Source organism: Streptomyces sp. NPDC027672, assembly GCF_055566335.1.
Genome location: NZ_JBVHSO010000001.1, coordinates 609,197 through 723,931 on the forward strand (window position 1 = coordinate 609,197; position 114,735 = coordinate 723,931).

A 114,735-nucleotide genomic window follows, 5' to 3' on the forward strand; every position below is an offset into this window, starting at 1 on the left:
TTGTTCAGGATGTAGACCTGGCTGTCGCTGGCGAAGCCGTAGGTCATCATGTCGCTGAACGCGGAGCCGGGGTTCTTGCCGGTCGCGGCGATCACCAGGGCGGTGACGACGAGCGCGGCGACGACGGCCAGCAGCGGCGCGGCGATGCCGAGGAGCAGCCGCTCCTTGTCGATCCGTGAGGTCAGCTTGTTCATCGCGCGTCGTCCTCTGTGTGCTCCAGGTGGCCGGTGGCCGCACCGGTCATGGCGGAGCCCAGCTCTTCGGGGGTGATGGTGGCGGGGTCGGCGTCGGCGACCAGACGGCCCCGGTACATCACCCGCAGGGTGTCGGAGAGGCCGATCAGCTCGTCCAGGTCGGCGGAGATCAGCAGTACGGCCAGGCCCTCGCGGCGGGCCTCGCGGATGTGGTCCCAGATGGCCGCCTGGGCGCCGACGTCCACGCCGCGGGTGGGGTGGGCGGCGATGAGCAGCTTGGGGCGGTGGCTCATCTCGCGGCCGACGATCAGCTTCTGCTGGTTGCCGCCGGACAGCGAGGCCGCGGTCACGTCGATGCCGGGTGTGCGCACGTCGTACGCCCGGACGATCCGCTCGGTGTCGGCGCGGGCCGCCTTGATGTCGAGGAGTCCGCCGCGCGAGTTGGGCTTCTCGGTGACGTGGCCGAGGATGCGGTTCTCCCACAGCGGTGCTTCCAGGAGCAGGCCGTGGCGGTGGCGGTCCTCGGGGATGTAGCCGATGCCGGACTCGCGGCGGTCGCGGGTGGCGGCGTGGGAGATGTCGGTGCCGTCGAGCGTGATGACGCCGGCGTCGGGCTGCCGCATGCCCATGATCGCCTCGACCAGCTCGGACTGGCCGTTGCCCTCCACGCCGGCGATGCCGAGGACCTCGCCCTGGTGGATGGTGAAGGAGATCTCGTCCAGGATGATCCGCTCGACGCCGTCGAGGCCGGTCTGCGTCAGGTGCAGTCCGGCCAGCTCCAGCATCGGGACGTCCGTGACGGTGGACTCCTCGGTCTCCGGGGTGGGCAGCTCGCTGCCGACCATCAGCTCGGCGAGCTGCCGGGGTGTGGTGCCCCGCGGCTCGACCGTGCCGACGGTGGTGCCGCGCCGGATGACGGTGATCTCGTCGGCGACCGACAGCACCTCGCCCAGCTTGTGCGAGATGAAGATGACGGTCAGGCCCTCGGCCTTCAGCTCGCGCAGGTTGTCGAAGAGCGCGTCGACCTCCTGCGGCACGAGCACCGCGGTCGGCTCGTCGAGGATGAGGGTTTTGGCGCCGCGGTAGAGGACCTTGAGGATCTCCACGCGCTGGCGGTCGGCGACGCCCAGCTCCTCCACGAGGACGTCGGGCCGGACGTTCAGGCTGTAGGCGTCCGAGATCTCCTTGATCCGGGCGCGGGCCCTGCCCCCGATGCCGTGCAGCTTCTCCGCGCCGAGGACGACGTTCTCCAGCACGGTGAGGTTGTCGGCGAGCATGAAGTGCTGGTGCACCATGCCGATGCCGCGGGCGATGGCGTCGCCGGGGTTGTTCAGGACGACCTGCTCGCCGGCCACCGTGATGGTGCCCTCGTCCGGCTGCTGCATGCCGTAGAGGATCTTCATCAGGGTGGACTTGCCGGCGCCGTTCTCGCCGCACAGGGCGTGGACGGTGCCCGTGCGGACCGTGATGTCGATGTCGCGGTTGGCGACGACGCCGGGGAAACGCTTGGTGATGCCGCGCAGTTCGACGGCAGCGGGAGGGCTGGACGCGTTGATGGCGCACTCTCCTCGGGGAAAAGGGGCGACGGGGAGGGGGCTGGGCGTCGGCGACGCTAGCGCGGCAACTCGGCGCTACACGCGTAGAGTTGACACATCGTTATGGCCCGGCGGAGGGCTGGGGAGAGGCCTCCGCCGGGCCCGGGTCCGGAGGGACCCGTCAGGTCACGGGGTGGTCTTGACCTTGATGGAGCCGTCGACGATCTTCTTCTTCGCCGCGTCCAGCTTGGCCTGGATGCCGTCGATGAAGCCGCCGCTCGGGGACAGCTTCACGCCGTCCTTCGCCAGCGAGTAGGTGTTGGTGCCGGACAGCGGCTTGCCGTCGCGGACCGACTTCACGAAGTCGTACACACCGAGGTCGACGTTCTTGACCATCGAGGTCAGGATCGACTTCTTGTACTTGGCCAGGCCCGGGACGTTGTACTGGTCGGAGTCCACGCCGATGGCCCAGGCGCCCTTCTTGCCCGCGACGGCCTCGATCGCGCCGTTGCCGGAGGAGCCGGCCGCCGTGTAGACGACGTCGGCGCCGTTGTCGAGCATGCCCTGCGCGGCCTCCTTGCCCTTGTCGGGGCTGGCGAAGCCGGAGGTGTCCGAGCCGTGGGAGAGGTACTGCGTGTCGACCTTGATCTTCGGGTCGGTGTCCTTGACGCCCTGGACGTAGCCCGCCTCGAACTTCTTGATCAGCGGGACGTCGACACCGCCGATGAAGCCGACGTGCTTCGCCTTGGTCTTCAGCGCGGCGGCGACACCGGCCAGGTAGGAGCCCTGCTCCTCGGTGAAGGTGATGCTGTCGACGTTCGTGCCGGTGACGACCGAGTCGACGATACCGAAGCTGGTCTTCGGGTACTTCGCGGCGACCTTCGTCATGGAGGCCGCGTAGGCGTAGCCGACGCCGACGACCGGGTTGTAGCCCGCCTCGGCCAGGTCGGACAGGCGCTGCTCGCGGTCGGCCTCGGTGTCGGAGGTCTTGGCGGTCAGCTCCTTGATGTCACCGCCGAACTCCTGCTTCGCCTTGTCGGCACCGCGCGCGGCGGAGTCGTTGAAGGAGCGGTCGCCGCGGCCGCCGACGTCGAAGGCGAGACCGACCTTGACACCCTTGCCGCCGCCGGCGGAGGGCGAGCCGGCGTCGTTGTTGTCGGAGGAGGTGCTGCCACAGGCGGTGGCAGTCACGGCGAGAGCTGCGGACGCGAGACACGCAGCGGAGATCTTGGCTACCCGGCGCACGGGAAGGCTCCTTCACCTGACCTGAGCGCCATGTCGGCGCTTGATGTGAGCACCTTCGCGGTGCTCCGGCCGAGACGCCCCGTCGGCGTCGGCTTCGCGGCATCGTAACGCGCGTAGATGTCGCAAAAAACCCTCTCGGGAAGCCGTTATCGATTCGAGGCAAACACTGTCTGAACTCGGACTCCGGGGCATATACCGGCCGTGTTGCGGACCGTGTGCGATTGGCTTGCTTCCGTGTTGCGCCCGCGGAGGGAACGGCCCCCGACGGGGCCGTCCGGTCAGTCCCGCGCGCCCGTCGGGTCCAGGAAGGCGGCGGCCGTGAACAGCTCGACACCCACCGTGATCGCGTACTCGTCGGCGTCGAAGTCGCCCTGGTGCAGATCGCGCACCGTGTGCTCGCCGGGCCGGCGCACGCCGAGCCGGGCCAGCGCGCCCGGCACGTGCTCCAGATACCAGGAGAAGTCCTCGCCGCCGAGGCTCTGCTCGGTGCTGTCGACGGACTCCATGCCGCGCCGGGCGATCATGGCCCGGCGGAGCAGGTCGGTGCACTCCCGGTCGTTGACGACGGGCGGCACCCCGCGCTGGTAGGTGATCTCGGACTTGGCGCGGTGCAGGGCGGCGACCTCGTCGACGGCCGCGTGCACGATGTCGGGGGCCTGCCGCCAGGCGTCCAGGTCCAGGCAGCGCACGGTCCCGGACAGCTCCGCGTGCTGCGGTACGACGTTCGGGGCGTGGCCCGACTCGATCCGGCCCCAGGTGAGGGCGAGCCCGGCGCGGGTGTCGACCCGGCGGGCGATCACCGCGGGCACGTCGACGGCGACCCGGGCGGCGGCGGTGACCAGGTCGGTGGTCAGGTGCGGGCGGGCGGTGTGGCCGCCGGGGCCGTCGAGCGCGATCTCCAGGCGGTCGCAGGCGCTGGTGATCGGCCCGGCCCGCAGGCCGACCCGCCCGGCCTCCACCCGGGGGTCGCAGTGCACGGCGAGGATCCGGCCCACGTCGGTCAGCGCGCCGTCCTCGATGGCGTCCAGGGCGCCGCCGGGCAGCACCTCCTCGGCGGGCTGGAAGATCAGCCGCACCGGCCGGGTCAGCAGGCCCTTGGCGTGCAGGTCGGCGAGGACCAGTCCGGCGCCGAGGACGACGGTGGTGTGCACGTCGTGCCCGCAGGCGTGCGCGCGGTCCGGGACGGTCGAGCGGTACGGGCACCCGGTCTTGGCGTCGGGGATGGGCAGGGCGTCGATGTCGGCGCGCAGCGCGAGCAGCGGCACGTCCGGACGCTCACCCTCCGCGAGCCCGATGTCACAGACGAGTCCGGTCCCGGTGCGCAGGACGCGGGGCCTGAGCCCGGCCCGCTCCAGCCGCTCCTTGATCGCGGCAGTGGTACGGAACTCCTGGTTGCCCAGCTCGGGGTGCATGTGCAAGTCGCGGCGGAAGGCCACGAGTTCGGCCTGCAGGGACTCGCTCAGCGCACCGGGGAGGACATCATCCGGGAGGCCGGCCTCGGACTCTAGGGACATCAATTGCTTCACCCTCTGAAGGGTAGGACGCCCACGGGTCAACTACCCCTCGATCAGCAAAAGTTCAGCCCGTTAGGGGACGAAAATCCGACCGGTGGACGCATGGCTGCGGACTGTGGTGGGTAAAACCCTTGTTTTTCTCCTTCCACGGATACCACGCTTCGCACCAGTCACGCGCGGGAAGTCCGGTAACCGGACCCGCCACGCGTCACCCGGGACGCGTCCGCCCCTCCCGGCGAGCCCCTAGGCCAGGCCCACCGCCGCCAGGCGGTGGACGTCGCGGGCCGTTCCGGTCACGCCGGACAGGAAGCCCTGGGCGCGCGGGGAGGCGGTGTCCGTGAGCCAGGCCGGGTCGATGTCGCAGACCGCCACGCGCACCCCCGTGCCGGCCAGGGCCAGCGGGAGGGTGTGCACGACGGTGGAGGGGAAGCTGAGGATGGTGCGGCCCACGGGCCCGCGCCGGGCGATCAGCTCCAGCGGGAGGTCCGGGCGGACTATCTCCAGGCCCGTCTCGACGGCCAGCCGGTGCAGCTTCTCCGTGCTCTCCCGGCGGTGGGCGAAGTAACGGGTCGCGCCGTGGGCCCTGGCCAGGACGCGGACGGCCTCCACATAGTGGTCGGCGTCCACCACCCCGGTCTCCACCAGCGAGGTGCCGACCAGGTCCGCGCCCTCGGTGACGCGCGGCGGGCCGAAGCGGGCGCGGGTCCAGGCGAAGTCGTTGGCGGTGACCGTGACGCCGTCCGGGATCTCGGTCACCGGCATGGAGGAGAACACCTCGACGCGCCGGCGGCGGCTCGGGGTGAGGCGGCGCCGGGCGGAGGAGGAGACCGGGGCGAAGAGCAGGTCCCGTGCGCCGGGCCGGCCGCCCTTGCGGTGCCAGCGGACCAGGCGTTCGCCGCGGGCGAGCTGGGCCACGAACTCCATCGTCGCGGTGCCGTCGTCGACCACGACCAGGTCACGGGCCCGGGTGATGGTCAGCAGCAGTTGCACATAGCGGGAGAACGGGTCGCCCATGACGATACGGCCGGCCCGGCGCAGGGGGCCGGCGAGGCCGCCGATGGTCTGGAAGGGCGCGGCCGTACCGCCCCGGGCCTCCTCCCAGCGCACCCGGTACCCCTCGTCCCGGGCCAGATCGGCCATCCGGCGCAACTGGCCGCGGGTCATGGGGTCGGTCGGGGACAGGACGACCACGGTGAGGTCGAGGGCGGCGCCCGCCGATCCGGCCGCCGCCGATTCGGTCGCCGCCCGCCGGGCCTGCGCGGGCACGCCCGGCACGGGCCCCTCCGGGGCGGGCACCTCCGGCACGGATGTACCCGGCGCGGGCGTACCCGGTGCGGGCACCCCCGGTGCGGATGTACCCGCCATGGGCGTACCCGGCGCGGGAATGCCTGGCACGGGCGTACCCGGCGCGGGGATCACCGGCAGAGGCGTACCGGACGCGGGCACCCCCGGCGCGGACGTACCCGATCCGGGACCGGCCGACGCGGGCGTACCCGATCCGGGACCGGCCGGCGCGGGCGTGCCCGATGCGGGGCCGGCCGGTGCGGGCCCGGCCGGGGCCGGTACGAACGCCGTGGCCGTGTCCGCGCCGGCCGCGCCGCCCCCGCCCGGCGGGCCGGCCGTCCCGGCCGGCTCCGCGGGCGCGCGTCGGCCGTGCTGGTGCGCCCACTCCAGTACGTTCAGCAGTTGTACCGGGCTCTCCACGAAGGCGAGCGTGGGGGCAGGGTGGCCGGCCTGACCGGCGCGGGGGCTCATCGGCGTACGACCGTCCCGTCGTCAGTGAACCGGATTCACACCGAGACCGGCTCGCCGGCCGCCGCGGCGATCTCCGCCTCGGCGACGGCGCCGGCGACCCGGCGCAGCTTCTTCATCGGGCCCAGCTCGGAGTCGTAGACCTTCTTGACGCCATCGCCGAGGGAGGCCTCGATGGTGCGGATGTCGCGGACCAGGCGGGTGAGGCCCTGCGGCTCCACGGAAGCGGCCTGGTCGGAGCCCCACATGGCGCGGTCCAGGGTGATGTGGCGCTCGACGAAGGTCGCCCCGAGCGCGACCGCGGCGAGGGTGGTCTGCAGACCGGTCTCATGGCCGGAGTAGCCGATCGGGACGTTCGGGTACTCCTTCTCCAGCGTGTTGATCACGCGGAGGTTCAGCTCCTCGGCCTTGGCCGGGTAGGTGGAGGTGGCGTGGCAGAGCAGGATGTTGTCGCTGCCCAGGACCTCCACCGCGTGGCGGATCTGCTTCGGGGTGGACATGCCGGTGGAGAGGATGACCGTGCGGCCGGTGGAGCGCAGGGCCCGCAGCAGCTCGTCGTCGGTCAGGGACGCGGACGCGACCTTGTGGGCCGGCAGGTCGAACTTCTCCAGGAAGGCGACGGCCTCGGTGTCCCACGGGGAGGCGAACCAGTCGATCCCCTTCTCCTTGCAGTAGGCGTCGATCCGGCGGTACTCGTCCTCGCCGAACTCCACCCGGTGGCGGTAGTCGATGTAGGTCATCCGGCCCCAGGGGGTGTCGCGCTCGATGTCCCACTGGTCGCGGGGGGTGCAGATCTCGGGCGTGCGCTTCTGGAACTTCACGGCGTCGCAGCCGGCCTCGGCGGCCACGTCGATCAGCTTGAAGGCGTTCTCCAGCTCACCGTTGTGGTTGATGCCGATCTCGCCGCAGATGTAGACGGGGCGGCCGGGGCCGACCTCGCGCTCACCGAAGGCGCGCAGACGGGAGTGGGTGCTCATCAGGGGGTGTCCTTACTTGGGGAGGGAATCGAGAGAGGGGCCGAGGATCCAGCTGGCGATCTCCCGGATCGCGCCGTCGCCGCCGGGGACGGTGGTGACCGCGCGTGCGGCGCCGCGTACGACGTCGTGGGCGTTCGCGACCGCCACGGGCCAGCCGACGAGGGCGAAGCACGGGAGGTCGTTGACGTCGTTGCCGACGTAGAGCACGCGCTCCGGCGCGATGCCCTGCTCCTCGCACCACTGCTTCAGCGCGAGGTCTTTCCGGTCGATGCCGTGCAGCACGGGGATCCGCAGCTTCCGTGCGCGGGCGGCGACGACCGGGTTCTGTTCCGTGGACAGGATCAGCAGCTTCAGGCCGCTCCTGCGCAGGGCGGCGATGCCGAGTCCGTCGCCGCGGTGCACGGCGACGAACTCCCGTCCGTCGGAGTCGATCAGCACCCGGTCGTCGGTCTGGGTGCCGTCGAAGTCGAGTACGACCGCGTCCACGTCGTCCGCGGCCGGCAGCGCGCCGGGGCGGTCCGCGTCGAAGAGGGGCGCGAGGGCGCGGGCGCGGGCCAGGTCGTGCGGGTCGTCGATCTCCAGCACCCGGGCCGGGTCGGTGCGGACCAGCTCGGTGTGGCCGAAGAAGCGGTGGCGGTGCTCCCGGAAGCCGGCCGCGTCCATCGCGTAGGCGGCGCCGGTCTCCAGGAAGTCCTGGGGGCGGTCCTGGCGGCGCGGGCGGTAGGACTTGTCGTGGTTGACGCCCGCCCCGCCCCCGTCCCCGGTGTCCGGCTCGCGCCACACGAAGCCGTGGAAGGGGGCGACGGTCACGGCGGTGTCGGCGCCGTTCTCGGCGACCGCGGCGGCCACCCCGTCGATGTCCTCCCGGACCAGGAAGGGGCTGGTGCACTGCACGAGCAGGACCACGTCGACCGGGGCGCCGTGCAGCGCCTCGTGGGTGTCCATGGCGTGCAGGACCGCGGCCTCCGAGGTGGCGGTGTCCCCGGCGATCGCGGCGGGCCGCAGCACGACCTCGGCGCCGGCCTCGCGGGCGGCGGCGGCGATGGCCTGGTCGTCGGTGGAGACGACGACGTCGGTCACCAGCCGGGTCGCCCGGCACTCGCGCACCGCGCGGACCACCAGCGGGACACCGCCCACCGGCGCGAGGTTCTTCGCGGGTACGCCCTTGGAGCCGCCGCGCGCCGGGATCACGGCGAGCACCCGGCGGAGCGTGGCGCCCGGGTCCGCTTCCGAGTGGGACATGGGGTGTACTCCTTGCAGTGAGGTCACAGCTCGCCCATCCGCCGGATCACGGGGGCGACCCGCTGGACGCCGTGCCGGTAGGCGCCGCGCGCGGCCCGGCGCACGATCTGCCGGACGGGGCCGGGTGCCTTGTCCGCGGCGGGCGCGCCGGGCAGCGGTACGCCGTCGGGGCCGAGGTGGTGACGGGCGAGGATGCCGGGCAGGTAGCCGGGCGCGGTCTCGGGGGTGTAGTAGGGGTTCAGCGGCGGCAGGCCGCCGGAGCGGTCCAGCAGCCCGGCGATCCGTTCGCGGGCGGCGTCGAACGCGGTGGCGTAGGACTCCTCCCCGGCGGCGACGCCCTGCCGGGCCACCCACTCCTCGTCCGGCTCCGGCCGGTGCCCGGCGTCCAGCCGGTCCCAGGAGGCGAGGCAGCCGGAGCCGGTGAAGTGGTGGTTGCCGAGCCCCTCGCGCACCCCGAGGTCGGTGAGCACGGCCGTGGGGATACGGCGGTGCAGGGCCTCCAGGGCGGCGGTGGAGCTGACCGTGACCAGCAGGTCGGTACGGTCCAGCACCTCGCCCATGTGCCCGTACACCAGCCGGAGGTTGGCCGGGAGGTCCTTGCCCTGGGCCAGCTTCTGGTACGGCAGTTCCTCGATGTGGGTGGTGTGTTCGCCGGGCTTGGAGCGCAGCTTGAGCAGCACCTCGCGCTCGGGATGCCGGCGGGCGTGCGCTATGAGGCGGTCCAGCAGGTAGGTGCGGTCCCGGCGGTTGTCCGGCACGGACGGCTGGGCCGCGAAGACCACGGTGTACGGCTCGTGCGGGCCGGCGTAGGGCGCGCCGCCGAGGAAGGGCAGGGCGACCTCGGTGACCGCGGAGGCGTCCGCGCCCACGCCCTCGAACACGGCCCGGAACCGGTTCGCGTCGTGGCGGGAGTTGGCGAGGACGAGGTCGGCGCCGTGCCGCAGCAGCAGTCCGTCGGTGAGCTTCTCGTAGACGACCCCGACATAGCCGGTGACGACCACGGGGCGCGGCCCGGTGCCCCAGGCGGCGCGCAGGCCGTGCAGCATGGCCTGCACCCCGCCGCCGACCAGGGCGAGCACGAGGACGTCGTACGGCGCTCCGCCCGCCTCCCCCGCCGGTTCCGGGCCGGGGCCGGCGGTCATGGCGCGCAGGAACTCGACTCCGGTGACCTCGCGCAGGGAGTCGGCCTCGACGCCGACCTCGCCGAGCTGACGGGGGGTCGGGGTGGCGCGTCCCCGCAGGAGGTAGCCGTCGAGCCGGACGCCGGCAGCCGCCGGAGTGAGCCGCCGCGCGGTGAGCGCGCCCCACTTCCACCGGGTGTCGGAGTCCGCCAGGACGGCGACCCGCAGAGACTTCGTAGCACTTACTGGCACACCGAAGACGCTAGGAAGCGAGGGAGAGGTCCCGCCCAACCTGAATGCAACAAATGGTTAACAGCACATCTCCGTCAGGAGAATCAGCCCCGGAACGGCGCGAAAAACAGCCCGGTTCACAGCTTTGCCACGTGCAGTTCACCTGGAATCAAGCAGCCGGTCAGGGTGCGGGCCGGGCCGCCCTCTACCGTCGTCCGGGTGGTGAAGCTCTCGGTGATCGTGCCGTTCTACAACGTCCAGCAATACGCGCCAGACACGCTGAAGAGCCTGCGTGCGAACACGCGTGAGGACTTCGAATTCATTCTCGTCGACGACTGTTCGAGCGACGAGACGCCGGAAATCCTCGCGCACGCGGAACGCGAGCTTCCCGGCGCGGTGCTGGTCAGACACGAGCGGAACGGAGGGCTGGCCACCGCGCGCAACACCGGCATCGACCGGGCGCGCGGCGAGTACCTGACGTTCCTGGACGGCGACGACTGGCTCGCGCCCGGCTACTACCCGCGGCTGGTTGCGGCCATGGACGAGCTGGGCTGCGACTTCGTCCGCACCGACCATGTGCAGTGCACCGGCCGGGCCCGCGCCGTCCACCGCGTCCCGCAGGGCCGCCGCGATGTCGTGCTGAACCCGCGGGCGGCGATCCTGCCGGCCGACCGGTCCACCTCCGTGGACTACGCCTACGCCTGGGCGGGCATCTACCACCGCCGGCTCGTCGACCGGGGCCTGCTGCACTTCACCCACGGGCTGCGCACGGCCGAGGACCGGCCGTGGATCTGGAAACTGCACCGCGAGGCCGATTCCTTCGCCGCGGTCGGTCTGCTCGGTGTGTACTACCGGCGCGGTGTGGCCTCCTCGCTCACCCAGATCGGTGACGTGCGGCAATTGGATTTCCTGCGCGCATTCGACCAGGTGATCGAGGAAACGGCCCGGGATCCCGAGGCCGATAAGCTGCTGCCGAAAGCCGTGCGCACCTATTGCGCCATCATGGCTCATCACCTCGGAACGATCGAGAGGTTCGAACCCGCCGTGGCCCGACAATTGCGTTCCCTGAGCGCAGCCGCGCTGAAAAGACTTCCGCAGGACGTGCTGGCGCAGGTCATGGACTCGATGGACGCCCAGCGCGCGAGCCGGCTGCGGCGGCTCAGGCGCCGGCCGACGGCCCACCGGACGGCGGCCGTCTGATGCCCGGCACCACCCACATCTTCTGCGTGTCGACGCTGTACGGCGCCGCCACGCTGGCCGCCGCCCTCGACGCGGGGCTGTTCGGTCCGGCCGACCGCCGGCTGCTCCTCGTCACCAACAACGCGGCCAATCCCGAGACCACCCCGTCCGTCGACCGGATGCCGGGCTTCGGGACCATCGGGGACCGCTTCGACGGGGTGCTGTCCTGGAACGAGACCATCGCTCCCCTGCACCCCAGCGGCTGGGGCCCGCGCGCCAACGACATCCCCATGTGGGAGCGGTACGTGCGGCTGCTCTGGGGGCTCGGTGACGACCGGGTCCGGCTCACCGTGGAGTCCGTGCAGGTCAACCCGGCGCTCGCGCTGTGCCAGTTGTTCACCGGTGCTCCCGTCGACGTCTACGCGGACGGCCTCATAAGCTATGGCCCCACCCGGGACAAGATCGATCCGCTGGTCGGCACGCGCGTCGAGCGCCTGCTCCATCTGGACCTGGTTCCCGGGCTGACCCCGCTGCTGCTCACCGAGTTCGGCGTGCGCCCAAAGCTGGTGCCCACCGGGGCGTTCACGAAGGTGCTGGAGGAACTCGCGGCGGACGGGACGGAGCTGCCCGGCACCGGCGAGCCGCGGCCCGCCCTGCTCCTCGGCCAGTACCTCTCCGCGCTGGACATCCTCAGCGCCGCCGAGGAGGAGGAGCTGCACCTGCGGATGGTGCGCGGCGCGGTGGCGCTCGGCCACCGCCGGGTGGTCTTCAAGCCGCACCCGGTGGCGCCCGCCCACTGGTCGCGGCTGCTGCGGGAGGAGGCGGACCGGCTCGGCGCCGAACTCGTCGTACTGGACGTGCCCGTGCTCGCGGAGGTGGCCTTCCGGAAGCTGCGGCCCGCGCTGGTCGTCGGCTGCTTCTCCACCGCGCTGTTCACGGCGGCCACGCTGTACGGCCTGCCGGTCGCCCGGACCGGCACCGACACCGTGCTGGCCCGGCTCGCGCCGTACCAGAACAGCAACCGGGTGCCGGTCACCATCGCCGACGCGCTGCTGCCCGACCTCGGTGACGCCGCGGGCGTGTCCGGCTGGTCGCCGCCCGGACCGGAGCGCGTGGCGGAACTGGCCGCGCTGCTGCGGGCGGTGGGCTTCGCCATGCAGCCGAAGATCTATCCGGAGCTGCGGGCGGACGCCGAGAGCTATCTGTCCCGGCATCTAGACGCCCGCACCTGGCGGTACTTCAAGCGCCGCCGGCTGACCGCGCTGGCCCTGCCGGGCGCGGTGCCCGCGCAGTTGTCGTTCATCCCGCGCAGCCCGACCGTGCGCCGGCTCGCCCGCCGGGCCCGGGCGCTCGCGCCACGCGCCAGACGCTGAGCGGCGCGGCCGGGCCGGGCCCGGCCGGTCCTGGGCAGGGACCGGCCGGGGGCCCGGGCGGGCCGCTCAAGGCTCAGGTGGCCGCCCGGGGCTCGGGTGGGCCGCTCGGGGCTCGGGTGGGCCGCCCGGGGCTCAGGCTGGCCGCCCGGGGCTCAGGCTGGCCGCCCGGGGCTCAGACAGGCCGCCCGGGGTTCGGGCAGGCCGCCCGGGGTTCGGGCAGGCCGCCCGGGGTTCGGGCGGACCGCCCGGGCGCGCCCGAGCGGCCCACCGGGGGTTTGCCGGGCGGGGCCTACCGCCCGGCGGGCGGGGTCTACCGCCGGCGGGCGCGGATCTGCTTGACGGCCTTGCGCACGACAGGGTGGCGGCGCAGGGCCTCGGCGCGCACGGGGGCGGCGCCGGGCAGGCGCAGACTGGTCAGGCGCCGCTTCTTGAAGTACTGCGGGTACTCGGCGAGATGGGCGGTGAGCCAGGCGGCCGCCTCCTCGCGCAGCTCCGGGTGCTTACGGGACTGCATGCAGTAGCCCACGGTGCGGACCAGCGGGCCCAGCCGCCCGCCGAGCGTGTCCAGCGGGAGCGGGGTGCCGGTCACGTCGCGTTCGGCGTCGGGCAGGGCCGCGTCGATGAGGGTGAGCGGGACCCGGTTGCTGTTCTCGTACGGTGTGATGCGCTCCAGGAGCAGGTCCGTGCCGACCCGGGCGACCGGGATGCCGTAGAAGGCGGCGGCCGTCATCAGCGCGGTGGAGAAGCAGCCGATGACCAGTTCCGGCTTCAGCCGGGCGAAGACGGTCTCGGCGAGCACGGGTTCGCTCAGGACGGTCAGCCGCAGCCCCAGCTCCTGTGCCGTCGCCTCCAAGGACGTGTTGTAGGCGGACGGCGCGCTGGGGTGGGGCTTGAAGAGCACGTCGCGGTGGCCGGCGCGGGCGGCGGCGCGCACCATGCGGACGTGGAGTTCCTCCTCCTCGTCCTGGGTGATCAGGTTGATGGCCGAGAGGTACTGGCCGAGCAGCACGGCGGTGGGGCGGTGCCCGGCGGGGACCCGGTCGGCGAGGATCCCGGCGCCCTCCTCGCCGAGCTGCGCGAGGACGTCGACCATGGCCTCGTTCGGCACGGCCTCGGCACGGACGCCGTACTCGGACAGGAGCAGCGGACGCAGCCCGGGTATCAGGTCCAGGTGGAGCACGCGCGCGATGCGGCTGCTCATGCCGTGCGGGATGCGGTTGCGGGTGGGGCCGTAGCTCATCAGGCCGTCCGCGTACACGTGGATCGGGCTGTCGGCGAAGATGTCGGCGACCGCGCGGGAGGGGTTGGCCTGGATGGACTCGCAGGCGATCTCGACCGGTTCGTCGTCGTCCAGGTCCCAGGCCCGGCGTACGGCCTTCTCCCACAGCACCAGGTCCTGGCCGCGCGGCGACCAGCCGGCCGGGTGGTGCGGGGAGATGAAGTCGTTCCAGGAGCGCACCTCGTCGAACTCGGGGCGCAGCCGCTCGAACCCGGCCATCCGGTCCAGCGGCGTGCCGACCTCGGGCACGGCAGCGGTGTTGCTGACGACGAGGATGCGGCGGTGCTCGGCGCGGGGGCCGAAGAGTCCGGCGCGCAGGGCGGCGGTGACGGTGGCGGCCGCGTACTGGGTGGCCGAGAAGAAGATCTGGGTGGTGCCGCTCATGCCGCGACTCCCTTCATGCCGCCGCGGATGCGCCGCAGGACGTCCACGCGTTGTTCGCCCATGCCGACGAGGGCCTCGGTCAGTTCCGGCTCCGTCATCCGGCCCAGCGCCTCGGCGGCCAACTGCCGGAGCTGGGCGGCGACGCTGCGCTCGAACCGGTCGCGCTGCAGGAGCTGGTGGGCGATGACGACGCAGTAGTTGCGCAGCGCCTTCTTGCGCAGCCGGCCGGCCTCGGGGTCGTCGGCGAGTTCGCCGAGGACGAGGTCGAAGGAGCGGAAGAAGTCGAGCTGGCGGACGTCGCCGATCTGCGTCAGGGAACTCGCCACGCCCCTGCGGTAGAAGACGCCGCGCAGGCTGGCGACGGCGTAGGAGTCGGCCCTGCGGTGCAGGTCCCAGATCCACGGCCGGTCCTCGGCGGTGCGGAGCCCGTCGTGGAAGCGCAGCAGGCCGCGGTCGAGGAGGCGCCGGTGGTAGATCCCGGCCCAGGCGTAGGGGTAGTCGACCATCGTCGTGACGTCGACCGGCAGGATCGAGGTGCGCGGGTCGAGCGGGACGTGGCGGCGGCCTTCCGGTGCCCGGTGGACGGCGCGCTGGATGCCGGTGACCTGGACGTGGTCGGTGCGCACGAAGTCGACGTCGAGGCGTTCGATGGTGTCCACCAGCCGGGTCAGGTAGCCCGGGGCCAGCCAGTCGTCGCCGTCGAGGAAGGTGAGGTACCGGCCCTCGGCCGCGTCGATGCCCGTGTTGCGGGCGGTGGCCAGTCCGCCGTTCTGCTCGTGCCGTATCACCCTGCTGTTCTTCAGCCCTTTCGTCAGCCGCAGCAGCGCCTCGTAGGTCCGGTCCTTGGTGGACTGGTCCTCGACGAACAGGAACTCGAAGTCGTCCCGCGCGTTGTTCACCAGGCTGGTCACGGTGTCGGGGACGTACCCCTCGATGTTGTAGCAGGGGACGATCACTGACAGTTTCGGTGGGAGGCTGGGCACGCGTACACCTGGACTTTCTCCGGGACAGATTCCTGTGACGGTAAGAAAATCTCGACGCCGCATCCCAACGCAGGTCTGGCCGACAGGTGAACTCGGGGTGACGAGATGGTCTAAGCGGCGGCCAGGGACAGCTTCACCGCGAAGCCGAGGAACAGGGCGCCCGCCGCGGAGGTGGCCGTGGCCGCGAGGCGCTTGCGGCGGCGGAAGGCGGCGGCGAGCCGGGTGCCGCCGAATATCAGGGCGCTGAGGTAGAGGACGCTGGCCGTCTGCGCGATGGTGCCGAGGACCGTGAACGACAGGGCCGGGTAGGCGTAGTCGGGGTCCACGAACTGCACGAAGAAGGCGACGAAGAAGAGGATCGCCTTGGGGTTGACGAGGCTGACGACGAAGGCGCGGCGGAAGGGCCGTTCGTCGGCGGTCCGCGCGGCTGCCGCGGTCTCGGCGGTCTGCTCCCGCCGGGTCCGCCACAGCTGCCACGCGGCCCGCAGCATCCCGATCGCCAGCCAGGTCAGATAGCCGGCACCGGCGTACTTCACGACGTCGAACAGCAGGGCGTTGGCCTGGAGCAGGGAGGCCACCCCGGCGGCGGACAGGGTCATCAGCACGGTGTCGCCGCACCACACGCCGGCCGCCGCCGTGTACCCCGCCCGGACGCCGCGGCGGGCGGCCACGGACAGGACGTACAGGGAGTTGGGGCCGGGCAGCAGGACGATCAGGATCTGGCCCGCGAGGTAGGTGGGGAGGTCGATGACGCCGAACATGGGTGGAGTGTCGCACGCGGGTACGACACCGGGGTACGGGCGGGGAGGAACGCGGCGCGCGGGTCAGAACGTGTCCGACGGCACGTGGCTGCCCCAGACCTCCCGCAGCGCCCCGCACACCTCCCCCACCGTCGCCCGCGCCCGCAGCGCCTCCTTCATGGGGTACAGCACGTTGTCCGCGCCGTCCCCGCCGCCCCCGCCGCCCTCCGCGCTCCTGCGCAGGGCGTCCAGCGCCGCGGCCACCGCCCGCCGGTCGCGGCCGGCCCGCAGTCGCGCGAGGCGTTCGGCCTGCCGGGACTCGATCGCCGGATCCACCCGCAGCGGCGCGTACGGCTCCTCCTCGTCCAGCCGGAAGCGGTTGACGCCGACGACGACCCGCTCGCCGGAGTCGGTCTCCCGCGCGATGCGGTAGGCGTTCCGCTCGATCGCGGACTTCTGGAAGCCCCGTCCGATCGCCGCGGCCGCCCCGCCCAGCTCCTCGACCTTCCGCATCAGCTCCAGCGCCGCTCCCTCCACGTCGTCCGTCATCCGCTCCACGGCGTACGACCCCGCGAAGGGGTCCACCGTGGCCGCCACGTCCGTCTCGTGCGCCAGCACCTGCTGCGTCCGCAGCGCCAGCCGCGCGCTCTTCTCCGTCGGCAGCGCCATCGCCTCGTCGAAGGAGTTGGTGTGCAGCGACTGGGTGCCGCCGAGCACGGCCGCCAGGGCCTGCACGCAGACCCGGGCCAGGTTCACCTCCGGCTGCTGGGCCGTGAGCTGCACTCCGGCCGTCTGCGTGTGGAAGCGCAGCATCAGCGACCTCGGGTTCCGCGCGCCGAACTCCTCCCGCATCACCCGCGCCCAGATCCTGCGCGCCGCCCGGAACTTGGCGACCTCCTCCAGCAGCGTCGTACGGGCCACGAAGAAGAACGACAGCCGGGGCGCGAAGTCGTCCACGTCCATGCCGGCCGCCACCGCCGTACGGACGTACTCCATACCGTCCGTGAGGGTGAAGGCGATCTCCTGTACGGGTGACGCGCCCGCCTCGGCCATGTGGTAGCCCGAGATCGAAATCGTGTTCCATCTCGGGATCTCGGTCTTGCAGTACCGGAAGATGTCCGCGGTCAGCCGCAGCGAGGGCCCGGGCGGGAAGATGTACGTGCCCCGCGCGATGTACTCCTTCAGCACGTCGTTCTGCACCGTGCCGGTCAGGCGGTCCGCGGGGACACCCTGTTCCTCCGCCACGAGCTGGTACAGCAGGAGCAGCAGCGCGGCCGGCGCGTTGATCGTCATCGACGTGGACACCCCGTCCAGCGGGATGCCGGCGAAGAGCGTCCGCATGTCCTCGGCCGAGTCGACCGCCACGCCCACCTTGCCGACCTCGCCGTGGGCGATCGGCGCGTCGGAGTCGTGGCCCATCTGCGTGGGCAGGTCGAACGCGACCGACAGGCCGGTCGTGCCGTGGGCGATGAGCTGCCGGTAGCGGGCGTTGGACTCGGCCGCCGTACCGAACCCGGCGTACTGGCGCATGGTCCACGGCCGGCCCGTGTACATCGTCGGGTGGACCCCCCGGGTGAACGGGTACGCGCCCGGAGCGCCCAGCTTCCGCTCCGGGTCCCAGCCGGTCAGGTCGGCCGGCCCGTAGACCGGCTCGATCGGCAGTCCCGACTCCGACTCACGCGCCATGGGTGCCTCCGCTGTGCGGCCCGTACCCCCTCCCCACCATGCCCCGTAGTTCGGCGGCGGTCACGCCGGGGAACATCCCCGGCATGAGGATCCCGGGGAGACCCGCCGCCCTGCTCGCGTCGGCCGCCGCGCTCACCACGCTCGCCGCGCTCTGCGGCTGCACCGCGCAGCCACCGGACCCCGACGCCAAACACGGCCTGCCGGTCCACGTCCGCCCGCCCGCCCGCCACGCTCCCGCCCCGGCCCGTACGGCCGCCTCCGCCCCCGCGTCCACTCCCGCGGCCGCCACCCCGTCCGTGCCCGCCTCGCCGTCCGCACCCGCCCCGCCCCCCGTCCGGGCCACGCCCACCGTGCCCGCCGCGCCCCCGCCCCTGGTCGTGTGGGCGCGCGGGGACAGCGGGCCGGGCGTCCGGGAGCTCCAGGCGCGGCTGCGCCAGGTGGCCTGGCTGTCCACCTGGCCGACGGGAGCGTACGACCAGCCGACCGAGCGGGCCGTGCGGGGCTTCCAGCGCAAGCGGGGGCTGCCGCCGACCGGGGCGCTGGACACCGTCACCTGGCAGCGGCTGCTGGCCATGACACACCGGCCGGCCCGCTGGGAGCTGTACCGCCCGGCCGCCCGGCCGGCCGCCGCGCCCGACGCGCGCTGTCTGACCGGCCGGGTGCTGTGCATCGACAAGACCAGCCGGACCCTGCGCTGGATGATCGACGGGCGCACGCTCCAGACGGTTTCCGTCCGGTTCGGCACGCAGTACACACCGACCCGCGAAGGTGTGTTCCACGTCTACTGGAAGTCACGGCACCATGTGTCGACGCTCTACCACTCGCCGATGCCGTACGCGATGTTCTTCAGCGGCGGCCAGGCCGTGCACTACTCCGCCGACTTCGCGGCACGCGGTTACGCGGGCGGTTCGCACGGCTGCGTCAACGTGCGGGACCGGACGGCGATCGCGCGGATGTTCGCCCAGGTGAGGGTCGGCGACAAGGTCGTCGTCTCCTGGTGAGATGCGGGGCGCGGGCGGGACCGGGGGAACGTGTCCCGCCCGCGCCGGGTGCACGAGCCGTGGGTACGGGGGGAACCCCGGCTCCGTGCGACGGCCGATGACCAGTCGGCTCACTCAGTACTGCGTCACGGGCTCCAGAAACGTCACACCTCGCGTCGAAAAAATTTCGGCCGTGCGAACACCGCAGGTCAGAGCGGGTGACGGGCGAGCGGGGGCGGGTGCGTCAGAGCGCGGAGTACGTCGGGCCGGGCGTGGCGGCCGGCTGTCCGTGGCCGGGGCCGCCGGGGTGCGGGGCGAAGGCGGAGGGAGCGGGCGCGGCACCGCGGTGCCGGCGACCCTCGCCCTGGCCGGGGCGGGCCGGGCCGTCGTCGTCCCCCTTGCCCTGGCCCTGGCCCTGGCCACCCTTGTCTTTCCCGTCCTTGCCGCCCTCGTCCTTGCCGTCTTCGCCCTCGCCGTCCTTACCGTCTTTGCCCTTGCCGTTCTTGTCCTTGCCGTTCTTGCCCGAGTCGCCCTTGCCCTGGCCGTTCTTACCGGTGTTCTTGCCGGTGTTCTTGCCCTGGCCGTTCTTGCCGGGGCTCTTGCTCCGGCCGTTTCCGGTGCTCCCGCTCAGGCCGGCGTTCGAGGTACCGGGGGCTGTGGAGGGCGCACCGGAACCGGTACCGGCGGTCCGGTCGCCGGGGCCCGCGGCCACCCCGGAGCCGGGGCTGGCGCCGGTGCCGCGGTCGCCTTCCGTCCGGCCGTCCAGCGTGTCCGTGCCGGTGTCCGTGCCCGCGCCCGGCGTGGCCGACGGCGGCGAGGTGAGGTGCGGCCGGCCGGTGGCCGTACCGGCGGAGGCGGAGGCGCCCGGGCGGGCGGGCTCGTCACCGAACGGCGTGGGCAGCACCCCGCTCCCCGCGGCCACGGCGACCCCGCCGAGCGTGCCCACGGTCACCGCGGCGGCGAGCGCCAGGCGCACCGGGCGGCCCCAGCGGGGGCGCCGGGCCGGGATTCCGGTACGCGTCGGCGCCCCGATGCGTACCAGGCCGGCGTCGGCGCCGGGTACGGCGGGACGGCTTGCGGCGGGGGCGTGGACGGTGCCGGCCCGCTCCGCCCCGGCGGCCTCGCGGGCCTTGCGGAACGCGGCCAGGGCGGCCTGCTCGCCGGGGAGTTCGGTGTCGGCCCCGGCGGTCTGCGCGGACAGCGCGCCGAGCACCCGGGAGAGCCGTTCGGCCTGGTCACGGGCGCGGGCATCGACGGCTTCCAGCGACTCACCGCGCAGCAGGCGTTCCGCCGTCTCACGGTTCAGCCACTTGTCCTGCTCGTCGGCCATCACATGTCCTTCTGCGTCCGCGCACGCGTATGCGTCACAGTTGCAGACGTCACCGCGCCGTGGCGCGGTTCTCGCTGTGGCGGGAGGGCGTCGAGTCCGCCCGCCGATTCCGGATCCGCGCCGATCAGCTCGGCGAGCCGTTTCAGACCCCGGTGCGCGGCGGTGCGGACGGCGCCCGCGCGCTTGCCGAGCGTCGCGGCGGCGGTCTTGGCGTCCAGGCCCACGACCACGCGCAGGACGACCGCCTCGGCCTGGTCCTGCGGAAGCCGGGCGATCAGCGAGAGGGTGCTGTCGGTGGCCAGGGCCTCGATGGCCTCGCCGGCGGTGTCGGACTCGGCGGCCCGGCCGGTCAGCTCGGTCTCGTCGCCGCCGATGGCGGGGCGCCGGCCGCGCATGCGTATGTGGTCCAGGGCGCGGTTGCGGGCGATCCGGGCGGCCCAGCCGCGGAACCGGTCGGCGTCCCCGCTGAACCGGTCCAGGTCGCGGGCGATCTGGAGCCAGGCCTCGGACGCGACGTCCTCGGCGTCCGGGTCGCCGACGAGCGTGCGGACGTATCCGAGCAGTCGGGGATGCACCGCGCGGTACACCGTGCGGAACGCGGTCTCGTCCCCGTCCTGTGCCGCACGCACCGCGGCGGTCAGCTCCGCGTCGTCCCCCAGCACCGTACTCCCTTTACGCCTGTCTTCGGTCGGCGCGAAAGGCACGTTACGGCGTTAAACCGCTGCTCGTCCACGTTCGTGGAAGATGCAACTGACTCGTGACCGGGCGCGGATGTGACCGCGCCGTGGCGGGGTGTGACACAAACCGCACGCCCGGCGCTGAGGGAAGTACGGGCCGTCCGCGGCCCGTCCGCGCGACGGCCGGGGCCTCTCCTGTGGGGGGTGGCGGCCCCGGCCGTTGCCTTCGGGATTCCCCTCGCCTGCGGTCCTTCTCGGCCGTACCAGGCCGTGCGCCGCGCCCGGTGGCTCCGGGTGCCCAAGTCCGCTGCCGTGCCGTTCGGGCATTCCGTTTCCCGACGCCCCGTGTCCGGTGGGGTTCAGCTTGGGAGGTCGGGGTTCGGTAAGCCGTCGGAGAGGAGGCGGCGGGCCAGGCGGCGCAGGCCCCGGTACGCGGCGGTGCGGACGGCGCCGGGGCGTTTGCCGAGGACGCGGGCGGCGGCCGGGCCGTCGAGGCCGACGACCACCCGCAGCAGCACCGCCTCCGCCTGGTCCCGGGGCAGCGCGCGCACCAGTTCCAGGGCGTGCTCGGTGGACAGCGACTCCAGCGCCTGGTCCTGGGTGCTGTGCCGGCCGGGCAGTTCCAGGGCGTCCTGCTCCAGCCGCGCGGCCCGGGGCCGGGTCCGCTGCCGGCGCAGGTGGTCCAGCGCCCGGTGCCGGGCGATGGTCGCGGTCCAGCCGCGGAAGCCCGCGCCGTCGCCCCGGAACCGGCCGAGGTCCCGGGCGATCTCCAGCCAGGCCTCGGAGGCGACGTCCTCCGCGTCCTCGCCGACCAGGCCGCGCACATAGCCGAGCAGGCCGGGCTGCACGATCCGGTAGGCCACCGCGAACGCGGTCTCGTCACCGGCCTGGGCCCGCGCGACGGCCGCGCCCAGCTCCGCGTCCCGCGGCTGCGGGCGGCGGGATTGCCCTCCCTGGCCCAAGACCGTCCTCGTTCGTGCCGAGTTCCTGGCCACTGCGTGGCGCCTGCCTCACGGTGCGACACGCTCCGGCCGTGTCGGTCGCCCTCCACGATCATCAGCGTCGGCCCGGACGGAAGTGTCACAGCCGGCCGGCGGTCCCGGACGGCAGGTCAGCCGCGGATGCCCGCGGTCGCGTCCCGGCACAGCAGCCGGAGCGAGCCGTGGCCGCCGTAACAGCGGCGGGCCTCTTCGAGGGGGTCCCAGAGCCGGCCGTCCGGAGTGCGCACCCAGTGCTCACCGCCGGTCGCCCACCACTCCGCGCCGGTCTGGCGGACGATCACCTCGCCGGCGTAGGCGCCGAAACCGCGCAGGACGCTCTCGACGGCCGCGTACGGCGGTCCCTCCCGGCGTATCTCCTCGATCATCCGGTCCACCCGCCACAGGCTCTGCGCCGAGTAGTCGAGCCGGATCCGCGCGCCCTCGCGCATCGTCGCCACCGCGTCCGCCGCCCACCGCACGGGCTTGGCCGCGGCGGACGGCCTGGTCTCCTGCCGCGCCGTGCCGGGCCGCGCGGTCGCCTGGGCTGTCACCTGAGCTGTCACTTCGGCTGTCACATAGGGAAGAGCGAGCCGGGGCGAGGTTCCGTCACCCGGATTCGAAACGTTTCTCCGGACGTTCCGCCCACCGTCGCAGGACCGCCCCACGACCGCCGCACATCCGCCGCACCACGGGCACAGCTCCGCGGTCACACCTCCGCGACGCCGCGCGCCCGGCGCGAGACCACCGCGCCCAGCACCCGGCGGCCCTCCGCCGACACCTCCCGCGCCCGGCGCAGCCCCTGCGCGCCGTGGTCCGCGAGGAGGTCCAGGACCGCGGCCTGGCGGCGCAGCTCGGCGGCGACGAGCGGCGGCAGCCCTACGGCGTCCCCGGCGTCCCCCTCCCCCGTGGCTTCCGCGTCCCCCGTCTCGTCGGCGTCCTCCGTGCGCCCGGCCGCCGGGTCGAGCAGCCGGTGCACCCGCAGCGAGGCGGCCGAGCAGGCGCCGGCCCAGGGCCGTACCGCGTCGGCGGTGCGCGCGGCCGGGGCGGAGTCGAGCATGCCGCGGACCAGCCGCGCGGCCTCGTCGGCGGCGGACGGCGCGGCGCCGAGCGTGTCGCGGGCCCGGGCGAGGTCCGCGGCCCAGCCGGAGCCGTCGGCGAGGCTCACCCACAGCGGGCGCAGCAGTTCCTCGTCGCCGCCGAGCAGGGGAAGGCACCGATCCAAACAAGCCAGTGCGCTGGCGGCCAGTCCGCGTTCGTCGGCCTGTGCGATCCGTTCCACCAGGCTCATGAAGCCTCCCTCACCAGGGCGCCGACCGGTACGGAGCCCTAACTGCCCCTTACTGCGTGGGACGGCGCGGGAGTGTCACAGGCGGGTGTTTTCAGCCAAAGACGGGTGCCGGAGCCGGCAGCCCGCCCGAGCGGACCTTGCGGTCCTGCATCCGGGTCAGCCGGACGACCACCACGATGGCGAGGACGGCGGCGGCGATGTCGAGCGCGTCGGAGAAGAGCATCGCCCGCGCCGCCTCGCGCACGTCGTCCGGCGTCTCGGCGCGCCGGGAGGCACCGTCGGCGAACCGGTCCGTCACCAGACCGATGAGCCACAGCGTCCACCAGGCGTTGACCGGTGTGTGCCCGGACCGCGTGCCCCAGGGGGCGCTGGCGTCCCAGGTGTCGGCGACGATCCGGCGCGGGAACCACAGGTTCACGACCGGGCAGAACCAGCCGCCGATCGTCCAGCCGCGCCGCATCCGGTGCCGGGAGGCGTCGAACACCTCGGCGTTCACCCGGACCCGCCACAGCCAGCACAGGTAGACGACCATCGTGGCCACCAGCGCCACGCCCTGTGCGACCCCGGCGGCGTGGTACAGCGTGTCCGCGTGCTCGGCCCGGCCGGTCACCCCGGTCCCGGCGGCGCCGTCGGCGAGGTCGCCGGCGACATCGATCACCAGCAGGTCCGCGTAACAGGCGAACAGGTCGGTGGCGATGACGAGCCCGAGCAGCAGGGCGGCGGCCCGGCCGAGCGCGGCCGGCGGGCGCAGCCAGGCGCCGGGCGGAGCCGGGTGCGGGTACGGCGGCGCGGGCATGGGCGAGGTCATGGCGTGGTTCCCCCCGGGACGAAAGACGAGACGGGCCGGCGCGCGGTCCTCCCCCGGACCGGCGCGCGTACCACCGCGCGTCCCCCGGGTGCGGCCCCGGCGACGCGCGGACACCGGAACATACGGCCGGAGATCACCGCCCGTCCACTCGCTTTCCCGTCCGGCCGGTCCGCGACGGCTCAGCCCGGCCGGTCCGCCGCTCTCCCGTCCGGCGGGAGACGGCCGCTCAGCCCAGCCGGTCCGCCAAGGACCGGAAGGCGGTCCAGGTCAGTGTGGGCTTGCGCGGGTCCCACAGTTTCTGCACGGTGGCCCGCAGCGGCATCCGGATGCCGGCCGCGACCTGCGCCTCGGTCTGCGCGTGCGGGAAGTCGCACCACACGGCGAACGACCCGCCGGGGATCTGCCCGTCGTAGCGGGCCGGCACGGCGGTCGTGCCGCGCAGCACCCGCGGGGTCCACTGCTCGTAGATGCGCTGTCCGGTCGGGTAGACGAAGGTCTGCGGCTGCCCGAGCACGTAGTAGAGGAACTCGTCGTTGTAGTTCAGGACCTGCCGGCCCTCGGCCAGGTACTCGGCGGGCTGCCGCGCGCCGATCTCCTTGCCGGTCCAGTAGGCGACCCGCAGGCTCGGGTCGGGCCGCACGGACGTGCCCCGGAAGAAGCCGTCGTTCCACGCGCGGACGGTCCTGCCGTGCGCGCGGACCGTGGCGGCGCGGTCGTTGAGCCAGCCCGTGGTGAGGTCGGCGACCGTGCCGCCGGCGCCGTAGCGCTGCCGGGCGGCGGCGGCCAGCTGCGGGTACGACGCCGCCGGGTCGCGGACGGTCAGCGCCTGGTACTCGTCGCCGCCCAGGTGCCACCGGTCGCCGGTGAACAGGCCCGCGTACTCGTTCAGCAGGTCGTCCACCAGCTTCGCGGACGCCTTCTGGGAGATGTCGATCGCGCCCCGGGTCACCGCCCCGCTCGCGTTGCGCAGCCGCAGGTCCGGGTGGGCGGCGAGGACCGCGCCCAGGTGTCCCGGGGAGTCGATCTCGGGTACGACGGTGATGTGCCGGCTCTCGGCCAGCCGCACGATCTTCCCGACCTGCGCCTTGGTCAGATGGTCGGCGGAGACGATCTCGGGGTGGCTGGCGGACTCGATCCGGAAGGCCTGGTCGTCGGAGAAGTGCAGGCCCAGCTCGTTGAACTTCAGGTCGCCCAGTTCCCGTATCCGGTCCTCGATCCAGGTCTCGGAGAAGGGCTTGCGCGCGATGTCCAGCATGAAGCCGCGCACCGGTTTGGCCGGCTGGTCCCGCACCACGCCCTCCGGTGCCGCACCGCCGCCGCGGACCTCCTGCTTCAGGGTGCGGGTGCCGTAGAAGACGCCCGCCTCGCCGGGCCCGCTGATGTCGACCCGGCCGTCCCGGACGGTCAGGCTGTACGACTCCTGGTTCCCGCTGCCGCCGAGCGCGAGCCGTACGTCGCCCGCCCGCGCGTCGGCCGGCTGCCCGGCGTACGTCAGCCCCAGCTCGCCGGCGATCAGCCGTCCCTCGTCGGCGAGCCGGGGATCGGCCACCACCACCCGCGCACCGGGCCGCGGCTGCCAGCCGGGTCCGCGCGCCGGGGTGTGGGAGCGCACCGCGGGTATGGTGCGCGGCGCCTGTGACAGCGGGTAGGACCGGCTCGGACTGGGAGTGGGGCTGGCCGACGGGGCGGCCGGTGCCGCGGGGTCGGCGCCGGTGCCCGCCACCCGGCCGGAGGAGGACTGCCGGGCATCGTGCGCGGGCCGCCCGCCGCCGCCGTCCGTGGCGGCCCACACCGCGACGCTCGTGCCGAGCGCGACCGTCCCGACGACCGCGGCGGCCACGACGGCCCGCTTCCGTATCACCTGTCGCGCCGGTCCCCGGCGCCTGTGCGTGTGCTGGGTCACCCTGCCAACGTACGGCCGATCCTCCGGAAGGCTGCCGCCCAGGCGGTCCGAAACTCTCCCGTCCGGGTGAATTTCCGGTATCCCACGGACACCGGATGACCACTCTCGATAACCTGACGACACATCTTTCACCGCCTCCCCTGCCACATCTCTTGTGACGCGAGGACCCACGCTGCCCGCCCACCGCCTGCCCTGTCTGCCCAGGCCTCTCGACGCCTTCAACGCCGCGCCGGCCCCCGAGGCCCGCGCGCTGCTGCTGCGCTGCCTGCACAGCCTGCGCTGGGCGCGCCGGATCACCGCGCACCGCCCGTATCCGGACCTGGACGCCCTGCTGGCCGCGGCGGACGAGGCGGCGTACGACCTCGCGCCGGCCGATCTCGCCCAGGCGCTGGCCGGTGAGGCGCTGCCCGAGCTGCCGGCGGACACCTACTCGGCGGCCCACCTGGCCCTGGGCGCGGCCCACGCGGCCTACGAGGCCAGATTCGGACACGCGTTCGTCATCTATCTGGGTGATGCGGCACCGGACGAGATCATCGACCGCATCCTCGAAGCGATCCGGTCACGATTGACGAACGATCCGGAAGAGGAACGGGTGACGGCGGCCGAGGAGCTGCGGCGCCTGGCGCGCGGGCGGCTGACGGCGGCGCTGAGCGGCGCGGGGCCGGGCCGTCGGTGCGGTACCCGGCATACCGACGTGACCAGCCACAACACGCCCGTACCCGGCACATGAGGTCCCCTGTCATGCCCCGGACGGCCGCGTGGATAGCCCGTCCGGTGCCAGTTTGATCACACAAGTAGGCCCCCCGTAAGCCACCGGCCGGGGCATGGATACCATGCAGAGGGCCGGTGGACCGTACCCGGCCGGGCCCGACCGACAGAGAAGCCGGCGCGGCCCTAGTCCCCGCTCCCGGAGGGTTCTTCCGTGCCGGCTGGAACGCTGTACCGCGGCCGGGAAGGAATGTGGTCCTGGGTGGCTCATCGAGTCACCGGCGTCCTCATCTTCTTCTTCCTGTTCGTTCACGTCCTGGACACCGCTCTCGTGCGTGTTTCCCCCGAGGACTACGACAAGGTCGTAGCCACGTACAAGACCCCGATCGTCGCGCTGCTGGAGTACGGCCTCGTCGCCGCCATCCTCTTCCACGCGCTCAACGGCCTGCGCGTCATCGCCGTCGACTTCTGGTCGCAGGGCCCGCGCTACCAGAAGCAGATGTTCTGGGCCGTGATGGGTGTCTGGGTCGTCCTGATGGCCGGGGCGATCTACCCGGTCCTCGGCCACGCCGCTCGTGTTCTGTTCGGGAGCTGAGGCCCATGTCCACCACTGAAACCACCGCGTCCGGAGTCGGCCCCGTCGAAGGCGCCCCCGTCTACACCGTCGACAACCCGGCCCCGCTGATCGAGGCGCCGCGCAAGCGCACCAAGAAGTCCCCGAGGTCGACCCGGGGCAACTTCGAGCTGGCGGCGTGGCTGTTCATGCGCCTGTCCGGCATCGTGCTGGTCGTGCTCGTCCTCGGTCACCTGCTGATCCAGCTCGTGCTGGACGGCGGCGTCTCCAAGATCGGCTTCGCCTTCGTGGCCGGCCGCTGGGCGTCCCCGTTCTGGCAGGTGTGGGACCTGCTGATGCTCTGGCTGGCGATGCTGCACGGAGCCAACGGCCTGCGCACGGTCATCAACGACTACGCCGAGCGGCCGGCCTCCCGGCTGTGGCTGAAGGCTCTGCTCTACACCGCCACGGTGTTCACCATCCTGCTGGGCACGCTGGTGATCTTCACCTTCGACCCGAACATCCGCTAGGCACGGGGCTGCGAGAATCATGAAGATCCACAAGTACGACACCGTCATCGTCGGCGCCGGCGGCGCGGGCATGCGCGCCGCCATCGAGGCGACGAAGCGCAGCCGCACCGCGGTCCTGACCAAGCTCTACCCCACCCGCTCCCACACGGGCGCCGCGCAGGGCGGCATGGCCGCCGCGCTCGCCAACGTGGAGGAGGACAACTGGGAGTGGCACACCTTCGACACGGTCAAGGGCGGTGACTACCTGGTCGACCAGGACGCCGCCGAGATCCTGGCGAAGGAGGCCATCGACGCCGTCCTCGACCTGGAGAAGATGGGCCTGCCGTTCAACCGGACCCCGAACGGCACCATCGACCAGCGCCGCTTCGGCGGCCACTCCCGCAACCACGGCGAGGCCCCGGTCCGCCGGTCCTGCTACGCCGCGGACCGCACCGGCCACATGATCCTCCAGACGCTGTACCAGAACTGCGTCAAGGAGGGCGTGGAGTTCTTCAACGAGTTCTACGTCCTGGACCAGCTGATCACCGAGGTCGACGGCGTCAAGCGGTCCGCCGGCGTCGTGGCGTACGAGCTGGCCACCGGCGAGATCCACATCTTCCAGGCGAAGGCCGTGATCTACGCCTCGGGCGGCACCGGCAAGTTCTTCAAGGTGACCTCCAACGCGCACACCCTGACCGGTGACGGCCAGGCGGCGGTCTACCGCCGGGGCCTGCCGCTGGAGGACATGGAGTTCTTCCAGTTCCACCCGACCGGCATCTGGCGCATGGGCATCCTGCTCACCGAGGGCGCCCGCGGCGAGGGCGGCATCCTGCGCAACAAGGACGGCGAGCGCTTCATGGAGAAGTACGCTCCCGTCATGAAGGACCTGGCGTCGCGTGACGTCGTGTCCCGCTCCATCTACACGGAGATCCGCGAGGGCCGGGGCTGCGGTCCCGAGGGTGACCACGTCTACCTGGACCTGACCCACCTGCCGCCGGAGCAGCTCGACGCCAAGCTGCCGGACATCACCGAGTTCGCGCGCACCTACCTGGGCATCGAGCCGTACACGGACCCGATCCCGATCCAGCCGACCGCGCACTACGCGATGGGCGGCATCCCGACGAACGTCGAGGGTGAGGTCCTGGCGGACAACACCACGGTCGTCCCGGGTCTGTACGCGGCCGGCGAGGTGGCCTGCGTCTCCGTGCACGGCGCCAACCGGCTCGGCACCAACTCGCTGCTGGACATCAACGTCTTCGGCCGCCGCGCGGGCATCGCCGCCGCCGAGTACGCGGCGAAGGCCGACTACGTGGAGCTGCCGGAGAACCCGGAGTCCCTCGTGGTCGAGCAGATCGAGCGGCTGCGCACCTCCACCGGCAGCGAGCGGGTGGCCACGCTCCGCCGCGAGCTGCAGGAGACCATGGACGCCAACGTCATGGTGTTCCGCACCGAGCAGACGATCAAGACGGCCGTCGAGAAGATCGCCGAACTCCGGGAGCGCTACAGGAACGTGGCGATCCAGGACAAGGGCAAGCGGTTCAACACGGACCTGCTGGAGGCCATCGAGCTGGGCAACCTGCTGGACCTGGCCGAGGTCATGGCCGTCTCGGCGCTGGCCCGCAAGGAGTCCCGCGGCGGTCACTACCGCGAGGACTACCCGAACCGCGACGACGTCAACTTCATGCGCCACACCATGGCGTACCGCGAGGTCGGCGCCGACGGCTCGGAGACCATCCGTCTCGACTACAAGCCGGTCGTCCAGACCCGCTACCAGCCGATGGAGCGTAAGTACTGATGGCTACCCCTGTCCTGGACAAGGCGGACGCGGCCGGCCGGCCCGAGCCCGGTTTCGCCGACTCCCCCTACATCACGGTCACCTTCCGCATCCGCCGGTTCAACCCGGAGGTCGCGGCGGAGGCCGTCTGGGAAGACTTCCAGCTGGAGATCGACCCCAAGGAGCGCGTCCTCGACGGCCTCCACAAGATCAAGTGGGACCTCGACGGCACCCTCACCTTCCGCCGCTCGTGCGCCCACGGCATCTGCGGTTCGGACGCGATGCGGATCAACGGCAAGAACCGCCTCGCCTGCAAGACGCTGATCAAGGACATCAACCCGGAGAAGCCGATCACGGTCGAGCCCATCAAGGGCCTGACGGTCCTGAAGGACCTGGTCGTGGACATGGACCCGTTCTTCCAGGCGTACCGGGACGTCATGCCGTTCCTGGTCACCAAGGACACGAACGAGCCGACCCGCGAGCGGCTGCAGTCGCCGGAGGACCGCGAGCGCTTCGACGACACCACGAAGTGCATCCTCTGCGCGGCCTGCACCTCCTCCTGCCCGGTGTTCTGGAACGACGGCCAGTACTTCGGCCCGGCCGCGATCGTGAACGCCCACCGCTTCATCTTCGACTCGCGTGACGAGGCCGGGGAGCAGCGGCTGGAGATCCTCAACGACCGCGACGGCGTGTGGCGCTGCCGCACCACCTTCAACTGCACGGACGCCTGCCCGCGCGGTATCGAGGTCACGAAGGCGATCCAGGAGGTCAAGCGCGCCCTGATCACGCGCCGCTACTGACCGCCGTACGCCTACGGCTCGCCTGGGCCCCGTCCACCGGTTCGTTCCGGCGGGCGGGGCCTCGTCGTACGGCGCACGCCGAGCACGCGTGCCGCGCACCGGCCCGGTCCCGGACTTCCCGCGGTGACCGCGCGCCCCGTGCGGTGGGGCTCCTCGCTTCCGGGCACCCGGACTCTTAATGTGACGACATGTCAGACGAAGAGTCGTACGAACTGCTCGGGTTCGACAACGTGCTGCTCCCCGTCGGCGACCTCGGCGAGGCCGTCGCCTTCTACGAGCGGGCCGGCTTCGCCGTGGGCTTCCGCCTCGACGAGGCCGGGATCGCGCTGCTGAGGATCGGTGCGGAGACCCCCGGCATCCTGCTGCGCGCCGAGGAGGGGCTGCGGCAGCGGCCGCCGCACTGGCCCGCGCCGCGGATCTGGCTGGAGGTGGCGGACGCGCGGGCGGCGGCGCGGGACCTGGCCGCCGCCGGCATCCCGCCCCTGGACGAGATCACCCAGGGGGCCACCGGCTGGACCGTGGAGATCGCCGATCCCTGGGGCAACCTCGTGGGCTTCACGGACTACACCAAGCGCCCGGCGCTGGGCCGCAGAAGCTGAGCGAGGGCGCGTCGGCAGCGGCCCGGCGGCCCCCGGGCCGGACCACTCGTTAGGCTCTCCTACCGTGCCCGCGAAGAACGACGGCCCCGCAGCGGCCGGTCCCCACAGCAGCAAGTCCGAGCAGACCCGCGCGCTGATCCTGCAGACCGCGATGCGGCTGTTCCAGGAGCGCGGGTACGACAAGACGACCATGCGGGCCATCGCCACGGAGGCCGGTGTCTCCGTCGGCAACGCCTACTACTACTTCGACGGCAAGGAACACCTGATCCAGGGCTTCTACGACCGGATCGCCGTCGAGCACCAGGCGGCGGTGCGGGCGGTGCTGGAGCGGGAGACCGATCTGGAGGCGCGGCTCGCGGGCGTGCTGACGGCGTGGCTGGACATCGCCCGGCCGTACCACGAGTTCGCGGTCCAGTTCTTCAAGAACGCCGCCGACCCGGACAGCCCGCTCAGCCCCTTCTCACCGGAGAGCGAGCACGCCCGCGAACAGGCCATCGGCGTGCACCGGGCGGTGCTGGCCGGCACCAAGTCCAAGGTGGCCCCGGAACTGCGGGACGTGCTGCCCGAGTTGATGTGGCTGTCCCAGATGGGCCTGATCCTGTACTGGATCTTCGACCGCACCGAGGACCGCGAGCGCAGCTACCGGCTGGCGCGGCGCGGGGCCCGGCTGACCGCGCGCGGGGTGGCGCTGGCCCGGTTCCGGGTGCTGCGACCGCTGGTCCTGGAGGTCCACGAGCTGTTCACGGACTTCCTGCCGGGGATGACCCGGCTGCTGCCGGACCCGGGGCGGCTATGACATCCGGCGCAGTGCGCGCAGTCCGCGCAACCCGATGACCCCGATGGCCGTCCCCCATACGAAGGAAGCGACCGCCAGCAGCAGGTGCACCCAGAAATACGCGGTCGGGTGGCCGTCGTCGAAGGCGAGTCCGCTGCCGTCCTTGACGAGATTCTTGACGAAAGTGACCCAGATGACCCAGCTCCACACGCCGAAGGCGAGCAGGAACCAGGAGACAGGGCGGCTGAGCTTCATACGTCCAGTATCGCCGTCCGGCGGCCGGGTCCGTGCCGGGGGTGGGGCCGGGGGCCGGTTCGCTGCCGGGACCGCGCGGGCCGTGGCCGCCCCGGGGACCGCCGGCCGGCGTGCCCTGCTGGTCGCCTCCGCCACCGCGCTGTCCCTGGGCGTCACCGCGCCCGCCGCCCTCGCCGCGCCGGGCCCCACGACGAGCCCGACGGCCACTCCCCCGGCCGCGATGTCGACGCTCGGCGGGGCCCGGCTCGGGATGCCGGGCACCCAGGTCAACCTCGCCCCGGGCGTCCCGGTGCTGCCCAAGGAGCTGACCGCCCGCTCCTGGATCGTCTCCGACGCCGAGTCGGGCGAGGTCCTCGCCGCGCACAACGCGCACTGGCGGCTGCCCCCGGCCAGCACGCTGAAGATGCTGTTCGCGGACACCGTGCTGCCCCGCTTCCCCAAGGACACCCGGTACAAGGTGGCTCCGGCGGACCTGAAGGGGGTGGGCGCCGGTTCCAGCGTGGTCGGGATAAAGCCGGGCACCACCTACTCCGTCCACGACCTGTGGCTCGGGGTCTTCCTGCGCTCGGGCAACGACGCGGTGCACGTGCTGTCCGCGATGAACGGCGGGGTCCGGCAGACGGTGCGGGACATGCAGGACCACGCCGGGGAACTCCAGGCGCTGGACACGGACGTGGTCTCGCCGGACGGCTACGACGCGCCGGGGCAGCTGTCGTCGGCGTACGACCTGTCGCTGTTCGCCCGCTCCGGGCTGCAGAAGAAGGACTTCCGCGACTACTGCTCGACGGTCAGCGCCACGTTCGGCTCCGCCGAGATCCGCAACACCAACCGGCTGCTGAGCGGCGACAGCGACGTGCCCGTCTACCCGGGCATCGCGGGCGTGAAGAACGGCAACACCACGCACGCGGGCGCCACCTTCACCTCGGTCGCCGAGCGGAGCGGCAAGGTGCTGCTGGTCACGGTGATGAACCCGGAGAAGCACGAGCACAACGAGGTCTACAAGGAGACCGCGAAGCTGCTCGACTGGGGCTTCCAGGCGGTCGGCAAGGTCGATCCGGTGGGCGAGCTGGTGCCGCCGCGCAGCGCCGCGTCGGCCACCGGCCGACCGGACGCCGGCGCCACCGCCGGGCCGGGCCCGCAGCAGCCGGCCGGCGGCACCGGCGGGACGGGCGCGAAGCCGGTGGCGAGCGCCGCCACCGCGTCCGGCGCCGGCGGCGCCGGGATCGCCCTGGGCGTCGCGGGCGGTCTGCTGGTGCTGCTCGGCGGCGGGGCCTACCTGGTCAACCGCCGCTGGCCGCTGCCGGAGCTGATGCGCCGCCGGACGCGTCCCTGAGTTCGGTCTCCTTGCTCCCGGTCGCCGTCCAGGAGGCGCAGAACAGCACGAGTTTCGCGGTGAAGTTGATCCACAGCAGCAGCGCCACGGGCACCCCGAACGCGCCGTACATGCTCTTCGCCGCGACTCCCTGCACATAGCCGCTGAGCAGCAGCTTCAGCAGTTCGAAACCGACCGCGCCGAGCAGCGCGGCGACCAGCAGGCGGCGCCGCGGCGGCTCCACCCCGGGCAGCAGGGTCAGGACGTAGAGCAGCACCAGGAAGTCGGCGAGCACGGCGACGACGAACGCGGCGACCTGGAGCAGCACCACGCCCCAGCCGTGCTCGTCCAGGCCGATCCGCCGGGACAGCAGGCCCACGGCGGCCGAGGCGAGGGTGGACACGGCGAGGGTGACCAGCAGGGCGCCGCCGAAGCCGAGCAGGATGCCGGCGTCCTTGGCCTTGGCGAGCACCGGGTTCTCGTCGGGGTCCGGCAGCTCCCACACGGCGCGCAGGCAGTCCCGCACCTGGCCGACCCAGCCGATGCCGGTGAACAGCAGGGCCGCGCCCGCGATGACGCCGACCGTGCCCGCGTTGTCCACCAGGGTCGTGAGGTCCAGTTGGTCGGACAGGCCCGGGAACTGGGCGGCGATGCGGTGCTCGACGGCCCGCTCGCTGGCCGGGCTGAGCGTGGCGGCGGTGATCGCGGCGGCCACGGTCAGCAGCGGGAACAGCGCCACGAAACTGACGAACGTCATGGCGGCGGCCAGCCGGGCCCACTTCACCCGGTCGAGCCGTTCGTAGCACCGCCACGCGTGTGTGACCGTCAGCCGGGTGACGATCGGCCCGATCCCGGGGAGCCTCTTCAGCCAGTCCATGATGCGACTGTGCCCGCTGTGCGGCGAGGTCATCACCGCGTTTCTCCGCCGGCACGGTCATATGCGGACGATACGGTCGGCTACGGCGCGACCCGTGGGGCGTACGCGTCCGTGTGCCCCGGCTGGGTCGGCACGACGGGTCCGCCGAAGGCGTACTCGCGCAGCTTGCGCCACACGCCGTCGGCGCCCTGCTCGTACAGCGCGAAGCCGGTGCACGGCCACTCGGCCGCGTAGTCCGCCAGTTCCGCGAAGGCGCGGTCCATGGCCGGCTCGTCGATGCCGTGCGCGACGGTGACGTGCGGGTGGTACGGGAACTGCAGTTCGCGCGCCACCGGGCCGGACGCGTCCCGGATGCGCTGCTGGAGCCGGGTGCAGGCGTCGGCGCCCCGCACCACCCGCACGTACACCACCGGCGACAGGGGCCGGAAGGTGCCGGTGCCGGACAGCCGCATCGGGAACGGCCGGCCCGCCGCTGCGACCTCGGCGAGGTGCGCGTCGATCGCGGGCAGGGCGGCCTCGTCCACCTCGGTCGGCGGCAACAGCGTGACGTGGGTGGGGATGCCGTGAGCCGCGGCGTCGCCGAAGCCCGCGCGCCGCTCCTGGAGCAGGCTGCCGTGCGGCTCCGGGACCGCGATCGACACGCCGATCGTTACGGTCCCCACGTCGTCTCCTGTCGTCGCGTCTGTCGTCATCTCGGCCGTCTCGTCCGGGCCGTCGGGTATCGACTGTACGGCCATGGATGTCCTGTGGGCAGGCGCAGCGGAAGTGATGTACGGCGCTCCGCCCGCGCGGGCCCGTGCGGTCGTACGCCTCAGTGCTTGGCCGGCAGGAAGCCCACGCGGTCGTACGCCTGCGCGAGGGTCTCGGCGGCGACGGCGCGCGCCTTCTCGGCGCCCTTGGCGAGGATCGCGTCCAGCGTCTCGGCGTCGTCCAGGTACTGGTGGGTGCGCTCGCGGAACGGCGTCACGAACTCCACCATGACCTCGGCGAGGTCGGTCTTGAGCGCGCCGTACATCTTGCCCTCGTACTCCTGCTCCAGCTCGGCGACGGTCCGGCCGGTGAGCGTGGAGTAGATGGTGAGGAGGTTGGAGACGCCCGGCTTGGCGGCGACGTCGTAGCGGATCACCGTGTCGGTGTCGGTGACCGCGCTCTTGACCTTCTTCGCCGTGGTCTTCGGCTCGTCGAGGAGGTTGATGAGGCCCTTCGGCGTGGACGCCGACTTGCTCATCTTGACCGTCGGGTCCTGGAGGTCGTAGATCTTCGCCGTCTCCTTGAGGATGTACGGCTTCGGGATCGTGAAGGTGTCGCCGAAGCGGCCGTTGAAGCGCTCGGCGAGGTCGCGGGTCAGCTCGATGTGCTGGCGCTGGTCCTCGCCGACCGGCACCTCGTGGGCCTGGTACAGCAGGATGTCCGCGACCTGGAGGACCGGGTAGGTGAACAGGCCGACGGAGGCCCGGTCGGCGCCCTGCTTGGCGGCCTTGTCCTTGAACTGGGTCATGCGGCCGGCCTCGCCGAAACCGGTGAGGCAGTTCATGACCCAGGCGAGCTGGGCGTGCTCGGGGACGTGGCTCTGCACGAAGAGGGTGCAGCGGTCCGGGTCCAGACCGGCGGCCAGTAGCTGTGCCACGGCCAGGCGGGTGTTGGCGCGCAGTTCCTTCGGGTCCTGGGGGACCGTGATCGCGTGCAGGTCGACGACCATGTAGAACGCGTCGTGGGACTCCTGGAGGGCCACCCACTGGCGGACGGCGCCGAGGTAGTTGCCGAGGTGGAACGAGCCGGCGGTGGGCTGGATGCCGGACAGCACGCGGGGTCGGTCAGTCGCCATGCCTCTCATTGTCTCAGAGAGCGCGGGGCGTTCGGTGCGTGGGGAACCGCGGGCCGGTGCGGGCCGGCCGCGCGGTTCCCTCCGCCGCGCGCGGGGCGCCTCAGCCGAGGTCGACCTGCGGGTAGAGCGGGAAGCCGGCCACCAGGTCCGTGGCCCGCCCGGCGATCTCCCGCGCGACCTTCTCGTCCAGGACGTGGGCCGCCTTGGACGGGGCGCCCGACTTGGTGGTGCCGGGCTCGGTGGTGGTCAGCACGCGGTCGATCAGGCCCGCCACCTCGTCCATCTCGGCCGTGCCCAGGCCGCGGGTGGTGAGCGCGGGCGTGCCGACGCGGATGCCGGAGGTGTACCAGGCGCCGTTCGGGTCGGCCGGGATGGCGTTGCGGTTGGTGACGATGCCGGAGTCGAGCAGGGCCGCCTCCGCCTGGCGGCCGGTCAGGCCGTAGGAGGTGGCGACGTCGATCAGGTTCAGGTGGTTGTCGGTGCCGCCGGTGACCAGGGTGGCGCCCCGGCGCAGCAGGCCCTCCGCCAGTGCGCGGGAGTTGTCCACGATGCGCTGGGCGTAGTCCTGGAAGGCGGGCTGCCGGGCCTCGGCGAGGGCGACGGCCTTGGCGGCCATGACGTGCGGGAGCGGGCCGCCGAGCACCATCGGGCAGCCGCGGTCCACCTGGTCCTTGAGGGAGTCGTCGCACAGCACCATGCCGCCGCGCGGGCCGCGCAGGGACTTGTGGGTGGTGGTGGTGACGATCTGGGCGTGCGGGACCGGGTCGAAGTCGCCGGTGAGGACCTTGCCCGCGACCAGGCCGGCGAAGTGCGCCATGTCGACCATGAGGGTCGCGCCGACCTCGTCGGCGATCTCGCGCATGATCCGGAAGTTCACCAGCCGGGGGTAGGCCGAGTAGCCCGCGACGATGATCAGCGGCTTGAAGTCGCGGGCCTGGGCGCGCAGGGCGTCGTAGTCGATCAGGCCGGTGGCCGGGTCGGTGCCGTAGGAGCGCTGGTCGAACATCTTGCCCGAGATGTTCGGCCGGAAGCCGTGGGTGAGGTGGCCGCCGGCGTCCAGGGACATGCCGAGCATCCGCTGGTTGCCGAAGGCGTGGCGCAGCTCGGCCCAGTCGGCCTCGGTCAGGTCGTTGATCTGGCGGACGCCGGTCTTCTCCAGGAACGGGGCCTCGACGCGGTCGGCGAGGACGGCCCAGAAGGCGACGAGGTTGGCGTCGATGCCGGAGTGCGGCTGGACGTAGGCGTGGCGGGCGCCGAACAGCTCGCGGGCGTGCTCGGCGGCGAGGGACTCCACGGTGTCGACGTTGCGGCAGCCGGCGTAGAAGCGGCGGCCGACGGTGCCCTCGGCGTACTTGTCGCTGAACCAGTTGCCCATCGCCAGCAGGGTCGCCGGGGAGGCGTAGTTCTCGGAGGCGATCAGCTTGAGCATCTCGCGCTGGTCGGCGACCTCCTGGCCGATGGCGTCGGCGACGCGCGGCTCGACGGCGCGGATCACGTCCAGGGCGGCGCGGAAGGCGGTGGACTCGGTGGAGAGGGGGGCGGCGTTCTCGGGCATCGGGACCTCCGGACGGTGTGCGTACAGCGTTCACGTTCGGCCCAGGCGCACGGCACTCGTCCCGCTCGGGCCGCTCCCCGATGGTCCGTCCCATCCCAGCGCGCCAGTCACGGCCCGTCGCCAGCCTACCGGGCGCGCCGCGCGGTGAAGATGCCGCGTCCGGCATCCGGGCGGCGGTAAGAAGGGGGCTCACCGTCGTGTCCGGCCGGATCCGGGAGGGGCCGTGCCCAGTGCGGAAGACCTGATCGCCACCGCCGGCGCGCACTGCGCGCCCACCTACCGCCCGCTGCCGGTGGTGATCGCCACCGGGCGGGGCGCGTGGGTGACGGATGTGGCGGGGCGGCGCTATCTGGACCTGCTGGCCGGTTACTCCGCGCTCAACTTCGGGCACGGCAACCCGCGGCTGGTGGCGGCGGCCGGGCGGCAGCTGGAGCGGGTGACGCTGACCTCCCGCGCCTTCCACCACGACCGGTTCGCGGCGTTCTGCGCCGAGCTGGCGGAGCTGTGCGGGATGGAGATGGTGCTGCCGGCGAACACCGGCGCGGAGGCGGTGGAGGGCGCCGTCAAGACGGCCCGGAAGTGGGGCTACCGGGTGAAGGGCGTGCCCGCCGGGAGGGCGAAGATCGTGGTGGCGGGCGGCAACTTCCACGGCCGTACGACCACGGTGATCAGCTTCTCCACGGACCCGGCGGCCCGCGCGGACTTCGGGCCGTACACGCCCGGCTTCGAGATCGTGCCGTACGGCGACCTGACCGCGCTGCGGGCGGCGCTCACCGAGAACGCGGTGGCCGTGCTGCTGGAGCCGGTGCAGGGCGAGGCCGGGGTGATCGTGCCGCCGGCCGGTTACCTGGCGGGTGTGCGGGAGCTGACGCGGGAGCGGAACGTCCTCTTCGTGGCCGACGAGATCCAGTCCGGGCTGGGCCGCACCGGGCGGACGTTCGCGTGCGAGCACGAGGGCGTGGTGCCGGACGTGTACGTGCTGGGCAAGGCGCTGGGCGGCGGGATCGTGCCGGTGTCGGCAGTGGTGTCGAGCGCAGCGGTGCTCGGGGTGTTCCGGCCGGGCGAGCACGGGTCGACGTTCGGCGGCAACCCGCTGGCCTGCGCGGTGGCGCTGGAGGTGATCGCGATGCTGCGGACCGGGGAGTACCAGGAGCGGGCGGCCCGGCTGGGCGAGCGGCTGCACGGGCTGCTGGGCGGGCTGGCCGGCCCGGGCCGGGTGACGGCGGTGCGCGGGCGCGGGCTGTGGGCCGGGGTGGACGTCTCCCCGGCGGCGGGCACCGGGCGGGAGGTCTGCGAGCGGCTGCTGGCCCGCGGGGTCCTGGCCAGGGAGACCCACGGGCCGACGATCCGGCTCGCGCCGCCGCTGGTGATCGGGGAGGAGGACCTGGACTGGGGGGTGGAGCAGCTACGGGCGGTGCTGGGCGCTTAGGGCGTCTCCGGCCGTGCCCGTCCGCAGCCGGGCACGGTGGTCAGAGGATCACGTGGGGCAGGAAGCGGGCGTACTCGTCCGTGATCAGGCCCGTGGACTCGCGGATGCCGAGGCCCGCCGGGGCGCCGCCGACGACCCAGGTGCCGAGGACGGTGTGGTGGCCGGCGAAGGCGGGGAGGGGGGCCAGTTGCTGGTAGCAGCAGGGGTCCTCGCGCGGGGGCGGCGGCGGGGAGCCCGGCGGGTGGACGGTGATGCCCTCGCCCTCGCGGCCCAGCAGGGGCTTGGCGACGTAGCCGGTGGTGGCGGCCAGGTCGCGGGGGCCGTCGAGGTAGGCGGGCAGCAGGTTGGGGTGGCCGGGGTACAGCTCCCAGAGGACGGCCAGCAGCGCCTTGTTGCTGAGGAGCATCTTCCAGGCCGGTTCGATCCACAGGGTGCTGCCGGTGCCGCCGCCGTTGTCCAGGGTGTCCAGGACGTGGCCGCCGAAGGCGTCGGCGGTGAGCCACTCCCACGGGTACAGCTTGAAGATGCCGCGGATGAAGCGGAGCCGGTTGTCGACGAAGCGGCCGGAGAGGGTGTCCCAGCCGATCTCCTCCATGGCGAGCCAGTCGGTGTCCAGGCCCGCCTGTTCCGCCGTCTCCTTGAGGTAGGCGACCGTCATCAGGTCCTCGCCGAGTTCGTCGGCGGCGGAGTGCGCGAAGTGCAGCGGGCTGCCGGGCGGCAGCAGGGCGGACTGGGCGCGCCAGGCCTCCACGAGGCGTTCGTGCAGGGAGTTCCACTGGTCGGCGCCGGGGAAGCGCTCCTCCATCCAGAACCACTGCGGGGAGGCCGCCTCGACCAGCGAGGTGGGCGTGTCGGCGTTGTACTCCAGCAGCTTCGCCGGGCCCGTGCCGTCGTAGCGCAGGTCGAAGCGGCCGTAGACGGTGGGCAGTTCGGCGCGGCGGTGCCAGGACTCGGTGACCGCGGCGGCCAGCCGCGGGTCGGTGATGCCGAGGTCGGCGAGCCGGTCCTCGGCGACGAGGTGCGCGGCCGCCGCGAGGCACATGCGGTGCAGTTCCGCGACCGTCTCCTCCAGCGCCTCGACCTCGTCGAGGGTGAAGACGTAGTAGGCGCTCTCGTCCCAGTAGGGGCGCAGCGAGCCGTCGGGGTGGCGGGTGAGCGGGTAGACCAGGCCCTGGGCCTCGACGGTCTGCTGCCAGCCGGGCCGGGGGGTGATGGTACGGCGTTCCATGCGCGTGTCCCTCAGCCGCCGGAGCTGCCCTTGCCGCCGCCGAAGCCGCCGCGGTGGACCCCGTTGCCGTCGTCACCGCCGGACGACGAGCCGCCGGACGACGAGCCGCCCGAACTGCCGCCCGAGCCGCCGGGCTTGGTGAAGGAGCCGCCGTCGACCCAGCCGCCCTTCTCCTCGCCCTTGTAGTACCAGGCCGCGTCGGCCGGCCGCTTGACGCCCTTCCTGACGGGCTTCTTCCGGCCCGTCGTGGTGCCGCCGGCCGGAGAGGAGGTCTTGCAGTTCTTGTCGGCGACGACCTTGTAGCCCTTGGCCACGTCGTAACTGTCGCGGTCGACGCAGCGCTTGTCCGGTTCGGAGGAGCAGGCGGTGAGCGCGGCGGCCAGCAGTCCCACGCCGCCGAGGACGACCGTGCCGGAACGGAGCTGACTTCGGGTCTGCGCCATGGTGTGTCTCCCCCGTCATGGCCCTGTGGATGGGACGTTCGGCGGTCAGCCTAGAGCCGTCGGGAGCGGCGTGGCCCGCCGGGGGTGGATCTTCCCGGGCGGGATTCCGGGAACGGGTTTCCCCGGAGCGGGTCCCCGGGGCGCCCGGCGGGGGCGGCGCGGCGGTGTCCGGGCTGTCACGGCAGTGCCCGGCACAGGGCCTCCAGGGCGCCCGCCCAGGCACTGTCCGGCGGGGTGCCGTAGCCGACGACCAGCGCCTCCAGGGGGTCGGCCACGGCCTCGGGGTGGCGGTAGAAGGCCAGGCCGTGCAGGGCCAGTCCCTGGAGGCCGGCCGCCTGGACCACCGGCCGCTCCAGGCCCGGCGGCAGCCGCAGCACCGCGTGCAGCCCGGCCGCGATGCCCGTGACCCGTACCGTGGGCGCCCGGTCGGCCACGGCCGCGGCGAGGGCGTCCCGGCGGCGCCGGTAGCGCAGCCGGGCGGAGCGGACGTGCCGGTCGTACGCGCCGGAGGCGAGGAACTCGGCCAGGGTCAACTGGTCCAGCACCGGGCAGGTGTCGACGTGGCCCTTGGCCGCGACCACCTCGTCCACCAGGGACGGCGGCAGCACCGCCCAGCCCAGCCGCAGTCCGGGCGCCAGCGACTTGCTGGCGGTGCCCAGGTACACCACCCGGTCCGGGTCCAGGCCCTGGAGCGCGCCGACGGGCTGGCGGTCGTAGCGGAACTCCCCGTCGTAGTCGTCCTCCAGGACCAGCCCGCCGGTGCGCCGGGCCCAGTCCACGACGGCGGCCCGCCGGTCCGGGTGCAGCGGTGTGCCCATCGGGAACTGGTGGGCCGGGGTGAGCAGGACCGCGCCGGCGCCGTCCGGGGCGCGGGGGTCGGTGCCGAGCGCGTCGTAGGGCAGCGCGGGCGTGGCGAGTCCGGCGCCGCGCAGCAGCCGCCAGTGGTAGTCGAGGCCGTAGGACTCCACCGCCGCGGCGCGCACCCCGCGCGCCCGCAGCAGCGGGCCGAGCAGGCGCAGGGCGTGCGAGAACCCGGAGGTGATCACCACGGTGTCCGGTGTGGCGCGCACGCCCCGGACCCGGGCGAGGTAGCCGGCGAGCGCGGTGCGCAGCTCCCGCCGGCCGCGCGGGTCGCCGTAGCCGAGCGCGTCGAACGGGGCCGTGGCCAGCGCGCGGCGGGCCGCCTTGAGCCACTCGGCGCGCGGGAAGGAGGCGAGGTCGGGCGTGCCGGGGACGAGGCTGTGGGCGAGGCGGCCGGGTTCCCGGCGGCCCGGCCCGGCGGGGCCGGCCGGCGGGACCACCACCCGGTCCGCGACCCGGGTGCCGGAGCCCTGCCGGGCGGTCAGCCAGCCCTCCGCGACCAGGTCGGCGTAGACCTCGGCGACGGTGTTGCGGGCGACCCCGAGGTCGGCGGCGAGGGTCCGGGAGGACGGCAGCCGGGTGCCGGGCGCGAGCCGGCCGGTGCGGACCGCGTCGCGCAGGGCATCGGTCAGGCCCCGGCGCAGGCCGCCCGAGGCGGCCGGTTCGAGGTGCAGGTCGACGCCCAAAGTGGCCCAGGAACTCGCCATGGGAATGGACCATACCCCTGGGCTGCCCGGCTTCTAGGGTCGAAGACATGAACACCGCAACGGAACCCGTCACCTACGCCCCCGAAGAGCCCGCGCGGCTGAGCTGGGCCCAGCACGCGCCCGAGGTCTACAAGGCGATGATCAAGCTGGACGCCGCCGCCAGGAAGGGCCTGGACCCGCGGCTGGCCGAGCTGGTCAAGATCCGCGCCTCGCAGCTCAACCGCTGCGCGCTCTGCCTCGACATGCACTCCAAGGACGCCCTCGCGGCCGGCGAGAGCGTGGAGCGGGTCGTGCAGCTCAGCGCGTGGGAGGAGTCGCGGCACTACTACACCGCGAAGGAGCTGGCGGCGCTGGAGCTGACCGACGCGGTCACCGTCCTCACCGACGGCTTCGTGCCGGACGAGGTCTACGAGCGCGCGGCCGAGCACTTCGACGAGGCCGAGCTGGCCCAGCTGATCGCCGCGATCGCGGTGATCAACGCCTGGAACCGGTTCGGCGTGACCACCCGGACCCCGCCGGGTCACTACCAGCCGGGACAGTACAAGTGAGCCGTACCCAGTTGCTGGACCCCGAGGTCTACCAGGCGCTGGCCGCGGCCGGCGCGGCGGCGAAGAAGGGGCTGGACGACCCGGTCCTGGCCGAGCTGGTCATGATCCGCGCCTCGCAGCTCAACCACTGCGCGTTCTGCCTCGACATGCACCTGCGCCTGGCCCGCCGGCAGGGCGAGTCGGAGGACCGCATCCACTTCCTCACCGCCTGGGAGGAGACCGAGGACCTCTACAGCGCCCGGGAGCGGGCCGCGCTGGCGCTGACCGAGGCGGTCACCCTGCTGACGGGGGACGGCTCGCGGACGGAGTCCGGGAAGGGCTTCGTGCCCGACCGGGTCTACACCGAGGCGGCGGGGCACTTCACGCAGACCGCACTCGCCCACCTCATCGCCCTGATCACCGTCATCAACACCTGGAACCGGCTGATGGTCAGCCGCCGGGTGCCGCCCGGCGGGCGGCAGCCGTGAGCCGGGCGGAGGAGTTCCGCGCCCTGCACCGGGGGCGCCTGCCGGACCGGCCGCTGGTGCTGCCCGGACCGTGGGACGCGGCGAGCGCGCGGGTCTTCGCGGCTGCCGGGTTCCCGGCGCTGGCCACGCCGAGCGCCGGGGTGGCCGCCTCGCTCGGGTACGAGGACGGGGCCACCCCGGCCGACGAGATGTTCGCCGCGGTCGCCCGGATCGCGCGCGCGGTGGACGTGCCGGTGTCGGCGGACGTCGAGGGCGGCTACGGGCTCACGCCCGGGGAGCTGGCCGGACGGCTGCTGGAGGCGGGCGTGGCCGGCTGCAACCTCGAGGACTCCGAGGGCGGTGTCCTGAAGGACCCGCACGCGCACGCCGAGTTCCTCGCCGGGGTGCGGGAGGCCGCCGCCGGGCACCTGTTCGTCAACGCCCGCGTCGACGTCTTCGTGCACGGCGACGGCGACCCGGAGCAGGCCATCGGGCGGGCCGCGCTGTACCGCGCGGCGGGCGCCGAGTGCGTGTACCCGATCCTCGCCCCGCCGGAGCTGGTGCCGCTGCTGCGGTCCGGGATCGAGGGCCCGCTGAACCTGCTGGCCCGGCTGGACGGGGACGGCCCCTCGCCCGCCGCGCTCGGCGGACTCGGGGCCACCCGGGTCACGTTCGGCCCCGGCCTCCAGCGACGGGCCACGGCCGCGCTGCGGGAGATCGCCGCCGGCCTGACGGAGTAAAGCCGCTCAGGGCAGCCACTTCTTCCAGACGGACGGGTGGCTGTCCACCCACTTCCCCGCCGCTTCCTGTGGGTCCGTCTTCTGCTCGGCGATCATCAAGGAGACCTCGTTCTGGTCCTCGGTGGTCCACCGGAACTTCTTCAGGAAGGCCGCCGCCGCGCCGCCGGACGCGGCGAACCGGGCGTTGAGGTACTTCTTCAGCGGGGTGTGCGGATAGGCGCAGGCGATCTTCGCCGCGTCCGCGTCGCAGCCCTCCTTGTACGGCGGCAGCCGCACCTCGGTCATGGGCACCTTCTCGAACAGCCACTGGGGTGAGTACCAGTACGTCAGGAAGGGCTTCCTCTCCTTGGCGAACTGCTTGATCTGGGTGATCTGCGCGGCCTCGGAGCCGGCGAAGACGACCCGGTAGTCCAGGTCCAGGTTGTTCACCAGGGCCTTGTCATGGGTGACGTAGGACGGCGAGCCGTCCATCAGCTGGCCTTTGCCGCCGCTCTCCGCGGTCCGGAACAGCGGGGCGTACTGGTCCAGGTGGCGCCAGTCGGTGATGTCCGGGTGCCGCTTGGCCAGGTACGTCGGCACGAACCAGCCGATGTGCCCGGTCACGCCGAGGCCGCCGCCGGACACGACCGTCTTCTTGTCCTCGACGTACCGCTTCTCCTGGTCCGGGTGGCCCCAGTCCTCCAGCAGGGCGTCGACCCGGCCCTGGCTCAGCGCGTCCCAGGCCGGCACCTCGTCCACCTGGACGGTGTCGACGCGGTAGCCCAGCTTGTGCTCCAGGATGTACCGGGCGACGGCCGCGTCGGACTGCGCGCCCACCCAGGACTGCACGGACAGGGTGACCGTCTTCGCGCCCCGGGCGTCGGCGAACGGACTGGCTTGCCTGGTCATGTCGGCGGCCCCGCACCCGGTGGTCAGGGTCAGCACGGCGGCGGCGGCCGTGATCGCGCTCCGGCGCATGTCAGGCTCCCTTCCCGGGACGGCGCCCGGTCGGCTGGGTGACCCGGTCCAGCATCAAACCCAGGCAGACGATGGCCGCGCCGGCCACCAGACCGGTCGCCAGGTCGCCCTGGGCGAGGCCGAAGGCGACGTCGTAGCCGAGGGCGCCGCCGCCGACCAGGCCGCCGATGATGACGACGGCGAGGACCAGGACGACACCCTGGTTGACGGCAAGCAGCAGCGCGCGCCGGGCGAGCGGGAGCTGCACCTGCCAGAGCTGCTGCCGTCCGGTCGCGCCGAGCGAGCGCGCGGACTCCAGCGCCGCCTGGTCGACCTGGCGCAGGCCCTGCGCGGTGATCCGGACGACGGCCGGCAGGGCGTAGACGACGGCGGCGGCGACGGCCGGGGCGCGGCCGACGCCGAACAGGGCGACGACCGGGATCAGGTACACGAACTGCGGCATGGTCTGGAAGACGTCCAGGACGGGCCGCAGGGCGCGTTCGACGCGGTCGCTGCGGGCCGCGGCGACGCCGGTGGCGAGGCCGAGGACCAGGGTGACGGCGACGGCGGCCAGCACCTGGGAGAGGGTGTCGAGCGCCGGCTCCCACACGCCGAGCACCCCGATCGCCGCCATGGCGAGGACGGCGGTCAGCGCGGTGCGCCAGGTGCCGATCAGCCAGGCGGGGACGGCGACCAGGAGCAGCACCGCCCACCAGGGCAGCGCTTGCAGGCCGTCGCGGACGGGATCGAGCACCCAGGTGGTGAAGCGGCCCGCCCAGTCGGCCGTGCCGCCGACGACCGGGACCCCGGAGTAGAGGTGGCCGGTCATCCAGTCGACGGCCCGGTCGACCGGCGCGGCGATGTCCAGGACCCGGCCGGCGGGCCAGTCGGACGCGCCGAGCAGCCGGGCACCGAGGGCCGCGGCCGCGGTGACGGCCAGGGCGTAGGGCCAGCCGATGGTCCTCGGGCGGGCGGTGCCGTCGCCCGCCGCCGCGGTCACCCGGTCCAGCACGACCGCGAGCAGCACGATCGGGAGGCCGGCGGCGAGGGCGGCGCCGACGTCGACCGAGGCGAGCGCCTGGTAGACGCGGTCGCCGAGGCCGCCGGCGCCGATGACGGCGGCGATGACGGCCATGGACAGCGCCATCATGATCGTCTGGTTGAGGCCGAGCAGCAGTTCCTTGCGGGCCAGCGGGATGCGGGCGGTCAGCAGCCGCTGGCGGCGGGTGGCACCGAGCGACTCCACGGCCTCCAGGACTTCGGGGTCGGCACCGCGCAGGCCGAGCGCGGTGAGCCGGGCCATCGGCGGGGCGGCGTAGACGACGGTGGCGAGGACGGCCGCGGGGACGCCGATGCCGAAGACCAGGACGACGGGGAGGAGGTAGGCGAAGGCCGGGAGCACCTGCATGGTGTCCAGGACCGGGCGCAGGGCGCGGTCGAGCCGGCCGGAGAGTCCGCCGGCGAGGCCGAGGAGCACGCCGACCAGCACGGAGGCGAGGACGGCCACGGTCATCAGCGCCAGGGTCTGCATGGCCGGCACCCACATGCCCAGGGCGCCGCAGGCGAGGAGGGCGACGGCGGTGCCGACGGCCAGCCGGACACCGGCGACGCGCCAGGCGAGCAGGGCGCCGAACACGGTGACGCCGGCCCAGCCCGCGCCGAGGAGGGTGACGTAGACGGCGCGTACGGCGATGACGACCGCGTTGCTGACGTGGCCGAAGAAGTACAGGAACAGCGGGTGGCTGTCCCGGTGGTCGATGATCCAGTCGCTGGCCGACTCCAGCGGCCCGGAGAGGTCGACCGTGAGCGCATGCGGCCAGGTTCCGTGGCCCCAGCGGCCCACGAGGGGCAGGAGGGCCGCGGTGAGGAGGGCCAGCACGAGGAGTTTGCCCGCGGCCCGGCTCCGCAGGACGCGGGGGGCGGCGGAGCGGGCGGCCGGGGCGGTGAGCGTGGCCATCAGACGGCCTCCGGGGTGGTGCGGGGGCTCTCCGGGGTGGTGCGGGGGCCGGACGGAGCGGGGCGGGGGCTCTCCGGGACGGCGCCGGAGCCGGACGGGGGCGCTTGCGCGGGCCGGGCGGACGGCGGCGCGGCGGCGCTCGTGGTCCCGGGGTCCATACCCGGCGCCTGGGTGGCGCTCATGGTCCCGGAGTCCACACCCGGCGCCGGCGCGGCGCTCGTGGTGACGGGGTCCACGCCGGCCACCACGCCGAGCAGCCGTTCGTGGTCGACCACGCCGAGGCAGCGGCCGGCGGCCATCACCCGGGCCGGGGCGCCCGCGCGCGCGACCGCCTCGATGGCCTCGGCGACCGTGGCCTCCGGGCGGACGGCCGGTCCGGTGGCCGTGTCCTCGGAGGTCAGCGGGCGCATGGCCGTACGGCAGGTCAGCACCTGTTCGCGCGGGACGTCCCGGACGAACGCGCGGACGTAGTCGTCGGCCGGGGAGCCGACGATCTCCTCCGGGGTGCCCAGCTGGACCACGCGGCCGTCACGCATCAGGGCGATGCGGTCGCCGAGTTTCAGGGCCTCGCTCAGGTCGTGGGTGATGAAGACCATCGTGCGGCCCTCCTCGCGGTGCAGGCGGGTCACCTCGTCCTGCATGTCACGGCGGATGAGCGGGTCGAGCGCGCTGAACGGCTCGTCGAACAGCAGCACCTCGGGGTCCACGGCCAGCGCCCGGGCCAGCCCCACCCGCTGGCGCTGGCCGCCGGAGAGCTGGCCGGGCCGGCGCCTCTCCATGCCTTCCAGGCCGACCTTGGCGACGAACTCGGCGGCGCGTTCCCGGCGTTCGGACTTGCCGACGCCCTGGATCTCCAGGCCGTAGGCGACGTTGTCGAGGACCGTGCGGTGCGGGAGCAGGCCGAAGTGCTGGAAGACCATCGCGGCCCGGTGCCGGCGCAGCTCGCGCAGCCGGGACCGGTCCATCGCGCGGACGTCCTCGCCGTCGATGGCGATCGTGCCCGCCGTCGGCTCGATCAGCCGGGTCAGACAGCGGACCAGGGTGGACTTGCCGGAACCGGACAGGCCCATGACGACGAAGACCTCGCCCTTGCGGACGTCGAAGGAGACGTCCCGGACCGCGGCGGTGCAGCCGGTGCGGGCGCGCAGTTCGGCGGGGCCGAGCGCGCTGAGCGCGGGGTCGGCGGGGACGCGGCCCGGCCGGGGCCCGAAGACCTTCCACAGGCCGGACACGGAGAAGACGGGCTCGGTGGCGGTGGGCGGTTTGCGAGTGGGGACGGCGAGGGTCATCGCACGTCACCTCCGATCAGATCGGCGGCCTTCTCCCCGACCATGAGGACCGCGACCATCGGGTTGACGGCGGTCATGGCCGGGAAGACGGACGCGTCGGCGATCCGGACGCCGTCGAGACCGCGGATCCTCAGCTCCGCGTCGACCACGGCGAGTTCGTCGTCGGCGGCGCCCATCCTGCAGGTGCCGGCCGGGTGGTAGACGGTGTGCGCGGCCTTGCGGGCGTACTCGCTCAGCTCGGCGTCGCCGGTCACCTCCGGGCCGGGGCACACCTCGCGCTTGAGCCAGCCGGCCAGCGGTTCGGTCGCGGCGATCTCGCGGGCGATGCGGATGCCGTCGACCAGAGTGCGGGCGTCGTAGTCGTCCTCGTCGGTGAAGTAGCGGAAGTCCAAGGCGGGCTTCACGGACGGGTCGGCGCTGGTCAGGTAGAGCCGGCCGCGGCTCCTGGGCTTGGGGATGTTCGGGGTCATCGACACGCCGTGCGCCGGGCGCGTGTAGCCGAGGCGCTCGGGATTGTCGGTGAACGGGATCTGGTAGAAGTGGAACATCAGGTCCGGGCCCGCGTGGGAGGGGTCGCGGCGGACGAACAGGCCCGCGTCGGAGTCCATCGCGGAGTTCTCCGGGATCGGCCCGTGCGTCTCCCAGACGATGACGGACTCGGGGTGGTCGAGCAGGTTCTCGCCGACGCCCGGCAGATCGTGCGCGACGGGGATGCCGAGCGCTTCGAGGTCCCCGCGCGGTCCGATGCCCGAGTGCAGCAGCAGCCGCGGGGAGTCGACGGCGCCCGCGCACAGGACCACCTCGTGCCGGGCCCGGATCAGCAGGTCCTCGCCGTCCTTGGTGCGCACCCGCACGCCCTCGGCGCGGGTGCCGGCCAGCTCCAGCCGGTACGCCCACGTCTCCAGGAAAATACGCAGGTTGGGGCGCTCGTCGAGCACCGGGTGCAGATAGGCGACGGAGGCGGAGGAGCGCTTGTTGCCCTCCGGGTGGTAGGCGAGGTCGAAGAAGCCGACGCCGTCGTCGAACGGCTCGCGGTTGAAGCCCTCGACGCGGGGTACCCCGAGTGCCGATCGGGCCGCGTCGACGAAGTCGCGGGCGATGGCGTTGCGGTCCTTCTCGTCGACGGTGACGATGTTGTTCTTCAGCCGGCCGAAGTAGGGCTCCATGGGGGCGGCGCCCCAGCCCTCGGCGCCGGCGGCCTCCCACTCGTCCCAGTCGGAGGGCAGCGGCTTGAAGGAGATGAGCGTGTTGTGGGAGGAGCAGCCGCCGAGCACGCGGGCGCGGCTGTGCCGGATGTGGGAGTTGCCGCGGGGCTGTTCCACGGTCGGGTAGTCGTAGTCGAGTTCGCCGCCGAGCAGGCCCATCCAGCGGCGCAGGGTGAGCACGTCGTCGCAGCCGACGTCGCTCGGGCCGCCCTCGATGACGGCGACGGTGACGTCGGGGTTCTCGGTGAGGCGGGAGGCGATGACGGAGCCCGCCGTGCCGCCGCCGATGACGACGTAGTCGTAGACGTGGGGCGTGGTCTCGGACATGGGGGTGCTACTCCAGGGGTGTGGGGGTACTGCTCCGGCGCCGCGGTGGGGTGCGCCGGGCGGGGCGGTTCAGCCGGCGAACCAGCGCACCGGGCGCGGGGCGAGGTTCTGGTAGACGTGCTTGGTCTCGCGGTACTCGGCGAGTCCGGCGGGGCCGAGTTCGCGGCCGGTGCCGCTCCTGCCGAAGCCGCCCCACTCCGCCTGCGGCAGGTAGGGGTGGAAGTCGTTGATCCAGACGGTGCCGTGGCGCAGCCGGGACGCCACCCGGCGGGCCCTCGCGGTGTCCGCGCTCCAGACGGCGCCGGCGAGGCCGTACTCGGTGTCGTTGGCGAGCCGGACGGCCTCCTCCTCGGTGCGGAAGGTCTCGACGGTGAGGACCGGGCCGAAGACCTCCTCGCGGACGACCTTCATGTCGCGGTGACAGGCGTCGAGGACGGTCGGCTCGTAGAAGTAGCCGGACGCGGGACGCTCGGGCGCCGGGCCGGGCCGTCCGCCGCCGCAGCGCAGCACCGCGCCCTCGGCGAGCGCGGAGGCGACGTACGCCTCCACCTTCTCGCGCTGTGCCGCGGAGACGAGCGGGCCGCACTCGACGCCGTCCTCGGTGCCGCGGCCCAGGCGGATCCGCCGGGCGCGGTCGGCGAGTTCGGTGACGAAGCGGTCCCGGACGGACTCCTCCACGATGAGGCGGGCGCCGGCCGAGCAGACCTGGCCGCTGTGGATGAAGGCCGCGTTCAGGGCCTGGTCCACGGCCGTGTCGAAGCCCTCGTCGGTGGCGCAGGCGTCGGCGAAGACGACGTTGGGGTTCTTGCCGCCGAGTTCGAGGGCGACCTTCTTGACGGTGGGCGCGGCGGCCTGGGCGACCTTGACGCCGCTGGTCAGGCCGCCGGTGAAGGAGACCAGATCGACGTCGGGGTGTTCGGCGAGCCGGGCGCCGACGCTGTGGCCGGGTCCGGTGACGAGGTTGGCGACGCCCGGCGGCAGGCCGGCCTCGGTCAGCAGGCCGATCAGCGCGATGGTGGTCATCGGGGTGATCTCGCTGGGCTTGACCACGAAGGTGTTGCCGGCGGCGAGCGCCGGGGCGATCTTCCAACTGGCCTGGAGCAGCGGGTAGTTCCAGGGGGTGATCAGCGCGCAGACGCCGACGGGTTCGTGGACGACCACGCTGTGGATCTCCGCGGAGCCCGCGTCGACCACCCGGCCGGGAGCCTCGGCGGCGACGAGGTCGGCAAAGTAGCGGAAGGCGTCGGCGACGCAGTCGATGTCGACGCGCCCCTCCTCGACGGTCTTGCCCGCGTCCCGGCTCTCCAGCAGGCCGAGTTCCTCGCGGTCGCGCGTCAGGAGAGCGGCGACGCGGCGCAGCAGGGCGGCGCGTTCGGCGGCCGGGGTGTGCGGCCAGGGGCCGTGGTCGAAGGCGTGCCGGGCGGCGGCCACCGCGCGATCGGCGTCCTGCGCGTCGCCCTCCGCGACCACGGCGAACGGCCGGGCGTCCGCCGGATCGAGGATCTCCCGGGTCGCGCCGGAGACCGCTTCCCGCCACTCGCCGTCCGCGTGGATGGTCGCCCGGCCGTGCCGTTCGGTTCTGTCCGCCATCTCGGTATCGCCTTCCGTTCCTGTTCCGTGCCCCTGTGTCACCCAGGTGTCACGCTCGGGGACCGTCGCCGCCTGCCCAGAGCGCCGGTTTCGCATGCGCAATCGATGGCGGAAAGTGCGCGGGGTCACGGAAAACGCCGGTGATAGCGGACAAAGAGGGAGTGCGCCGCGCTCGTCGCGGCGGCCGGGACGGCCGGCGGCCGGCCCGGCGCCGGTCCGGCGGCCGGCCGTCCCGGCCGCCGGGGAAGCACGCCGTGCGGGCCGGGCCCTACCGCTTGCCGAACGCCGTCAGGGTGCCTTCGGCGCCGGGCACGAAGAGCCGGCCCTTGGCCGTGGCGATGCCGGGCACGACGAACCCGCGCCAGTCGTCCTCGGCGAGGATCGGCGACATGGGCGGCGGCGCGGGGTAACGCCGGTACGACCAGACGGTCTTGCCGGTCGTCCGGTCGAGCACGACGAGCCGGCCGTCGGCGTCCTCGACGTACACGTAGCCGCCCGCCACGAGGCGCACGGTGGCCGCGCCGACGGAGCTGGTGTAGGTCCAGGCGGCCTTGTAGGTGCTGGTGTTGTAGGCCCTGACCTTGCCGCGGTACGCCACGTACACCCGGCCGGGGCCGAAGGCCGGGGTCGCGTCCGCGGGCAGTTTCCGCACGGCGGCGCCGGTCTTGCGGTCGTAGGCGGTGACCGACTCGTCGCCGTAGTCGCTGCTGCGCATCCAGGCCGCGCCGGCGCCCAGCGCGACCGGGTTGCCGTAGGCGCCCGAGACGTCGGGCACCCGGAAGCGGTGCAGTTCGGCACCGGTCCTGCGGTCGAGGTGGTGCCAGGCGACGCCGTCGAAGCCGATCCACACACCGGAGGCGTCGACGACGGTGGGCGCCCAGGAGTACTGCGACAGGGGCGCCTTCCACACCCGGGCGCCGGTGTCGGCGCGCAGGGCGAACGCGGTGCCGCGGCCGTCCTGGAGGTAGAGCAGGCCGCCGTACCAGACGGGCGGGTACTGCATGGAGGCCGAGTCGAGGGTCACCGACCAGATCCGCCGTCCGGTGGCCGGGTTCCAGGCGGCGATCGTGCCGCGCGAGGTCTGCGTGTAGAGCAGGCCGCCCCCGTACGACACCCCGGCCCCGGTCTCGTTCTTCTCCAGGGAGACGGCCGGCCACAGATCCTTGCCGGTGCCGGCCCGGAGCCCGACGAGCATCATGCGCGGGCCGCCCTCGGTGCCGTCGTCCGCGTTCACGACGGCGTACACCTTGTCGCCGACCGCGACCGGCGCGGAGACGACGGTCCCGAAGTCCCGGCTCCACAGCTTCCGGTACGGCGGTGCCGCCGTGGCCCCGGCGACGAGGCCGTCCGCCCGGCCGTCGGCGCGGTAGCCGAGCGTCGCGTCCGTCAGCTCGGCCGCGGTGGCGGTCCGGCCCGGCACGGAGGTGGCCGCCTGGGGCGAACCGGTGAAGGCCAGCGCCATGACGGTGGCGACCCCGGCGACGCCAAGTCTTCTACGAGTACGGCGAGTTGACGCTCCCATGGAAGTACCCCCTGATCGACGGTCGGCCCGGTCGGACGACCACCACCCGATACCCCCACGGCACCCTCACATGCGCGCGGAGCCCGCCGCTTCCTCCCCCAGCAGCTCGCGTACGCAGCGGCGCAGCCAGGCGTGGGCCGGGTCGGCGTCGTGCCGGGGATGCCAGGCGAGCCCGACCGTCATCGCGGGCAGCGGGAGCGGGATGTCGAAGACGACCAGCCCGAGGGCGTCGGCCAGCGGCCGGCTCCACCGGCTGATCAGCCCGATCAGGTCGGTCTCGCGCAGCACGAACAGCGAGGCCGGGTAGCTGCCGACGCTGCCCACCACCTCGCGTTCCAGGCCGAGTTGTCCGAGGGCGTCGTCGATCGGCCCGTGCTGCCGGCCGCGCCGGGAGACGCTCAGGTGGCCGGCCGTCCGGGCGAACCGCTCGGGGGTCAACTCCCCGCGCAGCAGCGGGTGTCCGGCCCGTACGACGCCCAGCATGCGGTCCTCGCGCACGGTCTCCACCCGCACCTCGGGCGCGGCCGAGTCGATCACGCCGATCTCCAGGTCGGCGGTGCCCTGACGCAGGAACGGGCCGTCCACGTGGCTCTCGGACAGGAAGCGCAGGCGGATGCCGGGCGCCTCGCGCGCGGCGCGGGCGAGGAGGGCCGCGCCGAGGGTGGCGGCCGTCGCGTCGTGACCGATGATCGTGAAGGTGCGGGTCACCGTGCGCAGGTCGGTGTCGCGGCCGGGCGCGAACAGGGCGCGGGCCCGCTCCACCACGGCGCTCACCTCGGCGCGTACGGCCAGCGCGTGCGGGGTCGGCACCATCCGGCGGCCGGCGCGGACCAGCACGGGGTCGCCGAGCGCCTTGCGGATCCGGCCGAGGGTGCGGCTCATCGCGGGCTCGGACAGGTGCAGCCGCCGGGCGGCGCCCCGCACGCTCTCCTCCTCCAGCAGCACGTCCAGCGCGAGCAGCAGATTCAGGTCCAGGCCCGTGGATTGCGTCATGTGCAGGTATCCCTTGCGAAGGTTGCACTGGAAGGCAGGTCGGTGGCGAGCCTACGGTGAGGGCACATCCCCCGCCACCACCCACCAGCTCCCGGGAGGAGCCGTGCCCGCGCACGCCCTGAACCGCCCCGTCCTGCTCACGCTGTGCGCCTGTGTCCTGGTCGCGCAGAGCATGGTCGCCGCCGTCAACCTGCTGCTGCCGCAGCTCGTGTCCTCCGGCCTGCACCCCTCGCACACCCAGTTGCTGTGGACGGTCGACGCCTATGTCATCGTCTTCGCCGGCCTGCTGATCCCGGCCGGCGCGCTCGGCGACCGCTACGGCCGCAAGGGCGCCCTGCTCGCCGGTCTGGCCCTGTTCGCCGGGGGCGCCGCGGCCGGCGCGCTGGCGTCCGGTCCGGCGGTGCTGATCGCGGGCCGGGCCCTGTCCGGCGCCGGGGCCGCGCTGATCACCCCGGCGACGATGTCGGTCCTGGTGCATCTGGCCGGGCCCGAGCGCCGCGCCCAGGCGATGGCGTCCTGGACGCTGGCCCTCGGTCTCGGCGGCCTGGCGGGCAACCTGGGCGGCGGTCTGGCCGGCCAGTTCCTGTCCTGGCGGGCGCTGTTCGCCGCGATGGTGCCGCTGGCCGCCGTCCTCGCCGCCGCCGTCGCGGTGACCGTCCCGCGCACCGCCCGCTCCGCGCACGGCGGCCCGGACCCGGCCGGCACCCTGCTGCTCACCGCCGGCCTGGTCGCGGTGCTGTCCGGCATCATCGAGGGCCCCGGCCGCGGCTGGTCCTCGGTGCGCGTCCTGGCCGCGTTCACGGCGGGCGCCCTGCTGCTGACCGCGTTCACCGTGCGCGCCCTGCGCTCGTCCGCCCCGCTGTTCGACCCGCGCGTCTTCCGCTCCGGCGCCCTGCGCGCGACCACGCTCGGCCTGGCGACGGGCTTCTTCGGCCTGTTCGCGCTGTTCTTCGTCAACGCGCGGTATCTGCAGGAGGTCAAGGGCTTCGGCCCGGCGGTGACGGGGGTGGCGATCGTGCCGCTGATCGTCGGCATGGCCCTGGTGCCGAAGTTCGCGGCGCGCTGGTCGGCGCGGCCGCGGCCGGTGATCGGCACCGGGCTGGGGCTCGTCGGCGCCGGTCTGCTGGCCGCGTCCACCGCGGACGCGCACACGCCCTACCCGCTGTACGCCTGCTGGCTGCTGGTCATCTCGGCGGGCGCCGGCCTGGCCATGCCGGCGCTCACGCTGGGCGTGGTGGTCTGCCTGCCGCCGCACCAGGCGGGCCTCGGCTCCGGTCTCGGCACCTCGGCCCGGGAGATCGGCGCCGCGCTCGGTGTCGCCGTCGCCGGCACCGCGCTGGCCGGGCACACCGGCTTCGCCAGAGGCATGGGACCGGCGCTGCGGGTGGTGGGGGTGACGGTGCTGGCGGCCACCGCCGTGGTCGTCGCGGGGTACCGGGACTCCGGTGCGCGTCCGGGCCGTCCGGCCGCGCGGGCCGCGGCGACGAGGGAACCGGTGGGCTGAACCGGCGCGCGGAGGGCGCCGGAAACGACGAGGTCCCCTCCCGCGTGCTGCGGGAGGGGACCTCGTGTGCGGAGCGCCGGGCAGGCCTTGCACCTGCATCTCCCCGCAGGAAGCGGGGCGTCTTTCCTTGGACCACCAACGCATCACCTGGTGCCGTTTCCGGCGGCCGGTGCGTGATCAACTATAGCGCACCGGCGCCGGTGTCACACCACGTCAGCTCAGATGAGGCCGAGACCGCGGACCGCCTCGCGCTCCTCCGCCAGCTCCTGGACGGAGGCGTCGATGCGGGCGCGGGAGAACTCGTTGATGTCCAGGCCCTGGACGATCTCGTACGTGCCGTCCTTGCAGACGACCGGGAAGGAGGAGATCAGGCCCTCCGGGACGCCGTAGGAGCCGTCCGACGGGATGCCCATGGACGTCCAGTCACCCTCGGCGGTGCCGTTGACCCAGGTGTGGACGTGGTCGATGGCGGCGTTCGCGGCGGAGGCGGCGGAGGACGCGCCACGGGCCTCGATGATCGCGGCACCGCGCTTGGCGACGGTCGGGATGAAGTCCTCGGCCAGCCACTTCTCGTCGTTCACGGCCTCGGCGGCGTTCTTGCCGGCCACGGTGGCGTGGAAGATGTCCGGGTACTGGGTGGCGGAGTGGTTGCCCCAGATGGTCAGCCGCTTGATGTCGGCGACCGTGGTGCCCGTCTTCTTCGCGAGCTGGGTGAGCGCGCGGTTGTGGTCCAGGCGGGTCATCGCGGTGAAGCGCTCGGCCGGGACGTCCGGCGCGGCGGCCTGCGCGATGAGCGCGTTGGTGTTGGCCGGGTTGCCGACGACGAGCACCTTGATGTCGTCCGCGGCGTGGTCGTTGATGGCCTTGCCCTGCGGCTTGAAGATGCCGCCGTTGGCCTCCAGCAGGTCACCGCGCTCCATGCCCTTGGTGCGCGGCCGGGCGCCTACCAGCAGGGCCACGTTGGCGCCGTCGAAGGCGACGTTCGGGTCGTCCGTGATGTCGATGCCCTGGAGCAGCGGGAAGGCGCAGTCGTCCAGCTCCATCGCGGTGCCCTCGGCGGCCTTGAGCGCCGGCGTGATCTCCAGGAGGCGGAGGCGGACCGGCACGTCCGCGCCGAGCAGCTGGCCGGAGGCGATGCGGAAGAGCAGGGCGTAACCGATCTGGCCGGCCGCGCCGGTGACGGTGACGTTCACGGGAGTGCGGGTCATGGCGTTCTCCGTATGACAGCTGGCGGTGGGGCGTCCCTGCCCCGGGCGGATGATCGATCTCTTGGCATCAAGAGAGATCCAGCGGTCAGGCTATCGCGCATCCGACAGGCCGGACGTCCGGGGCCGTGTGGCTCACCCCACAAGGGGATCACCCGGGCGTACCGGCCCGCCGGCGGCGGAAAAAGAGGGGGGCGGCCGTCCGGGTCAGGGAGAGGAGGGACCGGGGACGGCCGCCGTGGGGGCCGGGGTACCGGACTCCCGTGGGGGTACGGATCGTGTGCCCCGGATCGGCGGCGTTATGCGCGCGTACCGGAATCGGCTCTTCTTTTTTTCTCCCCGGCATCTGCCCCGGCGCCGCACCCCCGTCTCCCCGCCGCCGCGCGCCGCGCTCGCTCCCGTCTCCCCGCCGCCGCGGGCCGCCCGTCACTCCGTGCAGCCGGACTGGCCCGAGGCCAGCGTGGCGCACGCCCTGGCCTGCGCCGGGCTGCGTACGACGACCATCGGGGTGTACCCGATCGTGTCCCCCGCCGCGGTGATGTCGCCGGACTGCCGCTCCTTGCCCGCGGTGACCCGCACGGTGTCGCCCGGCGCCCCGCTGGTGATCCGGCCCCAGGCCGTGCCGCAGACCTTGCTGTAGCGGACCTCCAGGGTGGTGGTGCCCACGGTGGCGGTCTTGGCGGTGGTCACCAGGTCCCCGCTGCACCCCATGGCCTCGGCGTCCTGGCCGGCGCAGGCGGCCCCGGCGCACTTGACGCCGGGCGGCGGGCTGGTCCGGGCGGAGGCCGAGGGGGTGGGCCGTCCGGCGGCCTTCCCCTGGTCGTCGCCGCCCCGGTGGGTGAAGAAGACGACCCCGCCGATGAGGACGAGCACACCGACCAGGCCCGCGAGGAACATCGTCAACTGCTGCCGGCGCGCGGACCAGCGCTCCCCCGGCTCCGGGCGCTGCGGCGCGGGCCGGGCGGTCCCGGCTGCCGGGGTGCCCTGCGTCCGGACCGGGCGGGCCGGGGTGTGCGGGCCGGTGGACGGCGCGGCGAGGGCGGCGGACGGGGTGGCGGGGGTGGCGGCCGGGGTGGGCGCGGGGGTGTCCGGGCGGGCGGCGGGCCGGGGGACCGGGCGGGCGCTCGCCGTGGACGGGCCCCGGTAACCGGCCAGTCCCCAGGAGTTCTTGACGGGCGTGTCCGCCGACGGCTGGGCGGGGATGACCCCGGTCGCGGGCACGGCCGGCGGTGCTCCGGAGGCACCCGCGGTCCCCGGCGCGGCGCCGTCACCACCGCCGCCCTTCCCGGCCCGCCGGGCGGCTCCCGCGCCCTTGGTGACGAGCCGGGCCGCCCCGGTCCCCGTCTCCGTGCCGGCCGCCGGTTCCGCCGCCGTCGCCCCGTCCCCGAGCGCCGCCCGGGAGGCGGCGGCGCGCAGCGCGTCCCGGGTGCTGTCCTGCCGTACCTCCGCCCGGGTCCAGGCGCGTTCGGCCAGCTCCCACAGGGTGGTCAGCGGGCCGGGCGGGGCACCGGCGGCCTCGGCGAGCGCGATGACCGCGCCCTTGGGCGCCAGCAGCCGGCCGCTCAGGTACCGCTCCCAGGACGACGCGCCGTAGCCCGTCCGGCCGGCCAGTTCGGCGACGGACAGTCCGCTGCGGTCCACGAGTTGCCGGAGCCGGCCGGTGAACTCCTCGATCCGCGGGTCCAGATCGTCCGGCAAGGCGTTCCAACGAGGCATGGGTCTTCCCTCTTCCCCCGGTCGTGCTGTCGATCTCGCGCGGCTCCCCGGCCACCCAACGGGACCGCGCCGGCCCAAGGATCCCAGTTCCCGGGACCGGCCGCACCCGAGCCGGAGCCGCGCCGGGCGCCGGGCGGTACGGCGGTGGCCCGCGTCCCCGGAGGGAGGGCGGGCCACCGGTCGTGCGGGGTGCGCTACTTGTCGAGTGTGAAGTGCAGGATGTCCTTCAGGAACGGCAGTTTCAGCAGCGGGTCGGGCTGGATCATCAAGGCGAGCAGGACGATCACCAGGCCCAGGACGCCGTAGGTCACGATGTCCGTGAAGCGGGAGCGTACGGCGAGCATGCCGACGTCCGGCCGCAGCCAGCGCAGCACCGCGCCGGTCAGCAGCGCGGCGCCGACGATCAGCGTCCCCGGGCGGAACGCGTCCAGCGCGGTCACCAGCAGGCCGAGCGCCACCAGGCCGACCACGGTGAGCAGGGGCCACTGCCGGGCGGGCGCCGGGGCGTCGCCGGCCGCGGCCCGGCCGCCGCCCTCCGGCCGGGCGGTGTCCCTGGTGAAGAGCGGGAAGCGGCGGGTGACGCGGCGCGGACGCCCCTTGGCGTCCGGCGCGCTGACCGCGTCGCGGACGGTCGGCTCCGCCTGCCCGCGGGCGTCCTCAGCCGGCACTGCGCTCCGCCGCCTCGACCACGTTGACCAGCAGCTGCGCCCGGGTCATCGGGCCGACGCCGCCGGGGTTCGGGGAGATCCAGCCGGCCACCTCGGTCACGTCCGGATGGACGTCGCCGACGATCCGGCCCTCCGCGTTGCGGGAGACGCCGACGTCCAGCACGGCCGCGCCCGGCTTGACGTCCTCGGCGCGGATCAGGTGCGGCGAGCCGGCCGCCGCGACGATGATGTCGGCGCGCTTGAGGTGGGCGGAGAGGTCACGGGTGCCGGTGTGGCACTGGGTGACGGTGGCGTTCTCGCTGCGGCGGGTGAGCAGCAGCGGCATCGGACGGCCGATGGTGACACCGCGGCCGACGACCACCACCTCGGCGCCCTTGATCTCCACGCCGTGGCGGCGGAGCAGGGTGAGGATGCCGTTCGGGGTGCAGGGCAGCGGGGCGGGCTCGTTCAGGACCAGGCGGCCGAGGTTCATCGGGTGCAGGCCGTCGGCGTCCTTGGCCGGGTCCATCAGCTCCAGGATGCGGTTCTCGTCGATGCCCCTGGGCAGCGGCAGCTGGACGATGTAGCCGGTGCAGGCCGGGTCCTCGTTCAGCTCGCGGACGACCGCCTCGATCTCCTCCTGGGTGGCGGTGGCCGGCAACTCGCGCTGGATGGAGGCGATGCCCACCTGGGCGCAGTCGCGGTGCTTGCCGGCGACGTACTTCTGGCTGCCGGGGTCGTCCCCGACGAGGATCGTGCCGAGGCCGGGCGTGACGCCCTTCTCCTTCAGCGCCGCCACGCGGGCGGTCAGATCGGACTTGATCGCGGCTGCGGTGGCCTTGCCATCGAGAATCTGGGCGGTCATGTCCCCATCCTCGCGGATGACCCGGCCCCGGTTCCAATCCGGGTGTCACGGCTTGATCAGTGATGTTGCACTTGCACAACACCTGACGTATCCGGCTGGACAAGTAAGAGGCTGTTAAAGAACGATGAGCACACAGTGCCGCGGGCAGTACCGGGGGGACGGACCGCATCTGTAGAACTTCTCCTCCGAATGTGCCGCGCGTCGTCCCCGCACTTGAGCAACGCAGACGGAGGAACACCGCCATGAGCTTCGGCGACCCGAACAACCCGTACGGCCCGCCGCAGGGCCAGCAGCCGGGCTACCCGCCGCAGCAGCCGCAGGGCCAGCCCGGCTACGGCTATCCCGCCGCCCCGCAGGGCCAGCAGCCGGGCTACGGCTACCCGGCCGCGCCCCCGGTGCAGCAGCCGTACGGCTACGGCGTGCCGATGGAGATGCCGGGCCTGATCAAGACCGCGCGGGTGCTGCTGTTCATCCTGGCGGGCTTCCAGTACCTGGCCGGTCTGTTCCTCGGCATCGCCGCCGGCGCCACGCAGGACGTCTCCAACGGCATCGGCTCGGGTGACGACACGAGCACGGCCACCGGCGCGCTGATCGCGTTCGCGCTGCTGATGCTGGCGCTGGGCACCTTGTCCATCTTCCTCGGCGTGAAGTTCAAGAAGGGCGGCGGCGGCATCCGCGTCACGACGATCGTGTACGCGTCCCTGCTGCTGCTCGGCAGCCTGGTCAACATCGTGAACGGCGCCGGCGGTTCGGGGACCTTCGGCGGCGTCATCTCGCTGGCGTTCGGCGGCATCATCCTGGCGTCGATGGTCAACAGCTCGGCCTCGGCCTGGTTCAAGCGCCCGCGGTACTGATCCCGGCACACACACGCGTGGTCCCGCCCGTCGGACGACGGGCGGGACCACGCGTGTGTACGGACCGCTCGGGATCAGTGGAAGAAGTGGCGGGTGCCGGTGAAGTACATGGTCACGCCCGCCTCCTTGGCGGCCGCCACGACCTGCTCGTCCCGGATCGAGCCGCCCGGCTGGACGATCGCCCGGACCCCGGCGTCGATCAGGATCTGCGGTCCGTCGGGGAACGGGAAGAAGGCGTCGGAGGCCGCGTACGCGCCCCGGGCCCGCTCCTCGCCGGCCCGCTCGACGGCCAGCTTGCAGGAGTCGACGCGGTTGACCTGGCCCATGCCGACACCGACCGACGCGCCGTCCTTGGCGAGCAGGATCGCGTTGGACTTCACGGCACGGCACGCCTTCCAGGCGAAGGCCAGCTCCCGCAGCTCCGCCTCGGACAGCGCCTCACCGCTGGCCAGCGTCCAGCCGGCCGGGTCGTCGCCCTCGGCCTGGAGCCGGTCGGCGACCTGGAGCAGCGCGCCGCCGTCGACCGGCTTGACCTCGACGGTCTGGGCCGGGCCGGACGGGCAGCGCAGCACGCGGATGTTCTTCTTCTTGGTGAGGGCCTCCAGCGCGCCCTCCTCGTAGTCCGGGGCCACGATGACCTCGGTGAAGATCTCGGCGACCTGCTCGGCCAGCTCCTTGCTGACCGGCCGGTTCACGGCGATCACACCGCCGTACGCGGAGACCGGGTCGCAGGCGTGCGCCTTGCGGTGCGCCTCGGCGACGTCCGCGCCCACCGCGATGCCGCAGGGGTTGGCGTGCTTGATGATCGCGACGCAGGGCTCGGTGTGGTCGTACGCGGCACGGCGGGCGGCGTCCGTGTCCGTGTAGTTGTTGTACGACATCTCCTTGCCGTGCAGTTGCTCGGCCTCGGCGAGCCCGCCGGTGCCGTCGACGTACAGGGCGGCGTCCTGGTGCGGGTTCTCGCCGTAGCGCAGGGTGTTCTTGCGCTGGTAGGCGACGCCCACGAACTCCGGGAAGCCGGAGTCGTCGGCGGGCGCGTACGCCGAGGCGAACCAGGAGGAGACCGCGAGGTCGTACTCGGCCGTGTGCCGGAACGCCTCGGCGGCCAGCCGCTTGCGCGCGCCGAGGTCGAAGCCGCCGTCGCGCACCGCGGCGAGCACGTCGGCGTACCGCTCCGGGCTGGTGACCACGGCCACGGACGGGTGGTTCTTGGCGGCGGCGCGGACCATGGAGGGGCCGCCGATGTCGATCTGCTCCACGCACTCGTCGGGCGAGGCGCCGGAGGCGACGGTCTCCCGGAACGGGTAGAGGTTGACCACGACCAGGTCGAACGGCTCCACGCCCAGCTCGGCGAGCTGCGCGCGGTGGCTGTCCAGGCGCAGGTCGGCGAGGATGCCCGCGTGCACCTTCGGGTGCAGGGTCTTCACCCGGCCGTCCAGGCACTCGGGGAAGCCGGTCAGCTCCTCGACCTTGGTGACGGGGACGCCGGCGGCGGCGATCCGGCCTGCCGTGGAGCCGGTCGAGACCAGTTCCACACCGGCCTCGTGCAGCCCGCGGGCCAGCTCCTCCAGACCGGTCTTGTCGTAGACGCTGACGAGTGCGCGACGGATGGCCCGCTTGTTGCTCTCGGCGGTCACTGGATAACTACCTTTCGTCCCTCAATGCGATAGCCGTTGCGGGCGAGCCGCCCCACGACCTCGACGAGCAGCCTTCGCTCGACGTCCTTGATGCGCTCGTGCAGCGCGCTCTCGTCGTCCTCGTCCCGGACCTCGACCACGCCCTGAGCGATGATCGGCCCGGTGTCGACGCCGTCGTCGACGAAGTGGACGGTGCAGCCGGTGACCTTGGCGCCGTACGCGAGCGCGTCACGGACGCCGTGGGCGCCGGGAAAACTGGGCAGCAGGGCCGGGTGGGTGTTGACGAACCGGCCGCCGAACCGGGCCAGGAACTCCTTGCCCACGATCTTCATGAACCCGGCGGAGACCACGAGGTCGGGCGCGTGTGCGGCGACGGCCTCGGCGAGGGCCGCGTCCCACTCCTCACGGGTGCCGTGGTCCTTCACCTTGCACACGAAGGTGGTGATCCCGGCGCGCTCGGCCCGGGCCAGTCCCTCGATGCCCTCGCGGTCGGCGCCCACGGCCACGACCTCGGCGCCGTACGCCTCGGGGCCGGCGGCGGCGATCTCGTCCAGCAGCGCCTGCAGATTGGTGCCGGAGCCGGAGACCAGCACGACGAGGCGCTTGGCAGCCGGGCCGGCGGAGGTGGCGGCCACGATGGGGCCCTTTCTCGGGTGGCGATCCGTGGTGCGGCCGTTTGTACAGTCGTACAAATGCTTCGCGACCCCGGATACGGGGAAGTCTACGAAGCGGCCGGCCGTCAGCAACGATACCGGCACTCAGGACGGGCCCCTCGGGACGGGTGGCCGGCCGGAAGGTAGCGTTCGCGGGGAATCACGAAAGAGCAACCTCGGGAACGCGGTCGTCGTGCGGTGCGTTCACCGGGTGGAAAGCTCACGTCGGACTGCCGCAAGTCACCTAGGGGAAGACGCTCTTTTGATGCCCGATCGCAGCCTGCGACTCCTCACGTTCCCGCCGCGCCCGGCCCAGGGAGGCGAGCGTGGCGCCGCACTGCTGCGGGAGCGCCCCTCCTCCCCGCCGGCGGGAAGCCCACGGGGCGGCCCCGACGGCTCGGGGCAGGGCGGCTCCGGGCACGGGGACACGGGCCGGGACGGCTCGGGGCGGAACGGCTCCGGGCGGGGTGCGGGTGCGGCCGGGCCGGACGGGTCCGGGCGCGGTACCGGTGCGCCCGGGGCGGGCGGTTCCGGGCCGGGCGGTGAGCGCCAGGACGACAATCCGTTCGCGCCGCCGCCGGAGGGCACTCCGGACCAGCCGTGGCGGCCCCGCCATCCCGGCGGCCCGGCGGGTCCCGGGTACGGCGCGGGTCCCGGGTACGGGCCCTGGCAGGGCTCCGGTGGGGGCCAGGGGCAGGGACAGCAGGGTTCCGGTGCGGGGCAGGGTGGTCCCGGTGCCGGGCAGGGTCCGGGGCACGGCCCGGGTCAGGGACAGGGTCCCGGGGGTTATACGCCCTGGGGCAGTCAGTGGAGCGATCAGCAGCCCGGCCGCTCCCCCGGCGGCTTCGGCGAACGGCCGGGCGGCGGCCCGCAGGGTCCCGGCGGGCCCACCGGTCCGCCGGCCCGCTGGGACCCGGCCGACCCGGCCCAGCGCCGCGCGCGGTACGCCCTGCTCTCCGGCATGTGGTCCGTCTTCTTCGCCCTGTTCAGCTGGCCGTACGTAGCCCTGCTGCTGGGCGCCCTGGCCCTGTACTGGGGCAGCAGCGCGCTGCGCGCCAAGCCGCACCGCCCGGCCCCGGACGCACCGGCGGCTCCCGGAGCGGCCCCCGCGCCCCCGGCGGCCCCCGCACCTCAGGCGGCCCCCGCGCCCCCGGCCGGCCGGCCCCACACGACGGCGGCCGTCGGCGGCCTGGTCACGGCGTCCCTCGCGCTGGTCCTGGTGGCGTCGTCCTTCACCGTCCAGCTCGTCTACCGCGACTACTACACCTGCGTCAGCGACGCCCTCACCCACGAGGCCAAGCAGTCCTGCGACAGCCTGCTGCCGCACGAGCTGCGGGGCGTGCTGGGCGGCCAGGACGGCTGACGCCGCTCACTCGGAGGAGACCGGCCGGGAGTCCGGACCGGCGTCCATGGGCGGTCGGCCGGTGAACGGCCGGTCGGTGGCCGGTTGGTCCATGGCCGGTTGGCCTGTGAATGGCCGGTCGGGGGCCGGTTGGCCTGTGGGTGGCCGGTCCGTGGCCGGTTGGTCCGTGGGGGGCCAGGGGGCGGGGTCGGGAGCGGCCTGGGACTCGGTCTCCGTCAGGGGCGTCCAGCGGGCGGTGCGGGCGCCGTCGTCGTACCGGTCACCGGGCAGCGGCTCGGCGAACGATGTCGGGAACGGGTCTTCGGCCGGCACGAAATCGTAGAGGTCCGCCTCGGCGTCCCCGGTGCCGACCGGTGGCCGGGGCGCCGTCACCTTGTCCGCGCCTTCCGCCCTCCCCGCGTCCGCCGGCCCCGCCGACTTCGACTTCGCCGCAGCGGCCCGGTCCACCGTCTTGGCTCCCTTGGCCCCCTTGGCCGCCTTGGCCGCCTTGGCTCCCTTGGCCGCCTTGGCTCCCTTGGCCGTCGCTCCAGTCAGCGTCGTACTCCCCGCCCCCGCGCCCCGCTCCGCATGGCCGTCGGCATGCGCGGGCCGGCGCAGGTGCCACAGCCGGGCGAGCAGTGCCACCGGCAGCGCGCACACCGGGGTCCAGGCCCCGGCCGCCGCCCCGGCCCGCAGCCACAACGGGCCGAAGCGGGCCAGCGCGGCCACGCCCACGGGGCCGCCCGCGAACGCGGCGAGCAGGGCGACGGCCGCCGCGCAGACCACCGCCGTCAGCAGGACCACCCCGGCGGTTTGGCCGGCCGACCAGCGGGCCCGCGCCGCCGCTCCGGGCCTCGGCCGCCGTACCGCCGCCCGCGCCACGAACCAGCCCGCCACCATCCCGGCCACCGCCGGCACCGCTGCCGCCGCCCAGTTCTGCGGCGCACCGGCGCCCGGGTCCGGCACCGCGGCCAGCAGCGGGAACGGCGGCAGCAGCGGGGCCGGGTCGGAGGCGAACGGGGTGACCAGGTGTCCGGTGCCGAGGGCGAAGCCGGGACCGAGGGCGTAGGACGCGGCCCACACCGCGGCGTTGGGCACGAGCGCCACCGCGAGCAGCAGTACGGCGAACCGGCCCGTCCAGCCCTCCGCCAGTTGGAGGAAGGAGGCCCGTGCCGGCGCGCCGTGCCACACCAGCGACACCCCGGCCAGCAGGGCACCGCCGCCGAGCAGGACCGTCGTGGCGGCACCGGCGGCGCGTACCGCCGCGCCCAGCCGGGCCCGCTCGTCGGTGCCCAGCACCAGCCGCCGCACCCGGCCCGGCACCACCGCCAGCACGCGCGACAGCGGTTCGCGCGGGTGGCCGTACCCCGCCCAGACCCCGACGCCGGCCGCGCTCGCCGTCACGGCCGGCAGACACAGCGTCAGCCATCCCCAGTGCGGGCGCAGTTCGCCGCCGGAGCAGTACAGGCCCGCGGCGATGCCGACAGCCAGATAACCGAGGACCACGCCCGTCCACGCGGTGCGCGCCGGCACCGGGGGCGGGCCGTCCGGTTCGGCGGAGGCGTCGGTGGCGTCCCGCGCCGCCCGGTACACCAGCCACACCGGCAGGACGGGCAGCAGCAGCGGGGTGACGCCGACGGGCACGGGAGCGCCGGAGAGGGTGCCGGTGCGGACCAGTTCGACGCCGTGGGCCAGCAGCCACAGGCCGGCGGCGACGTGCAGCGCGCCGTCCGGTCCGCTGTCCGGGTACGGCGAACTGACCCACAGCACCATGACGAGCACCGCCAGCGCGCCGAGGCCCAGACCGGCGGCGACGGCACCGGCCAGCAGGCCGGCGGCGAGTCCGGGCGAGCGGTCGCGGAGCCGGGAGAGCGCGGGCGACGACAACGGGTGGCGGACGGTCGGCTGGATCACACCGGCCATGCTCCCAACGACACGCGCTTTCCCGGCGTAACAGGCGAACCCCCGATGTGTCGCCCAATATATGTTTATGTTCTTTTTCCCACGAAAGGGCGCATGGTGACGACGCAGACTCCTGCCGGCCCGCCGCCACCGCCGGGCAGACGCCGACGCGTGCGCCGGTCCCGGTCGCTGACGCCGGCTCAGACGGCGTCCGGGCAGGCGGGCCCGGACCCCGGAATCGAGGAACCGGAGCAACGGGACGGCGGCACCGGCGGCTCCCGGCACTTGACACCCGATCAGGCCTTCGACGCGCTCTACGCCTTCTGCGCCCCGGCCCTCGTACGCCAGGCCTATCTGCTCACCGGGCGCCGCGAGCTGGCCCGCGAGGCCGTGGAACGGGCCTTCCAGCTGGCCTGGCAGCGCTGGCCGGACGTGGCCCGGGACCGCGATCCGGCCGGCTGGGTGCGGGCGGTGGCCTACGACTGCGCGCTCTCCCCCTGGCACCGCTTCCGTCCGCGCCACCGCTCCCCGGAGCCCCCGCCCGCCGACGCCGCCGACCGGGAACTGCTGCACGCGCTGCTCGGACTGCCGCCGTCGTACCGGCGCACCCTGGTCCTGTACGACGGTGTGGGCCTGGGCCTGCCGGAGACGGCGGCGGAGACGGAGGCCAGCACACCGGCCGCCGCGAGACGGCTGACCCACGCCCGGGAGGCGGTGGCCGAGCGGCTGCCCGAGCTGGCCGATCCGGCCGCGCTCCACCGCCGGCTGCTGGAACTGGCCTCGGCCGAGCGGCTGAGCGCGCCCGGGGCGACGATCGTCCGGACCGGCTGCGAACGCCGGAACGTCTTCTGGACCCGGGCGGCCATCGCCTTCACGGTGACGATCGTCGGCGCGACGACGCTCACGCTGCGGACGGCGCCGACGCGGTACGAGGCGCCGGTGGCCCCGGCGCGGGCGGTCGAGGGCGTGCCGGCCCCGGCCGGGCTGGGGCCGCTGTCACGGGAGGAACAGGCGCTGCGGGCGAAGCTGCGGCGCACCGGCGGACCGGAGCGGGTGGCACCCCAGCCACGGTGACGGCCGGGCGGGTGACGCGCACCGGGTGGCGGTGCGCCACGGTGAGCGGCGGTCAGACGCCGGTAGGCCCGGCCCCGGGCGGGGGGACGGGCCTACCTGTCGTCGAGCCGGAACGCTCAGGCGCTCAGGATCTCCCGGGCCAGCTTCGCCGTCTCGGTCGGGGTCTTGCCGACCTTGACGCCGGCCGCCTCCAGGGCTTCCTTCTTGGCCTGTGCGGTGCCGGAGGAACCGGAGACGATGGCGCCGGCGTGACCCATGGTCTTGCCCTCGGGCGCGGTGAAGCCCGCGACGTAACCGACGACCGGCTTCGTCACGTTCTCCTTGATGAACGCGGCCGCGCGCTCCTCGGCGTCGCCGCCGATCTCACCGATCATCACGATCAGGTCGGTGTCGGGGTCGTCCTGGAACGCGGCCAGGGCGTCGATGTGCGTGGTGCCGATGATCGGGTCGCCACCGATGCCGACGGCGGTGGAGAAGCCGATGTCCCGCAGCTCGTACATCATCTGGTACGTCAGCGTGCCGGACTTCGACACCAGGCCGATGCGGCCCGGCTTGGTGATGTCGCCCGGGATGATGCCGACGTTCGACTGGCCCGGGGTGATGATGCCGGGGCAGTTCGGGCCGATGATGCGGGTCTTGTTGCCCTTCTTGCCGGCGTACGCCCAGAAGGAGGCCGAGTCGTGCACGGCGATGCCCTCGGTGATGACGACGGCCAGCGGGATCTCGGCGTCGATGGCCTCGACGACCGCGTCCTTGGTGAACTTCTCCGGCACGAAGATGACGGAGACGTTGGCGCCGGTCTTCTCGATGGCCTCCTTGACGGTGCCGAAGACGGGTACCTCGGTGCCGTCGAAGTCCACGGTCTGACCCGCCTTGCGCGGGTTCACGCCGCCCACGACGCTCGTGCCGTCACCGAGCATGAGCTTGGTGTGCTTCATGCCGGTGGCGCCGGTCATGCCCTGGACGATGACCTTGCTGTCCTTGTTGAGCCAGATAGCCATGGTGGTTTGAGTCCTCGTCCTCGTGCTTACTTGGCGGCGGCCAGCTCGGCGGCCTTGTCGGCCGCGCCGTCCATGGTGTCGACGCGCTGCACCAGCGGGTGGTTGGCGTCCGTGAGGATCTTCCGGCCCAGCTCGGCGTTGTTGCCGTCGAGGCGGACGACGAGCGGCTTCTCGACCTTCTCGCCGCGGTCCTCCAGCAGCTTCAGGGCCTGCACGATGCCGTTGGCGACCTCGTCGCAGGCGGTGATGCCGCCGAAGACGTTCACGAAGACGGACTTGACGTCCGGGTCGCCCAGGATGATCTCCAGGCCGTTCGCCATCACCTGGGCGGAGGCACCGCCGCCGATGTCCAGGAAGTTGGCGGGCTTGACGCCACCGTGCTTCTCACCGGCGTACGCGACGACGTCCAGGGTGCTCATCACGAGACCGGCGCCGTTGCCGATGATGCCGACCTCGCCGTCCAGCTTGACGTAGTTGAGGCCCTTCTCCTTGGCCGCGGCCTCGAGCGGGTTGGCCGCGGCCTTGTCGTGCAGCTCGGCCCACTCGTGCCGGAACTCGGCGTTGTCGTCGAGCGACACCTTGCCGTCGAGCGCGATGACGTCACCGGAGGCGACCTTCGCGAGCGGGTTGACCTCGACCAGGAGGGCGTCCGACTTGATGAAGGTGTCCCAGAGCCGGACCAGGACGTGGGCCACCTTGTCGGCGACCTCGGCCGGGAACTTGGCGGCCTCCACGATCTCGCGGGCCTTGGCCTCGTCCACACCGTCGATGGCGTCGATCGCGGTCTTGGCGACGGCCTCGGGGCGGGTGGCCGCCACCTCCTCGATCTCCATGCCGCCCTCGACGGAGGCGATGGAGAGGAAGGTGCGGTTGGCACGGTCGAGGAGGAAGGAGACGTAGTACTCCTCGACGATCTCCGGGGCCGTCTCGGCGATCATGACCTTGTGGACCGTGTGGCCCTTGATGTCCATGCCCAGGATGTCGGTCGCGCGGGCGACGGCCTCGTCCGGGCTGGCGGCCAGCTTCACGCCACCGGCCTTACCGCGGCCACCGACCTTCACCTGCGCCTTGACGACGGACTTGCCGCCGAGCCGCTCGGTGATCTCGCGCGCCGCCTCAGGCGTGTCGATGACTTCACCGGCCAGCACCGGTACATCGTGCTTGGCGAAGAGGTCCCTCGCCTGGTACTCGAACAGGTCCACGCGCTTCCGTCCCTATCAGTGATCTCGCGGTTCGTTGGATGCGTGGGCGTGCCGCGAAGGGCAACGTGACGTCCGCTTGTCACAAGGGAGGCGCACACGGTGTCCGAGCGCGCGGCATGTCCGTCTCGCAGGTTATCGCCGCTTGCGGGGCCTCCCTAAATCGAGGGTCACACCCGAGCGGTGATACCTGTCACATGATGCCGGTTTTCCTGGCACGCAGTGCCGCCCCTGTGCCGTCCGGCGGGTGACGGCCCGCGCGTCACGTCCGCTCCGGAAGCGGCAGCGGCCGTTTCTCCAGCGCCGCCGCCATCACCTCGGGGAACAGGTCGGGGGTGCAGGCGAAGGCCGGCGCGCCGAGCGCGGCGAGCGCCGCCGCGTGCTCGCGGTCGTATGCGGGCGCGCCCTCGTCCGACAGCGCGAGCAGCGCCACGAACTGCACCCCGGACGCCTTCATCGCCGCGACCCGCTTGAGCATCTCGTCACGGATGCCGCCCTCGTACAGGTCGCTGATCAGCACGACGACGGTCTCGGCGGGCCGGGTGATCTGCGCCTGGCAGTAGGCGAGCGCCCGGTTGATGTCCGTGCCGCCGCCGAGCTGGGTGCCGAAGAGCACGTCGACGGGGTCGTCGAGCTGGTCGGTGAGGTCGACGACCGCCGTGTCGAAGACGACCAGCCGGGTGCTGATCGACCGCATGGAGGCCAGGACCGCCCCGAACACCGACGCGTACACCACGGACGCCGCCATCGAACCGGACTGGTCGATGCAGAGCACGACCTCCTTCTTCACCGACCGCGCGGCCCGGCCGTAGCCGACGAGCCGCTCCGGTACGACCGTGCGGTACTCGGGGAGGTAGTGCTTGAGGTTGGCCGCGATGGTGCGGTTCCAGTCGATGTCGTGGTGGCGCGGGCGCTGGACGCGCGCGCTGCGGTCCAGGGCGCCGGTGAGGGTGGCGCGGGTGCGGGTGGCCACCCGTTTCTCCAGGTCCTCGACCACCTTGCGCACGACCGCGCGGGCCGTCTCCCGGGTCGTCTCCGGCATCGCCTTGTGCAGCGACAGCAGCGTGCCGACCAGGTGCACGTCGGCCTCCACCGCCTCCAGCATCTCGGGCTCCAGCAGCAGCGAGGCCAGGCCCAGCCGGTCGATCGCGTCGCGCTGCATGACCTGGACCACGGAGGACGGGAAGTACCGGCGGATGTCGCCGAGCCAGCGGGCGACGGACGGCGCCGAGGCACCGAGGCCCGCCGACCGGTCCCGGCCCTGCCGCGGCGCGTCGCCGCGGCCGTACAGCGCGGCCAGGGTGCCGTCCATCGCCGCGTCCCGGCCGGACAGCGTGTATCCGGTGCCGTCGGCCTGGTCGCCGCCGAGCACCAGCCGCCACCGGCGCAGCCGCTCCCGCGCCGGGTCGGTCTCCGGCGCCGCCGCCCGCTCGGCCGTCGTGTGTGTCGCGTGTGTCCCGTGCGTCATGTGCCCACCCCCGCGAGGCTGTCGTGTTCCGTCCTGCCCTGAGCCGTGCCGTCCCGGGGCGTGCCGTCCCGAGGTGTGCCGTCCCCGGGCGTGCCGTACGCCGTGCCGTCGTCCTCCGCCAGGCCGAGCAGCAGGCGCAGCACCGGCAGGACGGCGTCGGCGCGCCGGGTGTCCGGTTCGGCGGCGAAGCCGGGGACCGCCGCCGTCCGGGCGGCGGCTGCGCCCGGGCGGTCGCCCGGTCCCCGCCGCACCAGTTCGCCGAGGGTTCTGCGGACGCCCGGCTCGTACGCCGTGAAGGTGCGCCGCAGCAGCGGCAGCACGTCCGTGAAGGCGTCCGCCGGCACCCCGGTCAGCCAGGTGTCCAGCAGGCCGAGCAGCCGCTCGTCGTGCACCAGCAGCAGTCCGCCCCCGCCGCCGGCGAAGCCCTCGACCCAGGCGGCGGCAGCGGCGGGCGGCGTGCCCGGCGACAGCGCGAGCCCCATCAGCCGGGCCGCCTCCTCGGGCCGCAGCGCGCCGTCGTCCAGCAACAGCCGCACGGCCCGCCCCCGGATGACACCGGGCGCGGTGTCCCGCAGCGACAGCACCCGCAGCACGCCCCGCCAGCGCTCCCGCAGCCCGCCATCACGGCCCTCACTCCGGAGCGCGTCACCTGTGCCGTGGTCCCGGCTACCGTCCCGTCCCACACTTGAGCGGCCGGCCGGCTCCCCGGCTGGTGCGCGGTCGTCCCGCTCCCCTTCCGGAGCGCGGTCGTCCGCGTCGTCCGTGACCGTCGCGGTCAGGCTCTCCGTCAGCAGTCCGACCGCCGTGTGCACGGCGTCCACATGGCCGCGCATCTCCTCCGCCGCGTCCGCGTCGAGGGCGGCACAGGCCGGGGGCAGGCCGACGAAGACCCGCTCGGCGAGGCCCGCGGCGACCTCGGCCAGCGCGCCGGTGTCGGTGCCGCGCACATCGCCGTAGCGCAGCGAGCGGACCAGGGCGGGCAGGGCCTGGGCGAGGTGGCCGACGTCCGTGTCGAGGGCGGCGCGGTCGGCGAGCACCCGCATGACCACGGGCAGCGCGTCCGGCAGGCCGGCCAGCAGGCACTGCTCGGCGAGCGCGGTGACGTCGGCCAGGGCGCGCGCGGCCGTCGCGTCGGCCTCGGCCTTGGCCTGCGCCGCCGCCTGTACGGTCGTCCCCCACACGCCCGCCTCGGCGACCCGCACCGACAGCTCGGGCTCCCAGCGCAGCCGCCAGGTCTCCCGGAAGGTGCCCGTGCCGCTCCGGGACCGGGCGGGCTCGCCCCAGCCGACGCCGAGCAGCCGCAGCCGGTGCAGCAGCCTGCTGCGGCCGGCGTCGGTGCCGCCGCGCAGGTCCAGCTCCAGCTCGCGCTCCAGGGCTTCGGGCTTGAGCCGCAGGGCGCGCTGCTGCCGGGCCAGGTCGCGCTGCAACGGCACCGCGGGCGCCGACTCCGGCACCTCGCCCAGGACGTCCCCGACGACCAGCCGGTCGTGCACCAGCGCCAGCGGCACGTCCGAGCCCTCGCACAGCACCGCGCGCACCGCGTCGGTGGTCTCGCCCAGGCCGGGCAGCGGGCGGCCGCGCAGTGCCGCCAGCGTCTCCGCGAGCCGCACGGCCTCGATGACGTGCGCGGAGGAGACGATCCGGTCCTCCTCGCGCAGCAGCCCGGCCACCTTGGTCAGCCAGCGCTCGACGGGCCGGTCGGGGGCGTGGAACAGATGCGCGTACCAGCCGGGCGCGTCGATGCCCGCGCCGTATCCGCCGGACCGGGCCAGTCTGCGGTGCGTCCACGGCACCCAGGTCAGATCGGTCTTGATTCTGGGCAGGCCCTTGAGCAGGGCCCGGTCGGCGGTGACGGTGGTCTTCTCGCGCAGCGCCGGCACATGCCAGGCCCCGCACACCACGGCCACGGCGTCCCCGTGCTCCTTGCGCGCGTCCCGCAGCCGCAGCCGCATGTGCGCCTCGCGGACGAGGTCCCTGGTCCGGCCGCCCGCGCCGTACCGTTCGCGCAGCGCGCCCATGGCCTCCGCCACGGCCGTGAACGGCGCGAAGGGGTCGCGCGCGCCCGGACCCCGGTGTTCGACGACGTCCTCCCACCAGCGCTCGGGGTCGTCGTATCCGGCCGTCTGTGCGAGCACCGCGAGGGGATCGACCCGGACCTCCTCCGCGTCGCCGGGGCCGGACCCGTCCGGTTCCGGCTCCTCCCACGCGAGCGTGTGCGCGGCGGGCAGGTCGATGAAGCGGGCCGGGACGCCGTGCTCCAGGGCCCACCGGATGGCCACCCACTCGGGGCTGAACCCGGCGAACGGCCAGAAGGCCGAGCGGCCGGGCTCGTCCACGGCGTGCGCGAGCAGGGCGACCGGGGGCCGCAGATCCGGGTCGGCGGCCAGCGGGATCAGCGCGTCGGCCTCGGGCGGGCCCTCGACGAGGACGGCGGCGGGCCGGGCGGCGTCCAGCGCGGCCCGCACCGCCCGCGCGGAGCCGGGCCCGTGGTGCCGCACGCCGAGCAGCAGCGGCCCGGTGCCGTACGCCGTGCTCCCGGGCGCGCCGGTCATGCGCTGACCTCCCGGCAGGCGCGGTAGAAGTCCGTCCAGCCCGCGCGCTCGCGGACGACCGTCTCCAGGTACTCCTGCCAGACGACCCGGTCGGCCGCCGGGTCGCGGACGACGGCCCCGAGGATGCCGGCGGCGACATCGCCCGGCCGCAGCACGCCGTCGCCGAAGTGGGCGGCGAGCGCCAGGCCGTTGGTGACGACGGAGATGGCCTCCGCCGTGGACAGGGTGCCGCTGGGCGACTTCACCTTCGTCCGCCCGTCCGTGGTGACGCCGTCGCGCAGCTCGCGGAAGACGGTGACGACCCGGCGGATCTCCTCGATGCCGTCGGGCGCGGCCGGCAGGTCCAGGGAGCGGCCGAGCTGCTCCACCCGGCGGGTGACGATGGAGACCTCGGCGTCGGCGCTCTCCGGCAGCGGCAGCACCACCGTGTTGAAGCGGCGGCGCAGCGCGCTGGAGAGGTCGTTGACCCCGCGGTCGCGGTCGTTGGCGGTGGCGATGAGGTTGAAGCCGCGGACCGCCTGCACCTCCTCGCCCAGCTCGGGGATGGGCAGCGTCTTCTCGGACAGGATCGTGATCAGCGTGTCCTGCACGTCGGCCGGGATACGGGTCAGCTCCTCCACGCGGGCCGTCATGCCCTCGGCCATGGCCCGCATGACGGGGCTGGGCACGAGGGCGTCGCGGCTCGGCCCGTGGGCGAGGAGCCGCGCGTAGTTCCAGCCGTAGCGGATCGCCTCCTCCGGGGTGCCGGCCGTGCCCTGCACCAGCAGCGTCGAGTCTCCGCTGACGGCGGCGGCCAGGTGCTCCGACACCCAGGTCTTGGCGGTGCCGGGCACACCGAGCAGGAGCAGGGCGCGGTCGGTGGCGAGGGTGGTGACGGCCACCTCGACGATCCGGCGCGGCCCCACGTACTTGGGGGTGATCACCGTGCCGTCCGGCAGGGTGCCGCCCAGCAGGTACGTCGCCACCGCCCACGGCGACAGCTTCCAGCGGGCCGGGCGCGGCCGGTCGTCCTGCGCGGCGAGCGCGGCGAGTTCGGCCGCGAAGGCGTGCTCGGCGTGCGGACGCAACACCTGCGCGCTCGCGCCGCGGTCGGTCTCGGCGGTCGTCGGTTCCACGGACACAGTCATGGCTGAGGCCCCCTCCAGCTCGGCCGGTTCGGATCTGCCACCAACCGTGCACCACGCCACTGACAATCGCTCTGACCTGCACAAATGCGCTCACCGGACCGATTGTCAGTGGCGGGACCTACCGTCGGTGACATGACTGAGCAGGGGGTGCGGTGGACCGCGGAACAGGTGCTCGCGCTGGCGCCTGACGCCGCGTCACGCAAGGCGGGGAGCAGACTCGGCGCGGCCGGACCGTGGTCCGGGACCGGGAGCGGAGAGGGGGCGGTGTGGGGGCTGTGCAAGGGCAGCGGCAGCAGGCCGTACCAGACGGTGGTGGACCTGGCCGACGCGGCCGGGCCGGCGTACAAGTGCAGTTGTCCCAGCCGTAAGTTCCCGTGCAAGCACGCGCTCGGACTGCTGCTGCTGTGGGCGGGTGACGAGGGCGCGGTGCCGGCGGGCGCGCGTCCGCCGGACTGGGCCGGGCAGTGGCTCGCGGGCCGGCGCGGCCGGGCCGAGGCCAAGAAGACGCAGGCCGAGGCGGCTTCGGCGGCCGGCCCCGCCGATCCGGAGGCGGCCCGGCGGCGGGCCGAGCGCCGGGCCGAACGGGTCACGGCGGGCGCGACCGAGCTGGAGCAGCGCCTCGCGGACCTGCTGCGCGGCGGCCTGGCCGCGGCCGAACAGGCGGGGTACGGCCTGTGGGACGAGACGGCGGCCCGCATGGTCGACGCCCAGGCGCCGGGGCTGGCCGCGCGCGTCCGGGAGCTGGGCGCGATCCCGGCGTCCGGCGCGGGCTGGCCTGCCCGGCTGCTGGAGGAGTGCGCGCTGCTGCACCTGCTCGACCAGGGCTGGCTGCGCCGTGACCGGCTCCCGGACGGCCTGGCGGCCACGGTCCGCCACCGGCTCGGCCTGCCCGTCGCACCGGACGGCCCGCCGGTGCGCGACCACTGGCTGGTCCTCGCGCAGTACGACGTGACGGACCCGAAACTGACGACGCGCCGGATATGGCTGCACGGCGCCGGGTCGGGCACGACCAGGCTGCTGCTGTCCTACGGCCCGGCGGGCCGCGCACCGGAGCTGTCGCTGCCGGTCGGCCTGGCCCTGGAGGCGGAGCTGTCCGGGTATCCGGGCGCGGGGCAGTCCCGGGCCGCCCTGGGCGAGCGGTTCGCCCCGCCGGCCCGGGCCGCGTTCCGCCCGCCGGGCACGAGCACCACCGAGGCGGCGGCCCGGTACGGCGAGGCGCTGCGCGACGACCCGTGGCTGGAGTCGGTCCCGGTGACCTTGGAGCGGGTGATACCGGTCCCGGACGGCGACCGGTGGCAACTGGCCGACGCCGGCACGGACACGGCCCTGCCGCTGACCCGGGCCGCCCGCACCCGGCCCGGCCTGTGGCGGCTGGTCGCGCTGTCCGGCGGCGCCCCCGTCACCGTCTTCGGGGAGTGCGGCCACCGCGGCTTCACCCCGCTCACGGCCTGGCCGGACGCAACCGGCGAGGCGGTGCCGCTGTGCTGACCGGCCGCACCCCCGCACACGCGCGGGCAGGTGAAGGGAAGGGAAAGGAAGGGAACGCGATGAACGGTTCACCGGCCGACGGCGGCACGGCGCCGCCGGACAGCACCTGGGAAGAGCTGGTCACCACCGCGCTCCTGGGCACCGACCGGCGCGCCCCGGCGCACACCCCGCCGGGCCGCACGGCCCCGGCCGCGCTGCTCGACGCGGCGGCCGTGGCGACCGTACGGCGGCGGGCCGGGCTGCGGCCCGCGCCGGCGGCGGCCCGGCTCGCGCACGCTCCCGCCGATCCCCGCCCGCCGCTGCCCGCACCGGCGGCGCACCGGCTCACCACCCTGCTGGCCGACCGGTCCGGCGGCGCGGGCGGCGGCCGGCGCGGCAGCTCACCGGACCTCATGGAGCTGCTGCCGCAGTGGCTCGCGGCGGCCAACGCGCACGGGTACGCGGCGCCTCCGCAAGCGCTGCCCGCGCTGCTGGACGCGGCCCGTGGCCGCACCGACCTGCGCCCGGCCGCGCTGGCGTTCGCGGGCCCGCGCGCGCTGTGGCTGGCCCGGCTGAACCCGGAGTGGCGGTTCGCGCTGCGCGCGGCTCCCGGCGGCGGCGCGACGCTGCCCGACACCGAGGACGCCGATGCGGTGCACCGGCTGTGGCAGGAGGGGCTGTTCGCCGAGCGGGCGGCGCTGCTCGGCGCGTTGCGGGCGCGGACGCCCGCGCCGGGGCGCGAGCTGCTGGCGTCGACGTGGGCGACGGAGCGGGCGGAGGACCGGCTGATGTTCCTCGACTCGCTGCGCACCGGCCTGTCGGCCGCGGACGAGCCGTTCCTCGAACAGGCGCTGGGTGACCGCAGCCGCAACGTCCGGGCGACGGCGGCGGAGCTGCTGTCGGCGCTGCCCGGCTCGGCGCTGGCCGCGCGGATGGCCGTACGGGCCACGGCGTGCGTGGCCCTGGACCGTACCGGGAACGCACCGGCGATCGTGGTGGAGCCGCCGCTCGAATGCGACGCGGACATGGAGCGGGACGGCGTGGTGGCCACACCACCGGCGGGCCGGGGCGAACGGTCCTGGTGGCTGGGCCAGTTGGTGGAGGCGACGCCACTCGGCACCTGGCCGGAGCGGCTCGGCGGGCGCGGGCCCGAGGAGATCGTAGCGCTGCCGGTGGCGGACGGCTGGCAGGGCGAACTGCACGCGGCCTGGTGCCGGGCGGCGGTCCGGCAGCGGGACGCCGCGTGGTCGCGGGCGCTGCTCGGCTCGCCGTCGGCACCGGAGGCCGGCGGCCCGGGCGCGGTGTCCCTGGCCGAGCGGGCGAAGCTGCTGGCCGCGCTGGAGCCGGAGGAACGGGCCGTGTGGGTGGCCGGGTTCATCGCCACGCACGGTCTGTCGGAGGCGTTCCAGCTCCTCGGGGGATGCGCGGTGCCCTGGGCCGCGCCGCTGGGCCACGCTGTGGTGGACGCGCTCAACATCGCCCGGGATGCCGGAAGTTACCCGTGGAGCTTCAGCGGTGTGATGGGGCTGGCCGAACGCTGCCTGGACCCGGCGGAGGCCGTGCGGCTGGAGGCGCTGCTGGCGATACCCGACGAACCGGAGGACGCGGCGCCGGGTGCCGGCGGGTACTGGGCGGAGGCGTTCCAGCGGCTGGTCACCACCCTGCGGCTGCGGGCGACGATGGCACGCGAACTGACACCGCCCGCCTCTCCCGCCGCGTCATCCGCGACGACGCCCGCCCCTACCGCTGACGAGCCGGTGGCGGGGAGCGCAGGGGGGCCGACACCGGGGCGGTGAGCCCGGGGCGGTGAGCCGCCGCAGACGGAAGCCTGAGCCGAGGCAGGAAGGAGTCCAGCCACCACTGACGAGCGCCCTGTCCCAGACACGGACACCGGGCCACCGCAGAGGAGCGCCCGGCCCCCGGTCATGGGCCCTCGGCCACCGCAGAGGAGCGCCGACCTCCCGGAGACGAGCGGTCGGCCGCTGAGCGAGGACGCCCGGAACCCGACCACAAGCGGGTCAGCCCGGCGGACGGAGAACCAGCCGCCGGTACGGGTGCCCAGCCGCCGGTACGGGTGCCCAGCCGCCGGCGCGGGTGCCCAGCCGCCCGGTGCGGGGCCCGACCCGGAACGAGGCCGGTCAGCCCGCAGACGGGCGCCTGGCCTTCCGGGCACGGGCAGCCCAGCCGCCGGACCCGGGCGGCTCACCCACCCGATACGGAGATGCAGTGGCCGGTCCGAAGAGCGCCCAGCCCGGGGAACCGCTCCTCAGCCGCCGGACGCGGCCGGCTGACGGACGTTCTCCCGGACCCACTCCACGATCTCCGTGGTCGTGGCGCCCGGGGTGAAGATCCCGGCGACGCCCTTCTCCTTCAGCGGCGCGATGTCCTCCTCCGGGATGATGCCGCCGCCGAAGACGAGGATGTCCTCGGCCTCCCGCTCCTTGAGCAGGTCGATGACCGCGGCGAACAGGGTGTTGTGGGCCCCGGAGAGGATGGACAGGCCGATCGCGTCGGCGTCCTCCTGGACGGCGGTGTCGACGATCTGTTCCGGCGTCTGGTGGAGGCCGGTGTAGATGACCTCCATACCGGCGTCGCGCAGGGCCCGCGCGATGACCTTGGCCCCGCGATCGTGGCCGTCGAGCCCCGGCTTGGCGACCACCACGCGGATCGGACCGGCTGCCACACCCATCACTGCCTCCATCAAGCGACCACGGAAGCGATCGCTTCCGTACCGACAAGTACCGCACTTTTGGCGCGTTCCGCCACCGTCGCGAAGTGAACGAACGTTATCTCCAGCATCTCGCACCGGGCAGTTTTACGGAGCCCACCGAGGGGGAAATCACATGGTGGGACATGAGGGCACACGGGGCTCGAGCAGTTCCCCGGTGTGCCGACAGGAGGTCGGCCAATGAAGGTCACCGGGGTGATGCCGCTCCTGCCGCTCTGCCGGCGCCTGTGGCCGGGCAGACTGGCCGGACTGTCCGTGACACTGCTGCGGGCGACCGCCCTGGAGGCCGCGATCCTGGCGGGCCACCTGCTGCTCTATCCGACCGGCCTGATCCAGGAGCACCGCTCCGCGCACCTGCCCGCCGGTGACGGCACCGCCCGGCTGCCGGACCGCTCCGGCCCGCCGGTCGTCCTGCTGCACGGCTTCATCGACAACCGCTCGGTGTTCGTCCTGCTGCGCCGCGCCCTCGCCCAGCACGGCCGGCAGCGGGTCGAGTCGCTCAACTACTCTCCGCTCACCTGCGACATACGCATCGCCGCCGAACTGCTAGGCCGGCACATCGAGGAGATCTGCGAGCGCACCGGCAGTCCCCGGGTCGACATCGTGGGGCACAGCCTCGGCGGCCTGATCGCGCGTTATTACGTGCAGTGCCTCGGCGGTGACCTGCGGGTGCGCACCCTGGTCACGCTCGGCACCCCGCACTCCGGGACCCGGGTGGCGCCGCTGGCCGACGCGCATCCGATCGTGCGGCAGATGCGGCCGGGCTCGCCGGTGATCGAGGAGCTGGCCCGGCCCGCGCCCGGCTGCCGGACCCGCTTCGTGAGCTTCTGGAGCGACCTGGACTCCCTGATGGTCCCGCTGGAGACGGCCTGCCTGGAGCACCCCGACCTCGACGCGCACAACGTCCGGATGTCCGGCATCGGGCACCTCGCGCTGCCCGTGCATCCCGCCGTCGCGGCCGGGATACGCGAAGCCCTCGACGCCCCGCATGCCGAGGACCGGGTCACCGAGGGCCTGACGGTCGCCTGACACCGGCCGCACCGCGAGCGGAGGGAGTCGTTCCGGGGTCCGCACGGGCCGCACACAGCCGGCACATCGCCACTCGACATCGAACATCCTTCGAACGCAAGGCCAAAGTCCCGTCCCGGTCCCCCCGAAACACGGCCGAATGCCCGTTTCCGGCCCACGCGGACCCGGCGGAAGATTGTCGCGCCCAGGTACTGCCGGGTACAGTCGCCGCACTGCTCTGGCAGCCCCTGTTGTCGAGGCGAAAGAGAAGTTGGTGAACGACCGTCACCCGTCGGGGACCATGACCACCCCGGCCCCGGCTTCCGACGCCTCCACCGGGCACTACACGCCGTACGAGGCACAGGAAGCCTCCTACGACGACCTCACCACGTACGGCGGTTACGACGCCACCGGTTTCAGCGACGGTTCCGGAAGTGCCACGGCCTTCCACGCCGACCCGCTCTTCGGCAGCCTCCCGGGCGACGAACACACCACCGGCGCCTACGACACCACCCAGTGGCAGACCGGCGCCGGCCAGTTCCCGGCCCCCGACCCGTACGCCGCCCAGCACGCCGCCTACGACTCCGGTGTCTACGACAGCACCACCTGGGGAGTACCCGCTCAGGCCACCGGAAACCACACCAGCGGCCAGTGGGACACGAGCAGTTGGCAGCAGCCCGACCGGTCCGACGCCGCCGGCCCCACCCAGCAGTGGGAGTGGGGCACCCAGACCTTCGACACCGGCGCGTACGACGCCACGCAGTGGAACTCCGACGGGCAGACCGGGCGGACGGAACCCGGGCAGGACGGCGAGCCGTTCGACCAGCAGGCCACCGCGACGTTCGAGACGGCCGGCGACCCGCACGACCCGCACGCCGCATACGAGCGGACCGGCGACCCGGAGGACACCGCGGGCTTCGCGCAGGTGCCGTACGAGGACACCGGCTTCGACGCTCCGCCCTCCGCCTCCGACGCGGACGAGCCGGACGCCACCGGTGAACTGCCCGCCGTGACCGGCCTGCTGGACGGCCAGGAGGAGATCGTCCCGGCGCCGACGACCCGCGCCGGCGCACGCGGCGCGGCGCGCTCCCGGCGCCGTACGCCCGCCAAGCGCTCCGCACTGCTGACCGTCGCCGTGCCCTCGGCCTGCGTGATGGGCGTCGCCGGCATCGCCGCCGCCTCGGTCGGGGCGCTCGCCGACGACTCCAAGGACACCTCGACCACGACCGCGGACGCCCAGCCCGTCCAGCCGTCCGTCGCCAACAGCAAGCTGGACAGCCAGCTCACGACCCTCTCCGCCGGCGCCACCGACTTCGCCCACCGGGCGAGCCGCACGCAGGAGCGGATCGACCTCAAGACGCAGCAGGAGCTGGAGAAGAAGAAGGCCGCCGCGGAGGCCGCGCTCAAGGAGCGGCTGCGGCCCAAGTTCGCCCTGCCGGTCGGCCAGCACGGACTGAGCGCCTACTTCGGGCAGGCGGGCATCAACTGGATGTCGGTGCACACCGGCATCGACTTCCCCGTCTCCTACGGCACCCCGGTGATGGCCGCGACCGACGGCACCGTCACCACCAAGTGGAACAGTGCCTACGGCAACATGATGATCGTGACGGCGATGGACGGCACAGAGACCTGGTACTGCCATCTCTCCAGCTACCGCGTCGCCTCCGGTACGCCCGTCAAGGCCGGCGACCCCATCGCCTACTCGGGCAACTCCGGCAACTCCACCGGTCCCCACCTGCACTTCGAGGTGCGGCCGGCGGGCGGGTCCGCCATAGACCCGCTGCCGTGGCTGCGCAGCCACGGGCTCGACCCCACGTAGCCACTCCTGCCGGGGCCCCGCTGTGCGGCGGGGCCCGACGCGCGTCCGCTACAGCTTCTCCACCGGCGCGTACCGCAGCAGCAGCCGCTTCGGCTTGGTGTCGCCGAAGTCGATCGTCGCCTCCGCGTTCGCCCCCGTGCCCTTCACGCCGACGACCGTACCGAGTCCGAACTGGTCGTGGGTGACCCGGTCCCCGACGGCCAGCGCGGGCACCGGCTTCTCCGCCGTGCGCCGGGTGGCGAACCCGGACGCGCCCGACGCCGAGGAACGCGAACGGGTCGAGGAGAGCGAGGCCGCGATGCCGGACGCCGGACCGGAGGACACCGGCGCCATGGCGCCCGTCCGCTTCCAGTCCACGTGGGTGGCCGGGATCTCCTCCAGGAAACGGGAGGGCGGGTTGTACGACGGCTGGCCCCAGGCGCTGCGCATCGCCGACCGGGTGAGGTACAGCCGCTCCCGCGCGCGCGTGATGCCGACGTACGCCAGGCGCCGCTCCTCCTCCAGCTCCTTGGTCTGGCCGAGGGCGCGCATGTGCGGGAAGACGCCGTCCTCCATGCCGGTCAGGAACACCACCGGGAACTCCAGGCCCTTGGCGGTGTGCAGGGTCATCAGCGTGATGACGCCGTCGCCGCCCTCCTCGTCGGGGATCTGGTCGGAGTCGGCGACCAGCGCGACCCGCTCCAGGAACTCGGCCAGCGTGCCCTGCTCGTCCTCCCCGCGCTCCTGCTCGAACTCCAGGGCCACGGCCGCGAGTTCCTGGAGGTTCTCGATGCGGGTCTCGTCCTGCGGGTCGGTGGAGGACTGCAACTCGGCCAGGTAACCGGTGCGTTCGAGGACCGCTTCGAGGACCGTGGCCGGTCCGGCACCGGACTCGACGACCGTGCGCAGCTCCTCCATCAGCGCGTTGAACCGCTTGACGGCGTTGGTGGAGCGCGCGGCCATGCCGTACGCCTCGTCCACCCGCTTCAGGGCCTGCGGGAAGCTGATCTTCTCGCGCTGGGCGAGGGCGTCGACCATCGCCTCGGCGCGGTCGCCGATGCCCCGCTTGGGCACGTTGAGGATGCGGCGCAGCGGCACGGAGTCCTCGGGGTTGGCAAGGACGCGCAGGTAGGCGAGGACGTCCCGGACTTCCTTGCGCTCGTAGAAGCGGACGCCGCCGACGACCTTGTAGGGCAGGCCGACGCGGATGAAGACCTCTTCGAAGACACGCGACTGGGCGTTGGTGCGGTAGAAGACGGCGACGTCTCCCGCCCGCGCGTCGCCCGCGTCGACCAGGCGGTCTATCTCGTCGGCGACGAACTGGGCCTCGTCGTGCTCGGTGTCGGCGACGTACCCGGTGATGCGGGCGCCCTCGCCGGCGTTGGTCCACAGGTTCTTCGGGCGGCGGGACTCGTTGCGCTCGATGACCGCGTTGGCGGCGGACAGGATGGTCTGCGTGGAGCGGTAGTTCTGCTCCAGCAGGATCGTCGTCGCGTCCGGGTAGTCCTCCTCGAACTGGAGGATGTTGCGGATCGTCGCGCCCCGGAAGGCGTAGATCGACTGGTCCGCGTCGCCCACGACGCAGAGTTCGGCGGGCGGCACGTCGTCCTCGCCGTGCGGTGCGCCGGCGTCGGCGGCGGCCCGCTCCCCGGTGCCGACCAGCTCGCGGACGAGGGCGTACTGGGCGTGGTTGGTGTCCTGGTACTCGTCCACCAGGACGTGCCGGAAGCGGCGGCGGTAGTGCTCGGCGACGTCCGGGAAGGCGCGCAGCAGATGGACCGCCGTCATGATCAGGTCGTCGAAGTCCAGCGCGTTCGCCTCGCGCAGCCGCGACTGGTACAGGGCGTAGGCCTGGGCCAGGGTCTTCTCGAAGCCGTCGGCGGCCTGGGCGGCGAAGTCCTCCTCGTCGATCAGCTCGTTCTTCAGGTTGCTGATCTTGGCGCTGAAGGACTTGGGCGGGAAGCGCTTGGGATCCAGGTCCAGGTCGCGGCAGACCAGGGCCATCAGGCGCTTGCTGTCGGCGGCGTCGTAGATCGAGAACGACGAGGTGAAGCCCAGCTTCTTGCTCTCCCGGCGCAGGATGCGCACGCACGCGCTGTGGAAGGTCATCACCCACATCGCGTTCGCGCGCGGACCGACGAGCTGCTCGACGCGCTCCTTCATCTCGCCGGCGGCCTTGTTGGTGAAGGTGATCGCCAGGACCTGGCCCGGGTGCACGTTCCGCTCGGCCAGCAGGTGGGCGATGCGGTGGGTGAGCACGCGGGTCTTGCCGGAGCCGGCGCCGGCGACGATGAGCAGCGGGGAGCCGGCGTGCACGACCGCGGCGCGCTGGTTCTCGTTCAGCCCCGCCAGCAGCGTCGCCGAGTCGATCACCGGCCGCGGGGCACCGTCGCGGTAGTGGGCGTCCCGGTCCGGCGGCACGTCGAACTTCCCGCCGAACAGATCGTCCGGGAGCGGTTCCGGGCCGTGATCGTCCTCGGGCGGCGGCGGGGGCTCCTCCTCGCGCCCGCGAGGGGGCTGGAGGTCCGCCAGGAAGCTGTCGTCAAAGAGGCTGCTCATCGCTCTACGAGTCTAGGGCGCCCCACCGACAACCGGTCGCCGTCCCCGGAACATGGCCCTTTTCCCGGACAGTTGATCTTCCCGGACCCGGCGTCCCGCCGCCGCTCACCCAGCGGAAACACCTGCTCACCCACGCGGCGGCCCGCGCCCAGGTCACGGAAATGTATCGGACATAGCGTGCATCAACCTTCACAGAACACTCACGGGTTGGCTAGGTTGCCGTCAGGCCGCACGACCCCCCTCCGGCGAACCTCGCCGAGCCGTGCGGCCTCCGCCGAATCCGGCGCGCCCGCACGGCGCCCGGAGCCGGGACCACGGTCCTGGGGTGCGTCGGCCGGCTCCCGCCCGAACCTCCGTCGGCGCCCCGCAGGCCCGCAGCCACCCCGCCACGGTCCGGCAGGCGGCAGCACGGAAGGAGTCGCCTCCCTTGGCGTCGCACCGCAAGCCGCGCCCCGGCGGCACCCAGGCGGCGGGCCTCCCCGCCCCCGCCCTCGCCACCGCCGCCCTCACCTCCGTGGCCGTCCTGGCCCAGCCCGCCGACGCCCCACCCGTGCCCGGCCACATACGGCCCACCGCGGAGGAGGTCGAGCGCAAGATCGAGGACCTGTACCGCCACGCGGAGTCGGCAGCGGAGGCGATGACGTCCGGCACGGGCAGGCGGCGGACGGGGCGCGGGGAACTGGCGGGGCGCGGCGAGCGGACGAGGAGTGGCGAGCGGACGGGACGCGGGGAACCGGGGCGCGGGGAACTGGCCGGGCGGAAACCGGTGGGGCGGGGGGAAGTGGTGGGGCCCGTGGCACCGGTGGGGCCCGAGGAGCCCGTGAGGCTGGGCGAACCGGTGGGGCGGCGCGGGGAATCCGTGGGGCGTGCTCAGCGGGCCTGGGCGGCCGGGCGGGCCGACGGGGTCGAGAGTGCCGGTCTGGCCGAGGGGGCCGGGTGGGCCGTGGGGGCCGGTCTGGCCGAGTGGGCCGGGCGCACCGCGGGTGGCGCGGGTGTCGGTCCGGTGGGGCGGGCTGAGCGAGCGGCTCAGACCGAGAGCGTGGGGCGTGGGGAGCACGGGGGACCCCCCGAGCGGACCGGCTGGGCCGAGGAGGCCGGACGGACCGCGGAGACCGATCTGGCCGAGTGGGCCGGGCGCACCGCGGGTGGCGAGGGTGCCGATCCAGCGGGGCGAGCTGAGCGAGCGGCTCGGGCCGAGCGCATGGGAGGCGGGATGCGCGCCGAGCGGACCGGCTGGGCCGAGCGGGCGGGACGCGCTGATCGGGCCGAGGCCCGCGAGTGGCCCGCCGGGCGTGCTCAGCGGACTGGTCCGACGGAGCCGACCGGGCGTACGGAACGGACCGGCACGGCCGAACGCACCGCCTGGGCCGCCCGGGAGGGGTGGGTGAACGGGGCCGGGCCGACCCGGCCGACCGAGCCCGCCGGGATACCGTCGGGCCCGGCGGACAGCCTCCAGCGGCTACGCGAAGAGGTCGCCCGGCGAGCCCGGCACCGCAACCTTCCCGCCTTTCGCACCCTCACCGCCCAGCACGGCACGGTCCCGGCCCCGCGCGCCATCGGCCAGCCCGGGAGCGGTACGGTCCCGGCTCAGCGCGGCACGGGACAGCCCGGGTACGGCACGGTCCCGGCCCAGCACGCCACCGGCCACCCCGGGACCGGCACGATCCCGGCCCAGCGCGGCACGGCACAGCCCGGGTACAGCACCGGCCAACTCGGGAACGACGCGAGACAACCCGCACGCAGCACCGACCAACCCGCACGCGGCACCGACCTGCCCGGACACGGCACCGACCAGCCCGCACCCGGTACCGGCCAACCCGGACACAGCGCCGGTCGGCCTACGGGCAACGTCGGCCAAGCCATCCCGCCCCGTCCTGACCCGGCGGCCACGGCACCCACTCGCGGCGCGGCCACGCCACCGGCCACCCGGACCACCACCCCCACGAAGCCCGCGGACGATCAGGCCGAGGCCGTTTCCGCCGGACCGAGGGCGGCCAAGGCGGCCGTACGGAAAAAGCTCGCCCACGCGCGCGTGCTGCTGTCGCAATGGAGTGTCCCGGCCGCCGCCACGCCGTCCGGCGCGTACACGACCAAGGCCAGGAAGGCCCTCGCCTTCGCCCGCGCCCAGCTCGGCAAGCCCTGCGTGTGGGGCGCCGCGGGCCCCGGCTCGTACGACTGCGCCGGGCTCACCCAGGCCGCCTGGAAGTCGGCCGGTGTCACGCTCCCCCGCACGGCAGCCGAGCAGGCCGGTGTCGGCACCCCGGTCCCGCCGGCCGAGGCCCGCCCCGGGGACCTCGTCTTCTTCCACGACGACGCCGGTCATGTCGGGCTGTGCACGGGCGACGGCATGGTGATCCACGCCCCGAGGCCCGGCGCGTACGTCCGCGAGGAGCCGGTCTCCGCCCTCGGCGAGGCGGCCGTCCACAGCGTGGTACGGCCGGGCTGACGCGGGGCGCGACGGAGATCAGCCCCGGCGGATGCCCCGGAGGCTCAGGTCCACAGGACGGCGATGAAGATGTTGGCCACGGTCAGCAGGCCGACCAGCCCGAAGAGACCCTTGTCGATCCGTTCCTCGTCGCGCTTCACGTAGACCAAGCCGAGGATCACGATCAGCAGAGCCAGCTTCACACCGATCTTGAAGGTGTTGACGTGGTGGTCGTCGGCCTGGTTGAGGCCGACCAGGGCCACGCCGGTGACCAGCATGGTGATCGCACCGTGCAGCATCCCCGGCACGAACCGGGCCGTGCCCTGGCCCATCGCCTTCATCTGGGTGAGGAAACCGCCGAGCAGCGCGGCGATACCGATGATGTGCAGGCCGACGAAGAGATGGATGAGTACGTCCATGGAGCCGGAGCCTAGCCAGCGGCCCGGCCCTCCCCCTCACCGGGCCCCACCGGACAGTCGAGCCGAACCCCACCGGACACTCCCACCGACCCGCCCCAGACACCCCGACCGGACACCGGATCCCGCAGCCGTACCCCACCGCCCCTTCCACCGACCCGCACCGCACACCACCACGAGCCCTGCCGTCCGCCCCTCACCCCCACCCGCTCCCACCGTCACCGCAACCCCGCCCCCGGTCAACCGAAAGCCCCCATAACACCCCACCACACCCACCAGCCCCTGTTTTCCCCATTTCGATCACTACGCTCCATGAACGCGACGACTTCAGGTCAGCAAGACAGTCGCAAACAGTCACGCATCAGCCCATCCGAGCCAGTTCCGCACACACCGTTACCTTCTCGTCACTGTCCGGCCTAGCGTCCTCCCCCAGGTGCCCGGCTCCCCACCGCCGCCCGGACCAGGGGCGGCAACCGGTCACCCCGCCGGGATAGATCCGGCGGCGGCCCCCTCCACGCGGGCCGCCTCGGGACGTACGGACCGCCCGGTCGTACGAGTCATACGGAAGGACGTGACGGTTCCAGGTGGCAGCCCACCGCAAGCCCCCGCAACGCCCGCTCGGCGGCCATACGGTCCGCGCGGCCGCCACGCTCGCCCTGGCGGGCGCGGCCACCGCGACCGGCCTCGACGGGACGGCGCACGCCGAGCCACGGCTGACGCCGGCGCAGGTGAAGACCGAGGTGGACGCGCTGTACCGGGAGGCCGAGGCCGCGACCGAGACGTACGACGGGGCGAAGGAACAGGTGGCCACGGCCCAGCGGCGGCTGAGCGCGCTACAGGACCAGACCGCCCGCCGGCAGCAGAAGCTCAACTCGGCCCGGGACACGCTGGGCTCGATCGCGGCGGCCCAGTACCGGGACGGCACCATCGCCCCGGCCTGGCAACTGGCCCTCTCCAGCGACCCCGACCACTATCTGAACGGCGCCGCGCTCGCCGAGCGGGCCGGCGACCGGCAGGCCGCCGCGGTGTCGCGGGTGCGCCTGCACCTGCGGGAGATCGAGCGGCTGCGCGGTGCCGCGCGCCTGGAGCTGACATCGCTGCGCTCACGGCAGGCCGAGCTGCGACGGCAGAAGAAGACCGTCACCGGCAAGCTGGCCGAGGCCCGGCGGCTGCTGGCACGGCTGGATCCGCGGCAGCGCGCCGATGCCGTCGGCGCCGGCACCCCGGGACACTCCTCCCGGTCGGCCGCGGACGCGCGGGACCCACTGGAGCGGGCCGAGTCCGCACCGGCTCCGGCCGGGCGCGCGGCGGCGGCCGTCGCGTACGCCTACGCCAAGCTGGGCAGCCCCTATGTGTGGGGTGCCACCGGCCCGCACGCCTTCGACTGCTCGGGCCTGGCCCTGGCCGCCTACCGCGCCGCCGGCATCTCCCTGCCCCGCACCACATACGCCCAGATCAACGCGGGACGACGAGTCTCCCGCTCCGAACTGCGACCGGGCGACCTGGTCTTCTTCTACTCCGGGGTCAGTCACGTCGGCATCTACGTGGGCGACGGCCGCATGATCCACGCCCCGAACCCGTCGGCACCGGTCCGCCTGGCCCCCATCGACCAGATGCCGTTCGCGGGGGCGACCAGGGTCGCGTGAGAGGCCGGGCGCGGGCGGGTGCCGCAGGGGTTCAGCCGCGGTTCAGCCCGGGTCAGACCAGGCGGCGCGCGGTGGCCCAGCGGGTCAGCTCGTGCCGGTTGGACAGTTGCAGCTTGCGCAGGACCGCCGAGACATGGGACTCCACCGTCTTCACCGAGATGAACAACTGCTTGGCGATCTCCTTGTAGGCGTAGCCACGGGCGATCAGGCGCAGCACCTCGCGTTCCCGCTGGGTCAGACGGTCCAGGTCCTCGTCCACGGGCGGGGCGTCGGTGGAGGCGAAGGCGTCCAGGACGAACCCGGCCAGCCGCGGGGAGAAGACGGCGTCGCCCTCCTGCACGCGGAAGATCGAGTCGATCAGGTCGACGCCGGTGATGGTCTTGGTGACGTAGCCGCGGGCGCCGCCGCGGATCACCCCGATCACGTCCTCCGCGGCGTCCGACACGGACAGCGCGAGGAAGCGGACGGGCCGCTCGGCGTCCGCCGTCAGCGCCGCGCACCGGCGCAGCACCTCGACCCCGCCGCCGCCGGGCAGGTGCACGTCGAGAAGGACGACCTCGGGCCGGGTGGTGGTGATGACCGTGACCGCCTGGTCGACGTCCGCGGCCTCGCCGACCACCTCGACCCCGGTCTCGGCGGTCTGGCCGATCTCGGCCCGGACGCCGGTGCGGAACATCCGGTGGTCGTCCACGAGCACCACCCGTACGTGCCGCCCGCCAGCGCCGCCGCCGGGCCTCCCGGACTCGGCCGCCTCCGCCGCTTCCGCCGTGCCGTTCGCCTCGGTCGCGTCGCTCATGACGTCTTCTCCGCCCTCTCCATCTCCAGCTCGACCTCGGTGCCGCCGCCGGGCACCGCCCGCAGCCGGGCCGTACCGCCGTTGCGCTCCATGCGGCCGATGATCGATTCTCTGACACCCATCCGGTCGGCGGGTATCGCCTCGGGGTCGAATCCGGGACCGCGGTCCCGGACGGACACGAAGACCGTCTTCGCCTCGACTTCGGCGTAGACCTGTACGGCACCGCCCGCGCCACCGTACTTGGCGGCGTTCACCATCGCCTCGCGCGCGGCCTGCATCTGCGCGCCCGTCCTCTCGTCCAGCGGGCAGTCGCCGACGATCACGACCTCGATGGGCACGCCGTGCTTGTCCTCCACCTCCGCCGCGCTGCGCCGCACCGCCTCGGCGACCGTGTCGGGTTCGTCCGCCTCGTCCTTGCCTGTGCCCTCCGGCTTGTACAGCCAGGTGCGCAGGTCGCGTTCCTGGGCGCGGGCGAGCCGGCGGACCTCACCCGCGTTCTCGGCGTTGCGCTGGATCAGGGTGAGGGTGTGCAGCACGGAGTCGTGGACGTGGGCGGCGACCTCGGCGCGTTCCTGGGCGCGGATGCGCATCAGCCGCTCCTCGGAGAGGTCCTGGGTCATGCGGACCAGGTACGGGCCGGCGAGCAGGGTGATGCCGACGAGGACGGCGAGCGCGGCCTGCAGGACCGCGCCCAGGTGGGCGGTCGAGCCCTGGAGGACGAAGACGGCGGAGACGCCGGCCGTGACGAGCAGGACGCCGCCGGCCGCGCGCAGCAGGGTGAGGGTGCGGCGCCGGCGGCCGGCCTCGACCCAGCGGGCCCGGCGGGCGTTGTCCGCCTGGCGCCAGACCAGGGCGACACCGGCCGCGACGAGCACGACGGGCACCAGGTACGCCTTGGCGGCGCTGCCCAGGTTCACGCTGCCCACGAAGACGACGGAGACGACGACCATGAGGAGCAGGGCGATGATCTGCCCCAGGTCCGGCTTGCGGGCCACCAGTCTGCGGCGGCCGCCCGGGGAGGTCTCCGTGCCCACCAGGGACGGCTTCTGGTCGCCGACGCCGCCGATGCCGAGCGGGACGAAGAACCAGAACGCGGCGTAGAGCAGCGCTCCGAGCCCGTCGGCGGTGAACAGGCCGACGAAGACGAGCCGCACCCAGACGACGGGCAGCCCGAGATGGCCGGCGAGCCCCCGCGCCACTCCGCCGAGCCAGCGTCCGTCGCTGCTGCGGTAGAGCTTGCGCGGGGGCCGCGGGTCGTCGAGTGGCGGGCTTGCGGCTTCCGGCATGCCAACGATGGTCACATGGGCGGCGGGGCGGAGCATCAGGGTCGGTCCCGGAGACGCCCCTGATGTTCCGTCGGGGCCGGTCCGGGTGGGCGGTCCGTGCGGTGGCCGTCGGCGGCGGGTGCCGCTCGAACGCTTCCCCGCCCCGGCTCAGGGCCGATTTCAGGGTTGGTCCAGGGTCGTCCCGACTGCCGCGGCGGCGGACGGGCCGTCACCATGGACGCATGACGGATCACGAGCACGCCGCGACGGGTCCGGGACCCGGCCCCGGCCCGCGCCCGGTTCCGGGCACCGGGCCGACGGATGCCGCGCCCGCCGCGACGGGAGAGACGGGAGCGGCCGGCGCCGGCACCCCAGCCGACAGCCACACCCACGCCCGCGCCCGCGCCCGCCCCCACACGGACAGCAACACCGGCACCGACCACAACACCGACACGGGCACCGGCTCCGACACGCTTCCCGACCGCTTCCGGCGCGACCGCGCGCACAAGATGATCGCGGGCGTGTGCGCGGGACTCGGACGGCAGACCGGCATGGACCCGGTGATCTTCCGGATCACGCTGGCCGTGCTGTCCGCGACCGGCGGCCTGGGCCTCATCTTCTACGGCTTCGCCTGGCTCCTGGTGCCGTACGCGGACGAGGAGGAGAACGAGCTGCGCAAGCTGTTCACCGGCCGGGTCGACGGCCAGGCGCTGGCCGCCGTGCTGTTCGCGCTGGTCGGCTGCGGAATCTTCCTGACGATGCTGAGAAACGGCGCGGTGCTGGCGTTCGCCACGGTGCTCTCGCTGCTGCTCGCGGGCGCCGGGTACTGGTCGCGGCACCGGGACGCCCCCGATGCCGATCCGCTGGCCGCGCAGGCCGCCGCCGACGCGCCGCCGGAGGCCCAGGCGCCGCCGGTCGTCGCCACCTATCCCTCGTGGTGGCGCGACCCGATCGTCAAGGACGGCACCCATGTCGGCGGCACCGGCTATCTGTGGGGGCCCGGCGAGGCGCGCGTGCGGGACGTCACCTCGGTCCTGGACGTCGGCCTCGCCACTCCCTGGACGCACCCTGCGGCGATACGTCCGCCCTGGCCGGAGCCCCCGAGACCGCGCGGCCCGCGCTGGATCGGCGGCTGGGTGTTCCTGCTCGCCCTGCTGGCGGGCGGCCTGGGCGCCAGGGCCGACTGGCACACCCAACCGCTGGGCGCCAGTCTGCAGACCGGTCTGGCGTGCGCGCTGGCGGTGTTCGGGCTGGGCATCGCGCTCAGCGCGTTCCTGGGCCGGACCGGGGCCGGGACGGTGTTCCTGGCACTGGTCACGGCGGCCCTGCTCGCCGGTGCGGTGGCCCTGCCCAGGGACATCACCGCCGACTGGCGGGAGGCGGCCTGGAAGCCGGCCGCAGCGGCCGGGGTGCGGTCCGGGTACGACCTCGGGACGGGCCGGGCCACCCTGGACCTGACCCGGGTGCACCCGGCCGCGGGGCGGACCGTCGCCACGGACGCCCGGGTGGGCGCGGGACGGCTGACGGTGATCGTGCCGGCGGACGTGACCGTGCGCATGGACATCGATGTGGGCATGGGCGACATCCGGTTGCCCGGGGAGCGAAGGAACGACGTGGACGTACGGCCCGGGGGGCACAAGGACGTGACGCTGACGCCGGTCAAGGGCGCGTCCGAGGGCGCCGGGAAGCCGGGCACGCTGGAGCTGACGCTCGGCGTCGGAGTGGGACAGGTGGAGGTCAGCCGTGCTGCGTCATGAGTTCCAGCCCGGGAAGCTGGTCGCCGGGCTCTTCCTCACCGCGACCGCCGCGGCCTATCTGGGCGACGCGGCCGGCCTGTGGGAGACACCGTGGACCGCGGTGATCCCCCTGGTCGTGGGCGGCCTGTGCCTGGCCGGCATCACGGCCGCGCTGACCCGGGGGATACGCAGACGGGGTGGTGCCGAGGACGGTCAGAGATAGCCGCCGGAGCGCCGCCGGGACCGCCAGGCCGCGTCGAGGGAGAGGTAGGGGGCGCCGGCGAGGACGAGGGGCAGCCAGGCCATCAGATAGGCGAGGTCGTTGCCGTAGTAGTAGGGGGTGGTCGCCCAGCTCACCGTCAGCCAGAGGCTGAGCGAGATCAGCGCGCCGCCCAGCGCGGCGAGGCGCCCGAAGAGACCGAGCAGGGTGCCGATGCCGACGGCCAGCTCACCGAGGGCGATGGCGTAGCCGAAGCCGGCCGGGTTGTTCAGGGCCAGGTCGATCAGGGCCGGGATCGCGGCGGAGTCACGGGCCGCGCGCAGGGTGTCGCCGATCGAGCCGGCGCCGCCGGAGCGCAGGAAGGAGCTGTCGGTGAGCTTGTCCAGGCCGGCGTAGACGAAGGTGGCACCCAGGAAGAGGCGCAGCGGCAGCAGGGCGTAGCGGGTGGCGGAGTCCCGCTTGCCGCGGGGGCCGTCCAGCCGGTGGATATGCGTATCCATCCGCATGCCGTAAGTCATCGCTGCCAGCCGCCTTTCACCCGCCGTGCGCCCCTCTTGTGACGATACGTATGACGAAGGGAGCCCGTTCAATCCTGTCCAGGATGATTTTCCGGATTTCGGGGGTCCGGCGCGAGCCGCCTGGTGTTCACTCCGTCACCTGGAGCGGGTACCGGTTCGTCGCCACGCCGGCCGCCGTCACCACCTGGACGTCCACCGGGCCGGGCTCGACGTCGGCGGGCACGGACACGGTCAGGGTGGTGTCCGTGGGGTTGCGGAAGCCGCCGGTGACCGGGACCAGGGGGACGTGCACGTCGACGGCGCCGATGCGGACGACCAGCCGGGAGAGCCGGTCGGCGGACTGCGCGCCGGGCGGGACGAAGCCGCTGCCGCGGATCTCGATGTCGTCGCCGGTGCGGACCGGGCCGTCGAGGGCGCCGGGCTCGCGGGCGCGGACCACCGAGAGGACGACCGGCCGGCCGCCCTCGGCGTACTTGCCGGCCAGGTAGGTCGCGGCGGAGATCAGCACCACCACGGCCAGGCCCCAGGGCAGGTCGGGCAGCCGGTCGGGGCGGCGGGCCAGCCGTACGGCGGCGAACAGCAGGGCGACGGCGCTGATGGCGACGTACTGGATGTCGGTGAAGGCGCCCCGGCCGGAGTCGTCGGTGAGCAGGTCGGCGGCGCGCGGGCGGTGGGAGGGCACCTTCTGCAGCCGCTGGGCGAGGATGCGCACGCCCACCACCCGGCGGACCAGGACGGCGATGCCGCAGACGACGGCGAGGACGGTCACCACGCCCGCGCCGCGCGCCAGATCGAGGCCGGAGATCAGCGCGTCGCGTCCGGCGTGGCCGGAGGCGGCGGCCAGGCGGGCGGCCAGCAGCAGGACGGCATAGCCGACGAACAGCACCCAGCAGGCGGCGACGGTACGGGAGGTGGAGATGCGGTTGTCCTCGCCGATCAACGGGGCGAGCGCTCCGCCGCGCGCCCGGTGCAGGAGGCAGGCGGCGGTCAGCGCGCCGGCGACGGCGAGCGCGGCGAGCAGGGCCGCGGTGCGGGCGCCGGTCCAGCCCGCGCCGATCGCGGTGAGCGCCTCGGCGAGCAGGAGCACGACGACCGCGCCCCACACCGCGCACACCGTCCGCAGCCACAGCCGGGCGAGCCGGACCGCGCCCTCGGCCCGGCTCCGCTCGGCGACGGCCTCGGCCCGCTGGGTCAGTTCCTCGGACACCCACTGGCGGGACGCCGGGGCCGAGTGCGCCACGGCCGCCGGCAGCCCCAGCCCGGCGGCGAGCTCGTCGCGCCGGCGCAGGAACGCGGCGACGGCCCGCCGGTGTCCCTCCCGGGCGCCGTGCGGGCAGTCCCCGCAGGCGCAGCCGCCCGCGTGGACGTCGTCCGCGTCCGCGTCCTTCCTCGTCTCCCGCACCACCACGCCCGACGCCCGCCTTCCCCACGCCCCGCCGGCCCCGCCGCCGGCACCCGCGGTGCGCGCTGCGGCCCGGCAACTCCCCTGTGCCGACTGCGAATTGTGCCCTACCGCGGGCCCTTCGGGATGGTCGGTCCGGGTTCTGGAGGGAGAACGGGAGGGTGAGGCCGGGGCCGCCGGGTTGACCCGTCCGCGGGAGTCCCGGGGCGGCCGGATGCCGGGTGCGGTGCGGCTGTCCGGCGGGGGCTCAGCCGAGCAGGTCCGGTTCGGCGCGGCTGATGTCCTGCCACAGCGGCTGGTAGTTGATCCAGGCCACCAGGTCGCCGCCGAGCTGTTCGCGGGTGGCGACGGCCGCCTTGTGGTCGATGAGCACCGGCCGGCCCGCGGCCTTCGCCGTCAGCTGGACCTGGCAGGAGCGGTCCAGGGACAGGAACCACCAGGCGGCCGCGTCCACCGAGTCGCCGACGGTGAGCAGCCCGTGGTTGCGCAGCACGAGCGCCTTGCGGGAGCCCAGGGTGGCGGCGATCCGGCGGCCCTCGCCGGCGTCGACGGTGACGCCGGTGTAGGTGTCGTAGAGGGCGATGTCCTCGTAGAAGGCGCAGCTCTCCTGGGTGATGGGGTCGATCAGGTCACCGAGGGCGGCGAGGGCGCGGCCGTGCACGGAGTGGCAGTGGGCGACGGCGACGACGTCGGGGCGGGCGGCGTGCACCTGGGCGTGGACGGTGAAGGCGGCCTGGTTGACGTGGTAACGGCCCTCGACGACCTGCCCGTCCTGGTTGGCGAGGACCAGATCGCCGACCGTGACGTGCTTGAACGGCATCCCGAACGGGTTGACCCAGAAGCAGTCGGTGTACTCCGGGTCCCGGGCCGTTATGTGGCCGGACACCCCGTCCTCGAACCCCGCCCGTCCGAAGATCCGCAGGGCGCCCGCGAGCCGCTCCTTGCGGTGCCGGCGCTCGGCCTCGGCCGACTCGTGCATCGGCGGCATGGCGAAGTGCAGCCGGTCGGTGGGCAACGGCAGGGGCGGGGTGGGCCCGTGCATGGATCCTCCAGCGAGGCGGGTGGCGTTACGGGCCGGAAGTTACCTGCGGTGAGCGGGAAAAGGCAGGGATGTTCCGTGAAAGACGAGATCCGCGGCGAATACCCGACAGAAGGTGTCCGGATGGTGCGGGAGGCTCGTGCGCATGAACTGGCACGCTTTCCGCACCGCCGCGCCCGCGCTGGCCGCGATCGCCGAGGAACGCTTCGGCGCCTACCGGCACCATGTCCTCGCGACCCTCCGCAAGGACGGTTCGCCCCGCACCTCCGGGCTGGAGGTCCGCTTCCTGGGCGGTCAGCTGTGGCTCGGCATGATGCCGGGCTCCGTCAAGGCCCTCGACCTGCGACGCGATCCGCGCTTCACCCTCCAGGCCAATCCCGGCGACGGCACGGACATGGGCGGCGGGGACGTCCGGATCGGCGGGCGGGCGTTCGAGGTCGGGGAGGGCGCGGAGAAGGCGGCGTATGTGAAAGAGGTGGAACCGCCGCAGCCGTTCCACCTCTTCCGCACCGAGCTGACGGAGGTCGTCCGGACCTGGGTCGAGGACGACGCGTATCTCGTCACCCAGGTCTGGACACCCGGCCGGCCCGTACGCACGCTCAAGCGCACCTAGGGCCTACCGGCAGGCCCCGGGGGCCTACTCCCACTCGATGGTGCCCGGGGGCTTGCTCGTCACGTCGAGGACGACGCGGTTGACGTCGCGGACCTCGTTGGTGATGCGGGTCGAGATGCGGGCGAGGACGTCGTACGGCAGCCGGGACCAGTCGGCGGTCATGGCGTCCTCGGAGGAGACCGGGCGCAGCACGATCGGGTGGCCGTAGGTGCGGCCGTCGCCCTGGACGCCCACGCTGCGGACGTCCGCGAGCAGGACGACCGGGCACTGCCAGATGTCGCGGTCCAGGCCGGCCGCGGTCAGCTCCTCGCGGGCGATGGCGTCGGCCTCGCGCAGCAGGTCCAGGCGCTCCTTGGTGACCTCGCCGACGATCCGGATGCCCAGGCCGGGACCGGGGAACGGCTGGCGCTGGACGATCTCCTCCGGCAGGCCCAGTTCCTGGCCGACCATGCGGACCTCGTCCTTGAACAGCTTGCGCAGCGGCTCGATCAGCTTGAACTCGAGGTCCTCGGGCAGGCCGCCGACGTTGTGGTGCGACTTGATGTTCGCCGCGCCGGTGCCGCCGCCGGACTCCACCACGTCCGGGTAGAGGGTGCCCTGGACCAGGAACTCCACGGCCGGGCCCTCGTCGGCGATGATCTCGGCCTGCGCCTGCTCGAAGACGCGGATGAACTCGCGGCCGATGATCTTCCGCTTCTCCTCGGGGTCGGAGACCCCGGCGAGCGCCTTCAGGAAGCGCTCCTCGGCGTCGACGACCTTCAGCTGGACGCCGGTGGCCGCGACGAAGTCCTTCTCGACCTGCTCGGTCTCGCCCTTGCGCATCAGGCCGTGGTCGACGTAGACGCAGGTCAGCTGGGAGCCGATGGCCTTCTGGACGAGGGCGGCGGCGACGGCGGAGTCCACGCCGCCGGACAGGCCGCAGATCGCGCGCTTGTCGCCGACCAGCTCGCGGATGGCCTGGACCTGCTCCTCGATGACGTTGCCCGTGGTCCAGTCCGGCTTCAGGCCGGCCCCGCGGTACAGGAAGTGCTCCAGCACCTGCTGGCCGTGCGTGGAGTGCATGACCTCGGGGTGGTACTGGACGCCGTAGAGCTTCTTGTCGTCGTTCTCGAAGGCGGCGACCGGGACGACGTCCGTGGACGCGGTGACCGTGAAGCCGTCGGGGGCGGCGGAGCAGGCGTCGCCGTGGGACATCCACACGTGCTGCTCGTCCGGGGTGCCCTCGAAGAGGGTGGAGGACGCCTTGGAGACGTGCAGACCGGTACGGCCGTACTCGCGGGCGCCGGTGTTGTCGACGGTGCCGCCGAGGGCCTGCGCCATCAGCTGGAAGCCGTAGCACATGCCGAAGACGGGCACGCCGGACTCGAAGAGCTCGCGGTCGAGGCGGGGGGCGCCCTCCTCGTAGACCGACGAGGGACCTCCGGAGAGGATGATCGCCGCGGGCTGCTTGGCGAGCATCTCGCGGACCGGCATGGTGCTCGGCACGATCTCGCTGTAGACCCGCGCCTCGCGGACGCGACGGGCGATGAGCTGGGCGTACTGCGCGCCGAAGTCGACGACCAGGACGGTGTCGGAGGAGGCGGCAGACTGGGTCGCTGATGACACGGGGTGCCTTCTGGTGGTCGGGCGGGGGCCTGTGCTTCCGATTCTAACGGGGCGGCCGCGAGACCTCCGAGCCAAGCCGCCGTGGCATACTGGCCGCATGCGCAAGCACTCGACCTTCGTCTTTACCTATGGCACCCGGCCCGCCGGCTGCCATGGTCGTGCTGCTTGAGCCAACCGCCAAGCGACTTCCCAGGCGCCCCGGGCCGACAAGGCCCGGGGCGCCTGTCGTTCACCGGGTTCCGCCGTTCCGGGGCTTCCGTCCTTCCGACCGAGGAGCCCGATATGACCACCCTTCCCGCGGCAGCGGCCGACACCCCGGAAGCGATCATCGCCGACGCCCGGGAGCGCATCGACGCGCTCGACGAGCGGATCATCGCCCTCGTGCAGGAGCGGATGGGCGTCTCCGCCGTCGTCCAGCGGACCCGGATCGCCGCCGGCGGGCGGCGGGTGCACCTCTCCCGCGAGATGGAGATCCTCGGCCGCTACCGGGACGCCCTCGGCAAGCCCGGCACCGCCCTCGCGATGACCCTGCTGGAGCTGAGCCGGGGCCGCGTCTGACTCCGGTCCCGCTCTCACCCGTACGGAGCGTGACCGGCGTGCGCACCGCCTCGTTGAGGGAGTGTCCGTGTCAGCCAGGGGCGGGCCCGACGAAACCACGCGTGGCTCAGCGGAGCGATGAGGCGTACGGGTCGTGCCGTGCGCCGTGGGACCTCGCTCCGGAACACCGGCCGGACCGCAAGGGACAGCGGCCCGGCCGGGCAGGAGAAACGGCCGGCTCCGGGGACGCCCGGGGCCGGCCGGCGGACCGTGCCCCGCCGGACAGGCACCCATTTGTGATGCACGTCACACGAGAAGTCCCGGGCTTCGAAGCAACCCTTTCAGCTTTTCGCTGATCAAACCTGCCGGATCAAGAAACGGTGGGAGGGACCTGCTTTCGGAGGGGGATGCAGGTCCCTGTCACTTCTTCGGCGGCACGGCCGGTATCCCGAGGAATGGCAGCCGCAGCGCGCCGAACGCCTCCGCCGGTACCGCGGGAGCCTGGGGCTCCACCGGACGCAGCCGCTCGTACGCCGCTCCCGGCGCCGGCCGCGGATCCTCCTCGCCCTTGTTCGGCCAGAACGACATCGCCCGCTCGGCCTGCGCCGTGATGGTCAGCGAGGGGTTCACGCCCAGGTTCGCCGAGACCGCCGCGCCGTCCACGACCGAGATCCCGGGGTGGCCGTAGAGCCGGTGGTACGGGTCGATCACGCCCGTGTCCGGGGAGTCGCCGATGGGACAGCCGCCGAGGAAGTGGGCGGTGAGCGGGGTGCCCATCAGCTCGCCGACGTTGCTGCCGGCGAAGCCGTTGATCTCGGCGGCGAGCGCGGAGGCCGCCTCGGTCGCGGCCCTGATCTGCCGGGGGTTCGGGGCGCCGTGCCCCTGCCGGGCGGTGAGCAGGCCCCGGCCGACGCCGTCGGACTTCAGGTAGGTGGTCAGCGAGTTGTCCAGGGACTGCATGACCAGGCCGATGATGGTCCGCTCCGACCAGCGCCGGTTGGACAGGGAGCGGGCGACCAGCAGCGGGTGCCGGGCCGCGTTCGCCAGCCAGGCCAGAACGCGCGAGGACCCTTCCGCGTACGGCACCTGGAGGATCGACAGGCTGCCCATCGAGTTGGAGCCCTTGCCGTAGCGGACCGGCTCGATGTGGGTGTTCTCGTCGGGGTGGATCGAGGAGGTGATGGCCACGCCCCGGGTGAAGTCGGCCCGGGACTCGCCGGTGGCCCGGCGGTAGCGGCGGTCGTCGGTCTGCGCGCCGACCAGCGCCTCGGAGTTGGTGCGGGTCAGCTCGCCCAGCCGCCGGGAGAGGTAGGGCAGGTGGCCGCCGGCCTTCATGCGGTGCAGCAGGGTCTGGGTGCCGTAGGTGCCGGCCGCGAGGACCACCCGGCGGGCCGTGAAGAGGCGGCCCGCGCCCTTCCGCTTCCGGTCCGTCGGCAGGGTCGCCACCGCGTAGCCGCCCCGCGAGTCGTCCGTGACGGACACCACGGTCGTCATCGGGTGGACGACCGCGCCCGCCTTCTCGGCCAGGTGGAGGTAGTTCTCGTTGAGGGTGTTCTTGGCGCCGTGCCGGCAGCCGGTCATGCACTCGCCGCACTCGGTGCAGGCCCTCCGCTCCGGTCCGGCCCCGCCGAAGTAGGGGTCGGCCACCCGCTCGCCGGGCCGGGCCCGCACCGCGCCGTCCGCGTCCTCGCCGTCCCCGAAGAACACCCCGACCGGCGCCAGGTGGAAGGTGTCGCCGACGCCCAGCCGCCGGGCCGCCGCCCGCAGATGCACGTCCGACGGGGTCATGGTCGGGTTCAGCCGGACCCCGAGCATGCGCCGGGCCTGGTCGTAGTACGGCTCCAGCTCCTGCTGCCAGTCGGTGATGTGCCGCCACTGGGGATCGTCGAAGAAGGGCTTCGGCGGCACGTAGAGGGTGTTGGCGTAGTTGAGCGAGCCGCCGCCGACGCCCGCGCCGGCCAGCACCATGACGTTGCCCAGCAGATGGATCCGCTGGATGCCGAACAGACCGAGTTTGGGGGCCCACAGGTAGTTCTTCAGGTCCCAGGAGTTCTTCGGCAGGGTGGCGCGGGTGAAGCGGCGGCCCGCCTCCAGCACGCCGACCCGGTAGCCCTTCTCGGTGAGCCGGAGGGCCGACACCGAGCCGCCGAATCCGGAGCCGACGACGATCACGTCGTAGTCGTACCCGTCCTCGTCCCGGGTCTGGACAGACTTCTCCTGCGACACGTGCTCTCCTCGTCGAGAACGGGGTGTTTCCCGTGGAACTTGCGGCGGAACTCCCGGCGGACCGCTAGCGGAACCGGAACGCCTTCATCAGGCGCAGGCTCGTGCTCATGAACCGGGCGTACGCCTCGTCGTCCATGCCCAGCGAGGGCGCCATCGGCAGCAGCCGCTGCTGCGCCACCGTCTGGGACTCGGTGTACTTGAGGATGCCCTCGGAGCCGTGGCGGCGGCCGAGGCCGGAGTCCTTCATGCCGCCCATCGGGGACTGCACGCTGCCGTAGGCGGGGGCGAAGCCCTCGTTGATGTTGACCGTGCCGGTGCGCAGCCGTGCGGCGATGTCCCGGCCGCGGCGGGCGTTCGTCGTCCACACGGACGCGTTCAGCCCGTACGGCGTGGCGTTGGCGCGCTCGACGGCCTCCTCGTCGCCGCGGAAGCGGTAGACCGAGACGACCGGGCCGAAGGTCTCCTCCTCGCACACGGCCATGGCCGGCTCCACGCCGTCCAGGATGGTCGGTTCGAAGAAGTACGGGCCGATGTCGGGACGGGCGACGCCGCCGGCGAGCACCTTCGCGCCCTGGGCGACGGCCTCCTGGACATGCCGTTCGACGGTCTTCAGCTGGCGTTCGCCGGCCAGCGAGCCCATGTCGGCGCCGTAGGCGAGGGAGTTGCCCAGCCGCATGGCCCGGGTGCGGGCGACGAACCGCTCCAGGAAGGCGTCGGCCACGGACTCGTGGACGTACAGCCGCTCGATGGAGATGCAGAGCTGGCCGGCGGAGGAGAAGCAGGCGCGGACGGCGCCGGCGGCGGCCTTCTCGATGTCGGCGTCGTCCAGCACCAGCATGGCGTTCTTGCCGCCGAGTTCCAGCGAGACGCCGACCAGGCGGGCGGCGGCGCCGACGGCGACCTCGCGGCCGGTGCGGGTGGAGCCGGTGAAGGAGACGAAGTCGGCGTGCCGGACCAGTTCGGGGCCGACGGCCGGGCCCTCGCCGAGGACGACCTGGAAGACGCCTTCGGGCAGTCCGGCCTCGATCAGCAGGTCACGCGCCCACAGAGCGGTGAGGCAGGTCTCCGTGTCCGGCTTCATCACCACGGCGTTGCCCGCGACGAAGGCGGGCAGGGCGTCGCCGATGGACAGCTCCAGCGGGTAGTTCCAGGGGGCGATCTGGCCCACGACCCCGCGCGGGTGCCGCAGTTCGGCGACCTTGGTCAGCGCGGGTATGGCGCCCGCGTGCCGCTTGGGCCGCAGATAAGCGGTGGCACGGCGGCCGTAGTGCCGGGCGGCGACGGTTACGGCCTGCACCTCCTCCTGCGCGTGCAGCCGGGCCTTGCCGGTCTCCAGCTGGATCAGGTCCAGGACCTCGGCCTGCCGCTCCAGCAGCAGGTCGTGGAAGCGCAGCAGCACGGCGGCCCGCCGCCGCACCGGGATCCTCGCCCACACGGCCTGCGCGGTCCGGGCCGCCGCGAAGGCGTCGCGGATGTCCTCGGGGCCGGATTCGGGCAGGTCCGCCAGCTTCTCGCCGGTGAGCGGCGAGTGGTTGGCGGTACGGCCGGATCCGGTGACGCCCTTGGTGAGCCGGGCCACCACCTCCGGCGTGACCACGTCGGCGGCGGTGCGGGCACCGTCGGGGGCGGGCGCGAGCGGGTTGGTACCGGCGGTCTGCGGAGCCTGCGTGTCCGTCATGACGCGCAGGGTATGCCGGTCCGGGGCGCTTTGTGTACCCGTCGGTAACGGGCTTTCACGGACCACGCACACGCTGCCAGTGATCACTGGCAGCGAATGTGCTGATCAGGGCGTTGGCGGGGACGGTTCAGTCGGTGCCGGATTTTCTGGCGAGCAGCAGACCGAGCGCGGCCAGGGACGCGCGACGGGCCGGGGCCGGGGCCGGCGGCGCGGCTTCGGACTCCGGGCCGGCCCCGGCGGAATCCGCGGACGGTGCGGCGGTGTCCGCGGCGGGCGCCGCGGAGTCCGAGGTGGCCATGGCGGCGGCCGGGGCCGGGGCCGGCGAATCGTGAGCCGCTACGGCGGAGTCCGGGGCCGCCGAATCACGAGCCGCCACGGCAGAGTCCGGGGCCAGCGCCGTCGCATCCGGAGCCGCCACCGCAGTGACCGGGGCCGGGGCTGGGGCCGGTGGTACGGCCGTAGGGGGCAGGCAGGCGCGGAGGGCGGTTTCGGTCTCCGTCGCGTCCGGGCGGGCCGTCGGCTCGACGGCGTGCAGCCGGGCCAGCAGCGGACCCAGCGGCCCGGGGTCCGTGTCTCCGAGGGCGGTGCGCAGCAGCGCACCCAGGGACCACAGGTCGGAGGCCGGTCCGGCGCCGGGCCCGGCCGCCCGCTCGGGTGCCACGAAGCCGTCCGGCGCGTCCTCGGCGTGCGAGTCGCCGATGCCGAAGTCGGTCAGGACGACGCGCCCGGTACCGGACTCCAGCAGGACGTTGGCCGGTTTGATGTCCCGGTGCACGATGCCGACGGCGTGCGCGGCGCGCAGCGCGCCCAGCACGGCGAGACCGATCCGCGCGGCCTCCGCGGCCGGCAGCGGTCCGCGCCGCAGCACCTCGCGCAGCGACTCGCCCGCCACCAGCTCCATCACGATCCACGGGATCCCGGCCTCGGTGACGACGTCGTACACCGTCACCGCCGAGGGGTGCCGCACCCGGGTGGCGGCGCGGGCCTCGTGGTGGAGCCGGTGCGCGGCGCGCCGGCTCTCCTCGTCGGAGACCGGATGGCCGGGCAGCAGCGGCTCCTTGACGGCGACCGTCCGCTGCCCCTGCTCGTCCCGGGCCCGCCACACGGTCCCGGCCGGGCCGGAGCCGAGGCGCCCGGTCAGCCGGTAGCGGCCGCCGATCAGCCGTACGCCGGGCGGGTGTTCGCCGTCTTCGGTCATGTCCCATGAGTACCGTGCGCGCCACGCCGTTGTCGAAACGGGCGCCGTACCCCGAGGTCCGGCGTGGCGTCCGCGTCCGGAACCGTCCCGCTCGTCCCGCCCCGGCCGGCGCGGACCGGTCACGGACCGGTAGCGGAGAACGTGTCGACGGCCACGTCGAAGTACTCCCGCGCCTCGCGCACCTTCCCGACCGGCGCCGACACCCAGACGTCGTAGAACCGGCCGCTCTCCTCCCAGCACAGGTCGTACGTGTGGCGCGGGCCCTCCGCCGTGCTGAAGCCGTTCCAGGTGTACTCCCAGAGCGCGGCGGGGCGTCCGCGGTGGGTGGCCGGGGTGACCCGGCCGTCGTGGTAACCGGGTTGGTCGGTGCTGCCGTTGGCCGCGGCGCGTTCCAGCACGGCCTGCGGGCCGCCCGGTTGCGGGCCGGTGACCTTGATGCCGAGGCGGAAGGTCCGTCCCGGCGAGTAGTAGAAGACGCGTTCGCCCTGCGGGCCGCGGGTGAAGTCCTCGGGTACGGCGAGGGAGAAGCCGGCCGGGTCGCGGGCGGTGCGGTAGCCGGAGGGCGCGGTGTGCGCGCCGGAGGTGACCGGGCCGGGGGTGGTGGGCGTGGGGGTGGCCGGGGTGCCGGTCGGTGCCCGGGACGGGGGCGTGCCCGACGGCGTGTGGGCGGGGCCCGTGCCGGTGCCGGTGGCCGGGGTGGTGGCCGTACCGCCCGGTGTGCCGCCCGCGCCCCCGCCCTGGTGCAGCAGCAGCGCCGCCGCCGACACGCCCGCCCCGGTCAGCGCGGCGACGAGCAGCGCCGCCACCAGCACCCCGCGCGGTGCCGGCCGGGCCGGCGGCGGCTGGGCCGGCGGCGGCTGGGCCGGCGGTCCGGCCCAGCCGGACGGGGGCGTGCCGTCCGGCTCGGTCGGCGGAGCGGGCAGCGTGACCCTCGGCGTACGGCCGCCGCCGATCCGGTGCATGAGCCCGCCGCCGTGCGTTCCGGTCGCGCCCTGGCCGCCGCCGGGCGCGGCCGGTGTCCGGCCGGTCGCCAGGTACATCCGCAGCATCCACTCGGCGTCCGCCGCGCCCAGCCGCCGGCCGGGGTCGCGCTCCAGCAGGCCGAGGACGACGGGCAGCAGCGGCTCGGCCTGGGCCGGCGGGCGGATCTCGTCGGAGACGACGGCGTGCAGGATGCCGCCGAGCGAGTCGCGCCGGAACGGCGACTCGCCGCTGAGCACCGTGCACAGCAGCGCGCCCAGCGACCACAGGTCGGACTCCGGTCCGGTACGCAGCCCGGACATCCGCTCGGGGGCGGTGTATTCGGGCGAGCCGACGAACGCGCCCGTCTCGGTGAGTGTGGTGGCGCCCTCCACCTGGGCGATGCCGAAGTCGGTGAGGACCACCCGGTCGGTGCCGGACTCGATCAGGACGTTGGCGGGCTTGATGTCCCGGTGCAGGACGCCCGCCTCGTGCGCGGTGCGCACCGCGCTCAGCAGGGCGATGCCGATCCGCGCGGCCTCGGCGGCGTCGACCGGGCCGTGCCGGTCGATGTGCTCGGCGAGCGAGCCGCCGTCGACCAGCTCCATCACCAGGTACGGCCGCTCGTCCTGCTGCACCACGTCGTGCACGACGATGATGTGCGGGTGCCGTAACTGGCAGACGGCGCGGGCCTCGCGGAACGTACGGTCGCGGCGGCGCCGTGCGTCGTCGTCCGGGAGCGAGTCGTCCGGCAGCAGTTCCTTGACCGCCACCTGACGGCCCAGCACCTGGTCGGTCGCCCGCCACACGACGCCCATGCCGCCGCGCCCGACGCGTTCCTCCAGGCGGTAACGGCCCGCGATCAGCCGGAAGGCTCCCTCGGTCCCCATGCGCCCCATCATGCCGCAGCGGGCGTCCGCGTCCTCGAAATCCGGTCGTGGGCCGGGCACCGGTCCGTCTCCGGAGTGAGGCGCGGTGTTGCCGGCGCGTTCAGCGCGGCTGCTGCCAGCCCTGGAGGACCGCCCGGAACTGCTTGTCGGTCCGCGCCCAGTCGGCGGCGGGCGACGATATGTAGATCACGTATTCGGTGCCGTCCCGGGATATGTACGTCTGCTCCTCGGCGTGCCGCGGCCCCGGGAAGCGGGTGTCCTTCGGCCTCGCGGTCCAGGTGCACTCCCAGACCGAGCCGCCGAGGTCGCGGTAGACGTTCTTCTCCAGCCGGACCCGCCGGTAGTCGGCCAGCCGTCGCGCGAGCTGCTCGTCCAGGTCGAGCTGGTGCGCGTAGGCGTCCTTGAAGTCCGGCGAGGTGTCGATGGAGATCCGGACGAAGTGCTCGCCGCCGTCGGGCGTGTAGTCGACCTGCCGCAGCGCGCCGGGGACGCCGACGACCTGCCGTGACCAGCCCTTGGGCAGATAGAGGCTGAAGCCCCACTCGTCGTCGTACCGGTGCCAGGAAGCCGGCACCGTGCCGTCGAAGCCGGGCGTGGCGCTGCCGTTCGCGGAGGGCGAGGTCACGTCCTGGCTCGTGGTCCGGCCGGTCCCGTCGGTCTGTTCCAGGCCGTTCCACTCCCGGACGGCCACCGCCGCGCCGGCGCCGAGCACGGCCGCGAGGGCGACGACGAGCGCGAGCACGCGCAGCCGGCGCCGGGGCCGGGGCGGCAGGGGGCCGCCGGGCGGGACGGGCGCCACGGCGGTCACCAACGGGACGGGAGCCGCCGCCGCGGGCAGGGCGGCACCGGTCGGATATCCGGCCTGGCCGTGGCCCAAGTGGCCCTGACCCGCGTGGCCCTGGGTCGAGTAACCCTGGCCCGGGTGGCCCTGGCCCGGGTGGCCTTGACCCCGGTGTTCCGGGCCGTGGGCGGGCGCGCCCCCGCCCTGGGTCGGCACGAACGCCTGCGCGGTGCGCGGCCGGCGGCCCTCGGCCACCTCGGCGAGCATCTGCTCCGCCTCGTCCGTGCCCGGCCGCCGGGCCGGGTCCTTGCGCAGCAGGGCGGCGATGACCGGGCCGAGCGGGCCGGCGTGGCCCGGCTCGCCCGTGTCCTCCTCGACGATCGCCTGCATGGTGCTCAGCGGCGAGGTCCGCCGGAACGGCGAGCGCCCCTCGACCGCGGTGTACAGCGTGGCGCCGAGCGCCCACAGGTCGGAGGCCGGGCCGGGGTCGTGGCCGCGCACCCGCTCGGGGGCCAGGTAGTCGACGGAGCCGACGACCTCGCCGGTGCGGGTGATGGTGGAGTCGCCCTCGATCTGGGCGATGCCGAAGTCGGTGAGCAGCACCCGGCGGTCCGCGCCGAGCAGCACGTTGCCGGGCTTGACGTCCCGGTGCAGCACGCCGGCGGTGTGCGCGGCGCGCAGCGCCCGCAGCACCCACAGCCCGATCCGGGCGGCCTCCGCCGGTTCGACGCGGCCCCGCTCCTTGACCAGGTCGGCCAGCGAGCCGCCCTCGACCAGCTCCATCACGATCCACGGGCGGCCGTCGTGTTCGAGGACGTCGTGCACGGTGACGACGGCGGAGTGGTTGATGCGCGCGGCGGCCCGCGCCTCGGCGCGGGTGCGGGCGAGCAGCACCGTCTGGTCGCTGCCGGTGGCGTAGAGCGCGGCGGTCAGCTCCTTGACGGCGACCATCCGGTGCAGCACTTCGTCGTGGGCGCGCCACACCCGGCCCATGCCGCCGCTGCCGATGGAGTCGGCGAGCCGGTAGCGGCCCGCTATGAGCAGGCCCTGCATCTGATTCACGTTGCCCCGCAATGCTTTTGACAGCCTCAGACTAAGGACCGCCCCGCACCCAGGGAACCGGCGGGGTACATCGGGAACCGCACTGTGACGATGGTCATTTCGGCACGGGAGCGGGAACCGGACGGCCGTGCCCGGCCCCGGTGCGCACGGTTTCAGCCGGTGTAGCGGTACGTCGCGGCCGCCTGCTCGTACAACCGGGTCACCTCGTCCCGCTCGGCCTCGGGACCGCGCACCTGGACGATGTGGTAGCGGCCGTCGAGCAGCAGCGCCATGTTGCGCACGAACCGGTCCCGGCCCTGCCCGTCGGTCCAGGTGAACTGGCCCTCCGCCCAGGTCCGTTCGCCCACCGTCGTGGTCCGCAGACCGGTGGCCGTGGCCCAGCTCGTGTCCCGGTACGGCTGGAGTTCGTGCTCCTTGTCCCGCTGGTAGGCCATCGGGTCGCTGCCGTAGGCGGACGCGCCGTCCCGGCCGGGGACGACGATCAGCTCGAAGTCCCCGTGCGCGTAGACCACTTGGCCGCTGCCGTTCTTCGGGGTGCGGTCCCAGCCCTGGGCGACGGCGATCCGGAAGCCGTCCGGGTCCGTGCGCACGGTGAACCCGTCGGGTACGGACGGGTCGTCGCCGGTCGCCGTCCCGGTGGCGGGCACGGAGGCCGGGGCGCCGCCGTCCGGCACGCTCTGCCCGGTGGCGGGCTGCCGGGTGTGCGCAGGCGCGGGCTCCCCGGCGCCGCCGGTGCGCCGGGCCTCGCCGCCCTGCTCCTTCGGCAGGAAGAGCATGGCGTACGCGACCGCGCCGGCCAGCAGCAGGAGGATCAGCACCAGCAGGGTCCGGCCGAGGCCGCGCGGCGAACGGGCTTCCTCCCGGCCGCGCTTGTGCCGGCCGTGCGCGGACACGGCGGGCGGCCGGGCGCGGCGCCGGCGCACCAGCTCGCCGCGGCGCCGTACGATCGGCAGCCGCCTGGGGTCGGCGGGCGGCACCGGCACGACACGCGTGCCGGCGTCCGGTTCCGGCGCCGAGCGCACCAGGGACCGCAGCCAGCCGCTCAGTTCCTCGACGTCCGGCCGCTCGGTGGGGTCCTGGCGCAGCAGCGACTCCACGACCGGCCGCAGCGGGCCGCACTCCTCGGCGAAGGCGGGCGGCTCGGCGCACACCAGTTGCACCAGCTCGGCCGTCGACTCCTCCGGGTACGGCGCGTGCCCCTGCACGGCGCGGAACAGCAGCGCACCCAGCGCCCACAGGTCGGTGGCGGGGCCGATCGGCGCCGCCAGCTGCCAGTTCTCGTGCACGGGTCCGGCCTGCTCGGGCGCCCATCGCTCGGTCACCGGCCCCACCACGGTCATCCGCACCTGCCGCGCCCGCTCGGCGGCGAGCGCGCTGCCGGGTCCGCGGCGCGCGGCGCCGGGAGCGTCCCAGCCGGCGGAGGGCCGCGCGGGCGGGGCGGGTGCCCCGGCGGGGTGGCCGGGGCCGGCCGGGCGGACCGCGCCGGCGGGCGGCCGCGGTGCGCCGTACTCCCGGTCGTGCGCCGGGGGCGGACCCGGCCGCCGGGCGCCGGTGTCCAGGGCGGGGAACGGGCCGGCGTCCGGGAGCGGACCGCCGGCCCCCTGGCGGGAGGCCGTGCCGTGCCAGGGGTTGCCGAGCCCGGCGTGGGGACCGGCTATGCCGCCGGGCGGCACCGGGCCGCCCGGGTCCGCGGGGTACGACGGCTCTGCCGCGCCCTCGGTCCGGCCGGCGCCGGTGTCGTCGCCGGCCTGCGGCAGGGCGGGGCGCGGGGTCTGCCGGGTCTCCTGCACCCGGGCGGCGGCCCGGGCACCCGCGCGGTAGGCGGCGATGGCACCGGCCCGGGCCGCCCGGACGTCCGCGCCGCTGCCCAGCGCAGGCTGCCCCGCCGGGCCGGGCTCGCCGTTCGTGCCCGGCACCGGCAGCGCGCCGGCCGCCCGCGCCTGGATGGCGGCCCGTCGCGCGGCCTCGGGGTCGGGGTCGAGGTACGGCCCGCCGGCGTCCGGGGGGCCGTCCGCACCGGACGTCTCCTCCGCGTCCCCGGCCACGTCCTCGGCCGGGCCGTCCGGAGCCGGTACGGGGTCGTACCCGCACAGCGCCTCCTCCGCCGCGCCGACCGCGAGACCGGTCAGCATCACCCGGCCGTCGTCGCAGACCAGGACCGTGCGCAGGGTGACGTTGCGGTGCACCCAGCCGTGGGCGTGCAGCACCCGCAGCGCCATCAGCACGTCGGAGGCGACCTCGGCCGCCCGGTACGGCGACAGCGGCTCGCCGGTGAGCAGGGCGGCCAGCGGACGCGCGGCCACCAGTTCGCTGACGATCCACAGCGACCCGCCCTCGGCGAACACGTCGAAGACCTGGTCCAGACGCGGATGGTCGGGGACGCCGGCCGCCGCCTGCGCGGCCTCCACGGCGCGCCGCACCACCGGGTCGGCGGGCTGCCGGGTGGCGGCCCTGGCCTGCGGCGCCCGGCGGACGGTGCGCTCCCGCGCGGTGAACCCGTCGGGCAGCCCCTCGGCGTCGAGCACCTCCGCCTCGACGACCTCGGGCAGCGGCACCTGCCGGATGAGGACTTCCTGGCCGCTGTAGGTGTCGAAGGCGCGGGTCTCGGTGAGTTCGTAGGCGTCGGCCGGCGGCAGCGGCAGGCGGTAGCGGTCGGCGAGCACCCGGCCCGCGTAGTCGTCCACTGTGCCTCCCCCGGCCGCCCGGTTCGTCGCATCCGCTCGTCTCACGGACCCGTCTCGCACACGCATGCGGCTGCGTAGGGTCCGCGACCCTTCACGATACGTGCCAGAGGCAACCCGCACGGAGAGGATGACGGATTATCACGCACCAAAGCGGCGCGGGACGATTACGACTTGGGGCCGAAGGACTTCGTCAGCGTCTTCCATGTGTCCTTGCGCAGGTCGCCGTGCCAGTCGGCGGCCCGGGCGGTGTACATCAGCGCGTAACCGAGGTGGTCGTCGACCACGAAACCCCGGTCGATCGTGCGGTATCCGGTGCCGCCCTCGGTGTAGGTGAACTCCCAGTCGGCGGTGTTCCAGCCGCGGTAGCCCACCTTCTCGATGCGGATCCGGTGGTACTGGGAGCGCACCATGTACCGCTCCTGGTTCTTCCAGTCCGCCACCGGGTCGCCCTTGGGCGTGCCGGTCCAGGCGACGAGCAGCTTCTGCCCGCGGGGCCCGGTGTAGCGGTCGCCGGCGCTGCCGTTGGTCCGGTACTTCCAGCCCGCGGGCAGCCCGATCGAGTAGCCCTGGCCGCCCTTGCGGGTGGTCACGGCCGGTGCGCTGCCGCCGCCCTTCGCTTCGGCGGAACCGGACGCACCGGAACCGTCGGAGCCGTCGGAGCCGTCGGAGTCGTCGGCCGGCCGGCTCGCGCCGGTGTCCGCCGTGGGACCGGTGGCCGTGGCCGCCGTGCTCGCGCCGTCCGTGTGCGTCCCGGTGTCCTTGCCGCCGTCCGTGCTCGTGTCCGGCCGGGCGGAGGCGCCGGCACCGGCCTTGGCCCCGCTGCTCTGGCCGTCCGTGCCGTCGTCGCCGCTGAAGGCGATGGCCAGCACGGTCCCGAGCACCGCGAGCACGACCACCGCGACGATGACCACCAGCGTGCGCTTGGGCACCACATCGGTCAGCGGCGCCCTCGGCACCGCGCGCGGCGGCAGGTCCAGGTCCGGCGGCGGCACCACGGGCCAGCCGGAACCCGACGTGCCCGCGGCGGCCTTCGTCCCGGCGGCGGCGCCCGCCGCCGGGCTCGCCGGCCAGCCGGCGGAACCGGCACCCGGCCCGCCCACGGCGCCCGGCCGCGTCCCGGCACCGGCGCCGGGACCGCCGGGGACCGTGCCCCCGGCTCCCGCGGGGCCGGCCGCACCGGGCGCGGCCGGCTCGCCGCCGGTCCGCCCACGGGCCGCCGCCGCGCCGCCGGCGGCGCCGGCCGCCTTGCGCACCGAGCGCAGCGCGCCGCGCAGCTTCTCCCCGGCCTCCTCGCCCCGCCGGCCCCCGGCGGGCCCGCCGGGCTGGACCGGCAGCGGGACCACCCGTGTGGCGTCCATCGGCTGCGGCTCGGGCGCGTGGATCACCGCGTTGAGCATCGCCCGGGCCCCGGCGTCGTCGAGCCGCTTGGCCGGGTCCTTGTTCAGCAGGCCGTAGATGACGTCCCGCAGCGGGCCCGCGTTCTTCGGTTCGTCCAGGGACTCGGTCATCACCGCGGTGAGCGTGGCGATCGCCGAACCCTTGTCGTACGGCGGGGTGCCCTCGACCGCCGCGTACAGCAGACCGCCGAGGGACCACAGGTCGGCCGCCGGGCCGGGCTTGTGACCGCGGGCGCGCTCCGGGGAGATGTAGGAGGGGGCGCCGACGAGCATGCCGGTGGAGGTGATGGACGGGTCGCCCTCGACCTGCGCGATGCCGAAGTCGGTGAGCACGACCCGGCCGTCCTCGGCGATGAGCACGTTGGACGGCTTCACGTCCCGGTGCAGGATGCCCTCCCGGTGCGCGGAGCGCAGCACGTCCAGGATGGCGAGCCCCACCTCGGCGGCGCGCTTCGGGTCCAGCACGCCGTCCTCGCGGATGACCTCGGCCAGGGACTTGCCCTCGACCAGTTCCATCACGATCCAGGGCCGGTCGTCCTCGTCGACCACGTCGAAGACCGTGACCGCGCTGTTGTTGCGGATCCGGGCGATCGCCTTGGCCTCGCGCAGGGTGCGCGTGATCAGGCGCCGCTTCTCCTCCTCGTCGATGTTCGACGGGAACCGCAGTTCCTTGACGGCGACCGTCCGGCCGAGGGTCTCGTCCTCGGCGCGCCAGACCGTGCCCATGCCGCCCCGGCCCAGCACGTCTCCCAGCCGGTACCGCCCGGCGAGGAGACGCCGCTCGCTCTTGTCCTGACGAGTCTCCTGACGAGATGAACCCGCCCGCTCCGCCTCCGACATGCGTCCCCTCATACAACCCGCCCTGACAGAGCCTCCATTGTCTCTCACCCGACAAGTGCCCGACGCCCAGGGTGCCCGTGGCCGGGCCCCGCCCCGTCCGCTGCGGGAGCCGCCGTGAAGCGGGCGTTCCGTCTGTCACCCCCGCCACAGTGCTCGGGGCACCGCGCGGCTGACCCCGTTTCAGGCGCGCGGTGCCGCGGCGGCCGGGTTCGGCGGTGCCCTCAGAGCGGCACGATGTCCGGCGCGCCCAGCCTGGCCGCGTCCGCCGTCTGGTCGTCCGGCTGGCGCTGGGACTCGCGCTCGGCCTCCACCCGCTTCTCGTAGTGCGCGACCTCGCGCTCGACCTGGCCGGCGTCCCAGCCGAGCACCGGTGCCATCAGCTCGGCCGCCTCCCGGGCGCTGCGGGTGCCCCGGTCGAAGGTCTCGATGGAGATGCGGGTGCGCCGGGTCAGGACATCCTCCAGGTGCCGGGCGCCCTCGTGCGAGGCGGCGTACACCACCTCGGCGCGCAGGTAGTCGTCGGCAGCGTGCAGCGGCTCGCCGAGCGCGGGGTCGGCGGCGACGAGGTCCAGCACCTCCTCGGCCAGCGAGCCGTACCGGTTCAGCAGGTGCTCCACGCGGACCACGTGCAGTCCGGTGCGGGCGGCGATCCGCGCCCGCGCGTTCCACAGCGCCTGGTAGCCCTCCGCGCCGATCAGCGGGGTCTCCTCCGTGACGCAGTCCGCGACCCGCATGTCGAGGCCGTGCACGGCCTCGTCGACGGCGTCCTTGGCCATCACCCGGTAAGTGGTGTACTTGCCGCCCGCCACGACCACCAGTCCGGGCGCCGGATGGGCGACCGTGTGCTCACGGGACAGCTTGCTGGTGGCGTCGGACTCGCCGGCCAGCAGCGGGCGCAGCCCGGCGTACACCCCCTCCACGTCGTCGCGGCCGAGCGGCACGGCCAGGACCGAGTTGACGTGTTCCAGCAGGTAGTCGATGTCGGCGCTGGAGGCGGCCGGGTGCGCCTTGTCCAGGTCCCAGTCGGTGTCGGTGGTGCCGATGATCCAGTGCCGGCCCCAGGGGATGACGAACAGGACGGACTTCTCGGTGCGCAGGATCAGGCCGGTGGTGGAGTGGACGCGGTCCTTGGGCACGACCAGGTGGATGCCCTTGGAGGCGCGGACGTGGAACTGGCCGCGCTCGCCCACCATGGCCTGGGTGTCGTCGGTCCACACGCCGGTGGCGTTGACGACCTGCTTGGCGCGGATCTCGTACTCCCCGCCGCCCTCCACGTCCTGCACCCGGGCGCCGACGACCCGCTCGCCCTCGCGCAGGAACCCGGTCACGCGCGCGCCGTTGGCCACCTTCGCGCCGTACGACGCCGCCGTGCGCACCAGGGTGACCACGAAGCGGGCGTCGTCCATCTGCGCGTCGTAGTACTGGAGGGCGCCGACCAGGGCGTCCTTCTTCAGGCAGGGCGCCACGCGCAGGGCGTGACGGCGGCTCAGGTGGCGGTGCACGGGCAGGCCCCGGCCGTGGCCGCGGGCCATCGACATCGCGTCGTACAGCGCGACGCCCGAGCCCGCGTACAGCCGCTCCCAGCCCTTGTGCTGGAGGGGATAGAGGAACGGCACCGGTTTGACCAGGTGCGGGGCGAGGCGCTCCAGCAGCAGCCCGCGCTCCTTGAGGGCCTCGCGGACCAGGGCGAAGTCGAGCATCTCCAGATAGCGCAGGCCGCCGTGGATGAGTTTGCTGGACCGGCTGGAGGTGCCGGACGCCCAGTCGCGGGCCTCGACCAGGCCGGTCGACAGGCCGCGGGTGACCGCGTCCAGCGCGGTGCCGGCCCCGACCACCCCGCCGCCGACCACCAGCACGTCCAGTTCGCGTTCCGCCATGGCCGCCAGTGCCTCGGCGCGCTGCGCCGGTCCCAGAGTCGCTGTCCTCACCGCTGCCTCCCGCTGTCGCACCCTCGCTCGCGTCGGCCGCACCCGGTGGGCGTAGCCCGGTTCATCCCCTCCTCATGCCCAAATTCTGACCGGGTTGCCCGGCTTCAGCCACCACGGGCTCCCGGCCTGTGGACAACTCGCGCACAAGCCTGGGAAGACACACGAACACAATCACACATAGCGGTCATATGTGTACCTAGTCTGACAGTGCACTCGCTCTTGCTGTCCACAGCGGTTGCGTACCTGTCCCGCATCGGTTACTGGGAAGGACGGCTTCACGCCATGCCCGCAGACCTCGCCGTCATCGGACTCGGTCCCTACGGCTCGCCGCTCGCCCAGGCCGCCGTCGCCGCCGGCATCTCCACCCTCGGCTACGCCACCGGCCCCGAGGCGGGGCCGCTCAGCCCCGCCGAGCTGCGCCGGATGCACTCCGCCGGCTTCCGTCCCGTCACCGACCCGGCCCAGCTCGGCCGGGTGCGCACCGCGGTGATCTGCGCGCCCACCCCGCGCGGCACCGACGGCGGGTTCGACCTCGGCCAGGTCGAGACGGCCGCCCGCGCCCTGGCGGCGCGGCTGCGCGCACACACCACGGTCATCCTGGAGTCGCCGGTGCTGCCGGGGACGACGGACACGTTCCTGCGCCCGCTGCTGGAGGAGGGCTCCGGGCTGCGCGCCGGCCGCGACTTCCACCTCGCCTACTCCCCCAGCCGGGTCGACCCCGGCGGCCGCGGCCACCCGCCGGCCGGCACGCCGAAGGTCATCGGCGGCCTCACGCCCGCCTGCACCGAGTCCGCCGCCGCGTTCTACGCCCGGCTCACCGACAAGGTGGTCCGCGCACGCGGCCTGCGCGAGGCGGAGACCGTGCAACTGCTGGAGACCAACTACCGGCACGTGAACATCGCGCTGGTCAACGAGATGGCCGTCCTCTGCCACGAGCTGGGCGTGGACCTGTGGGACGTCATCCGCTGCGCGGAGACCAGGCCCTTCGGCTTCCAGGCGTTCCGGCCCGGCCCCGGCGTCGGCGGGCACGGCGTCCCGCAGGACCTGACCGGGCACGCGACCCGCACCCTGCGCATGGTCGAGCTGGCCCAGCAGGTCAACAGCCGGATGCCCCGGTACGTCGTCCAGCGCGCGGCCACGCTGCTGAACGAGCACGGCAAGTCCGCGCGCGGAGCCCGGATCCTGCTGCTCGGCGTCACCTACAAGGCGGATCGCGCCGATCTCCAGGGCACGCCCGCCCAGGAGGTCGCCGTCCGGCTGATGCAGTTCGGCGCGTCCGTGAGCTACCACGACCCGTACGTGCCCGCCTGGAACGTCCTGGACCGGCCCGTGCCGCGCGCGGACTCCCTGTACGAGGCCGCCGCCGACGCCGACCTCACGATCCTGCTCCAGCAGCACCGGAC

93 protein-coding genes and 1 riboswitch (2 of these 94 only partly in view) are annotated in these 114,735 nt (G+C 73.8%); of the genes, 30 read left to right on the top strand and 63 right to left on the bottom strand.

The features are described from left to right. From ACZ4SV_RS02720 to ACZ4SV_RS02755, 8 genes are all read right to left on the bottom strand, one after another. Positions 1-194: the 5' portion of an ABC transporter permease gene (locus ACZ4SV_RS02720; RefSeq protein ID WP_365880224.1), read on the bottom strand. The gene continues 934 nt to the left of window position 1, outside the view; the window shows 194 of its 1,128 coding nt (coding positions 1-194); its start codon is at positions 192-194; the stop codon falls past the left edge of the window. Further along, a complete protein-coding gene (locus ACZ4SV_RS02725; RefSeq protein ID WP_468001306.1) occupies positions 191-1,750 on the bottom strand; it encodes an ABC transporter ATP-binding protein in 1,560 nt (519 codons plus the stop codon). Before ACZ4SV_RS02725 ends, ACZ4SV_RS02720 begins: the two co-directional genes overlap by 4 nt. A gap of 165 nt (positions 1,751-1,915) precedes the next feature. Next, the gene (locus ACZ4SV_RS02730; RefSeq protein ID WP_365883657.1) at positions 1,916-2,974 is read right to left on the bottom strand and encodes a BMP family lipoprotein; all 1,059 of its coding nucleotides are present in this window, start codon (positions 2,972-2,974) and stop codon (positions 1,916-1,918) included. Between the two features lie 278 nt (positions 2,975-3,252). Further along, positions 3,253-4,488 (bottom strand): amidohydrolase, encoded by a 1,236-nt coding sequence (locus ACZ4SV_RS02735; RefSeq protein WP_468001308.1) that lies wholly within the window; start codon positions 4,486-4,488, stop codon positions 3,253-3,255. A gap of 243 nt (positions 4,489-4,731) precedes the next feature. Then, a complete protein-coding gene (locus ACZ4SV_RS02740) occupies positions 4,732-5,853 on the bottom strand; it encodes a hypothetical protein (RefSeq protein WP_468000854.1) in 1,122 nt (373 codons plus the stop codon). Positions 5,854-6,278: 425 nt separating this feature from the next. After that, on the bottom strand, positions 6,279-7,217 hold the full coding sequence (locus tag ACZ4SV_RS02745) for an N-acetylneuraminate synthase family protein (RefSeq protein WP_365883210.1): 939 nt from the start codon (positions 7,215-7,217) through the stop codon (positions 6,279-6,281). A 12-nt stretch (positions 7,218-7,229) separates the two neighbouring features. Beyond that, positions 7,230-8,459 carry an N-acylneuraminate cytidylyltransferase gene (locus ACZ4SV_RS02750; protein ID WP_365883211.1) on the bottom strand — a complete coding sequence of 410 codons (1,230 nt, stop codon included), beginning with the start codon at positions 8,457-8,459 and terminating at the stop codon, positions 7,230-7,232. Between the two features lie 23 nt (positions 8,460-8,482). Further along, the gene (locus ACZ4SV_RS02755; RefSeq protein ID WP_468000857.1) at positions 8,483-9,832 is read right to left on the bottom strand and encodes a DUF6716 putative glycosyltransferase; all 1,350 of its coding nucleotides are present in this window, start codon (positions 9,830-9,832) and stop codon (positions 8,483-8,485) included. Positions 9,833-10,030: 198 nt separating this feature from the next. Between ACZ4SV_RS02755 and ACZ4SV_RS02760 the strand changes: the two genes are divergently transcribed. Further along, a complete protein-coding gene (locus ACZ4SV_RS02760) occupies positions 10,031-11,011 on the top strand; it encodes a glycosyltransferase family 2 protein (protein ID WP_365883213.1) in 981 nt (326 codons plus the stop codon). Next, the gene (locus ACZ4SV_RS02765; RefSeq protein ID WP_468000859.1) at positions 11,011-12,363 is read left to right on the top strand and encodes a polysialyltransferase family glycosyltransferase; all 1,353 of its coding nucleotides are present in this window, start codon (positions 11,011-11,013) and stop codon (positions 12,361-12,363) included. Before ACZ4SV_RS02760 ends, ACZ4SV_RS02765 begins: the two co-directional genes overlap by 1 nt. Positions 12,364-12,673: 310 nt before the next feature. On the opposite strand, the gene ACZ4SV_RS02770 is transcribed toward ACZ4SV_RS02765, so the two are convergent. From ACZ4SV_RS02770 to ACZ4SV_RS02785, 4 genes are all read right to left on the bottom strand, one after another. Continuing rightward, a complete protein-coding gene (locus tag ACZ4SV_RS02770; RefSeq protein ID WP_468000861.1) occupies positions 12,674-14,026 on the bottom strand; it encodes a polysialyltransferase family glycosyltransferase in 1,353 nt (450 codons plus the stop codon). Then, a complete protein-coding gene (locus ACZ4SV_RS02775; protein ID WP_365878743.1) occupies positions 14,023-15,009 on the bottom strand; it encodes a glycosyltransferase family 2 protein in 987 nt (328 codons plus the stop codon). The genes ACZ4SV_RS02770 and ACZ4SV_RS02775 overlap by 4 nt, the downstream gene beginning before the upstream one ends. A 110-nt stretch (positions 15,010-15,119) precedes the next feature. Further along, entirely contained in the window at positions 15,120-15,770 is a 651-nt protein-coding gene (leuE, locus tag ACZ4SV_RS02780) for a leucine efflux protein LeuE (protein WP_468000863.1), read from the bottom strand. A gap of 63 nt (positions 15,771-15,833) precedes the next feature. Continuing rightward, positions 15,834-17,435: an acyl-CoA mutase large subunit family protein gene (locus ACZ4SV_RS02785; protein WP_468000865.1), complete on the bottom strand. Its 1,602-nt coding sequence runs from the start codon at positions 17,433-17,435 to the stop codon at positions 15,834-15,836. Positions 17,436-17,518: 83 nt separating this feature from the next. Here ACZ4SV_RS02785 and ACZ4SV_RS02790 point away from each other — a divergent pair, with 83 nt between their 5' ends. Continuing rightward, complete coding sequence (locus ACZ4SV_RS02790; protein WP_468000867.1) at positions 17,519-18,436, top strand: L,D-transpeptidase family protein; 918 nt, start codon at positions 17,519-17,521, stop codon at positions 18,434-18,436. A gap of 223 nt (positions 18,437-18,659) precedes the next feature. Here the strand turns inward: ACZ4SV_RS02790 and ACZ4SV_RS02795 are convergent, their stop codons facing one another. From ACZ4SV_RS02795 to ACZ4SV_RS02825, 7 genes are all read right to left on the bottom strand, one after another. Then, positions 18,660-19,745, bottom strand: a complete 1,086-nt coding sequence (locus ACZ4SV_RS02795) for a hypothetical protein (RefSeq protein WP_468000869.1) — start codon at positions 19,743-19,745, stop codon at positions 18,660-18,662. Continuing rightward, the gene (locus ACZ4SV_RS02800; protein ID WP_365879902.1) at positions 19,745-20,407 is read right to left on the bottom strand and encodes an RNA polymerase sigma factor; all 663 of its coding nucleotides are present in this window, start codon (positions 20,405-20,407) and stop codon (positions 19,745-19,747) included. Before ACZ4SV_RS02800 ends, ACZ4SV_RS02795 begins: the two co-directional genes overlap by 1 nt. A gap of 374 nt (positions 20,408-20,781) precedes the next feature. Then, entirely contained in the window at positions 20,782-21,384 is a 603-nt protein-coding gene (locus tag ACZ4SV_RS02805) for an RNA polymerase sigma factor (protein ID WP_468000871.1), read from the bottom strand. Between the two features lie 149 nt (positions 21,385-21,533). Next, on the bottom strand, positions 21,534-21,953 hold the full coding sequence (locus ACZ4SV_RS02810; RefSeq protein ID WP_397970081.1) for a hypothetical protein: 420 nt from the start codon (positions 21,951-21,953) through the stop codon (positions 21,534-21,536). Between the two features lie 155 nt (positions 21,954-22,108). Beyond that, the gene (locus tag ACZ4SV_RS02815; RefSeq protein ID WP_468000873.1) at positions 22,109-22,690 is read right to left on the bottom strand and encodes a hypothetical protein; all 582 of its coding nucleotides are present in this window, start codon (positions 22,688-22,690) and stop codon (positions 22,109-22,111) included. 91 nt (positions 22,691-22,781) lie between these two features. After that, positions 22,782-23,498: a DUF4328 domain-containing protein gene (locus ACZ4SV_RS02820; RefSeq protein ID WP_468000875.1), complete on the bottom strand. Its 717-nt coding sequence runs from the start codon at positions 23,496-23,498 to the stop codon at positions 22,782-22,784. 226 nt (positions 23,499-23,724) lie between these two features. After that, complete coding sequence (locus tag ACZ4SV_RS02825; protein WP_397946649.1) at positions 23,725-25,359, bottom strand: beta-N-acetylhexosaminidase; 1,635 nt, start codon at positions 25,357-25,359, stop codon at positions 23,725-23,727. A gap of 196 nt (positions 25,360-25,555) precedes the next feature. Between ACZ4SV_RS02825 and ACZ4SV_RS02830 the strand changes: the two genes are divergently transcribed. The 7 genes from ACZ4SV_RS02830 (at position 25,556) to ACZ4SV_RS02860 (ending at position 31,140) form a co-directional block, all read left to right on the top strand. Next, positions 25,556-26,131 carry a 2-oxo-4-hydroxy-4-carboxy-5-ureidoimidazoline decarboxylase gene (locus ACZ4SV_RS02830; protein WP_468000877.1) on the top strand — a complete coding sequence of 192 codons (576 nt, stop codon included), beginning with the start codon at positions 25,556-25,558 and terminating at the stop codon, positions 26,129-26,131. Positions 26,132-26,323: 192 nt separating this feature from the next. Next, positions 26,324-26,704, top strand: a complete 381-nt coding sequence (sdhC, locus tag ACZ4SV_RS02835) for a succinate dehydrogenase, cytochrome b556 subunit (protein WP_365879916.1) — start codon at positions 26,324-26,326, stop codon at positions 26,702-26,704. 5 nt (positions 26,705-26,709) lie between these two features. Next, positions 26,710-27,192 carry a succinate dehydrogenase hydrophobic membrane anchor subunit gene (locus ACZ4SV_RS02840; protein WP_365879918.1) on the top strand — a complete coding sequence of 161 codons (483 nt, stop codon included), beginning with the start codon at positions 26,710-26,712 and terminating at the stop codon, positions 27,190-27,192. Positions 27,193-27,211: 19 nt separating this feature from the next. Next, positions 27,212-28,966 carry a succinate dehydrogenase flavoprotein subunit gene (gene sdhA, locus ACZ4SV_RS02845; protein ID WP_468000880.1) on the top strand — a complete coding sequence of 585 codons (1,755 nt, stop codon included), beginning with the start codon at positions 27,212-27,214 and terminating at the stop codon, positions 28,964-28,966. After that, positions 28,966-29,745 carry a succinate dehydrogenase iron-sulfur subunit gene (locus ACZ4SV_RS02850; RefSeq protein ID WP_365879922.1) on the top strand — a complete coding sequence of 260 codons (780 nt, stop codon included), beginning with the start codon at positions 28,966-28,968 and terminating at the stop codon, positions 29,743-29,745. Before sdhA ends, ACZ4SV_RS02850 begins: the two co-directional genes overlap by 1 nt. 188 nt (positions 29,746-29,933) lie before the next feature. Further along, positions 29,934-30,344, top strand: coding sequence for a VOC family protein (locus tag ACZ4SV_RS02855; protein ID WP_365879924.1), 411 nt, complete (start codon positions 29,934-29,936; stop codon positions 30,342-30,344). Positions 30,345-30,408: 64 nt separating this feature from the next. Beyond that, positions 30,409-31,140 (top strand): TetR/AcrR family transcriptional regulator, encoded by a 732-nt coding sequence (locus tag ACZ4SV_RS02860; protein ID WP_365879926.1) that lies wholly within the window; start codon positions 30,409-30,411, stop codon positions 31,138-31,140. Here the strand turns inward: ACZ4SV_RS02860 and ACZ4SV_RS02865 are convergent. Continuing rightward, positions 31,135-31,374 (bottom strand): SCO4848 family membrane protein, encoded by a 240-nt coding sequence (locus tag ACZ4SV_RS02865; RefSeq protein WP_365879928.1) that lies wholly within the window; start codon positions 31,372-31,374, stop codon positions 31,135-31,137. The genes ACZ4SV_RS02860 and ACZ4SV_RS02865 overlap by 6 nt on opposite strands. A gap of 82 nt (positions 31,375-31,456) precedes the next feature. Between ACZ4SV_RS02865 and ACZ4SV_RS02870 the strand changes: the two genes are divergently transcribed. Beyond that, complete coding sequence (locus tag ACZ4SV_RS02870; RefSeq protein ID WP_468000884.1) at positions 31,457-32,707, top strand: D-alanyl-D-alanine carboxypeptidase family protein; 1,251 nt, start codon at positions 31,457-31,459, stop codon at positions 32,705-32,707. On the opposite strand, the gene ACZ4SV_RS02875 is transcribed toward ACZ4SV_RS02870, so the two are convergent. The 4 genes from ACZ4SV_RS02875 to ACZ4SV_RS02890 form a co-directional block, all read right to left on the bottom strand. Then, positions 32,655-33,563, bottom strand: a complete 909-nt coding sequence (locus ACZ4SV_RS02875; protein WP_365878146.1) for a YihY/virulence factor BrkB family protein — start codon at positions 33,561-33,563, stop codon at positions 32,655-32,657. The genes ACZ4SV_RS02870 and ACZ4SV_RS02875 overlap by 53 nt on opposite strands. A gap of 80 nt (positions 33,564-33,643) precedes the next feature. After that, a complete protein-coding gene (locus ACZ4SV_RS02880; protein ID WP_365878148.1) occupies positions 33,644-34,225 on the bottom strand; it encodes a 2'-5' RNA ligase family protein in 582 nt (193 codons plus the stop codon). A gap of 149 nt (positions 34,226-34,374) precedes the next feature. Further along, on the bottom strand, positions 34,375-35,388 hold the full coding sequence (gene trpS / locus ACZ4SV_RS02885; protein ID WP_365878150.1) for a tryptophan--tRNA ligase: 1,014 nt from the start codon (positions 35,386-35,388) through the stop codon (positions 34,375-34,377). A 100-nt stretch (positions 35,389-35,488) separates the two neighbouring features. Next, entirely contained in the window at positions 35,489-36,943 is a 1,455-nt protein-coding gene (locus tag ACZ4SV_RS02890) for a glycine hydroxymethyltransferase (protein WP_397938144.1), read from the bottom strand. A gap of 32 nt (positions 36,944-36,975) precedes the next feature. Continuing rightward, positions 36,976-37,064: riboswitch (ZMP/ZTP riboswitch) on the bottom strand. A gap of 102 nt (positions 37,065-37,166) precedes the next feature. Between ACZ4SV_RS02890 and rocD the strand changes: the two genes are divergently transcribed. Continuing rightward, a complete protein-coding gene (gene rocD, locus ACZ4SV_RS02895) occupies positions 37,167-38,372 on the top strand; it encodes an ornithine--oxo-acid transaminase (RefSeq protein WP_468000887.1) in 1,206 nt (401 codons plus the stop codon). Positions 38,373-38,412: 40 nt separating this feature from the next. Here rocD and ACZ4SV_RS02900 read toward each other — a convergent pair whose 3' ends face one another. From ACZ4SV_RS02900 to pdxR, 3 genes are all read right to left on the bottom strand, one after another. Then, on the bottom strand, positions 38,413-39,600 hold the full coding sequence (locus tag ACZ4SV_RS02900) for a glutathionylspermidine synthase family protein (protein ID WP_397938148.1): 1,188 nt from the start codon (positions 39,598-39,600) through the stop codon (positions 38,413-38,415). A gap of 11 nt (positions 39,601-39,611) precedes the next feature. After that, positions 39,612-40,043: a hypothetical protein gene (locus ACZ4SV_RS02905; protein ID WP_468000889.1), complete on the bottom strand. Its 432-nt coding sequence runs from the start codon at positions 40,041-40,043 to the stop codon at positions 39,612-39,614. 176 nt (positions 40,044-40,219) lie between these two features. After that, a complete protein-coding gene (gene pdxR, locus ACZ4SV_RS02910; protein ID WP_365878160.1) occupies positions 40,220-41,611 on the bottom strand; it encodes a MocR-like pyridoxine biosynthesis transcription factor PdxR in 1,392 nt (463 codons plus the stop codon). Positions 41,612-41,658: 47 nt separating this feature from the next. Between pdxR and ACZ4SV_RS02915 the strand changes: the two genes are divergently transcribed. The 3 genes from ACZ4SV_RS02915 to ACZ4SV_RS02925 are packed head-to-tail and all read left to right on the top strand — an operon-like array spanning position 41,659 to position 43,345. Next, positions 41,659-42,159, top strand: coding sequence for a carboxymuconolactone decarboxylase family protein (locus tag ACZ4SV_RS02915; protein WP_365878162.1), 501 nt, complete (start codon positions 41,659-41,661; stop codon positions 42,157-42,159). Next, entirely contained in the window at positions 42,156-42,626 is a 471-nt protein-coding gene (locus tag ACZ4SV_RS02920) for a carboxymuconolactone decarboxylase family protein (RefSeq protein ID WP_468000892.1), read from the top strand. Before ACZ4SV_RS02915 ends, ACZ4SV_RS02920 begins: the two co-directional genes overlap by 4 nt. Next, the gene (locus tag ACZ4SV_RS02925) at positions 42,623-43,345 is read left to right on the top strand and encodes an isocitrate lyase/PEP mutase family protein (protein ID WP_468000894.1); all 723 of its coding nucleotides are present in this window, start codon (positions 42,623-42,625) and stop codon (positions 43,343-43,345) included. Before ACZ4SV_RS02920 ends, ACZ4SV_RS02925 begins: the two co-directional genes overlap by 4 nt. A 6-nt stretch (positions 43,346-43,351) precedes the next feature. On the opposite strand, the gene ACZ4SV_RS02930 is transcribed toward ACZ4SV_RS02925, so the two are convergent. The 7 genes from ACZ4SV_RS02930 to ACZ4SV_RS02960 all read right to left on the bottom strand — a co-directional run bounded on the left by ACZ4SV_RS02930 (position 43,352) and on the right by ACZ4SV_RS02960 (position 53,164). Next, the gene (locus tag ACZ4SV_RS02930) at positions 43,352-44,302 is read right to left on the bottom strand and encodes an ABC transporter substrate-binding protein (RefSeq protein WP_468000896.1); all 951 of its coding nucleotides are present in this window, start codon (positions 44,300-44,302) and stop codon (positions 43,352-43,354) included. Between the two features lies 1 nt (position 44,303). Continuing rightward, entirely contained in the window at positions 44,304-46,238 is a 1,935-nt protein-coding gene (locus ACZ4SV_RS02935) for an ABC transporter permease (RefSeq protein WP_468000898.1), read from the bottom strand. Then, positions 46,238-47,527 carry a quaternary amine ABC transporter ATP-binding protein gene (locus tag ACZ4SV_RS02940; protein WP_468000900.1) on the bottom strand — a complete coding sequence of 430 codons (1,290 nt, stop codon included), beginning with the start codon at positions 47,525-47,527 and terminating at the stop codon, positions 46,238-46,240. Before ACZ4SV_RS02940 ends, ACZ4SV_RS02935 begins: the two co-directional genes overlap by 1 nt. Then, positions 47,524-49,059, bottom strand: coding sequence for a GMC family oxidoreductase (locus ACZ4SV_RS02945; protein WP_468000902.1), 1,536 nt, complete (start codon positions 49,057-49,059; stop codon positions 47,524-47,526). Before ACZ4SV_RS02945 ends, ACZ4SV_RS02940 begins: the two co-directional genes overlap by 4 nt. 69 nt (positions 49,060-49,128) lie before the next feature. Next, a complete protein-coding gene (locus ACZ4SV_RS02950; protein WP_468000904.1) occupies positions 49,129-50,649 on the bottom strand; it encodes an aldehyde dehydrogenase family protein in 1,521 nt (506 codons plus the stop codon). Between the two features lie 268 nt (positions 50,650-50,917). Beyond that, positions 50,918-52,171, bottom strand: coding sequence for an outer membrane protein assembly factor BamB family protein (locus ACZ4SV_RS02955; protein ID WP_468000906.1), 1,254 nt, complete (start codon positions 52,169-52,171; stop codon positions 50,918-50,920). Positions 52,172-52,237: 66 nt separating this feature from the next. Beyond that, positions 52,238-53,164, bottom strand: a complete 927-nt coding sequence (locus tag ACZ4SV_RS02960) for a LysR family transcriptional regulator (RefSeq protein WP_468000908.1) — start codon at positions 53,162-53,164, stop codon at positions 52,238-52,240. A gap of 103 nt (positions 53,165-53,267) precedes the next feature. Between ACZ4SV_RS02960 and ACZ4SV_RS02965 the strand changes: the two genes are divergently transcribed. Then, a complete protein-coding gene (locus tag ACZ4SV_RS02965) occupies positions 53,268-54,668 on the top strand; it encodes an MFS transporter (RefSeq protein WP_468000910.1) in 1,401 nt (466 codons plus the stop codon). Between the two features lie 218 nt (positions 54,669-54,886). Here the strand turns inward: ACZ4SV_RS02965 and ACZ4SV_RS02970 are convergent, their stop codons facing one another. From ACZ4SV_RS02970 to ACZ4SV_RS02985, 4 genes are all read right to left on the bottom strand, one after another. Further along, positions 54,887-55,876, bottom strand: a complete 990-nt coding sequence (locus ACZ4SV_RS02970; protein ID WP_397938168.1) for a malate dehydrogenase — start codon at positions 55,874-55,876, stop codon at positions 54,887-54,889. Positions 55,877-56,299: 423 nt separating this feature from the next. Then, positions 56,300-57,589 carry a helix-turn-helix domain-containing protein gene (locus tag ACZ4SV_RS02975; protein ID WP_468000913.1) on the bottom strand — a complete coding sequence of 430 codons (1,290 nt, stop codon included), beginning with the start codon at positions 57,587-57,589 and terminating at the stop codon, positions 56,300-56,302. Between the two features lie 194 nt (positions 57,590-57,783). Then, entirely contained in the window at positions 57,784-58,257 is a 474-nt protein-coding gene (locus ACZ4SV_RS02980; protein ID WP_468000915.1) for a DUF3017 domain-containing protein, read from the bottom strand. Next, the gene (locus ACZ4SV_RS02985) at positions 58,247-59,101 is read right to left on the bottom strand and encodes a bifunctional methylenetetrahydrofolate dehydrogenase/methenyltetrahydrofolate cyclohydrolase (RefSeq protein WP_365876117.1); all 855 of its coding nucleotides are present in this window, start codon (positions 59,099-59,101) and stop codon (positions 58,247-58,249) included. The genes ACZ4SV_RS02980 and ACZ4SV_RS02985 overlap by 11 nt, the downstream gene beginning before the upstream one ends. 242 nt (positions 59,102-59,343) lie before the next feature. Here ACZ4SV_RS02985 and ACZ4SV_RS02990 point away from each other — a divergent pair, with 242 nt between their 5' ends. Then, positions 59,344-59,955 carry a hypothetical protein gene (locus ACZ4SV_RS02990; RefSeq protein WP_365876119.1) on the top strand — a complete coding sequence of 204 codons (612 nt, stop codon included), beginning with the start codon at positions 59,344-59,346 and terminating at the stop codon, positions 59,953-59,955. 74 nt (positions 59,956-60,029) lie between these two features. On the opposite strand, the gene purH is transcribed toward ACZ4SV_RS02990, so the two are convergent. Next, positions 60,030-61,592, bottom strand: coding sequence for a bifunctional phosphoribosylaminoimidazolecarboxamide formyltransferase/IMP cyclohydrolase (gene purH / locus ACZ4SV_RS02995; protein ID WP_365884144.1), 1,563 nt, complete (start codon positions 61,590-61,592; stop codon positions 60,030-60,032). Further along, on the bottom strand, positions 61,589-62,227 hold the full coding sequence (purN, locus tag ACZ4SV_RS03000) for a phosphoribosylglycinamide formyltransferase (protein WP_365884142.1): 639 nt from the start codon (positions 62,225-62,227) through the stop codon (positions 61,589-61,591). The genes purH and purN overlap by 4 nt, the downstream gene beginning before the upstream one ends. A 283-nt stretch (positions 62,228-62,510) precedes the next feature. Between purN and ACZ4SV_RS03005 the strand changes: the two genes are divergently transcribed. After that, on the top strand, positions 62,511-63,608 hold the full coding sequence (locus tag ACZ4SV_RS03005) for a hypothetical protein (RefSeq protein ID WP_468000919.1): 1,098 nt from the start codon (positions 62,511-62,513) through the stop codon (positions 63,606-63,608). 6 nt (positions 63,609-63,614) lie between these two features. Here ACZ4SV_RS03005 and ACZ4SV_RS03010 read toward each other — a convergent pair whose 3' ends face one another. Then, positions 63,615-65,510: a cell division protein PerM gene (locus ACZ4SV_RS03010; protein WP_468000921.1), complete on the bottom strand. Its 1,896-nt coding sequence runs from the start codon at positions 65,508-65,510 to the stop codon at positions 63,615-63,617. A gap of 93 nt (positions 65,511-65,603) precedes the next feature. Here ACZ4SV_RS03010 and ACZ4SV_RS03015 point away from each other — a divergent pair, with 93 nt between their 5' ends. Next, positions 65,604-66,563, top strand: coding sequence for an RNA polymerase sigma factor (locus ACZ4SV_RS03015; RefSeq protein ID WP_468000923.1), 960 nt, complete (start codon positions 65,604-65,606; stop codon positions 66,561-66,563). A 116-nt stretch (positions 66,564-66,679) separates the two neighbouring features. Here the strand turns inward: ACZ4SV_RS03015 and sucD are convergent, their stop codons facing one another. From sucD to ACZ4SV_RS03040, 5 genes are all read right to left on the bottom strand, one after another. Next, the gene (sucD, locus tag ACZ4SV_RS03020) at positions 66,680-67,564 is read right to left on the bottom strand and encodes a succinate--CoA ligase subunit alpha (RefSeq protein ID WP_161288794.1); all 885 of its coding nucleotides are present in this window, start codon (positions 67,562-67,564) and stop codon (positions 66,680-66,682) included. 26 nt (positions 67,565-67,590) lie between these two features. Continuing rightward, the gene (gene sucC / locus ACZ4SV_RS03025) at positions 67,591-68,766 is read right to left on the bottom strand and encodes an ADP-forming succinate--CoA ligase subunit beta (protein WP_365883080.1); all 1,176 of its coding nucleotides are present in this window, start codon (positions 68,764-68,766) and stop codon (positions 67,591-67,593) included. A gap of 259 nt (positions 68,767-69,025) precedes the next feature. Then, on the bottom strand, positions 69,026-70,231 hold the full coding sequence (locus tag ACZ4SV_RS03030; protein ID WP_468000926.1) for a VWA domain-containing protein: 1,206 nt from the start codon (positions 70,229-70,231) through the stop codon (positions 69,026-69,028). After that, positions 70,228-72,783 carry a DUF5682 family protein gene (locus ACZ4SV_RS03035; RefSeq protein ID WP_468000928.1) on the bottom strand — a complete coding sequence of 852 codons (2,556 nt, stop codon included), beginning with the start codon at positions 72,781-72,783 and terminating at the stop codon, positions 70,228-70,230. Before ACZ4SV_RS03035 ends, ACZ4SV_RS03030 begins: the two co-directional genes overlap by 4 nt. Then, positions 72,780-73,910 carry an ATP-binding protein gene (locus ACZ4SV_RS03040; protein ID WP_365883536.1) on the bottom strand — a complete coding sequence of 377 codons (1,131 nt, stop codon included), beginning with the start codon at positions 73,908-73,910 and terminating at the stop codon, positions 72,780-72,782. The genes ACZ4SV_RS03035 and ACZ4SV_RS03040 overlap by 4 nt, the downstream gene beginning before the upstream one ends. A gap of 132 nt (positions 73,911-74,042) precedes the next feature. Here ACZ4SV_RS03040 and ACZ4SV_RS03045 point away from each other — a divergent pair, with 132 nt between their 5' ends. Then, positions 74,043-75,398: an SWIM zinc finger family protein gene (locus tag ACZ4SV_RS03045; RefSeq protein ID WP_468000930.1), complete on the top strand. Its 1,356-nt coding sequence runs from the start codon at positions 74,043-74,045 to the stop codon at positions 75,396-75,398. A 59-nt stretch (positions 75,399-75,457) separates the two neighbouring features. Next, complete coding sequence (locus ACZ4SV_RS03050; RefSeq protein WP_468000932.1) at positions 75,458-77,173, top strand: DUF5691 domain-containing protein; 1,716 nt, start codon at positions 75,458-75,460, stop codon at positions 77,171-77,173. A 470-nt stretch (positions 77,174-77,643) separates the two neighbouring features. On the opposite strand, the gene ACZ4SV_RS03055 is transcribed toward ACZ4SV_RS03050, so the two are convergent. Beyond that, positions 77,644-78,066 (bottom strand): cobalamin B12-binding domain-containing protein, encoded by a 423-nt coding sequence (locus ACZ4SV_RS03055; protein ID WP_365882343.1) that lies wholly within the window; start codon positions 78,064-78,066, stop codon positions 77,644-77,646. Positions 78,067-78,285: 219 nt separating this feature from the next. Here ACZ4SV_RS03055 and ACZ4SV_RS03060 point away from each other — a divergent pair, with 219 nt between their 5' ends. Together ACZ4SV_RS03060 and ACZ4SV_RS03065 are read left to right on the top strand one after the other, a co-directional pair. Then, positions 78,286-79,134 (top strand): esterase/lipase family protein, encoded by an 849-nt coding sequence (locus ACZ4SV_RS03060; protein WP_397938194.1) that lies wholly within the window; start codon positions 78,286-78,288, stop codon positions 79,132-79,134. Between the two features lie 253 nt (positions 79,135-79,387). Continuing rightward, positions 79,388-80,932, top strand: coding sequence for a M23 family metallopeptidase (locus ACZ4SV_RS03065; protein ID WP_365882338.1), 1,545 nt, complete (start codon positions 79,388-79,390; stop codon positions 80,930-80,932). 48 nt (positions 80,933-80,980) lie between these two features. Here ACZ4SV_RS03065 and pcrA read toward each other — a convergent pair whose 3' ends face one another. After that, positions 80,981-83,470 (bottom strand): DNA helicase PcrA, encoded by a 2,490-nt coding sequence (gene pcrA, locus ACZ4SV_RS03070; RefSeq protein WP_468000935.1) that lies wholly within the window; start codon positions 83,468-83,470, stop codon positions 80,981-80,983. Between the two features lie 427 nt (positions 83,471-83,897). Between pcrA and ACZ4SV_RS03075 the strand changes: the two genes are divergently transcribed. Beyond that, entirely contained in the window at positions 83,898-85,916 is a 2,019-nt protein-coding gene (locus ACZ4SV_RS03075) for an NlpC/P60 family protein (RefSeq protein ID WP_468000937.1), read from the top strand. A 44-nt stretch (positions 85,917-85,960) separates the two neighbouring features. Here the strand turns inward: ACZ4SV_RS03075 and ACZ4SV_RS03080 are convergent, their stop codons facing one another. Then, positions 85,961-86,314 carry a hypothetical protein gene (locus ACZ4SV_RS03080; RefSeq protein WP_468000939.1) on the bottom strand — a complete coding sequence of 118 codons (354 nt, stop codon included), beginning with the start codon at positions 86,312-86,314 and terminating at the stop codon, positions 85,961-85,963. A gap of 581 nt (positions 86,315-86,895) precedes the next feature. Between ACZ4SV_RS03080 and ACZ4SV_RS03085 the strand changes: the two genes are divergently transcribed. Beyond that, positions 86,896-87,957 carry a C40 family peptidase gene (locus tag ACZ4SV_RS03085; RefSeq protein ID WP_468000941.1) on the top strand — a complete coding sequence of 354 codons (1,062 nt, stop codon included), beginning with the start codon at positions 86,896-86,898 and terminating at the stop codon, positions 87,955-87,957. 52 nt (positions 87,958-88,009) lie between these two features. Here ACZ4SV_RS03085 and ACZ4SV_RS03090 read toward each other — a convergent pair whose 3' ends face one another. Then, a complete protein-coding gene (locus ACZ4SV_RS03090; protein WP_468000943.1) occupies positions 88,010-88,753 on the bottom strand; it encodes a LuxR C-terminal-related transcriptional regulator in 744 nt (247 codons plus the stop codon). After that, complete coding sequence (locus ACZ4SV_RS03095) at positions 88,750-90,039, bottom strand: PspC domain-containing protein (protein ID WP_468000945.1); 1,290 nt, start codon at positions 90,037-90,039, stop codon at positions 88,750-88,752. Before ACZ4SV_RS03095 ends, ACZ4SV_RS03090 begins: the two co-directional genes overlap by 4 nt. Positions 90,040-90,260: 221 nt before the next feature. Here ACZ4SV_RS03095 and ACZ4SV_RS03100 point away from each other — a divergent pair, with 221 nt between their 5' ends. Continuing rightward, positions 90,261-91,775 (top strand): PspC domain-containing protein, encoded by a 1,515-nt coding sequence (locus ACZ4SV_RS03100; protein ID WP_468000947.1) that lies wholly within the window; start codon positions 90,261-90,263, stop codon positions 91,773-91,775. After that, positions 91,762-91,977, top strand: a complete 216-nt coding sequence (locus tag ACZ4SV_RS03105) for a hypothetical protein (protein ID WP_468000949.1) — start codon at positions 91,762-91,764, stop codon at positions 91,975-91,977. Before ACZ4SV_RS03100 ends, ACZ4SV_RS03105 begins: the two co-directional genes overlap by 14 nt. Here ACZ4SV_RS03105 and ACZ4SV_RS03110 read toward each other — a convergent pair. From ACZ4SV_RS03110 to ACZ4SV_RS03120, 3 genes are all read right to left on the bottom strand, one after another. Then, on the bottom strand, positions 91,968-92,492 hold the full coding sequence (locus tag ACZ4SV_RS03110) for a DoxX family protein (protein ID WP_468000951.1): 525 nt from the start codon (positions 92,490-92,492) through the stop codon (positions 91,968-91,970). The genes ACZ4SV_RS03105 and ACZ4SV_RS03110 overlap by 10 nt on opposite strands. Positions 92,493-92,619: 127 nt before the next feature. Beyond that, complete coding sequence (locus ACZ4SV_RS03115; protein ID WP_468000953.1) at positions 92,620-93,900, bottom strand: IPT/TIG domain-containing protein; 1,281 nt, start codon at positions 93,898-93,900, stop codon at positions 92,620-92,622. Positions 93,901-94,141: 241 nt separating this feature from the next. Beyond that, entirely contained in the window at positions 94,142-94,936 is a 795-nt protein-coding gene (locus ACZ4SV_RS03120) for a class II aldolase/adducin family protein (RefSeq protein ID WP_365878063.1), read from the bottom strand. A 142-nt stretch (positions 94,937-95,078) separates the two neighbouring features. Here ACZ4SV_RS03120 and ACZ4SV_RS03125 point away from each other — a divergent pair, with 142 nt between their 5' ends. Continuing rightward, on the top strand, positions 95,079-95,546 hold the full coding sequence (locus tag ACZ4SV_RS03125) for a pyridoxamine 5'-phosphate oxidase family protein (RefSeq protein ID WP_468000955.1): 468 nt from the start codon (positions 95,079-95,081) through the stop codon (positions 95,544-95,546). A 24-nt stretch (positions 95,547-95,570) separates the two neighbouring features. Here ACZ4SV_RS03125 and guaA read toward each other — a convergent pair whose 3' ends face one another. Next, a complete protein-coding gene (guaA, locus tag ACZ4SV_RS03130) occupies positions 95,571-97,151 on the bottom strand; it encodes a glutamine-hydrolyzing GMP synthase (RefSeq protein WP_365878059.1) in 1,581 nt (526 codons plus the stop codon). Positions 97,152-97,433: 282 nt separating this feature from the next. On the opposite strand from guaA, the gene ACZ4SV_RS03135 reads away from it, so the two are divergent. Continuing rightward, positions 97,434-97,709, top strand: coding sequence for a chorismate mutase (locus ACZ4SV_RS03135; protein ID WP_468000958.1), 276 nt, complete (start codon positions 97,434-97,436; stop codon positions 97,707-97,709). Between the two features lie 399 nt (positions 97,710-98,108). Here ACZ4SV_RS03135 and ACZ4SV_RS03140 read toward each other — a convergent pair whose 3' ends face one another. From ACZ4SV_RS03140 to ACZ4SV_RS03175, 8 genes are all read right to left on the bottom strand, one after another. Continuing rightward, entirely contained in the window at positions 98,109-99,914 is a 1,806-nt protein-coding gene (locus tag ACZ4SV_RS03140) for a GMC family oxidoreductase N-terminal domain-containing protein (RefSeq protein ID WP_468000960.1), read from the bottom strand. 64 nt (positions 99,915-99,978) lie between these two features. Beyond that, a complete protein-coding gene (locus tag ACZ4SV_RS03145; protein ID WP_365878053.1) occupies positions 99,979-101,592 on the bottom strand; it encodes a succinic semialdehyde dehydrogenase in 1,614 nt (537 codons plus the stop codon). 127 nt (positions 101,593-101,719) lie between these two features. Continuing rightward, on the bottom strand, positions 101,720-102,790 hold the full coding sequence (locus ACZ4SV_RS03150; RefSeq protein WP_468000962.1) for a serine/threonine-protein kinase: 1,071 nt from the start codon (positions 102,788-102,790) through the stop codon (positions 101,720-101,722). A gap of 119 nt (positions 102,791-102,909) precedes the next feature. After that, positions 102,910-104,640 carry a protein kinase domain-containing protein gene (locus ACZ4SV_RS03155; RefSeq protein ID WP_468000964.1) on the bottom strand — a complete coding sequence of 577 codons (1,731 nt, stop codon included), beginning with the start codon at positions 104,638-104,640 and terminating at the stop codon, positions 102,910-102,912. Between the two features lie 100 nt (positions 104,641-104,740). After that, positions 104,741-106,474 carry a serine/threonine-protein kinase gene (locus tag ACZ4SV_RS03160; protein WP_468000966.1) on the bottom strand — a complete coding sequence of 578 codons (1,734 nt, stop codon included), beginning with the start codon at positions 106,472-106,474 and terminating at the stop codon, positions 104,741-104,743. Positions 106,475-106,635: 161 nt separating this feature from the next. Beyond that, positions 106,636-109,167: a protein kinase gene (locus ACZ4SV_RS03165; protein WP_468000968.1), complete on the bottom strand. Its 2,532-nt coding sequence runs from the start codon at positions 109,165-109,167 to the stop codon at positions 106,636-106,638. Positions 109,168-109,331: 164 nt separating this feature from the next. Further along, positions 109,332-111,404, bottom strand: a complete 2,073-nt coding sequence (locus ACZ4SV_RS03170; RefSeq protein WP_468000970.1) for a serine/threonine-protein kinase — start codon at positions 111,402-111,404, stop codon at positions 109,332-109,334. Positions 111,405-111,625: 221 nt separating this feature from the next. Continuing rightward, entirely contained in the window at positions 111,626-113,332 is a 1,707-nt protein-coding gene (locus ACZ4SV_RS03175; protein ID WP_468000972.1) for a glycerol-3-phosphate dehydrogenase/oxidase, read from the bottom strand. A 282-nt stretch (positions 113,333-113,614) separates the two neighbouring features. Here ACZ4SV_RS03175 and ACZ4SV_RS03180 point away from each other — a divergent pair, with 282 nt between their 5' ends. After that, positions 113,615-114,735, top strand: partial view of a nucleotide sugar dehydrogenase gene (locus ACZ4SV_RS03180; RefSeq protein ID WP_365880838.1) — the 5' portion only. Its footprint extends 88 nt past the window's final position; the window shows 1,121 of its 1,209 coding nt (coding positions 1-1,121); it begins with the start codon at positions 113,615-113,617; its stop codon lies off the right edge, out of view.

Excerpts from the sequence above, each read along its gene's own strand:
- ACZ4SV_RS02955 (WP_468000906.1), bottom strand. The coding sequence starts at position 52,171 with ATGGGAGCGTCAACTCGCCGTACTCGTAGAAGACTTGGCGTCGCCGGG.
- ACZ4SV_RS02930 (WP_468000896.1), bottom strand. The coding sequence starts at position 44,302 with ATGCGCCGGAGCGCGATCACGGCCGCCGCCGCCGTGCTGACCCTGACC.
- sdhA (WP_468000880.1), top strand. The coding sequence starts at position 27,212 with ATGAAGATCCACAAGTACGACACCGTCATCGTCGGCGCCGGCGGCGCG.
- ACZ4SV_RS03135 (WP_468000958.1), top strand. The coding sequence starts at position 97,434 with ATGACCACCCTTCCCGCGGCAGCGGCCGACACCCCGGAAGCGATCATC.
- ACZ4SV_RS03160 (WP_468000966.1), bottom strand. The coding sequence starts at position 106,474 with ATGCAGGGCCTGCTCATAGCGGGCCGCTACCGGCTCGCCGACTCCATC.
- ACZ4SV_RS03125 (WP_468000955.1), top strand. The coding sequence starts at position 95,079 with ATGAACTGGCACGCTTTCCGCACCGCCGCGCCCGCGCTGGCCGCGATC.
- ACZ4SV_RS03170 (WP_468000970.1), bottom strand. The coding sequence starts at position 111,404 with ATGTCGGAGGCGGAGCGGGCGGGTTCATCTCGTCAGGAGACTCGTCAG.
- ACZ4SV_RS02935 (WP_468000898.1), bottom strand. The coding sequence starts at position 46,238 with ATGGCCACGCTCACCGCCCCGGCCGCCCGCTCCGCCGCCCCCCGCGTC.
- ACZ4SV_RS02940 (WP_468000900.1), bottom strand. The coding sequence starts at position 47,527 with ATGACCCTCGCCGTCCCCACTCGCAAACCGCCCACCGCCACCGAGCCC.
- ACZ4SV_RS02915 (WP_365878162.1), top strand. The coding sequence starts at position 41,659 with ATGAACACCGCAACGGAACCCGTCACCTACGCCCCCGAAGAGCCCGCG.
- ACZ4SV_RS02985 (WP_365876117.1), bottom strand. The coding sequence starts at position 59,101 with ATGACCGCCCAGATTCTCGATGGCAAGGCCACCGCAGCCGCGATCAAG.
- ACZ4SV_RS03095 (WP_468000945.1), bottom strand. The coding sequence starts at position 90,039 with ATGCCGGAAGCCGCAAGCCCGCCACTCGACGACCCGCGGCCCCCGCGC.
- ACZ4SV_RS02960 (WP_468000908.1), bottom strand. The coding sequence starts at position 53,164 with ATGACGCAATCCACGGGCCTGGACCTGAATCTGCTGCTCGCGCTGGAC.
- ACZ4SV_RS02900 (WP_397938148.1), bottom strand. The coding sequence starts at position 39,600 with ATGGAACGCCGTACCATCACCCCCCGGCCCGGCTGGCAGCAGACCGTC.
- ACZ4SV_RS03005 (WP_468000919.1), top strand. The coding sequence starts at position 62,511 with ATGCCCGATCGCAGCCTGCGACTCCTCACGTTCCCGCCGCGCCCGGCC.
- ACZ4SV_RS02745 (WP_365883210.1), bottom strand. The coding sequence starts at position 7,217 with ATGAGCACCCACTCCCGTCTGCGCGCCTTCGGTGAGCGCGAGGTCGGC.
- ACZ4SV_RS02855 (WP_365879924.1), top strand. The coding sequence starts at position 29,934 with ATGTCAGACGAAGAGTCGTACGAACTGCTCGGGTTCGACAACGTGCTG.
- ACZ4SV_RS03055 (WP_365882343.1), bottom strand. The coding sequence starts at position 78,066 with ATGGGTGTGGCAGCCGGTCCGATCCGCGTGGTGGTCGCCAAGCCGGGG.
- ACZ4SV_RS02785 (WP_468000865.1), bottom strand. The coding sequence starts at position 17,435 with ATGGCGCGTGAGTCGGAGTCGGGACTGCCGATCGAGCCGGTCTACGGG.
- leuE (WP_468000863.1), bottom strand. The coding sequence starts at position 15,770 with ATGTTCGGCGTCATCGACCTCCCCACCTACCTCGCGGGCCAGATCCTG.
- ACZ4SV_RS02795 (WP_468000869.1), bottom strand. The coding sequence starts at position 19,745 with ATGGCCGACGAGCAGGACAAGTGGCTGAACCGTGAGACGGCGGAACGC.
- ACZ4SV_RS03110 (WP_468000951.1), bottom strand. The coding sequence starts at position 92,492 with ATGACTTACGGCATGCGGATGGATACGCATATCCACCGGCTGGACGGC.
- ACZ4SV_RS02905 (WP_468000889.1), bottom strand. The coding sequence starts at position 40,043 with ATGGCGCAGACCCGAAGTCAGCTCCGTTCCGGCACGGTCGTCCTCGGC.
- ACZ4SV_RS02850 (WP_365879922.1), top strand. The coding sequence starts at position 28,966 with ATGGCTACCCCTGTCCTGGACAAGGCGGACGCGGCCGGCCGGCCCGAG.
- ACZ4SV_RS03060 (WP_397938194.1), top strand. The coding sequence starts at position 78,286 with ATGAAGGTCACCGGGGTGATGCCGCTCCTGCCGCTCTGCCGGCGCCTG.
- ACZ4SV_RS02970 (WP_397938168.1), bottom strand. The coding sequence starts at position 55,876 with ATGACCCGCACTCCCGTGAACGTCACCGTCACCGGCGCGGCCGGCCAG.
- ACZ4SV_RS02875 (WP_365878146.1), bottom strand. The coding sequence starts at position 33,563 with ATGGACTGGCTGAAGAGGCTCCCCGGGATCGGGCCGATCGTCACCCGG.
- ACZ4SV_RS02815 (WP_468000873.1), bottom strand. The coding sequence starts at position 22,690 with ATGAGCCTGGTGGAACGGATCGCACAGGCCGACGAACGCGGACTGGCC.
- ACZ4SV_RS02740 (WP_468000854.1), bottom strand. The coding sequence starts at position 5,853 with ATGGCGGGTACATCCGCACCGGGGGTGCCCGCACCGGGTACGCCCGCG.
- ACZ4SV_RS03150 (WP_468000962.1), bottom strand. The coding sequence starts at position 102,790 with ATGACCGAAGACGGCGAACACCCGCCCGGCGTACGGCTGATCGGCGGC.
- ACZ4SV_RS02790 (WP_468000867.1), top strand. The coding sequence starts at position 17,519 with ATGAGGATCCCGGGGAGACCCGCCGCCCTGCTCGCGTCGGCCGCCGCG.
- ACZ4SV_RS03100 (WP_468000947.1), top strand. The coding sequence starts at position 90,261 with ATGACGGATCACGAGCACGCCGCGACGGGTCCGGGACCCGGCCCCGGC.
- ACZ4SV_RS03040 (WP_365883536.1), bottom strand. The coding sequence starts at position 73,910 with ATGACTGTGTCCGTGGAACCGACGACCGCCGAGACCGACCGCGGCGCG.
- ACZ4SV_RS03155 (WP_468000964.1), bottom strand. The coding sequence starts at position 104,640 with ATGGGGACCGAGGGAGCCTTCCGGCTGATCGCGGGCCGTTACCGCCTG.
- ACZ4SV_RS03010 (WP_468000921.1), bottom strand. The coding sequence starts at position 65,510 with ATGGCCGGTGTGATCCAGCCGACCGTCCGCCACCCGTTGTCGTCGCCC.
- ACZ4SV_RS03035 (WP_468000928.1), bottom strand. The coding sequence starts at position 72,783 with ATGACCGGCGCGCCCGGGAGCACGGCGTACGGCACCGGGCCGCTGCTG.
- pcrA (WP_468000935.1), bottom strand. The coding sequence starts at position 83,470 with ATGAGCAGCCTCTTTGACGACAGCTTCCTGGCGGACCTCCAGCCCCCT.
- ACZ4SV_RS02770 (WP_468000861.1), bottom strand. The coding sequence starts at position 14,026 with ATGAGCGGCACCACCCAGATCTTCTTCTCGGCCACCCAGTACGCGGCC.
- ACZ4SV_RS02865 (WP_365879928.1), bottom strand. The coding sequence starts at position 31,374 with ATGAAGCTCAGCCGCCCTGTCTCCTGGTTCCTGCTCGCCTTCGGCGTG.
- ACZ4SV_RS03120 (WP_365878063.1), bottom strand. The coding sequence starts at position 94,936 with ATGCACGGGCCCACCCCGCCCCTGCCGTTGCCCACCGACCGGCTGCAC.
- ACZ4SV_RS02840 (WP_365879918.1), top strand. The coding sequence starts at position 26,710 with ATGTCCACCACTGAAACCACCGCGTCCGGAGTCGGCCCCGTCGAAGGC.
- ACZ4SV_RS02945 (WP_468000902.1), bottom strand. The coding sequence starts at position 49,059 with ATGTCCGAGACCACGCCCCACGTCTACGACTACGTCGTCATCGGCGGC.
- ACZ4SV_RS02735 (WP_468001308.1), bottom strand. The coding sequence starts at position 4,488 with ATGTCCCTAGAGTCCGAGGCCGGCCTCCCGGATGATGTCCTCCCCGGT.
- ACZ4SV_RS03030 (WP_468000926.1), bottom strand. The coding sequence starts at position 70,231 with ATGACGCACGGGACACACGCGACACACACGACGGCCGAGCGGGCGGCG.
- ACZ4SV_RS02820 (WP_468000875.1), bottom strand. The coding sequence starts at position 23,498 with ATGACCTCGCCCATGCCCGCGCCGCCGTACCCGCACCCGGCTCCGCCC.
- ACZ4SV_RS03090 (WP_468000943.1), bottom strand. The coding sequence starts at position 88,753 with ATGAGCGACGCGACCGAGGCGAACGGCACGGCGGAAGCGGCGGAGGCG.
- sucD (WP_161288794.1), bottom strand. The coding sequence starts at position 67,564 with ATGGCTATCTGGCTCAACAAGGACAGCAAGGTCATCGTCCAGGGCATG.
- pdxR (WP_365878160.1), bottom strand. The coding sequence starts at position 41,611 with ATGGCGAGTTCCTGGGCCACTTTGGGCGTCGACCTGCACCTCGAACCG.
- ACZ4SV_RS03015 (WP_468000923.1), top strand. The coding sequence starts at position 65,604 with ATGGTGACGACGCAGACTCCTGCCGGCCCGCCGCCACCGCCGGGCAGA.
- ACZ4SV_RS02975 (WP_468000913.1), bottom strand. The coding sequence starts at position 57,589 with ATGCCTCGTTGGAACGCCTTGCCGGACGATCTGGACCCGCGGATCGAG.
- ACZ4SV_RS03145 (WP_365878053.1), bottom strand. The coding sequence starts at position 101,592 with ATGACGGACACGCAGGCTCCGCAGACCGCCGGTACCAACCCGCTCGCG.
- ACZ4SV_RS02950 (WP_468000904.1), bottom strand. The coding sequence starts at position 50,649 with ATGGCGGACAGAACCGAACGGCACGGCCGGGCGACCATCCACGCGGAC.
- ACZ4SV_RS02765 (WP_468000859.1), top strand. The coding sequence starts at position 11,011 with ATGCCCGGCACCACCCACATCTTCTGCGTGTCGACGCTGTACGGCGCC.
- ACZ4SV_RS03045 (WP_468000930.1), top strand. The coding sequence starts at position 74,043 with ATGACTGAGCAGGGGGTGCGGTGGACCGCGGAACAGGTGCTCGCGCTG.
- trpS (WP_365878150.1), bottom strand. The coding sequence starts at position 35,388 with ATGGCGACTGACCGACCCCGCGTGCTGTCCGGCATCCAGCCCACCGCC.
- ACZ4SV_RS03050 (WP_468000932.1), top strand. The coding sequence starts at position 75,458 with ATGAACGGTTCACCGGCCGACGGCGGCACGGCGCCGCCGGACAGCACC.
- ACZ4SV_RS03080 (WP_468000939.1), bottom strand. The coding sequence starts at position 86,314 with ATGGACGTACTCATCCATCTCTTCGTCGGCCTGCACATCATCGGTATC.
- ACZ4SV_RS02990 (WP_365876119.1), top strand. The coding sequence starts at position 59,344 with ATGAGCTTCGGCGACCCGAACAACCCGTACGGCCCGCCGCAGGGCCAG.
- ACZ4SV_RS02890 (WP_397938144.1), bottom strand. The coding sequence starts at position 36,943 with ATGCCCGAGAACGCCGCCCCCCTCTCCACCGAGTCCACCGCCTTCCGC.
- ACZ4SV_RS02750 (WP_365883211.1), bottom strand. The coding sequence starts at position 8,459 with ATGTCCCACTCGGAAGCGGACCCGGGCGCCACGCTCCGCCGGGTGCTC.